The sequence below is a fragment of the Caulobacter radicis genome (assembly GCF_003094615.1).
Classification (GTDB): Bacteria; Pseudomonadota; Alphaproteobacteria; order Caulobacterales; family Caulobacteraceae; genus Caulobacter; species Caulobacter radicis.
The window spans coordinates 1-113,530 of record NZ_QDKO01000042.1 but is presented as its reverse complement, the minus strand read 5'-3'; the positions used below and the strand labels follow the sequence as shown (position 1 = coordinate 113,530).

Annotated in this window: 102 protein-coding genes, 1 tRNA gene and 2 pseudogenes; 45 read left to right on the top strand and 60 right to left on the bottom strand. The window is 66.8% G+C overall.

Annotated features, from left to right (window positions below; all coding sequences use genetic code 11):
- Nucleotides 1-371: 371 nt before the first annotated feature.
- Nucleotides 372-908, bottom strand: a complete 537-nt coding sequence (locus tag DDF62_RS25430) for an STN domain-containing protein (RefSeq protein ID WP_165832342.1) — start codon at nt 906-908, stop codon at nt 372-374.
- Nucleotides 909-1,482: 574 nt separating this feature from the next.
- Between DDF62_RS25430 and DDF62_RS22480 the strand changes: the two genes are divergently transcribed.
- From DDF62_RS22480 to DDF62_RS22470, 3 genes are all read left to right on the top strand, one after another.
- Nucleotides 1,483-2,289 (top strand): AraC family transcriptional regulator, encoded by an 807-nt coding sequence (locus DDF62_RS22480; RefSeq protein ID WP_116491176.1) that lies wholly within the window; start codon nt 1,483-1,485, stop codon nt 2,287-2,289.
- 23 nt (nt 2,290-2,312) lie between these two features.
- Entirely contained in the window at nt 2,313-2,495 is a 183-nt protein-coding gene (locus tag DDF62_RS25900; RefSeq protein WP_208866916.1) for a cupin domain-containing protein, read from the top strand.
- Between the two features lie 213 nt (nt 2,496-2,708).
- Nucleotides 2,709-3,641 carry a CPBP family intramembrane glutamic endopeptidase gene (locus tag DDF62_RS22470; RefSeq protein WP_116491175.1) on the top strand — a complete coding sequence of 311 codons (933 nt, stop codon included), beginning with the start codon at nt 2,709-2,711 and terminating at the stop codon, nt 3,639-3,641.
- Between the two features lie 252 nt (nt 3,642-3,893).
- On the opposite strand, the gene DDF62_RS22465 is transcribed toward DDF62_RS22470, so the two are convergent.
- The 8 genes from DDF62_RS22465 to DDF62_RS22430 form a co-directional block, all read right to left on the bottom strand.
- A complete protein-coding gene (locus DDF62_RS22465) occupies nt 3,894-4,325 on the bottom strand; it encodes a helix-turn-helix domain-containing protein (protein ID WP_116491174.1) in 432 nt (143 codons plus the stop codon).
- Between the two features lie 13 nt (nt 4,326-4,338).
- Complete coding sequence (locus tag DDF62_RS22460) at nt 4,339-6,021, bottom strand: methyl-accepting chemotaxis protein (RefSeq protein ID WP_116491173.1); 1,683 nt, start codon at nt 6,019-6,021, stop codon at nt 4,339-4,341.
- The gene (locus DDF62_RS22455) at nt 6,018-6,212 is read right to left on the bottom strand and encodes a hypothetical protein (protein WP_165832341.1); all 195 of its coding nucleotides are present in this window, start codon (nt 6,210-6,212) and stop codon (nt 6,018-6,020) included. Before DDF62_RS22455 ends, DDF62_RS22460 begins: the two co-directional genes overlap by 4 nt.
- A 125-nt stretch (nt 6,213-6,337) precedes the next feature.
- Entirely contained in the window at nt 6,338-6,793 is a 456-nt protein-coding gene (locus DDF62_RS22450; protein ID WP_116491171.1) for a chemotaxis protein CheW, read from the bottom strand.
- Complete coding sequence (locus tag DDF62_RS22445) at nt 6,793-8,991, bottom strand: methyl-accepting chemotaxis protein (protein WP_244286918.1); 2,199 nt, start codon at nt 8,989-8,991, stop codon at nt 6,793-6,795. Before DDF62_RS22445 ends, DDF62_RS22450 begins: the two co-directional genes overlap by 1 nt.
- A gap of 9 nt (nt 8,992-9,000) precedes the next feature.
- Nucleotides 9,001-9,333, bottom strand: a complete 333-nt coding sequence (locus DDF62_RS22440; protein ID WP_116491170.1) for a hypothetical protein — start codon at nt 9,331-9,333, stop codon at nt 9,001-9,003.
- A 405-nt stretch (nt 9,334-9,738) separates the two neighbouring features.
- On the bottom strand, nt 9,739-10,740 hold the full coding sequence (locus DDF62_RS22435) for an AraC family transcriptional regulator (RefSeq protein ID WP_116491169.1): 1,002 nt from the start codon (nt 10,738-10,740) through the stop codon (nt 9,739-9,741).
- 82 nt (nt 10,741-10,822) lie between these two features.
- Nucleotides 10,823-11,833: a glycosyl hydrolase gene (locus tag DDF62_RS22430; protein ID WP_165832340.1), complete on the bottom strand. Its 1,011-nt coding sequence runs from the start codon at nt 11,831-11,833 to the stop codon at nt 10,823-10,825.
- A gap of 893 nt (nt 11,834-12,726) precedes the next feature.
- On the opposite strand from DDF62_RS22430, the gene DDF62_RS22425 reads away from it, so the two are divergent.
- From DDF62_RS22425 to DDF62_RS22415, 3 genes are all read left to right on the top strand, one after another.
- Nucleotides 12,727-15,414, top strand: a complete 2,688-nt coding sequence (locus DDF62_RS22425) for a TonB-dependent receptor (protein ID WP_116491167.1) — start codon at nt 12,727-12,729, stop codon at nt 15,412-15,414.
- A 43-nt stretch (nt 15,415-15,457) separates the two neighbouring features.
- Nucleotides 15,458-18,988 carry a malectin domain-containing carbohydrate-binding protein gene (locus DDF62_RS22420; protein WP_116491166.1) on the top strand — a complete coding sequence of 1,177 codons (3,531 nt, stop codon included), beginning with the start codon at nt 15,458-15,460 and terminating at the stop codon, nt 18,986-18,988.
- A 603-nt stretch (nt 18,989-19,591) separates the two neighbouring features.
- Nucleotides 19,592-20,152 carry an Lrp/AsnC family transcriptional regulator gene (locus DDF62_RS22415; protein WP_116491165.1) on the top strand — a complete coding sequence of 187 codons (561 nt, stop codon included), beginning with the start codon at nt 19,592-19,594 and terminating at the stop codon, nt 20,150-20,152.
- A gap of 477 nt (nt 20,153-20,629) precedes the next feature.
- Here the strand turns inward: DDF62_RS22415 and DDF62_RS22405 are convergent, their stop codons facing one another.
- The 7 genes from DDF62_RS22405 to DDF62_RS22375 all read right to left on the bottom strand — a co-directional run bounded on the left by DDF62_RS22405 (nt 20,630) and on the right by DDF62_RS22375 (nt 29,485).
- A complete protein-coding gene (locus DDF62_RS22405; protein ID WP_116491163.1) occupies nt 20,630-21,460 on the bottom strand; it encodes a helix-turn-helix transcriptional regulator in 831 nt (276 codons plus the stop codon).
- Nucleotides 21,461-21,549: 89 nt separating this feature from the next.
- A complete protein-coding gene (locus DDF62_RS22400) occupies nt 21,550-22,425 on the bottom strand; it encodes a hypothetical protein (RefSeq protein WP_116491162.1) in 876 nt (291 codons plus the stop codon).
- Complete coding sequence (gene trxA / locus DDF62_RS22395; protein WP_116491161.1) at nt 22,422-22,757, bottom strand: thioredoxin; 336 nt, start codon at nt 22,755-22,757, stop codon at nt 22,422-22,424. Before trxA ends, DDF62_RS22400 begins: the two co-directional genes overlap by 4 nt.
- A gap of 14 nt (nt 22,758-22,771) precedes the next feature.
- Complete coding sequence (locus tag DDF62_RS22390; protein WP_116491160.1) at nt 22,772-24,562, bottom strand: ABC transporter ATP-binding protein/permease; 1,791 nt, start codon at nt 24,560-24,562, stop codon at nt 22,772-22,774.
- Nucleotides 24,563-24,753: 191 nt separating this feature from the next.
- The gene (locus DDF62_RS22385) at nt 24,754-27,099 is read right to left on the bottom strand and encodes a TonB-dependent siderophore receptor (RefSeq protein WP_165832339.1); all 2,346 of its coding nucleotides are present in this window, start codon (nt 27,097-27,099) and stop codon (nt 24,754-24,756) included.
- Nucleotides 27,100-27,446: 347 nt separating this feature from the next.
- Entirely contained in the window at nt 27,447-28,814 is a 1,368-nt protein-coding gene (locus tag DDF62_RS22380; protein ID WP_116491158.1) for a sensor histidine kinase, read from the bottom strand.
- Nucleotides 28,811-29,485, bottom strand: a complete 675-nt coding sequence (locus tag DDF62_RS22375) for a response regulator transcription factor (RefSeq protein ID WP_116491157.1) — start codon at nt 29,483-29,485, stop codon at nt 28,811-28,813. The genes DDF62_RS22380 and DDF62_RS22375 overlap by 4 nt, the downstream gene beginning before the upstream one ends.
- Nucleotides 29,486-29,902: 417 nt before the next feature.
- On the opposite strand from DDF62_RS22375, the gene DDF62_RS22370 reads away from it, so the two are divergent.
- The 4 genes from DDF62_RS22370 (at nt 29,903) to DDF62_RS22355 (ending at nt 33,962) form a co-directional block, all read left to right on the top strand.
- Nucleotides 29,903-30,367, top strand: a complete 465-nt coding sequence (locus tag DDF62_RS22370; protein ID WP_116491156.1) for an Lrp/AsnC family transcriptional regulator — start codon at nt 29,903-29,905, stop codon at nt 30,365-30,367.
- Nucleotides 30,368-30,486: 119 nt separating this feature from the next.
- Nucleotides 30,487-30,732, top strand: coding sequence for a DUF6356 family protein (locus tag DDF62_RS22365; protein ID WP_116491155.1), 246 nt, complete (start codon nt 30,487-30,489; stop codon nt 30,730-30,732).
- Nucleotides 30,725-31,918: an aromatic amino acid transaminase gene (locus DDF62_RS22360; protein WP_133244970.1), complete on the top strand. Its 1,194-nt coding sequence runs from the start codon at nt 30,725-30,727 to the stop codon at nt 31,916-31,918. The genes DDF62_RS22365 and DDF62_RS22360 overlap by 8 nt, the downstream gene beginning before the upstream one ends.
- 97 nt (nt 31,919-32,015) lie before the next feature.
- Entirely contained in the window at nt 32,016-33,962 is a 1,947-nt protein-coding gene (locus tag DDF62_RS22355) for a S9 family peptidase (protein WP_116491153.1), read from the top strand.
- Between the two features lie 589 nt (nt 33,963-34,551).
- Here DDF62_RS22355 and DDF62_RS22350 read toward each other — a convergent pair.
- Nucleotides 34,552-35,604, bottom strand: a complete 1,053-nt coding sequence (locus tag DDF62_RS22350) for a YeiH family protein (RefSeq protein WP_116491152.1) — start codon at nt 35,602-35,604, stop codon at nt 34,552-34,554.
- Between the two features lie 71 nt (nt 35,605-35,675).
- On the opposite strand from DDF62_RS22350, the gene DDF62_RS22345 reads away from it, so the two are divergent.
- The 7 genes from DDF62_RS22345 to DDF62_RS22315 all read left to right on the top strand — a co-directional run bounded on the left by DDF62_RS22345 (nt 35,676) and on the right by DDF62_RS22315 (nt 41,549).
- Nucleotides 35,676-36,566 carry a LysR substrate-binding domain-containing protein gene (locus DDF62_RS22345; protein WP_208866915.1) on the top strand — a complete coding sequence of 297 codons (891 nt, stop codon included), beginning with the start codon at nt 35,676-35,678 and terminating at the stop codon, nt 36,564-36,566.
- A gap of 424 nt (nt 36,567-36,990) precedes the next feature.
- A complete protein-coding gene (locus DDF62_RS22340; protein ID WP_244286917.1) occupies nt 36,991-37,779 on the top strand; it encodes an MlaA family lipoprotein in 789 nt (262 codons plus the stop codon).
- Nucleotides 37,776-38,402: an MlaC/ttg2D family ABC transporter substrate-binding protein gene (locus tag DDF62_RS22335; protein ID WP_116491150.1), complete on the top strand. Its 627-nt coding sequence runs from the start codon at nt 37,776-37,778 to the stop codon at nt 38,400-38,402. The genes DDF62_RS22340 and DDF62_RS22335 overlap by 4 nt, the downstream gene beginning before the upstream one ends.
- Before the next feature lie 5 nt (nt 38,403-38,407).
- Nucleotides 38,408-38,914, top strand: coding sequence for an outer membrane lipid asymmetry maintenance protein MlaD (gene mlaD, locus DDF62_RS22330; RefSeq protein WP_116491221.1), 507 nt, complete (start codon nt 38,408-38,410; stop codon nt 38,912-38,914).
- Nucleotides 38,915-39,727, top strand: coding sequence for an MlaE family ABC transporter permease (locus tag DDF62_RS22325; RefSeq protein ID WP_116491149.1), 813 nt, complete (start codon nt 38,915-38,917; stop codon nt 39,725-39,727).
- Nucleotides 39,724-40,506, top strand: coding sequence for an ABC transporter ATP-binding protein (locus DDF62_RS22320; RefSeq protein ID WP_116491148.1), 783 nt, complete (start codon nt 39,724-39,726; stop codon nt 40,504-40,506). The genes DDF62_RS22325 and DDF62_RS22320 overlap by 4 nt, the downstream gene beginning before the upstream one ends.
- Nucleotides 40,506-41,549, top strand: a complete 1,044-nt coding sequence (locus DDF62_RS22315) for a sensor histidine kinase (RefSeq protein WP_116491147.1) — start codon at nt 40,506-40,508, stop codon at nt 41,547-41,549. Before DDF62_RS22320 ends, DDF62_RS22315 begins: the two co-directional genes overlap by 1 nt.
- Nucleotides 41,550-41,555: 6 nt before the next feature.
- Here DDF62_RS22315 and DDF62_RS26805 read toward each other — a convergent pair whose 3' ends face one another.
- The 6 genes and pseudogenes from DDF62_RS26805 to DDF62_RS22295 form a co-directional block, all read right to left on the bottom strand.
- Nucleotides 41,556-41,873: a winged helix-turn-helix domain-containing protein gene (locus DDF62_RS26805; RefSeq protein WP_425267070.1), complete on the bottom strand. Its 318-nt coding sequence runs from the start codon at nt 41,871-41,873 to the stop codon at nt 41,556-41,558.
- A 26-nt stretch (nt 41,874-41,899) separates the two neighbouring features.
- A pseudogene (locus tag DDF62_RS26800) lies at nt 41,900-41,996 on the bottom strand (DNA-binding response regulator); the annotation flags it as partial.
- A pseudogene (locus tag DDF62_RS26795) lies at nt 41,976-42,203 on the bottom strand (response regulator); the annotation flags it as partial. The pseudogenes DDF62_RS26800 and DDF62_RS26795, both read right to left, overlap by 21 nt.
- A gap of 53 nt (nt 42,204-42,256) precedes the next feature.
- Nucleotides 42,257-43,075, bottom strand: a complete 819-nt coding sequence (locus DDF62_RS22305; RefSeq protein WP_133244969.1) for a MipA/OmpV family protein — start codon at nt 43,073-43,075, stop codon at nt 42,257-42,259.
- 235 nt (nt 43,076-43,310) lie between these two features.
- On the bottom strand, nt 43,311-44,441 hold the full coding sequence (locus DDF62_RS22300) for a hypothetical protein (RefSeq protein WP_116491144.1): 1,131 nt from the start codon (nt 44,439-44,441) through the stop codon (nt 43,311-43,313).
- 66 nt (nt 44,442-44,507) lie between these two features.
- Entirely contained in the window at nt 44,508-47,258 is a 2,751-nt protein-coding gene (locus DDF62_RS22295; protein ID WP_116491143.1) for a TonB-dependent receptor, read from the bottom strand.
- A gap of 129 nt (nt 47,259-47,387) precedes the next feature.
- Here DDF62_RS22295 and DDF62_RS22290 point away from each other — a divergent pair, with 129 nt between their 5' ends.
- Entirely contained in the window at nt 47,388-48,575 is a 1,188-nt protein-coding gene (locus DDF62_RS22290; protein WP_165832338.1) for an ROK family transcriptional regulator, read from the top strand.
- 3 nt (nt 48,576-48,578) lie between these two features.
- Here the strand turns inward: DDF62_RS22290 and DDF62_RS22285 are convergent, their stop codons facing one another.
- Nucleotides 48,579-49,901: an MFS transporter gene (locus tag DDF62_RS22285; RefSeq protein WP_133244968.1), complete on the bottom strand. Its 1,323-nt coding sequence runs from the start codon at nt 49,899-49,901 to the stop codon at nt 48,579-48,581.
- A gap of 810 nt (nt 49,902-50,711) precedes the next feature.
- Here DDF62_RS22285 and DDF62_RS22280 point away from each other — a divergent pair.
- The 8 genes from DDF62_RS22280 (at nt 50,712) to DDF62_RS22245 (ending at nt 60,389) form a co-directional block, all read left to right on the top strand.
- Nucleotides 50,712-51,749: an ArdC family protein gene (locus DDF62_RS22280; protein ID WP_116491140.1), complete on the top strand. Its 1,038-nt coding sequence runs from the start codon at nt 50,712-50,714 to the stop codon at nt 51,747-51,749.
- Between the two features lie 140 nt (nt 51,750-51,889).
- Nucleotides 51,890-53,713: a ParB/RepB/Spo0J family partition protein gene (locus DDF62_RS22275; RefSeq protein ID WP_116491139.1), complete on the top strand. Its 1,824-nt coding sequence runs from the start codon at nt 51,890-51,892 to the stop codon at nt 53,711-53,713.
- A 762-nt stretch (nt 53,714-54,475) separates the two neighbouring features.
- Complete coding sequence (locus DDF62_RS22270; RefSeq protein WP_116491138.1) at nt 54,476-54,802, top strand: DUF736 domain-containing protein; 327 nt, start codon at nt 54,476-54,478, stop codon at nt 54,800-54,802.
- 193 nt (nt 54,803-54,995) lie between these two features.
- On the top strand, nt 54,996-55,247 hold the full coding sequence (locus DDF62_RS22265) for a helix-turn-helix domain-containing protein (RefSeq protein WP_244286916.1): 252 nt from the start codon (nt 54,996-54,998) through the stop codon (nt 55,245-55,247).
- Nucleotides 55,240-55,761, top strand: a complete 522-nt coding sequence (locus DDF62_RS22260; RefSeq protein WP_116491137.1) for a S26 family signal peptidase — start codon at nt 55,240-55,242, stop codon at nt 55,759-55,761. Before DDF62_RS22265 ends, DDF62_RS22260 begins: the two co-directional genes overlap by 8 nt.
- Nucleotides 55,749-56,360, top strand: a complete 612-nt coding sequence (locus DDF62_RS22255; protein ID WP_244286915.1) for a lytic transglycosylase domain-containing protein — start codon at nt 55,749-55,751, stop codon at nt 56,358-56,360. The genes DDF62_RS22260 and DDF62_RS22255 overlap by 13 nt, the downstream gene beginning before the upstream one ends.
- A 250-nt stretch (nt 56,361-56,610) precedes the next feature.
- Complete coding sequence (gene rlxS, locus DDF62_RS22250) at nt 56,611-58,602, top strand: relaxase/mobilization nuclease RlxS (protein WP_116491136.1); 1,992 nt, start codon at nt 56,611-56,613, stop codon at nt 58,600-58,602.
- A 119-nt stretch (nt 58,603-58,721) separates the two neighbouring features.
- On the top strand, nt 58,722-60,389 hold the full coding sequence (locus DDF62_RS22245) for a recombinase family protein (protein WP_116491135.1): 1,668 nt from the start codon (nt 58,722-58,724) through the stop codon (nt 60,387-60,389).
- A 10-nt stretch (nt 60,390-60,399) separates the two neighbouring features.
- On the opposite strand, the gene DDF62_RS22240 is transcribed toward DDF62_RS22245, so the two are convergent.
- The 3 genes from DDF62_RS22240 to DDF62_RS22230 all read right to left on the bottom strand — a co-directional run bounded on the left by DDF62_RS22240 (nt 60,400) and on the right by DDF62_RS22230 (nt 63,716).
- Entirely contained in the window at nt 60,400-61,260 is an 861-nt protein-coding gene (locus tag DDF62_RS22240) for an integrase (protein WP_133244967.1), read from the bottom strand.
- On the bottom strand, nt 61,230-62,621 hold the full coding sequence (locus DDF62_RS22235) for a Fic family protein (protein ID WP_116491133.1): 1,392 nt from the start codon (nt 62,619-62,621) through the stop codon (nt 61,230-61,232). The genes DDF62_RS22240 and DDF62_RS22235 overlap by 31 nt, the downstream gene beginning before the upstream one ends.
- 135 nt (nt 62,622-62,756) lie before the next feature.
- The gene (locus DDF62_RS22230; RefSeq protein ID WP_116491132.1) at nt 62,757-63,716 is read right to left on the bottom strand and encodes a hypothetical protein; all 960 of its coding nucleotides are present in this window, start codon (nt 63,714-63,716) and stop codon (nt 62,757-62,759) included.
- A gap of 279 nt (nt 63,717-63,995) precedes the next feature.
- Here DDF62_RS22230 and DDF62_RS22225 point away from each other — a divergent pair, with 279 nt between their 5' ends.
- From DDF62_RS22225 to DDF62_RS22150, 16 genes are all read left to right on the top strand, one after another.
- Complete coding sequence (locus tag DDF62_RS22225; RefSeq protein ID WP_116491131.1) at nt 63,996-66,026, top strand: conjugal transfer protein TraG; 2,031 nt, start codon at nt 63,996-63,998, stop codon at nt 66,024-66,026.
- Between the two features lie 10 nt (nt 66,027-66,036).
- On the top strand, nt 66,037-66,435 hold the full coding sequence (locus DDF62_RS22220; protein WP_116491130.1) for a ribbon-helix-helix domain-containing protein: 399 nt from the start codon (nt 66,037-66,039) through the stop codon (nt 66,433-66,435).
- The gene (gene trbB / locus DDF62_RS22215) at nt 66,432-67,436 is read left to right on the top strand and encodes a P-type conjugative transfer ATPase TrbB (protein ID WP_116491129.1); all 1,005 of its coding nucleotides are present in this window, start codon (nt 66,432-66,434) and stop codon (nt 67,434-67,436) included. Before DDF62_RS22220 ends, trbB begins: the two co-directional genes overlap by 4 nt.
- Nucleotides 67,436-67,783: a TrbC/VirB2 family type IV secretion system protein gene (locus DDF62_RS22210; protein ID WP_244286914.1), complete on the top strand. Its 348-nt coding sequence runs from the start codon at nt 67,436-67,438 to the stop codon at nt 67,781-67,783. The genes trbB and DDF62_RS22210 overlap by 1 nt, the downstream gene beginning before the upstream one ends.
- Complete coding sequence (locus DDF62_RS22205) at nt 67,780-68,064, top strand: VirB3 family type IV secretion system protein (protein ID WP_116491128.1); 285 nt, start codon at nt 67,780-67,782, stop codon at nt 68,062-68,064. Before DDF62_RS22210 ends, DDF62_RS22205 begins: the two co-directional genes overlap by 4 nt.
- On the top strand, nt 68,058-70,499 hold the full coding sequence (gene trbE, locus DDF62_RS22200) for a conjugal transfer protein TrbE (RefSeq protein ID WP_116491127.1): 2,442 nt from the start codon (nt 68,058-68,060) through the stop codon (nt 70,497-70,499). The genes DDF62_RS22205 and trbE overlap by 7 nt, the downstream gene beginning before the upstream one ends.
- Nucleotides 70,496-71,266, top strand: coding sequence for a P-type conjugative transfer protein TrbJ (gene trbJ, locus DDF62_RS22195; protein ID WP_116491126.1), 771 nt, complete (start codon nt 70,496-70,498; stop codon nt 71,264-71,266). The genes trbE and trbJ overlap by 4 nt, the downstream gene beginning before the upstream one ends.
- 66 nt (nt 71,267-71,332) lie before the next feature.
- Complete coding sequence (gene trbL / locus DDF62_RS22190; RefSeq protein WP_116491217.1) at nt 71,333-72,670, top strand: P-type conjugative transfer protein TrbL; 1,338 nt, start codon at nt 71,333-71,335, stop codon at nt 72,668-72,670.
- 3 nt (nt 72,671-72,673) lie between these two features.
- Nucleotides 72,674-73,447: a conjugal transfer protein TrbF gene (trbF, locus tag DDF62_RS22185; protein WP_116491125.1), complete on the top strand. Its 774-nt coding sequence runs from the start codon at nt 72,674-72,676 to the stop codon at nt 73,445-73,447.
- The gene (gene trbG, locus DDF62_RS22180; protein WP_116491124.1) at nt 73,444-74,427 is read left to right on the top strand and encodes a P-type conjugative transfer protein TrbG; all 984 of its coding nucleotides are present in this window, start codon (nt 73,444-73,446) and stop codon (nt 74,425-74,427) included. Before trbF ends, trbG begins: the two co-directional genes overlap by 4 nt.
- A complete protein-coding gene (locus tag DDF62_RS22175; RefSeq protein ID WP_116491123.1) occupies nt 74,424-75,680 on the top strand; it encodes a TraB/TrbI/VirB10 family type IV secretion system protein in 1,257 nt (418 codons plus the stop codon). The genes trbG and DDF62_RS22175 overlap by 4 nt, the downstream gene beginning before the upstream one ends.
- A gap of 11 nt (nt 75,681-75,691) precedes the next feature.
- A complete protein-coding gene (locus tag DDF62_RS22170; RefSeq protein WP_116491122.1) occupies nt 75,692-75,970 on the top strand; it encodes a DUF2274 domain-containing protein in 279 nt (92 codons plus the stop codon).
- A complete protein-coding gene (locus DDF62_RS22165; protein WP_116491121.1) occupies nt 75,967-76,350 on the top strand; it encodes a DUF736 domain-containing protein in 384 nt (127 codons plus the stop codon). The genes DDF62_RS22170 and DDF62_RS22165 overlap by 4 nt, the downstream gene beginning before the upstream one ends.
- A gap of 202 nt (nt 76,351-76,552) precedes the next feature.
- On the top strand, nt 76,553-76,801 hold the full coding sequence (locus tag DDF62_RS22160; RefSeq protein WP_165832357.1) for a hypothetical protein: 249 nt from the start codon (nt 76,553-76,555) through the stop codon (nt 76,799-76,801).
- A gap of 463 nt (nt 76,802-77,264) precedes the next feature.
- Nucleotides 77,265-78,494: a tyrosine-type recombinase/integrase gene (locus DDF62_RS22155; protein WP_116491119.1), complete on the top strand. Its 1,230-nt coding sequence runs from the start codon at nt 77,265-77,267 to the stop codon at nt 78,492-78,494.
- A 208-nt stretch (nt 78,495-78,702) separates the two neighbouring features.
- A complete protein-coding gene (locus DDF62_RS22150) occupies nt 78,703-79,593 on the top strand; it encodes a LysR family transcriptional regulator (RefSeq protein ID WP_116491118.1) in 891 nt (296 codons plus the stop codon).
- 106 nt (nt 79,594-79,699) lie between these two features.
- On the opposite strand, the gene DDF62_RS22145 is transcribed toward DDF62_RS22150, so the two are convergent.
- The 4 genes from DDF62_RS22145 to DDF62_RS22130 form a co-directional block, all read right to left on the bottom strand.
- Nucleotides 79,700-80,581 carry an SDR family oxidoreductase gene (locus tag DDF62_RS22145; RefSeq protein ID WP_116491117.1) on the bottom strand — a complete coding sequence of 294 codons (882 nt, stop codon included), beginning with the start codon at nt 80,579-80,581 and terminating at the stop codon, nt 79,700-79,702.
- Nucleotides 80,582-80,725: 144 nt separating this feature from the next.
- Complete coding sequence (locus DDF62_RS22140; RefSeq protein WP_058346135.1) at nt 80,726-80,983, bottom strand: Atu4866 domain-containing protein; 258 nt, start codon at nt 80,981-80,983, stop codon at nt 80,726-80,728.
- A gap of 24 nt (nt 80,984-81,007) precedes the next feature.
- On the bottom strand, nt 81,008-82,078 hold the full coding sequence (locus DDF62_RS22135) for an aldo/keto reductase (protein WP_116491116.1): 1,071 nt from the start codon (nt 82,076-82,078) through the stop codon (nt 81,008-81,010).
- A gap of 154 nt (nt 82,079-82,232) precedes the next feature.
- Nucleotides 82,233-83,162, bottom strand: coding sequence for a LysR family transcriptional regulator (locus DDF62_RS22130; RefSeq protein WP_116491115.1), 930 nt, complete (start codon nt 83,160-83,162; stop codon nt 82,233-82,235).
- A gap of 216 nt (nt 83,163-83,378) precedes the next feature.
- Here DDF62_RS22130 and DDF62_RS22125 point away from each other — a divergent pair, with 216 nt between their 5' ends.
- The 3 genes from DDF62_RS22125 (at nt 83,379) to DDF62_RS25755 (ending at nt 84,951) form a co-directional block, all read left to right on the top strand.
- On the top strand, nt 83,379-84,245 hold the full coding sequence (locus tag DDF62_RS22125; RefSeq protein WP_244286913.1) for an alpha/beta fold hydrolase: 867 nt from the start codon (nt 83,379-83,381) through the stop codon (nt 84,243-84,245).
- On the top strand, nt 84,242-84,667 hold the full coding sequence (locus DDF62_RS22120; protein WP_244286912.1) for a RidA family protein: 426 nt from the start codon (nt 84,242-84,244) through the stop codon (nt 84,665-84,667). Before DDF62_RS22125 ends, DDF62_RS22120 begins: the two co-directional genes overlap by 4 nt.
- A 182-nt stretch (nt 84,668-84,849) precedes the next feature.
- Nucleotides 84,850-84,951 (top strand) — tRNA-Val (locus DDF62_RS25755).
- A gap of 174 nt (nt 84,952-85,125) precedes the next feature.
- Here DDF62_RS25755 and DDF62_RS22115 read toward each other — a convergent pair.
- The 29 genes from DDF62_RS22115 to DDF62_RS21975 all read right to left on the bottom strand — a co-directional run.
- Complete coding sequence (locus DDF62_RS22115; RefSeq protein ID WP_116491112.1) at nt 85,126-85,680, bottom strand: tetratricopeptide repeat protein; 555 nt, start codon at nt 85,678-85,680, stop codon at nt 85,126-85,128.
- 8 nt (nt 85,681-85,688) lie between these two features.
- Nucleotides 85,689-86,420, bottom strand: coding sequence for a sigma-70 family RNA polymerase sigma factor (locus DDF62_RS22110; protein ID WP_208866914.1), 732 nt, complete (start codon nt 86,418-86,420; stop codon nt 85,689-85,691).
- 43 nt (nt 86,421-86,463) lie between these two features.
- Nucleotides 86,464-87,261: a flagellar type III secretion system pore protein FliP gene (gene fliP, locus DDF62_RS22105; RefSeq protein WP_116491111.1), complete on the bottom strand. Its 798-nt coding sequence runs from the start codon at nt 87,259-87,261 to the stop codon at nt 86,464-86,466.
- Nucleotides 87,258-87,665, bottom strand: a complete 408-nt coding sequence (locus tag DDF62_RS22100) for a flagellar biosynthetic protein FliO (RefSeq protein ID WP_116491110.1) — start codon at nt 87,663-87,665, stop codon at nt 87,258-87,260. The genes fliP and DDF62_RS22100 overlap by 4 nt, the downstream gene beginning before the upstream one ends.
- Complete coding sequence (locus tag DDF62_RS22095; RefSeq protein WP_116491109.1) at nt 87,662-87,967, bottom strand: FliM/FliN family flagellar motor switch protein; 306 nt, start codon at nt 87,965-87,967, stop codon at nt 87,662-87,664. The genes DDF62_RS22100 and DDF62_RS22095 overlap by 4 nt, the downstream gene beginning before the upstream one ends.
- Nucleotides 87,968-87,970: 3 nt before the next feature.
- On the bottom strand, nt 87,971-88,783 hold the full coding sequence (locus DDF62_RS22090) for a FliM/FliN family flagellar motor C-terminal domain-containing protein (RefSeq protein ID WP_116491108.1): 813 nt from the start codon (nt 88,781-88,783) through the stop codon (nt 87,971-87,973).
- On the bottom strand, nt 88,780-89,970 hold the full coding sequence (locus DDF62_RS22085) for a flagellar hook protein FlgE (protein WP_116491107.1): 1,191 nt from the start codon (nt 89,968-89,970) through the stop codon (nt 88,780-88,782). The genes DDF62_RS22090 and DDF62_RS22085 overlap by 4 nt, the downstream gene beginning before the upstream one ends.
- Before the next feature lie 11 nt (nt 89,971-89,981).
- Nucleotides 89,982-90,377, bottom strand: a complete 396-nt coding sequence (locus tag DDF62_RS22080; RefSeq protein ID WP_116491106.1) for a flagellar hook assembly protein FlgD — start codon at nt 90,375-90,377, stop codon at nt 89,982-89,984.
- Entirely contained in the window at nt 90,358-91,077 is a 720-nt protein-coding gene (locus DDF62_RS22075; RefSeq protein ID WP_116491105.1) for a hypothetical protein, read from the bottom strand. Before DDF62_RS22075 ends, DDF62_RS22080 begins: the two co-directional genes overlap by 20 nt.
- Nucleotides 91,074-91,523 (bottom strand): hypothetical protein, encoded by a 450-nt coding sequence (locus DDF62_RS22070; RefSeq protein WP_116491104.1) that lies wholly within the window; start codon nt 91,521-91,523, stop codon nt 91,074-91,076. The genes DDF62_RS22075 and DDF62_RS22070 overlap by 4 nt, the downstream gene beginning before the upstream one ends.
- A complete protein-coding gene (locus DDF62_RS22065) occupies nt 91,523-92,836 on the bottom strand; it encodes a FliI/YscN family ATPase (protein ID WP_116491103.1) in 1,314 nt (437 codons plus the stop codon). The genes DDF62_RS22070 and DDF62_RS22065 overlap by 1 nt, the downstream gene beginning before the upstream one ends.
- Entirely contained in the window at nt 92,833-93,531 is a 699-nt protein-coding gene (locus DDF62_RS22060) for a FliH/SctL family protein (protein WP_116491102.1), read from the bottom strand. Before DDF62_RS22060 ends, DDF62_RS22065 begins: the two co-directional genes overlap by 4 nt.
- Complete coding sequence (locus DDF62_RS22055; RefSeq protein ID WP_116491101.1) at nt 93,528-93,926, bottom strand: hypothetical protein; 399 nt, start codon at nt 93,924-93,926, stop codon at nt 93,528-93,530. The genes DDF62_RS22060 and DDF62_RS22055 overlap by 4 nt, the downstream gene beginning before the upstream one ends.
- Entirely contained in the window at nt 93,907-95,127 is a 1,221-nt protein-coding gene (fliF, locus tag DDF62_RS22050; RefSeq protein WP_116491100.1) for a flagellar basal-body MS-ring/collar protein FliF, read from the bottom strand. Before fliF ends, DDF62_RS22055 begins: the two co-directional genes overlap by 20 nt.
- 50 nt (nt 95,128-95,177) lie before the next feature.
- Nucleotides 95,178-95,504, bottom strand: a complete 327-nt coding sequence (gene fliE / locus DDF62_RS22045) for a flagellar hook-basal body complex protein FliE (RefSeq protein WP_116491099.1) — start codon at nt 95,502-95,504, stop codon at nt 95,178-95,180.
- The gene (gene flgC / locus DDF62_RS22040; RefSeq protein WP_116491098.1) at nt 95,504-95,926 is read right to left on the bottom strand and encodes a flagellar basal body rod protein FlgC; all 423 of its coding nucleotides are present in this window, start codon (nt 95,924-95,926) and stop codon (nt 95,504-95,506) included. The genes fliE and flgC overlap by 1 nt, the downstream gene beginning before the upstream one ends.
- 2 nt (nt 95,927-95,928) lie before the next feature.
- Nucleotides 95,929-96,261: a flagellar basal body rod protein FlgB gene (locus tag DDF62_RS22035; protein ID WP_116491097.1), complete on the bottom strand. Its 333-nt coding sequence runs from the start codon at nt 96,259-96,261 to the stop codon at nt 95,929-95,931.
- A gap of 8 nt (nt 96,262-96,269) precedes the next feature.
- Complete coding sequence (locus tag DDF62_RS22030; RefSeq protein ID WP_116491096.1) at nt 96,270-97,403, bottom strand: flagellar basal body P-ring protein FlgI; 1,134 nt, start codon at nt 97,401-97,403, stop codon at nt 96,270-96,272.
- Entirely contained in the window at nt 97,403-97,999 is a 597-nt protein-coding gene (locus DDF62_RS22025) for a flagellar basal body L-ring protein FlgH (RefSeq protein WP_116491095.1), read from the bottom strand. The genes DDF62_RS22030 and DDF62_RS22025 overlap by 1 nt, the downstream gene beginning before the upstream one ends.
- Nucleotides 97,996-98,685 (bottom strand): flagella basal body P-ring formation protein FlgA, encoded by a 690-nt coding sequence (locus DDF62_RS22020; protein ID WP_116491094.1) that lies wholly within the window; start codon nt 98,683-98,685, stop codon nt 97,996-97,998. The genes DDF62_RS22025 and DDF62_RS22020 overlap by 4 nt, the downstream gene beginning before the upstream one ends.
- On the bottom strand, nt 98,685-99,431 hold the full coding sequence (locus DDF62_RS22015; protein WP_116491093.1) for a flagellar hook-basal body protein: 747 nt from the start codon (nt 99,429-99,431) through the stop codon (nt 98,685-98,687). The genes DDF62_RS22020 and DDF62_RS22015 overlap by 1 nt, the downstream gene beginning before the upstream one ends.
- Nucleotides 99,432-99,434: 3 nt before the next feature.
- Nucleotides 99,435-100,124, bottom strand: coding sequence for a flagellar hook-basal body complex protein (locus tag DDF62_RS22010; protein ID WP_116491092.1), 690 nt, complete (start codon nt 100,122-100,124; stop codon nt 99,435-99,437).
- A 103-nt stretch (nt 100,125-100,227) separates the two neighbouring features.
- On the bottom strand, nt 100,228-102,261 hold the full coding sequence (locus tag DDF62_RS22005) for a flagellar biosynthesis protein FlhA (RefSeq protein ID WP_116491091.1): 2,034 nt from the start codon (nt 102,259-102,261) through the stop codon (nt 100,228-100,230).
- 4 nt (nt 102,262-102,265) lie between these two features.
- Complete coding sequence (locus DDF62_RS22000) at nt 102,266-103,342, bottom strand: EscU/YscU/HrcU family type III secretion system export apparatus switch protein (RefSeq protein WP_116491090.1); 1,077 nt, start codon at nt 103,340-103,342, stop codon at nt 102,266-102,268.
- Nucleotide 103,343: 1 nt separating this feature from the next.
- Complete coding sequence (locus tag DDF62_RS21995; RefSeq protein WP_116491089.1) at nt 103,344-104,105, bottom strand: flagellar biosynthetic protein FliR; 762 nt, start codon at nt 104,103-104,105, stop codon at nt 103,344-103,346.
- 4 nt (nt 104,106-104,109) lie between these two features.
- The gene (gene fliQ / locus DDF62_RS21990; RefSeq protein WP_116491088.1) at nt 104,110-104,376 is read right to left on the bottom strand and encodes a flagellar biosynthesis protein FliQ; all 267 of its coding nucleotides are present in this window, start codon (nt 104,374-104,376) and stop codon (nt 104,110-104,112) included.
- A 104-nt stretch (nt 104,377-104,480) separates the two neighbouring features.
- Nucleotides 104,481-104,828 (bottom strand): hypothetical protein, encoded by a 348-nt coding sequence (locus DDF62_RS21985; protein WP_116491087.1) that lies wholly within the window; start codon nt 104,826-104,828, stop codon nt 104,481-104,483.
- Nucleotides 104,829-104,948: 120 nt separating this feature from the next.
- A complete protein-coding gene (locus DDF62_RS21980) occupies nt 104,949-105,524 on the bottom strand; it encodes an ankyrin repeat domain-containing protein (RefSeq protein ID WP_165832336.1) in 576 nt (191 codons plus the stop codon).
- Between the two features lie 7 nt (nt 105,525-105,531).
- A partial coding sequence (locus tag DDF62_RS21975; RefSeq protein WP_165832335.1) for a calcium-binding protein occupies nt 105,532-113,530 on the bottom strand: 7,999 nt, incomplete at its 5' end.

The window sequence follows — 113,530 nt, the reverse complement described above, 5'->3', positions numbered from 1 at the left end:
TAAATGGGGGCAAGCGCTTGTCGTCATGCCAGCAGGTTCGCCACGGGCGCCTGATGTTTGGTGGACGCGACGTCGCTACGCAAGGATGAGCCGAGTTCCTCCCTGGCGTTAGCCGCTACGTGGCTGCGTAGTTTGGGGGGGCTTTGGCGCACTTTGAACCGGTTCAGCCCGGCTTCACGACGCCACCGCCGCCCGAAACAGCCAGCGTAAACTCTGAAAGTGACGACTTCAGTTGTCGTCCCGACAATGACGCGCGCATAGTCAACCGTCTTGAAAAGGCCGACTGAGAGGCAGGGCTCGGCGTCGGCCTCTCGAGGCTGTCGCTCGGCATCAAGGCGCGCGGCGGCGCTCCACGACCTCCAACGCGCAGGTCAGCGCGGACCCGGTACGACCGTCAACCCCTGACGGATCACCTGCCCCTGGAGGCCCGTGCCGAGCAACATGGCCTGCAGCGCCTGGGACGGCGTAAAGCTGCCGCTTACCGACCGGGACCGCAGACCGTTGACGGCAAACGACCGCGAGATAGGGCAGTGGGTCGCGTCGGACAGGGCGTTCAGCGCATCCTCAAGAGGCATGGCGGCGATGCGGATTTCGATGGAATCGTTCTGGCAGTTGTATCGCGGCGTGGCAGCGGCGTGTGACGTCGCCCGCGTCACTGAAAAGCCCTGTCTTATGGCGCGCGCGCTCATGCCCTGGTTCTCAACCAAGGCTTTGAGCGCCTCCATCGGGGTGTAGACGCCTCGAACGGCGTTGCTGGTGAGGCCTCGGCTGTGGGTTGTTCCAGAAATCGGACAGTGCGTCTGACGAGACAGATCGCGAAGCGCAGCCTCCATGGGTTGCGCACGAATGTCGATGTCGAGAGATTCATTGACGCACGGCTGTGAGGTCGATTGCGCGAGGGCCGGCATCTGCCAAGCGCTCCCGGCTGAAGCTCCAAAAACCACTATCAGGACAGCCAGGAAACGCATTGCAGAAATCCTTGATGAACATACTGGCGTCTATCGCCATCGGCGCGCCTCCTCCTCGCATCGGACCTGCAACCAAACTTGGAGCGTAGTCTGGTGGAAAATCGATTCATTGAGGAAAAGTGTAGAACGATATTCCGATTTCTTAATTTGATATATCAGTATCGCGTTTGAAGACGTGAAAGTTTTGCAAGGATTGCTTTGCCGCTGGGGCAGGACATTTTTTAGGAGGCTGCAAAGGCTTAACGCCGCCGCGCTCACCGATTGCGTCGCGGACTCGCGCGCCGCGCGGGCGTCGGCAGTACAGGACACCAGCCAACTGGACGGTCAGCGCCGCGCGGATTGGTCAGTCCGCGCCAGGCTATTGGCACGTCGGATGTCTGCTTTCGGAGCGGTTTCTATTTCCCGCTCACGACCCAATGCGGACTCTGATCTGCTAGGCCGCTGCGGGCCGTCCGTTTTGCCTTATGATCTTCGCGAACACCCATCGACTCACGTCTGCAGGGGGTGGAGTAGCATGTCGTTTGACGAAACTAGCTGGATAGTACGGGCGCCGGGTGATTTCGAGCGGTTTGAAGCGTCCCTCAACGGGGCGGCCTACGGTCCACATCGGCACGACACATACGCCATCGCCATAACCGTCGCGGGGGTGCAGAGCTTCTCCTACCGCGGATCACGGCGTCATTCGGTGCCCGGTCAGATCGTCGTTCTCCATCCGGATGAGCTTCATGACGGTCACGCCGGGGACGGGCGACACTTCCGGTACCGGAGCGCCAGCGTTGCACCATCCGCGCTTCAGCAGGCTCTCGGCGGACGCGCCCTTCCGTTCCTTGCCGAGGGCGTATCTGACGACGCGCGGCTGCACGCGGCCGCCACGGCCCTTATTGGTGATCTCAACCAAGACCTCTGTGGCCTGGAGTATGATCAGGCCATGCTCGACCTCGCGGAGGCGCTGTCAGAGCTTGGGAGTGAACAGACGTATCACCGGCGCGTGGATTTCCAGGCGGTGGCGCTGGCGCGCGCATTCATAGACGCCCACCCGGACAGCAATGTCCGACTTGATGATCTCGAACGCGTCAGCGGGCAGGATCGTTGGCAGCTCTCGCGCGGATTCCGAGCGCTGCTGGGCGTCAGCCCATATCGCTATCTGATCTTCCGCCGCCTCGACACAGCGCGAGCCATGATGAACGGCAGGACCCCGCTTGCAGAAATCGCCGCTGCCAGCGGATTTTCTGACCAGAGCCACCTGACGCGACACTTTCGGAGCGCCTACGGCCTGACGCCGGCGCAATGGCAACGGCTCAATCGTCCTAGACCGGTATGAGGCGCGCCCTCAGTCTCCATAAGATGAAGAACAAGATCAGCCTCACGCAGAAACTCGCCATGGTCTTGGACCATTGGGCGCCGCGAACGGTCGCGACGCTCAACGACTATGACATCATGATCGTCAAATTCCTGGGCCAGTACGCTTGGCACACGCACGCTGACACGACGAACTTTTCTTTGTTCTACAGGGTGAACTTGAAATAGAGCTGCGGGCATCACGCTTGGGCCCGGAGACCTTTTCGTCGTCCCGAGGGGCGAGGAACACCGCCCGCACGCGAGACGCGAAGTGGAGCTTTTGCTCATCGAACCTTCTGGCGCGCCAACAGCGGCGAGCCCGAAACCGCCGCCCTGCGTCAGTGGGAGTGAACGCACACGATCGTTCTATAACTGGACCGCGACCCGCTTCAGTCTGCGGGTATGAACCTCAGAACCATTTACAGCACATCACCGGCGCGCGGCTGGCTTCCATGGGCGCTTCTCACTCCCGTCATCTGCATCGCCCTCGCGATCGCCACCGAGATTCCGTCCGCGCTTTTTCTTGATCGGTTCGGCTTTGTGGATGCACAAGGCGATTTCGTCGGCGCCCAAGGCCTCACGGCGATGCTGTTTGTATCCTTCATCACCTGGCTGCTCGCCGTTGCCGCATGGATAGCCGTCGTCGAGCGGCGGAACGCCGGCACAATCGGTCTTACGAGAGACGGTGCGGCGCAAGGATTCTATGGCGGCCTGGTTGTTGGTGTAGTCATGCCGTCGGCAATGATAGCCTGTATCTGGTTGGCCGGCGCCTACGAACCTGGCGCACTGTTTCCGGCCGCTCAGTTCTCTGGCGCAATCATCGCAATGGCTGGCCTCTTCGTAGGTTTCCTCGTTCAAGCCAGCATCGAAGAAATCATTTTCCGTGGATGGCTCACCTCAGTCATCACACGCCGCACGAACCTCATCGTTGCCGTCCTGTTATCGTCGCTTACCTTTACGCTGATGCATTTCTCCCGGGGTCAGCCCTGGCTCGTCACCGGCAATACTCTGCTTTTCGCTCTCTTCGCGAGCGCGTGGTCAATCTCATCCAACAACATTTGGGGTGTGATGGGGTGGCACGTGGGATGGAACTGGATAATAGCCACCGGCTTCGACGTGCCGGTCACCGGCCTAGACGCGGGCGTGCCCGCGCTCATCGTCTCGCTGGCCCCAGCCGGAACGGACTTTCTCACCGGTGGCGCGGATGGCCCGGAGGGAAGCATCTTCTGCACGCTGTTCTTTGTCTGCGGCATCATCTTCTTTATGTGGCGCATCGCACGAAAACGCAGAGACGTCGGACCGGATCACAACAAACCTGCGGGCGCGCAGATTTGACGATGCGGCCACCCTTCTCGGAAGTTGGCGGCCGCGCTCGTCAGCGCCTGCAGTCTAGAGAAAAATCTTCGATGGAAGTGGCGCCACTACGTCAATGCGGTGCTCGCCTCAGCTGTCGTGTGGCTCGCTCGAAGCGCTGGCTTGACGCCTTCGGGCTGGCTTACTCCCGTGATGGCGGGCCAAACAGGAGGGCGGGCTGCTTAGAAGAGGCGCGCAGGACGCGGTGCCATGGGCGCTGCGCAACTGGCGCGTTCAGTCTGCGGTCTCGTCACCGTCGGCGATCATCGCTTTTACAAGATCGAGAAGAAGTCGCCGGATCGAACCCCGTCGGATTTGCGGAAAATGCTCAGCCAGTTCCACACCTTCCGATGAGGCCATAAAGTCCATGACCATCCTCGCCGATTGGGTTTGGCGTTCACCATCCTCACGGCTCCCCGCCGGATCAACCAAGCCGTCGAAGAAGAACGCCACCGGCACACCCAGCGCCCTTGCGATCGCATACAGCTTTGAGGCGCTTATGCGATTGGCGCCGCGCTCGTACTTTTGGATCTGCTGAAAGGTCAAACCTAGCCTGTCGCCCAATTTCTCCTGGGTGATTCCGAGCGCTTTTCGGCGCACACGCACGCGCGTTCCGACAAAAATGTCGATAGGATCGGGGCCGCGGGTTTCAGCTTTGACGTTCATGAAAGCCTCCAGGCTACGCAGTCTGACGGGCCGGCGCGGCGAAGGGACCACTTTCCACCTGGAACTGCCCAACCAGCCTGGAGAGTTCATGCGCTTCGGTGCTGAGGCTGGTCGCGGCGGCGGTGGCCTCCTCCACCATGGCGGCATTCTGCTGGGTCATCTGGTCCATGTGATTGACGGCCACATTGACCTCGGCGAGGCCCGTGGCCTGCTCATGAGACGACGAGGCGATTTCCGAGATGAGGCTGTCGATTTCGGTGACCTTGGCGACGATGCCGGTCAAGGCCGCCCCAGTCTCGTCCACCAGCTTGACGCCGCGTTCGACCTGGGCGGTCGATCTGCCGATCAAGATCTTGATCTCTTTGGCGGCTTCGGCGGAGCGTTGCGCCAAAGCGCGGACCTCGGATGCGACCACGGCGAAACCCCTGCCAGCCTCATTGGCCCGAGCCGCCTCGACTCCGGCATTGAGGGCCAGAAGATTGGTCTGAAAGGCGATCTCGTCGATTACCGCGATGATCTGGGTGATCTGTCGTGACGAGCCCTCGATCTCGTCCATCGCCGACATGGCCTCGCGGACCACCTGGCTGGACCTGTGAGCTTCATTGCGCGCTTGTGAGGCCGCGCTGAAGGCCTGCTTGGCGCTTTCAGCGCTGCGTTTCACGGTGGCTGTGATCTGGCTCAGGGCCGCGGCGGTTTGCTCGAGGCTAGCGGCCTGCTGCTCGGTGCGGCGAGCAAGGTCATGCGACGCGGTGGAGATTTCGCGGGCCCCGCCATTGACCTGCCCGGTCGAGGCAAGGATCGATGATATCGTGTCCTCGAGCGTGTCGCAGGTGGCGTTGAAGTCGGCGCGCACCTTCTCGTACGCGGCCTCGACAGGCCCTTGGATACGATAGGCCAGATTGTTGCGCGCCAGTTGGTCGAGCCCTGCGGCGATCTTGTCAACGGCCTCCACCCTTCCGGTTATGTCGGTGGCGAACTTGACGATCTTAAGGATGCGTCCGCTCTGATCGAAGATCGGGTTATATGAGGCTTGGATCCAAACGTCTCTGCCGTTCTTGCCTCGACGTTTGAACTCTGCGGCGATGAACTCGCCGACGTTGAGCCTGCGCCAAAAGTCCTCGTAACTTGGTGAGCGGCCATAGTCAGGCTCCACGAACATCCGATGGTGCTTGCCCTGGATTTCCGAAAGCTCATAGCCGAGCGTCCTGAGGAAGTTGTCATTGGCGGTGAGGACTTCTCCGTCCGGCGTGAACTCAATGACGGCCTGGGCCCGGGAGATGGCGTTGAGCTTGCCTTCGAAATCGATGTTCCTCAACTTTTCAGCCGTGATGACGGTCGCCACCTTTACGACCTTGCTCACTACGCCTCGCGCGTTGCGAACCGGATTGTAGGACGCCTGGATCCAAACCTCAGTGCCCCCCTTGCCGATGCGAAGATACTCTTGTGCGTCAAATTCACCTCGACCGAGCTTGGTCCAGAACGCAGCGTAGTCGACGGTCTTGGCGAAGGCTGGGTCAACGAAAAGGCTGTGGTGCCGCCCCCTAATCTCGCTGAGACTGTATCCTAGCGCGGCGCAGAAATTGCGGTTTGCCGCCAGGATCGTCCCCTGTGGGTCAAACTCGATAATAGCAAGTGAGCGATCGAGGGCCTCCAAGGTAGCCCGTTCGCCTGAAGCGCCGCGCAATTGGAATGTCATGGTCTTCCCTCCTCCATCGCATCACGCAAGTGATCGGCATGGTCGACAAGCTGGGCCAATAGCGTGGCCACGAGAGCGGGCAGATCTTGCTGCTGGGTGTCCTGCGCCATGGCCTGGCGCCCGTACTCAAGCTGGAGGGCCCGGGCGAAGGCGTCTGGCCGCTCGCCCATGAGGATTGAAGCCAGAACCATGGTCAGGCTCTCCAGGGCGCTCAGATCATGATCAACCATGGCGCAGCGGCAGGGGGGCGGGGCGCCTCGCCCCCCGCCGCGGCGGGGGGGCAGAAGAGGGGGCAGGCCGAGTATCGGGTTCATCTTCAGGCCGCCTGTCGCGTGGTGGGCAGGAGCGCGCCCACCACCAGGCGACTGAGCATTCGACCGTCCAGGGGGATGATCGCATCGACGAAAAGGTCATCCGTTCGCGCGCCCAAGGGCGGGGGAGCCTGCAACAAGCTCGCCTCGACCATGAAGGTTTCCTGGACCGCGTCGACAACAAGTCCGGCCATCCTATTGTCGTGCTGAACGACAACGATCACATGTCTGGACGCGGGATCGGTTCGACCAAGGCCAAGGCGTTCTCGCAGGTCCAGGACCGGCATCACCGCGCCGCGCAGGTTGATGACCCCGTGAACATAGCCTGGTGTCTGTGGGATGGCGGTGGCTGGCGTCCACCCACGGATCTCGCGAACCACGCGAATATCGATGCAGAACTCCTGGCCGCCGATCTCAAAGGAGATCAGCTCCAGCTGGCCTTCAGGAGCAAGCTGGGTCATCAAAAATCCTCCCATTGCGTGTCAATCGCTTGAGCCGAGGGCGAACCGGGGCGCGCCGCAAAAGCGGCCAGCCTGGTGCGGGCTTGAGCGACAGGATTATGGGCCGGCGCATGCCGCCCTGGTTGGGCCAGCTGAGGGCGAGCGACGGGGCGGACGCCGTCGCTGGTGCGGAACTGGGCCACCAACCGGGCCAGTTCTCCTGCTTCGCTCTTGAGATTGCTGGCCGCGGCGGTCGCTTGCTCGACCATGGCGGCGTTTTGCTGCGTGACCTGGTCCATCTGATTGACGGCGACATTCACCTGGTTGAGCCCGGTGGACTGTTCCTGAGACGACTGAGCAATCTCGGAAATCAGGGCGTCGATCTGGCCGACCTTGTCGACGATGCCGGTCAGGGCGCGACGTGTATCGCCCACGAGCTTGACCCCCCGCTCAACCTGGGAGGAGGAGTTGGCGATCAGGGTCTTGATCTCCTTGGCCGCCTCGGCCGAGCGCTGAGCCAGGGCCCGCACCTCCTGGGCGACGACCGCAAAGCCCTTGCCGGCGTCACCGGCTCTCGCCGCCTCCACGCCCGCGTTCAGCGCCAGCAGGTTGGTTTGGAAGGCGATTTCATCAATCACCCCGATGATATTGGTGATCTGGCCCGAGCTCTGTTCGATCTCGGTCATGGCCGAGACCGCCTCCTGCATGACCGCCCCGGAGTTCTGCGCATCGATCTTGGCGCCGGCTGCAGAGTTTGAGGCTTGTCTGGCGCCCTCGGCGCTGCGCTTGACCGTCGCGGTGATCTGGTCGAGCGCGGCGGCGGTCTCCTCAAGGCTGGCGGCCTGCTGCTCTGTGCGGCGCGACAAGTCGTCGGAAGCGGCGGCGATTTCGTCCGATCCGCCGCTGATGCTGGTTGTGGCGTTGGTGATCGCGCTCATCGCCTCGCGCAGGCTGTCGATCGCCGAATTGAAATCAGCCTTGATCTGGGCATATTGGCCGTCGAACTGAGCGTCGATCCTCGCCGTCAGATCGCCCTTGGCCAATCGGCCTAGGCTTGCGGCCAAGGTGGTGACCACCATGGCCTGCTCGGCTTCGGCTCGGCGGCGCTCGGCCTCGCCCCGCCCGCGTTCGCTCTCAGCTTCGGCGCGCAAGCCGTCGGCCTGTTTCGCCATTTCCCGCGCCTCAAGGCCATTGTCCTTGAACACCTGCACGGCTTTGGCCATCCGGCCGACCTCATCACCGCGCGCTTGGCCATCGACGGCGACGTCCAGATCGCCGGAGGCCAGCTGCTTCATGCGTTCAGCCAGAGCGTTGAGTGGCTTGGTAATGCCCTGGCTCGAAATCAAGAGCCCGACTGCGAGCATCAGACCGGTCGCCGCCAAAGCTCCGCCCATCATTATCAAGGTGTCGTGATCGTTCATTTTCGACAGTTGCTTCGTCCGAACCTGGACATCGCGCATCAGCTCGGTGCGCAGGGCCAGTCCATCGGCGATGAAGTCGCCGATGGACTGATCGGCGACGATGGCTCCATTCCTGGCCTCATCGGTTTCGTCCTTACGGGCGTGGTCCATCGCGGCGTTGCTAAGGCCTCTCAGCCGCTCAAACTTGGCTTGAAGGGCGCGGATTTTTTCCGCCTTTTCGGGCACGAGCCTTAAGGCGCTGGCCAGGAGCCTCTCCGCATCGGCCTCGGCCTTGCGCTGCATGACGACGCCGGTCTGGGCCGCAGGGCTGCCGGTCGGCTGGGCGACGGCGATATAAGTTCCGTATCCCATGCTAACGACAGCGCGGTTGGCCATCGCCATGTCGAACGCGGCGCCATTCTGCCGCTCGATCATTTGGGTGTATTCTCTGTCGAGATTTTTCAGCCGTGTCGATGCATAGATCGCGATTCCGCCCGCAACGAGCGCCATGGCGACGATCATGCAAATGATCTTCGTTCCGATCTTGGTGTTTTCCAGAATTCTCATAGCGACACCTAGTGGTAGGGCGAAGTACTTGCTGGCGGGAGATTTTAGATCCCGTTGCAAATCGCCATGTTGAGCAGAAATGCGAAATTGTTGTCTGGAGGCGTTGGTGAAAGTCTCGTCGGTGTATTTCTGGCGAAAGGTCACGCGTCGTGGGGCAAAGGGCGCTGACACGCCCCGTTTTCTTTCAACGAGATCGAAGAAGCCTGATCTTCGAAGGCGGGATTTGGTTGAGGCGCCGAGGCGGGCCGCCATTGCCGGCTGCTAGGGGGCATGGCTGGCCTCCGCCTGGTCCAGCCCGCCGATGATGAGGGCAAGGCCGGCGGTCCGAGATTGGGTCGGGGGCGCGGCGGGGGGCGCCTCCGAACACCGGCTCAGCGCCGCGGCTATGGCGCGAACCACATTCGCCCAAGGATCAACGTCTTCATCGCGGATCTGGCCAGAAAGGATGGCGCCCATGTCTGCGTGACTGACGAGGCCCTTTTCATGCAGCGCGCCACAGATCGACATTGTCACGGCGGCATGAAGCTTGATGATGTCGACATTCGAAAGAGCGATGCCCGCCAGGTCGGGCTCGGAGTGCGGCGGGTCGAACATCAGGCCAGCCTCCCACGATCCTGGCCGCCGACGGGCGTATCGGCGTGCGTTGTGGACCGTGGCCGTACGACGGGTGGTTGCGGGGGGCAGCCGATCTCAATGTGGCCAAGCCCATGACCCGTTCGGACCATTCCAGCTGTCATTGAGCGTGCAGGTATCATTGCCCTATCTCGACCCAGATCGTAGGCCCTAGGGTCGCGCCACGCCCTGGTTAATAACGGTTAAGGCGCGTGTAAAATTTCGCGTGCGGCAATTAATCTTCGCAATTTGTCACTCTGATAAATCTATAGTGGTGCTTGATATTTCAATTTAGGGTGTTTTTTTGTAGAAATAGAACTATGAGTAGAGCCGGCCGGGCTGGGCCGGGCGCGAGGCTATTGTAAGGGGAGGCTTAGCTGGATCGGCTCAAGATTGCAGGCCGCTTCCGCTGCGGGTTTGGCTCGGCGTTTCGCCAAACGCCTTGCGATATTGCTTGCTGAAGCGTGCGTAGTTGCTGAAGCCCGTAGATTGAGCGATCTGCAAAAGCGAAAGTGGGCTGCCGCCGGAGATCATCTTTCGAGCTTGCTGCAGCCGTAGGCCCCGCAGATGCGCGATCGGACTTTCTCCTCGATGTTCTGAGAAGCCGTACTGTAGCTTTCTGACGCTAACACCGCAGGCGTTGGCGACATCCTCAACCGTCAGAGCGGATGCGTCGGGCGCTTGGTTCATGAGCAGCACCGCCCGCGCCACATAGGCGGGAGGCGCAGCGTTGCGATGACGCTCCAGGGCGAGCTTATAGTTGTTGGGAACATGGTCGAGCAGCAGGCTGATGACACCGGTAGAGATCGCTTCGGCCGTGTCGTTGGCATGAAACAAGGTCGCGGCGCCCGAGGCGTCCAAGATCGCATCGAGCATTTGCGCCATGCCCATGATCTCGGGCGTGTCCGCCCGGAACCGGGCTTCGAAGGTGATGGGGCTATGCAGCGCGCCATCCAAGCGTTTGGATAGGTATTTAGCCATGGCGCTACGGCTTACCGTAAGGCCTATGCCCAATCGCTCCTTGTCGATTCGGATCCCTTTGACAGACGGAATCTCGGCTGTCACGCCGAATGTTTCGTCACACGTCAGAGTTACATTGCAATCATAGATATCGACTTCGCCCTGTCCTGGAAAGTAGAAAATCTGGCTGTCAGCCTTTGATGGCAGCTCTATATTTATAGGGCCGAGCGTATGGCTTCTCCAGAGGTGAATATGAGGGAGGTAAATGTGCGTGATGGTCAGATCGATAATGCCATCAGCTTGGTGAGACGTGATCTTCGCGGCCGTGTGCCGCCCCCCCATCAACGCTTCGGCGCTCGCAGAATCGCAGATGTGTTGACCGATCGCGTAGATCTTGAACTGTGTTGGCGGCTTTGGTTTGCCCGGCATGGCTTGGCCTCGTGTGCGTATGGACTTTATCGATCCTTGGGCGAGAGCAGCGCGTGCCGAGGCGCGCGACGACCCATGACAATCATCCGCGCCGCCCCGACCTGGTCTGGAGCCAAGCTGGGAGTTCGTCCTTGGTCACATAGCGATCCGACGCGAAGTAGCGCCTTAGAAGATCTGGCGGGTTCTGCGCGGGATCGGTCAGCCAACCGGTGTGCCAGGTCATGAACCACACCCAGTCCGCGGCGGGACCCAGCAAATCGGGATCCGGGACTGGGCCGTTCTCATGCAGACAGATGGGCACGCTATCGCCGACGATCGCCTTCACCGCCGCGAAGATGGAGCTCAAGGGGCCATGGTCGCTGGCGTAAAGGTCGGCGCCCGCGATGTCGACCAGGGCCCGCCCGGGATACCAGGCGGCATCGACATTCTGCCCGGCCCAACCAAGCACCCAAATGAGGTTGTCCAGATGGTGAGTCTCGCAGAAGCGTTGGTGCATCAACGCCCACAGCGCCTTGAACCGCTCGGCGCCATGCTTGCCCCACCAAAACCAATCGCCGCTAAATTCGTGCAGCGGCCGCCAGAGCACAGGCACGTTGGCGTCTCGCAGTTGTACGAGCAGCCTTGCGACTTCATCGATGTCGCGCATCATCACCCCGTGCTGCGGCGTGCCCGGCCTCAATGCCGCCTCGAGATCAAAGTCCTTCTTGGCGTTATCGTATCCAGGGCCGAGATCGGGCGCGCCCCAGTGCCAGCAGACCGAGACCACTCCGCCGGCCCGCGACCAAGCGATAGCGCGTGCATTGACCGCGCTGTTGTCCCGTGGGTCTAGGTAGTCAAAACCCAGGAGCGCCGGCTGGCGGCCCGTCGTGCGCTCGAGATAGGCCAGCTCGTGACCGCCGCCGTCATGGCGAAAATTCTGTTCTTGTTGGCCGGTGAGCGTCTGGCGCCCGTAAAGGCTCCAAAGATATCTGTAGAGTCGTTGAGCAGCTTGGCTGGCTTTGGGGTGGGAAAGCATTGGCAGGCCTGCGGCCAATGCCGGTCGGCTCGTCAATGCCAAGCCTGTCCCGCCAAGAAGATCGCGCCGGGTCAGCATGGGTTCACCTCAGTATCAATCCTTGTCTACAGCGCCCCGGCACCGGCGCTTGCGCACCTAATCTGCGGTGAGCTGAGATCATCGACGCGTATCCAGCGCCGACCCGAGCGGCTGTGAAGGCTGGGAGTGTGGCCAACAACACGACCTTGGCGCAGTCCTCGCGGTCTTGGACAAGGAGGCCTTTGAAAGGGCGTCGCGCCCGGAGGGCTGGCCAGGCTCTCGCCTTGTTCTCCAGCTTCGTCCGCAATCACAGCGACGCTGCGGCGGTGACATGGCCCATATGCGAAACAGGTGCTGTTGTTTTCCTCTAACTTCAGTCGTGGTCGCTCCTTTGCCAATCTATTGGATGGTCAGCCGGCTCAACCCGACGCCGGAGCGGATTGGGCTCTGGATGTCCGATCAGCAGGCCGTAGAGATATTTCACCGCGCATCCGCCGCGCCTGTGCAAGGCGTACGCGGCGGGAACGGCTCACTCTGCAGTCTGGGGCAAAAAATTAAGCGGTCCGGAGCAAGCGGCCTCGCTTGCGCACGTCGCGGACGTCAGGTTTTACGGGCCAGCGGATTTAGCGCACTGTCTTGAGGTATGACGCTGCCGATCCCACAGGTCGCAGGCCCGTGTTTGAATCATGTGCTGCCGCCTGAAAGGCTGGCGCCGTATCGCCTCCCCTTGTGATCGCTCGGCGCAGCCCATGACGCTGGCGCCTCCCCTGCCATCGGCAGCCTCATTGCGCGTTTCCTCCACCTATGGCGGCAATAAGATATTAAGTGCTGCTTAAAAGTGGAAAATTGTTTTATCTGAAATATCTGATGATGATTTTGATTGATCTTAAGTCGCGGGGTTGGCTAGCCTGCGCTTAGCCGAACTCGACTTCGGTGCGAATTGGGAGGGGAACATGGCGAAGCGACATTGGCTGTGCGCTGTGGCGGCGAGCGCGATCGCTACTCAAGCTGGCGCGCAAGCGACACAAGCTGACGCGTCCACGGCGTCTACGATTGGGGGGCAACAGAACAGCGCAGTTCCTGCCCCGCTATCTCCGGTCGGGGCCGCTGTTTCAGCGGCGGATGAGGCGACGAATGACTCCACCGTCCAAGCCATCATAGTCACGGGCTATCGCAGGAGCCTCACCAGCGCTGCAAACCTGAAGCGGAACTCCAACCAGATCCAAGATTCGATTGTCGCGGAGGATGTGGGCAAGCTTCCCGACACCAACATCGCCGAAACGCTCCAACGTGTCCCAGGCGTGCAACTAACCCGCAACGCGCGGGGGGAGGGCAATGCCTTTTCCATCCACGGGCTATCGCAGAACCAGACCTTGCTAAACGGCCGAGGCATTTTCCAAACCGGGAACCGCAATGCCGCGTTGCTCGATATCTCGGCCGATATTCTGTCGGGCATCGACATCTACAAGACCGGGATCTCAAGCCAGATTGAGGGCGGCCTAGGCGGCTTGGTCAACATCAAGACGGCGCATCCTTTCGACCACAAGGTTGGCAGTACGCTTCTCAGTGCGTCAGGCAACTATAGCGTGATCCGCAATCGCGTCTTGCCGCGCTTGGTCGCTTCTACCAGCGGTCGCTGGGACACGTCGATCGGTGAGGTCGGCGTCCTTCTATCGTCGACCTACGAGCAAATCTACAGTGGGGCGTTTGACGTCAATACCAACACATATTCAAGCCGCACCAACATTTACGACCGCGATGGCGATGGAGTGTTCTCGACAACCGCCGCAGGCGGTGATCCAGGCGACGCCATCATGACGCCCGGCCAGGTGCAGGCTCGTTACGTGTGGGGAGAGCGCACTCGCTTTAGTACGAACTTCGCAGCGCAATGGCAGCCGTCGAACGATCTGCTCGTGACGTTTGATACGTTGTATTTCTATTCGAACGGCCGTGGCCTGACGCGTGGGCTGGCGGCGCAAATCGGGTCGGCGAGCGGTGCAACGCCGCCGTTCACCTTTGCAAATAGCGGCAAAGTTGCGTCGGGGGCGACATATACAGGCGTGCCGATTGTTTCAACGAGCACCGCCACCACCAATCCCTACCGCACGCTTCAGACAGGCCTGAACGCTGTATGGACCAGCGGCAACTGGACGGTGACGCCGGACATATCATACACTAGCAGCGTTGGGCCGTTCTACTCGCACACCTCTACATTTTCGACATCCGCGCCCAGTGTGACGGTCGATCTGGGCACCTCAACCCCCAATCTGACGGTCGCCGGCGTCAACCTGCTCGACCCAGGCAAATACAACTACGTCAGTTTCCTCGATTCCAAATCGATCGCCCGTGGGTGGGAGAAAGCGGCCAAGATTGACGTTCGGTATGACATGCCGGGCGGTCCGGTCACCGCGTTGCTTGCCGGCGTCCGGTACACCAATCACCGAATGTCAGCTGACAGTTTCGGGATCACCTATAGCGCGGCTGCCGCCCCCATCGGGCAGTCCAACGCCACTGTGCTTTCGCCGACGCCGGAATCGTTGTTTGGATCCGTTAGCTCCTGGCTCGCTACAGGGGCCGGCTATGTCACTGATCTTGGTGCTGCGCGCCGGCTCATTGGTCGCCCAACCGCTGATCCGGCCTATGACCCTCTCAGGCGCTTCGAGGTCACGGAAGATGTCGTGGCGGGCTATGGCGAGGCCCAGTTCCAGTTCGATCTCGGGCCTGTGCCGATCGATGGCAATCTGGGGCTGCGCGCGCTGCATACGATCTCCAGGCCGACAAGCTTCCAACGGGTGTCGGGCGCGCTGACGCCAGTGAGCGCGCGGACGGAGTACACCAATCTGTTGCCTAGCATTAACGTGCGCGCCAAGTTCACCCCCGACCTGTTCCTTAGACTGGCTGCGTCCAAGGCTCTGTATCGGCCCGATTACAGTTCGCTCAACCCGGTCGTTGGCATAACCCCCAATCTCCAGACAGGGTCGGCCGGCAACCCGGAACTGCGACCGATCACAGCAAACCAGTATGATCTGTCGCTGGAATACTATTTTGGCAAATCGAACCTGCTGGCCGCCAGTCTGTATCGCAAGGATGTCGACGGCTTCATCCAGACGTTCTCACTACCCGAAACTATCCAAGGCGTCGTCTATCAGATCAGTAGACCGCGTAACGGTGGAAGTGGACGCATTCAGGGCTTCGAGCTCAATTACCAGCAATTTTTCGACTTTTTGCCAGGGTTGTTGGACGGCCTCGGTGTCCAGGCGAACTTCACCTATGTCGACAGCGCCATCAACGTCGCCGGCCTGACTGGCACGCGCCCGGCGCAGGCAATCTCGAAAGCGTCGTACAATCTAGCTGCGATCTATGAGCGAGATCCGGTGTCGATCCGCCTGTCCTACAATCGCCGGTCCCGTTACGTCGACATCACATCGGCGGACGCCGCAGGCAACATTCTCTGGGTGGCGCCGCTCAACTCGCTCGACCTGTCCTCGACGTTCGCGTTGACTGATCGGATCGGGTTGAAGTTCGACGCGGTCAACCTGACCGGTGCGGTCCGGCGCGAATACTATGCAACGAGAGCGATGCCGCAGATCGCGAACCGGTTCGATCGCAGTTTCGAGGCGGGCATCCGGGTGAAGTTTTGACCGGCTCACATAACGGTACAACTTTGGGGGAGCAGGCGCGGCCATGAAGGTTCTAAAGGGCCTGTTCCTGATCGCCACCCTAGCCATCGCCGTTCCAGCAAAAGCTGAGCCGCGGCTGGATGCACCGGTCACGGGATGGCATTCGCTGCTGGAGGAGACAGAAGGGCCGGCGGCCTCGACCAGCGAGGCTCCAGTCGATACCGACCCGCGTTGGGCTTCGATCGACATTCCACACAACTGGCAAGGCTATGCCTTCGATCGTCAGGTGGTGAAGGGCAGCCGTCACGGCACCGCCTGGTATCGGACCACGCTGTCGCTGCCCGACCGGCCGCGAAGCGACGAACGGCTGTTCCTGAGGTTCGAGGGCGCTAACGCTTACGCCACGGTTTGGATGAACGGCGTGCCCGTCGGTCGCCACGCAGGCGGTCTGACGAGCTTCCAGGTCGATGTCACCGGCGCCGTGCGCCAGGGCAGCAATCGGGTGGTGGTTCGCATCGACTTGCCGGCGGGCATCACCGACCTTCCTTGGGTGAACGGCGGCGATCAGCCAGTCAATGGCTTCTCAGAGGGATCGCAGCCGTTTGGCATCTTCCGGCCGGTTCATCTGGTCCGGACCGCCGCGTTGCGCATTCGGCCGTTCGGGATCTATGCCTGGGCGAACCCTGGACAGGTAGACGCGGCGCACGCCGATCTGACCGCTCGCACCGAGATCGACAATCTGTCCCGTCAACCGCGCTCGTTCGTAGTTCTAACCCAGATGATTGACGGCGCCGGCGAAGTCGTTGGCGAAAGCCGCACTACACATCGCCTAGCGCCGGGCGCAACGGTGACGGTCGATCGCGCGCTGTCGCGGATCATCAAGCCTCGACTATGGCATCCCGATCAGCCGCATCTCTACACGCTGCGGACCCGGCTCATGGAGGGGGGGGCGATCGTCGATGAGGCGTCGACGCCCTACGGCATTCGCACCGTCGCGATCCAGGCGTCCTCTGACGGTAGTCGGCGGCTGTTGATCAACGGCGCTCCATACTTCCTTCGGGGTACGTCGGAATACGAGCATTTGCTTGGCGCTTCGCATGCGTTCTTGCCGCAGCAGGTGGACGCGAGGGTTGCTCAGGTCAAGCAGGCGGGCTTTAACGCGTTCCGCGACGCGCACTATCCGCACAACCTGCGCTATCAGGAGAGGATCGCGCGCGATGGGCTGATGTGGTGGCCACAGTTCAGTTCGCACATCTGGTTCGACAATTCGGCCTTCCGCTCCAATTTCAAGACGCTGGTGGCGGACTGGGTGCGCGAGAGGCGCAACAATCCGGCCCTGTTCCTGTGGGGGGTGCAGAACGAAAGCGTTCTGCCCGCCGATTTCGCCCGCGAGGTGTCGGATGTCATTCGCGCGATCGATCCCACTGCATCGGTGCAGCGGTTGATCGTCACGTGCAACGGCGGTGAGGGGACGGACTGGAATGTGCCGCAGAATTGGTCGGGCACCTATGGCGGTGATCCGGAACGCTTTGCTGCGGAGTTGGAAAGCCAGGGACTTGTGGGCGAGTACGGAGCATGGCGGGTGAAGGGCTATCATGCCGACACGCCATTCAATCCTGCCACCTATACCGAGAGCCGGTCCGATGCTCTGCTCGGATTGAAGGCGCGACTGGCTGACACGGTGGCTGACCGGGCAGTGGGCAGCTTTCATTGGCTGCTGGGGACGCATGAAAACCCCGGCCGCGCGATGCGCGCAGACGGCACACAGATTTGGGAGGGCTTGTCTCGGCTCGACCATATCGGTCCGCTCAACAACAAGGGCCTCTTTACCCTGTGGGGCGAGCCGCTCGATGGCTACTACCTGTACCGGGCGTTGCAAGTTCCGGCGAAGAAGGCGCCGATGGTCTATCTGGTGTCGCATAGCTGGCCGGATCGCTGGGACGGGCCGGGTATCCGGTCGGGTATTGAGGCCTATTCCAACTGCGATGCGGTGCAGCTCTTCAACGACGTTGGCGGGCAGGCGCCTCTGGGAGCTGGCACCCGCGTCGGCGCGGGGCTTTTTCGCTGGAACGAGGTTCTTGTCCGCTACGATACGCTGACGGCGCGGTGTCTCGTGGGCGGTGTGATACGGGCCACCGATCGAATCGCGCTCAACAACCTCCCGCCCGCGCCCGATGCTGCCCAATTGGTGCGCGATCAAGCACCGATCACCCGAGGCGATTTGGGCCGGGTATATCTGTATCGCGTGGCCGCGGGCGGCGCAGGGCACGTCGATGCGCGTGGGCTGCGCTGGGAGGGCGACCGGCTGTGGCGCGACGGCGGGCGTTGGGGCTATCGTAGCTGGGCGCAAGACTTTGCGGGGCTTGACCCCCGACTCGCCAGTCGGGGGAGCACGACAGACCCCATCGAGGGAACTGACGACCAAACCCTGTTTCGCGGCTTTCGCTACGGTCGTGAACGGCTGCGTTATATCTTCGCTGCACCGCCAGGCCGCTATCGTGTCGATCTCTTCTTCGTCGAGCCATGGTACGGTCGGGCTGGAGTCGACGCCACCGGCTGGCGTGTGTTCGACGTGGCGGTGAACGATCGCACCGTAATCCGCGACCTCGACATTTTCCGCGAGGCTGGCTTCAACCGTGCATTGCGCCGCACCATCGACGTTGACAGCGTCAATGGCCGGATCGAGATCGGCTTCCCGCGCACCGCTGCGGGCCAGGCCATCATTGCGGGTATTGCGATCTCGAGCGACCGCCCGGTCCCGATCCTGGCCGATGCCTCGGAAACCGGTGCAGGCAGCGATCTCATCATGCCGGCTGGCGGCGGCGTACGCGCCTATCTCGCGCCGGGTGATCCTGTCTACGGCGAGGCGCCAGGACGGTGGACGGGACTGCCTCAGCCGCTGCTGGATAGCGATGCGCTTCAGCCCGCGCGCCCGGTCGGCGCCGGTACGACACAAGTCCGATTGCGCGAAGCGGTCAACCTATGGTTGGCTCTGCGTCAGGACGAAGTCGTTCCAGACGGGTGGAGCGATGCGGCGTTGTCCGCGGGGATTGCTACTGTGGAAGGCGACCACACCCGCATCCAACCCGTCCGCTTCGTCCGGCGTACCGTATCTGCTGGCGCGGCGGTGGAGATTCCTGCCGGCGCCCCGTTGCTGGCGCATCGCGATCTGCCAAGCAATGTCCTGTCAGGACAGTTCCGCTTGGGACAGGGCACGGTCGCAGTAGAAGCCGAAACCGCCACCTTCGAAGGGGGGCGGATTGATCGCCGATCGGCCGGATATGAGGGCGCCGGCTACGTCGCCCTCGATCCACGCGGATCTTTGATTTGGCCACTGTCTACGGGCATCCAAGGCCCTTTGGCGGTCGAACTTCGTTACGCCCTGCCGGGGACGGATGTAGGCTCTGCACAATTTGTCGTACGCGACGGGAGCGGCATCGTCGTCGCGAGCCACACGGTGGTCCTGAAACCAAGCGCTGGATGGTCCACCGTATCGATCCAGACTGCAACGGCGATCAACGCTGGCCGCTACATCGTCACCCTTACATGGCAGGGAAAAGGGACGCTGGGTATCGACCGCATGTCTCAGCCTTGATCCATGGTTGGCCGACAGTCGACGGGAAGTGGCGTTCTGCGGCCGGCGCTTTGCGCTAGGGATGGTGGGTGACGTTCGCGACCTTGGCGTCGTCAGCGCGCCTTGGCGACGTGATCATCTTCACGTGCGACGAGCTCCTAGCCGGCCCCAGACTTTGCTGGAGTTTTCCCCCTCGGAGGGGGCCGGCTATTCACGGCGCCGAACGTCAGGGGCGGTTGCCGAACTCGCCAATCTGCTTGGTCAAAGTCGTTTGAAGGGGCTTTGAACGTCTCGCCCGGCTGGAGCGTCAAGGACGGGCGGACGGGCGGACGGGCGGACGGGGGGCGTTCAAGCGAAGCTTACTGTCGGCGCTGGTGGGGCCGAAAGGCGCTGGATCGACGGCCTCAAGCGCGATCCGGTGTCCTTTGCACGCACAGGCAAACGATGCTGCGCAGGCCGTCAGGTCACCGTTCGTCGCTTGCGCTAGATCGCGGTGGCCGACTGATCGCTGGAAGGCGATGGCCGGCCAAAGCGGCGCGCGGCCGAGCACCTCGCGAGGGGCTGCTACACCGCTCGCGCCCGTGACCGACGACCCGCCGCCTTGCATTCGGGGAAGGACCGCCGATGGCTCGCGCCATTTCAGACGATGATCTGCGAACGATCGCGAGGATCGAAGGCCGCCCAAAGATGATGACGCGGACCATCGCGGCGGCCTTGGGCGTGAGCGTCACCACCGCCTGGCGCCTCATCGCCCGCTTCAGGGCGGAGGGTATGATCCGTAACGTGGCCGCCATCCGGCGCGACGAGAGGGGCGGGTCGGTGGAATGCGTGGCCTATCTCGACGTGATCACGACCCGCCGCGCCGAGATCGATGCGTTCGAGGCAGCACTGGCCGTCGATCCTTTGGTTTGGTCGGCCGTTCGGATCACGGGCCCTCGTGACTATCGCATCCAGGCCTTCGTGCCGGACTTGGTGAGCGCGCGCGTCTGGTATCACGCGCTGCTAAGCCGTCCCGGCGTGGTCAATGGCGAGCTCGTCATCGCACGCACCATCCTGGAGCGCCATTGTTTCGCGGCCGCGATCCTTGGCCAAGAGGATCGCCATCCCCGACGCGACGGAGAAGGTGAGGGCGGGCGGCAGGCGCGGACCTGCGCCGATCACCCCCGCGAACGCGAGCAGGTTTGATCATAGCCTGCCTGGGATCGAAGAGGCGGGTTTTGACGAGGTCATCCTGGGCGCCAGCGCACCGGTGATGATGATCTCGCCAGGCGATTGATAGCTGCGGCTTTTGTCGACTGCTCGCGCCGGCTCATCGTCGATGTCACGCCTGACGGCGAGGAGAAGGTGCCGGTAAGGTCGTCAATCTCGATCGCGCCACCGGCGTCGGCGCGGCCTACGTCATCCAGGCCGCGTCTCAGCTGTTCCTCTTTCAGAATGGCGCGGCGCGGGGATGGTTGATCGGCCGTCAAACGTCCTGATCGGGAGCGCCGTAGGCGCTCTCGCCCCAAGCCTGGCTCGGCTGATTCTGGGCGTCGCGTTCGGCGCGGTGCTGACCGCATCGCTCGCTCTTTTCGTCCTGGGCTGGCTGGTCAGGCCGTTGATCCCGCGGCGGAGGGCTCCGCCCGGCGATGCGGAGGTGGCCGACGCCTAGCGCCAGACCCGTCAGCCCGACTGGCGACGGGCCTGGCGATAGGCGCTGGCGGTGACGCCAAAACGTTCTTTGAACTGACGCGAGAAGTGCGACAGGCTGACGAACCCGACGGCGTAGGCGACCTGTGAAATCGGGTCCGAGCCGCGCAACAGCTGATGCTGCGCGGTCAGCAGCCTGACGTCCATCAGCATGGCGTTGAAGGTCGTGCCGCCGTCCGAGCAGGTCTTGTAGATCGTCCGTGGCGAGCACTTCAGCTCGGCCGCCGCATCGTGCGCCGACAGCCCGGGCTGGTCTATTTTTGCGATCATGAATTGGAGGATCCGCCCCATGCGGCCCACGACGCGCGGCATTGGCCTGCTAAGGTCGACATGAGCCGCCAGGCCCGATCTTAGAAGGCCAGCCAGCATCTCAAGGCCTGGTGTGGCCTCTTGCGTCGAGGCCAGGTCGAAGACGGCGCGCGCCATGGTCTGGATCACTGGCGCGGCGAAGAAGTCATGATCCACGAAGAGGTCAGGGCTGACCAGGGTGGCGTCGAGGAAGCGACGGATCGCCCACCAGGCGGGCAGTTCGCAGATCAATGCTTCGAGGTGTTCGTCCACCTTCAGGGCCAGGGGCAGCCATCCGCAGGAGACATAGACGTCCCCCGCCGAGAGGCTGCGCGCGCGTCCCCATTGCAGGACGTCGATGCCGCCACGGACGACGAAGATCACATGGACGCTCAGGCTGCCGCCATCTCCCATGCCGCCGCCGCGCAGGGCGACCTCGAATGGGCCGCAGGCGACCTCGTGCCAGAAGGACAGGCCTCGCTCGGCGTGGGCGATGCGCCAGCCATCGCCAACCACCTCTCCAACCGCGCGATGGCGGTTGGAGAACACGGCTGCAATGCTTGCTTTGAGGCCTGCCATCGTCGCGGCGACTTAAACGGGTTTCGCTAAGCGGCCACGGCTTGGGCCGCGGCCTCGGCGCAGGCGATGAACCCGCGGCGAACTTCCGCCCGCCAGGCGGCGATGATCGCATTGGCCGCGGCCTGATGCGCCTGCTGCCGGCGATAGAGCGTCGCGGTCGCCGGATCGCCGCTCCACAAGGTCTCCATGATCGCCTTGTACTGGGCGTATTGCTCCGGATCGCCCTGGCGGACCTCGCCGATCTCGGCCATCGCCTTTTGCGACAACTCGCCGAGCTTGGCGCCATGGGCCTGGGCGTCCGCCTCGGTCCAGGTCTGCGAGGTATGGGCCGCCTGAAAGACCGGGCCCATCCAGGCGCTGAACACGTCGGCCCCTATGGCTGGCGTCGTCTCGATATCCCAGGCCATCGAAAGGATTGGGTCGGCGATCTCGGGGTCGAGACCTGTTTCGTCCATCTTGGCCGACAAGGCGGCGCGGGCCTGGCGCCAGCGCTTGGGTTCGATCGGCTTTGAGCGGCTCTCACGCACAAGATCGATGATCGTCTCGGCCGCCGCCTCGAGGGAGGTGCCGCGCAGCGGAATGGAAAGGCCGTAGGTCGGGTGATCCCAGGCCCAGAGGAACCACGCACGAACGATGCCGGGCTCATCGGCCCCGACGGGGACGGCCTCGAGGGCCGCCTGGTAGAAGACGCCCGAGTCGGCCTCCTGATCGTAGGTCCCAAGGGGCGGCAACAGATAGCCTATCGCCGGGTGGAGGCCCTGGCCGGCGGCGAGATCGCCAGGCTTGCCGTCGAGCACCGCCGGCGTCAGCCACGCCGTATAGACCGGACCCTTGTCGGCGACGTCAGCGATCAGGGCATGTTTGCGGGCGGCGTCGCCTCCGAAGGCGCCTTGGCCGCTCATTGGGCCTCTCCGGCGAAGCGTTCGAAGATGGCCGCCAGCTTGCCGCGCGTCATTCCGCCCGAGACGCGTTCTTTGGCCTGGCCGCCTTGCATCATGATGAAGGTCGGAACGCCGAGGATGCCGTAGGTCTCGGCGATCTTGGGTTCGGCGTCGATGTCGACCTTCACGATCTTGATCTCGCCCTGGTACTCGCGGGCGATGTCCTCCAGCGCCGGCATCATCGCCTTGCAGGGACCGCACCAAGTGGCGTGGAAGTCCACGAACACGGGCAGGTCGGACTTCAGGACGAGGGTTTCGAACTCGTCGGTCTTCACGTCGTCTATCTGGGTCATGGAGATTCTCCTTGCTAGGCGCCGGCGGGGCGCGCGGCTGGGGTGGTGAGGGCTTTGCCGCCGTCGAGGGTCAGGACGGTGTCGTGGAAGCGTTCGACGGCCGGTCGGTGGGCGACCGACACAAGGGCGGCGTTCGGGAGGCGCTCGGCCAGCAGGCTGTAGAGGCGCGCCTCCGACTGGGTGTCGAGCGCGCTCGTCGCCTCGTCGACGAACAGGTAGTCGGGGTTTGCTAGGATCGCGCGAGCGGCGGCGATGCGTTGCTGCTCGCCTGGCGACAGGATCCGGCTCCAGGGTCGGTGCTCGTGCAGGCGACAGACCAGCCGGGCCAGTCCCAGGCGCTCCAGCAAGGCGGCGTAGTCGGCGTCGCCATGAGCGTCGGACGTCCGAGGATAGGACATTAGGCTCGCCAGCGTGCCGTTGGGCATGTAGCCGCGCTGCGGCAGGAAGGCGATGGCGGCGTCGCGCGGAAGCGTCACCGAGCCGCCGCCAAAGGGCCATAAGCCAGCGATGCTCCGCAGCAAGGTGCTCTTGCCCGCGCCAGAGGGACCCTTGACCAGCAGACGCTCGCCTGGGGAGATTATGAGGTCTCCGATCGTGTTCATGACCTCGCCGTCAGGGAAGGCGATGGCCAGATCGCACACCTGGATGCCGACGCCTGCGTCCTCCAGGACGGCGATGTCGCTGCGCATGTCGGCGGCGAGCAATTCGTCGAGCAGACGCAGACGGGCGACCGAGGAGCGCAGAAGCGCCAGTTCAGCATATTGCCGGATCAGGATGCCTACGCCGCTGTAGACTTGGCTGAACGAGGCGGCCACCAGGGCGATGTCGCCGATTTGCATCTGTCCGCTGATCACGAAAGGCGCGCAAAGCAGCGTTGGGCCGATCAGCATGATCGTCTCGGGCAGGCCGCCGACGATGGTGATCTTTAGGTTGGCGAAAGTGTAGAAGCGCCAGTTCTTTCGGATCAGGTTGAAGGTGTCGGCCAGGCGCTCGCCTTCAATCTTCGCGCCCCGGGCGAAGGCGATCGACTCCCCGTTCTCGCGCACGGCCGCCATTTCCTGACGGAACTGCGCTTCGAGGCGCTGGCGGACCACTTCGGCGCGCGTCAGGCTGCGGCCGAAGACGTGAGTGACGAAGGTCCAGAGGATCGCAAAGCCGAAGGCGACATAGACCAGGAAGCCCGGGATCGGGTGGTGCAGGCCGATAGCGTCGAGCACGATCGGCGGCGACAGCTTCCAGAGCTGGGCCGTGTAGAGGAAGATGCCGAACGAGGAGAAGATCAGGATTGGCGCGATCGTCGTGAGGCGCTCGATGAACTGATAGACATCCTCTTGGATCCGCTGTTCGGGATAGTCGAGCCGGGCGCGGCGCTCTAGGTGGTAGAAGCGGTTGGCGGCGATCCACCGGCCGACGAGGTTTTCGGTCAGCACGCGGCGGAAGCGGATCCGCAGGGTGTAGCGCGTCCAGGCCACGACCGTCCCGACGACGGCGAGTATCGCGCCGGCCATGATGATCTTGGTGAGCAGACCGCTGATCACCGACCCATCCCTGGCGGCCAGGGCGTTGGTGATAGCAGCCAGATTGATCTGCATCTGCAGGAACAGCACGCTGGTGACCGCCCCCGAGCACAGTTCTGCGGCGAACAGCAGCGGCGCGACGAGCGGGTCCGCCTTAACGTAGCGCTTGATCAGGGCCGCGCCGTGCTTGATGTCGGGCCATAGCGCCTTGGCGCTGCTTTCCGGTGGCTGTTCGCGTTCGGCGGCGTCGGCGGCGGACGGGTCTGTGAGGAGGTCTGGGGCGTTCATGACGGGCGGGCGCTCAAGGCTGGCGGCGGACGATGAATCTGGGCCCTGGGCCGGTCGATCAGGCCGAGGCGGTCAGAAAGGCCCGGTCGATCGCTTCCAGAAGAAGGGCCGAACCGGGCCGGACAGCGGATTTTCTGGGAAAGGCGCTGGTCTCGACGCCGCCGTGCCGGAGGCGTCGAGACCAAACCGTGTCATTGGAATTTGTAGCGAAGGGTCGCGTAAGCCTCGCGAGGCTGGATGACCGTGGCGATCCCGATGTAGCCTGAGCTGGTGTCATAGAGCCGCGCGTTGGTCGCGTTCTTGACGCCGAAGATCATCGACCACTTCGTGGCGTCATAGCCGGCGGTCAGATCAAGGCGCGCATTGCCCGGGTTGTCGGCGTAGAGGGGCCCCGCATCATTGCGCTTGCTGCGAAGTTGCAGGTTGCCCGAGACCCACCAGCCAAGGCCGTTTTGGCCGAAGGTGTAGCTGGCCCAGACGTTGCCCGTGTGCGGCGCGTAGGTGATCCCCAGCTGATCGGGCGAGTCCGCTTGCTTTTTGAGGTAGCTATAGTTGGCCCGAACCTGCAGGTTGGACGTCACTTCCCCCGACAGTTCGATCTCAAAACCGTCCGAGGTCACGCCCGATGCGCTGATATAGCATACCGAACCGCCGGCGCAGACCGGGTCGGGATTGGCCGGATCGGCGACAGCGACATTCTTCTGCTCGATATGGAAAACCGAGGCGGTAGCCGCCACGCGCCGGTCGAAGAACTGCGCCTTGACGCCTCCCTCGACCTGCTGGGCGTTCTCGGGGGCCACTGGCGATCCACCGATGCCGTAGAGGCCGAGATTGGGTTCGAAGCCCTTGGAAGCGCTCACATAGAGCGACAGGTCCGGCTTGGCGCGATAGACGATGCCTAGGGTAGGCAGGGACTCGTTGAAGGTGCCCAGCGAAGGACGGTTCTGGATGTTCGGCGAGTAGTTGACCTTGCGCCAGCCGCCCAAAACGACCCACTTGTTCCAAGTCATCTGGTCAAGGGCCAGATAGCCGGTTTCCTTCGGCGACAAGCCGCCGGTGAAACGCGCCGTCGGCAGACCGCCAAAGATCAGTCCCAGGGTCGCCGTCCGGTCGGTGATCTCGCCGGTATCGAGGTTGATCGTTCGAGCGTCCGTGTATTGCACGCCTTGGGCGATGTCGGTCTTGATGTTGTCATAGGCGAGCAGAAGGCTGTGCTCGATGGGACCGGTGCTGAACTTGCCCTTGAGTTCCAGCTTCAGGGCGTCGACTTTCGCCTGAGCATCGGATTTTGACCCGAAGGACACGAGATTGGGCCAGGCGAAGCCATAGGGCGTGCCTACGCCGGTCAGCCCCGCCGTCGTGTTTCGATCCTGTTCGTTGTGCGTGTAGCGCAGAGCGCCGCTCCAGTTGTCGGTGAAGCGCTGCTCGATCGACAGGTTGGCGTTGCGGTTCTTGACGGACTGACCGTCGCTTGCCGGACCCAGGCGACGGATCGGCAGGTCGTCGACCAGCTTGCTGTCGACGGTGTAGACGAACAGCTGAGGCGGCTTGCGGAGATCCTGATATTCGTACTGAGCCGTAATCTCCGTGCCCCACTTGCGGATTTTCCAGGTCAAAGAGGGCGAGACATAGTCTGAGGAGGCGCCGCGATAGCCGGCCTTGTTGGTGTCGCTGTCCTGGGTGGAGGCCACCAGGCGAGCGAGGATGGTCTTGTCCTCGTCCAGCGCGCCGCCGACATCCATGCCGATGTCGTAGTAGCCGCGGCTGCCGGCCGTCGCGGTGAACTCCGCCGACCGCGCGACCATCGGGGTCTTGGTGATCACGTTGACCACGCCGCCATAGCGCGAGGCGACGCCGGCGATGATCGCTTCGGGTCCCTTGACGACTTCGACGCGCGAGATGGCCACAATCGGCAGGTCGTTGGTCTGACCGTCGGCCGAAAGCGTGCCGTTGCGCATGGCGCCAGCGGAGAAGCCCCGAATGGAGAACTCGCCCTTGCCGTTGCCGCTCACGCCAGCGACGTTTGAAACCGCATCGTCCAGCGTCAGGGCCTGCTGGCGCGCGATCAGTTCTTGACTGACGGTGCTAACCGACATCGGCAGCGTCATCGGATCGGCGTCGATGCGAGTGCCGGTCCGATTGCGATCGGCCAAGTGCGATACGGGCGCGACAACGACCGGGGCGACGGTGGCGACGCTGTTGTCGCTCCCTGCGCCTGGGCACTGCGCTGATTTGTCGATGACGACGAAGCCGCCGGCGACGGAACAGGATTGCAGGTTGGTTCCGCTCAGGATGCGCGCGAGCGCCTGGTCGGCAGCCATCGCGCCCCGGGCGCCGCGGCTCTTGCGGCCGGAGAGATCGACACCGCCGACGCCGACCGTCTGTCCGGTCGCTGCTTCATAGGCTTTGAGCGCGCCGCGAAGATCGCCGGCCGCGATCTCGAACTTGCGGTCCTGAGCATGGGCCGCCGTTGCAAGCAACAGCAACGCGCCGCTCACCGCCGCTGTGGACAGTCCAGACTGATTGAAGAGAGACATTTTCTTCATTTTTTCCCCCACTGACGCTGCACCCTCCTGCCGCGCCGTGTGATGTCCTCGACCGCCCGGCGGACGATCATCTGTGTCTCCGCCAGATGGCGGCCCGGTTTGTTGCGGCCATCGCGCTCGAGGAATGCTCGGTGTGCGGCCGATCCGCACGAGAGCCCCGCGACCTGTCATCAGTCTGTCGTCAAACCCGTGGCGCGGCATTTCCTGCCGCAACGCCGGATTTTGCCCAGGCGTGCAGCGGCCCTATCCCTTCCGCAGGTTTAGTTGGGCGCCAAATCGCGCCATGAGGGTCGATGCTCACCCCTGCCAAGGCGGCGAAGGGACGCGAACTTCGCCGGCTATGGCAGCGGGAAGATCAGGCGAAAGCACGCGCCTCGATCATTGGTCGTGGCCAGCGTCACCTCGCCGCCATGGAGCTGCATGATCCGGCGGACCAGATCCAGGCCCAGGCCCACGCCCTGACCATCTTGGGTGAGGCGGTGAAAAGGCTCGAATACCCGGGCATGGTCGGGTCCGGCGATGCCAGGGCCCTGGTCGGCCACCTCGATCCAGCCATAAGACAGGACGCGGATCGTGATCGATCCGGTTCGGCCGCCATAGCTGATCGCGTTCTGGATGAGGTTGGTCAGAGCGCGCTCGATCGCCAGTTGGTCGCCACGGACGACAAGGCTGGAAACCTCCGGCTCGAAGTCGACCTGGTAGCCGGCGGCGAAAGCCATGGGGGCCAGATCGAGCACGACGCGCTCGGCCAAGCCGACCAGATCGATGTCCGTATAGGAAACCGGACGCTGCTCCAGCCGCTGCAGGTCAAGCAACTGGTCGGCCAGGGCGGTCAGGCGTGCAGCGTCCTCGAGCAGCCGGTTGCGCTCGGGTCCCGGGGGGAGCGCCGACAGCCGGGTGGTCAGAATGGCGATCGGCGTCCTCAGCTCGTGAGCCGCATCGGCCAGGAAGCGCTTCTGACTTTCATAGCCCTTGTCCAGCCGATCGAGCGTGTCATTGATCGTCCGCACGAACGGGAGGATTTCCACAGGAACGCCTTCCTCACCCAGGCGCGTCCCGCTGCGATCGACGTCGATCTGCTTGGCCTCGTCGGCCGCTCTGTCCAGTCCGCGCAGCGCGCGGCGCACGGTCAAGGGCGTAATGATAGCCAGCATCAGGGCGATGGCCGCGCCGATCAGCGATGCGGTGACCAGGGCGGGCCATCCCATCACGCTGGCGACCTGCAAAACCGTCGCGCGGCCGCGGCCGCTGGTCACCAACTGGATGGGGCCAGCCTCGGTGTCGATCCACTGCACCACGGCCAGCGCCGGGGCCGGCCGGGTGCTGAATGGCGCCAGGCGCGCGGAGTTGATGATGTCGAGCAAGGGCAGGGACGCGGCGAGCTCGGATGGCGGCGAACCTTGGGACAGGCGGCTTCCGTCCCGGTCGCGAACGATGAACCAGAATCCGGGTACGTCCGAAGAGAGCCGCTTCAGTTCGCGGGTCGGCGAAAGATAGAGCTGACCAGAGGGAGAGCGCTTCACCGATCTGGCCACCGCGTCGGCCGAACTGCGCTCATAGGCGACGTCGACAATGGATCCGGAGAACCACAGCCACGCGCCCGCCGCGGCGTTGCCCACGAAGAAAAGCAGCAAGATCACAAACTGCGCCACCGCCAGTCGGCTGATCAGCCAGCCTCGCAGCGACCGGGGGCGCAAAACGCTCATGTGTCCTCCCGCAGGAGATAGCCAACGCCGCGCACGACATTGACCGCCAGACCGCTTCCGGCCGTCGACAGCTTCCGGCGAAGGCGTGACACCTGCAGATCCAGGGCGTTGGGCTGGACCTCGTCGTCCATGGAGAACACCGCCTCCATCAGCGAGGTGCGCGGGACCATGCGGCCGAAGCTTCGCAGCAGGGCTTCTAGCACCAGGATCTCGCGTCGTGTCAGGTCCAGCGAGACGCCGTCCACCTGTGCGTCGCGCTGAACCAGGTCGAACGTCAGCCGCCCGGCGGTGACGAGGTCGCTCTGGACGTCGGCGCCCCGCCGGGCGAGAGCGCGCAATCTTGCGAGCAATTCCTCGAAGGCGAACGGCTTGGTGAGGTAGTCGTCCGACCCGATGTTCAGCCCCTCGACGCGGTCGGCGATATCGCCGCGGGCCGTGAGGACGATCACAGGCACGGAGTTTTTCTTCGCGCGGAGTTTCGAAACCAGGCTCAGTCCGTCGCCGTCCGGAAGCTGACGATCAAGGACAATGGCGTCGAAGGTGGAGGAGGTCGCCATCGCCTCGGCCTCATAGAGATTGGCCGCGTGATCGAAAAGAATGCGGTGCCGATGCAAGGCGTCGCCGAGCGCGGAGACCATCTCCGGTTCGTCTTCAACCAGCAGGACCCTCATGGCCTTGACTCTCCCGCGGACGCGATGGGGACGTCCCCACGGCCGAATTGCTCTTCTTGGCGGCCGGACCAGCCGCTCGTCCAGCGCTTGGCGCGGGCTGGACCCTGCCTCGCCTGGCGCATCTGAACGACGGCTCCGCAGCTTGCAAGTCCAGGCCCGGTTCGCGGCGCAGGGGCTTCATCATGCCTAACAGTTGATCATCAAAGGCCCAGGTTGGGAACGTGTCGCCTGCGAGATCCGTACGGTCGTCGCCGGCCCCCACGCCCTTCTTCTTGACCTTGGCGGCGCAGGCGGACACTACTCGCCAGTCGAGGATGCGCCCTCCCGCGTCCATCGCACGCAGTCAGATCAGGTTTGCGTCGGCGGTATTCTGTCGGCGCGCCGGGCTGCGCCGCCATCCTCGAGCCCAGATTCGCCATGACCTCTCTCGACGCCACGGATCGCCGTATCCTGACCATCCTCCAGGTGGACGCCACCCTCACCGTCGCCGACCTCGCCGACCGCATCGGCCTTTCACAAACGCCCTGCTGGAAGCGCGTCAAGCGCCTGCAAGATGAGGGCGTGATCACCGCGAGGGTCGACCTGCTGGATCGCGAGCGCCTCGACCTAGCCCTCGTCGTCTTCGTCTCGGTGAAGACCAACCAGCATGAAGGTCAATGGTTGGAGGCTTTTCGCAAAGCGAGCGCCCTTCCGGAGGTCGTCGAGTTCTACCGGATGAGCGGCGAGATCGACTATCTGCTCAAGGTCCTGGTGCGCGACATCGCCGCCTACGACCGCTTCTATAAGCGCCTGATCGCGACCGCGCCGCTGTGCGACGTTTCGTCGAGCTTCGCCATGGAGCAGATCAAGTTCATGACTGCTCTGCCAATTCACAGCATCTAATACGCTTATTCCGCCTATGGAGAGAATGTCATTCTCCAAAATCTGCCTTGGGAAGTGAAAACAAGAATATCGCTCTCACCGTAGCGCCCTACGCTCCGCGCCAAATCCTGGAGGAGCCCATGATCAAGCGCCTGTTCATCGACCACCCCGCCGCGGTGAATGAATCTTACCTCGAGCACATGGGCGTCGCCGCCTCGTTCGGCGCCGCCATGCTGCTGGGCGCTCTCGGCTGTTTTGTTCATGCCGTCGTTCCGGGGCTTTGCGTCAAGACGGGCAGCGGGGTGGTGACGGATCTGCATCGCCGCATGGTGACGCACCGCGCCAAGAACGCGCCGTCGATCGAGCAGGGAGGCGCCAGTGTTTGATCGTCTCCCGCCCGCCAAGACGGACTCGCTCATGGCGCTTGGCCAACTGATGCAGGCCGATCCGCGCGTCGACAAGATCGACCTGGGTGTAGGCACCTATCGCGACGAAAACGGCGCGATCCCGATCATGGCGGCCGTCAAGAGCGCCGAGCGGCTGCTCATCGACGAACAGATCTCCAAGGGCTATGTCGGACCCGCGGGGGACTTTGAATTCGCGCTTCGCTTCCAGGAGGCGGTGTTCCCTGGCCTCGAACGCGAGGCGGGCGCGCGTCTTGCGCGAGTTCAAACCCCAGGTGGGACCGGCGCCCTGCGCCTTGCGTTGCAACTCGTCGCCCAGGCCAATCCTGGCGCCCGGGTCTGGGTCGGCGCGCCCACCTGGCCGGCGCACCTGCCACTGATCGCCGCCGCTGGCCTTGTCGCCAAGACGTTCCAGCATCTGGACGCGGAGGGACGGATCAACACGGCGGCCCTGCACGAGGCGCTCGCGCAGGCCTTGCCTGGCGACATCCTTCTACTGCACGGCTGTTGCCACAATCCGACGGGCGTGGATCTGCCGCTCGACGCTTGGCGCGGCATGGCGGACACCTGCATGCGCAGGGGGATCATACCGCTCGTGGACCTGGCCTATCCGGGCCTCGGCGAAGGCGTGGCCCAGGACGTGGCCGGCGTACGCGCCGCGCTTGCCCTGTGCGAGTACGCCCTCGTCGCCGTCTCAGGATCCAAGTCCTTCGGCCTTTATCGCGACCGCTTGGGAATGCTCATGCTGTTGAGCGCCTCGCCAACGATCGCTTTCAACACCGCCCGCACGGCCGCCGGTCAAGCCCGTCTTCTATGGTCCAATCCGCCCGACCATGGGGCGGCGGTTGTGCGGATCATCCTCGCCTCGCATGACCTCTCGGCCCAATGGATCGCCGAACTTCGCGCCATGCGCGATCGCGTCAATGCTGTTCGCGCGCGGTTGGCCGGCCTGTCGCTGCAACGGCTGGACCTGCGCTCGCTGCCTGCCCAACGTGGGATGTTCGCGATGCTGCCGATATCCAGCGAGGAGGTGCGGCGGCTGCGGGAGCTTCACGCCGTCTATCTCGACGACTCCGGGCGCATCAATGTCGCGGGCCTGAACGGTTCGAATTTCGAGCGGTTCGCCGCCGCGCTGGCCGATATCGACACTCTGGTCGTTCCGGCCTGACTCCTAGTCCTGCCGCCCCGTCGGGAGCGGCGGGCGTTCATCCCGCGCAGCGGCGCTGGCCGCTTGGCGGCTCAGCGATCTCTCAAAAGGCCAAACGATGCCTCTCCAGACCACCGACCTCATCCCGCGCGCGGTTCTCTTCGGCAACCCCGAACGCGGCGGTTGCCAGATCAGCCCATGCGGCCGTTGGCTGGCCTTCGCCGCCCCACACCAAGGGGTGATGAACATTTGGGTGACCGACTGGGACGCAGACAGCGCAAAGGCCCTGGCCAGCGCCCGCCCCCTCACCAACGATCGCCATCGCGGGGTCTACAGCTTTTCGTGGGCCTATGACGGCGTGCACCTGCTCTACCTGCAGGACAAGGACGGCGATGAGAATGAGCACCTCTACGCCGCGCCCGTCGCGGGCGGGCCCGTTCGCGACCTCACCCCGTTCGAGGACGCCCGGGCGAGCATCACCGCCCAAAGCCGCCGTCTGCGCGACAGCGTCCTGGTGAGCATCAACAATCGTGATCCACGTTTCTCCGATCTCTATCGCCTCGACCTCGGCTCAGGCGAGCTGACCCTCGTGCGCGAGAACCCCGGCTTCTTCGGCTTCGTGGTCGACGAGGATTACGGCGTACGCCTGGCCCTGGCGCCGCAGCCTGACGGCAGCATCGATATTCTTGTTCCAGAGGCGGAAAGCTGGAAGGTATGGCGCAAGATCGCGGAAGGCGACGCGCCCAACACCTGGCCCCAGGCCCTGAGCACCGACGGCCGGACCCTCTACATGCTCGACAGCCGCGGGCGCGACACCGCCGCGCTGGTTCAGTACGACATCGAAGGGGACGCCGACCAGGGCGTTCTGATCGCGGGGCATCCGACCGCCGACATCACCGGGGTGTGGACCGACATCGTCACCCATGAGCCCCTGGCCTGGACAGCCACCTACGAGCGGCGGGAGATCCACGTCCTCGACGAGCGCATTGTCGGGGATGTCGAATTCCTCGACAGGCGTGGGCTAGGCCAGTGGGGCGTCGCCAGCCGAACAGACGATGACAGCGTCTGGATCATCGGCGCCTCGACCGATGTGAGTCCGACGACCTACTACAGCTATGTCCGCGCGACGAAGACGCTGGCCAAACTCTATGACGTTCGGCCCGCACTGGCCGGTGCGCCGCTCGCGCGGATGCAGTCCACGACGATCCCGAGCCGGGACGGGCTGAACATGGTCAGCTACCTGACCTTGCCCGTGCACGCTGACGCCCCGACCGCTTCGCTTTCAAGTACTGAACCCTTGCCGCTGGTGCTGCTCGTCCATGGCGGCCCGCACGCCCGGGACAGCTGGGGCTACGATCCGCAACACCAATGGCTGGCCAACCGTGGCTATGCGGTGCTGAGCGTCAACTATCGGGCCTCGACCGGCTTTGGAAAGGCCTTCCTCCAGGCCGGGGACGGCGAGTGGGGGCGAAAGATGGACGAGGATCTGATCGACGCCGTCGAATGGGCGATCGCCCGCGGCGTGGCTGATCCCAACCGCATCTGCGTCATGGGGGCCAGCTACGGCGGCTATGCGACCCTCTGGGCGATGAGCGCCCATCCTGAACGGTTCGCCTGCGGCGTGGACATTGTGGGGCCGTCCAACCTCGAAACCCTGGCGGCTTCCATTCCACCCTATTGGGAGTCGGCCAAGTCCCAACTCTTCAGGATGATCGGCAACGCCGACACCGAGGAAGGGCGCATGCTCATGAAGGCCCGCTCGCCCGTCCACAAGGCTGGCAAGATCCGCAGGCCGCTTCTGATCGGTCAAGGCGCCAATGATCCGCGGGTGAAGCAAGCCGAGAGCGACCAGATGGTCGCGGCGATGAAGGCCAACGGCGTGCCGGTGACCTATGTGCTTTTCCCCGACGAGGGACACGGCTTCCAGCGTCCAGCGAACAATATCCAGTTCAACGCCCTGACCGAAGCCTTTCTCGAGAAGTACCTGGGCGGCCGCAGGGAGCCGGTGGGGGCCGGCGAGGTCGATGGCAACACCGCGGTCCTCGTCGAGGACGCACTGAACTGATTGCACTTCAGGCGCCGCCGGCAGGCGGCGCATCCCGATCAGCCCGCCGATCCCTCATAGATCGGCGGGCGGCCACCCGAAGCGGCCCCGTTGTACTTGACCACCCGAGAGGCGAAGAATGGGACAGCCTCGTGGAAGATTGCGCGCCAGTCCCGATCCGGGGGCTCGTCCAGCGAACGCCAGAACACGCTGAAGGCATGGCCAAGGTCGTCCTTGGTCGGATGCGTTCACCTGTCCGGCAGAGCCGAAGGCACACCGCAAAGAAACGCCACGGCGCTGGGTCGGCGCCGATGACCTTCACGCCGATCGGCATGAGCGGCGAAGCCAGCATGAGCCCGCTTTCTTCCCGCAACTCGCGAGCCGCGGCGACCCCTGGTGATCCACTGTCTTGGATGGCCCCCTTGACCAGCTGCTTGCCGGCCAGAGCGTGGATAACGCCGAACCTCTCTGCATCGGCCTTTCGTCAGAAAGACTTTGGGGCAGGCTCTCTGGATCATGGCCAGCTCTCCAGCGACTGGGCCGGCCGGTGGAGGGCTGGCTGAAGCCTCGACCGGCCAAGACGGCTGGGCCCTCCTGGTTCGAGCTTGCACTATAGGTCAAGCAATCGGATGAGCGTCAGGCTGAGGAGCATCAGCGCGGCGAGCGACAGGACCACCGCGCCGGCGGCCCGGCCGCCGGCGCGGCTTACGGCCTTGAGATCGGTCTGTAGGCCAAGGGCCGCCATCGAGACGACTGTAAGCGCGCTCGAAACAGCACCGAACACCGGCAGGGCCGGGCCCGGGATCAGGTTCAAGCTCCTTGCGGCGATCATCAGCAGGAAGCCGACGATGAACCAGGGCAGCAGCTTGCCAAGCCCCGGGGCGGTGGCCGATCGGGCTTGGCTGGGGAAGAGGAGCGAGAGGAGGAGGATCACTGGCCCGAGCATCAGCACGCGCACGAGCTTGACGAGCGTCCCGGCCTGGATGGCCTTGGCGCCGAAGGGAGCCGCCGCAGCCAGGACCTGTGGCACGGCGTAGACCGTCAGGCCCGCGAAAATTCCATATCGCGTTGGGTTCATCGCCAGAAGGACGCCAAGAAGCGGCAGGGCCAGAACGACAACAACGCCGAGCACGGCGGTGAAAGAGATCGAGGTCGCCACCTCGTCGCCATCGGCGTCGATGACCGGCGCCACGGCGGCGATGGCGGAGTTGCCGCAGATGGCGTTGCCGCAAGCCACCAGCAGCGCCATTCGGGGATTGAGCCCCATGAGGCGCGCCAGACCAAAGCCGACCGCGATCGCCATGGCGACCAGGGCAAAGACGCCCGCGATCATTGGCGGGCCGAGCGAAGACAGGGTCGAGGCGCTTACTGAGGCGCCCAGCAGCACGACCGCGATTTCCAGCAGCATCTTGGCCGAGAAGCTGACCCCCGTCATGAACCGCGCGTCGGGCGTCCAGGCTGTACGAACGCCTGCGCCCAGGAGTATCGCCAGGACAAGGGGTTCGAGCCAGACGCCGCCAGTAAGATCGCGTTGCAGGCTGGCCAGGCCTACGGCCGCCAAGGCGACGAACAGCGACAGCAGCAGCCCGGGTCGGATTTCCCGGGCGGCCTTGGGGGGCATCCAGAAATGGTCTGAAGACGGGCGCAGGATCAGGCGGTTCATGGCGGCCTGATGCGTTGACGCTGGCCATTCGTCCAACGGATTATATGTCTTAATATGATCCGATTTGGAGAATGATCGTGACGCTCGAACGCCTGCGCATCTTCGTCGCCGTGGCCGAGCGGCAGCATGTCACGGCCGCGGCTCGGGACCTCAACCTGACCCAGTCGGCTGTTTCGAACGCAGTAGCTGCCCTGGAAGCCGAACACGGCATCCGCCTGTTCGATCGGGTGGGGCGAAGCGTAGAGCTCAACGAGATGGGGCGAGTCTTCCTGCCCGAAGCGCGTGCGGTGCTGTCCAGGGCCGCCGCCGCCGAAGCCGTCCTGGCCGACATGGGCGCCCTGCGGCGAGGACGCGTAAGCGTGTTCGCCAGCCAGACCATCGCCGGCTATTGGCTTCCGCCGAGGCTGGTGCGGTTCCACCGAGACCATCCCAATGTCGATCTTCAGGTTCAGATCGGCAACACCCAGGTGGCCGCCCAGGCGGTTCTCGACGGCGTCGCCGAGATCGGTCTTGTAGAAGGCGCGGTCGAGGAGGCGGCCCTGCTCCAAGCCCGGGTTGGCACGGACCGGCTCGCCGTCATGGTCGCCCCCGACCATCCCTGGGCCGGCCGCCGACGGCTTAGCGCCAGCGACCTTGTCTCGTCTCCGTGGGTGCTTCGCGAGCCTGGGTCTGGAACCCGGTCGACCTTGGAGGAGGCGCTCGGTGAGGCCGGCGTCGAACCAGGCGACCTTCAGGTCGCCATGAGCCTGCCGTCAAACGAGGCGGTTCTGGGCGCCGCCGAGGCCGGCGGAGGCGCCACCGCGCTTTCCGAAAGCGTCGCGCGCGCGGCCCTCGCCGCAGGTCGACTGGTCGTCGCGCCGTTCGTGCTGCGCGAGCGTCCATTCCGGCTTCTTCGCCATGCCGACCGTTACCGGAGTCGGGCTGGAGAGGCTTTCGCGCGCTCCGTGTCTATTCCGCTCTGATGGCCGCGGTGGCGAGGCGCCTTCGTTCAGAGGTCGAGAGCGCCAATCGCGACCCGACATTGACTACAATCTCTGCCTTCGGCGCACGCAGTCGGCCCGCCATCTCGATCATTCTTGCGGCGCGGATCTCGTCGCCGTCATTTCTCAGGTTGGCTCCGGAAGCTGGGGCGCTGGACCCAAGTCTAGCCGAAGACGATCTGATCGCTTCGAGACGAGCCAGGCTGAGATGATGGCTCGCAACGCGCCGATCGCCGACCGCAAGACGAGGCGCCTCTCGCTAAGGCAAATGCAAATCGTATCGGACTGAAAGCTTCGCGAAAGGCTGGCTTCGCAAAGGGGGACACCGCCATGGAGTCGCCTAGCTATGACGCCTTGCTCTTTCTCTGCCGCCAATCGCCAAGTTTGTTGGCTAAGCGCGGCGTTTTTGACCGTCTGCGCCTCGAGCACGGGGTTCGCACAAACCCTGGCCGAACCGCTCGCCCAGGAACCAACGGTCGTTAGCCAGCTCGCTGTCCCGCCGCCCGCCGACAACGACCAAGCTCAGGAAGCCTCGGCCACGCCGGCCGATCCGTGGGAAGGCTTCAATCGCCGGACCTTCAAGCTCAATCGCGGCCTTGATCGATATGTGTTCGGTCCAATCGGACGAGGCTACATGAAGATCACGTCCAAGGGCGTGCGCAACCGGGTCTCCTCTGTCGTCACCAATCTGGGTGAGCCAGGCACTGCGATCAATGATTTGGCCCAGGGGCGCCCCCGCGCGGCCGGCGTGACCACCTCGCGCTTCCTGATCAACTCCACGGTCGGAGGTTTGGGGTTGTTCGACGTAGGGGCCAAATTGGGCCTTGAGGGCCACCGATCCGACTTCGGCCAGACCCTGGGCCGCTATGGCGCCGAGTCCGGCCGCTATGTCGTCCTGCCGCTGTTGGGCCCCACCACCCTGCGCGACGGCGCAGGACGTCTCGTCGACACCATGGCCGACCCGGTCGCCATGGCCACCGCCGGCGCCTCCAACTTTGGAATGATCCGCGGCGGCGTCACGAGCGTAGATGCCCGCGCCAACGCGGACGGCTTCATTCGCGCGCTCGACGATGCAGCCGACCCTTACGCGATGATGCGCTCGGCCTATCTGCAAAACCGCGCCGACGTCGTGCGTCAAGCCAAGGGCGGCGTGCAGGTTCTGCCCGACTTTGATGCGGCGAGGATCGAACCTTGAGCGCGCCATCGACCATATCGCGACGCATCCTGCCCTGGCTCCTCCTGCTGCCGAGCGCCTATCCCCAACCCGTACTGGCGGCCGCCCGCGACGCGAGCGCCGAAGCCTTCGTGCGCACGAGCGCCAACCGTCTGCTCGGCGTCCTGAGCGACAAGACCGCCACCGCAGCTCAAAAGAACGCTGCGTTCCACAAGGCGATCGATGATTTGGCCGACGTACCGCGTGTCACCTATTTCGTCCTGGGCAAATACGCTCGCACGATTACGCCCGATCAAAAGCGGCGTTTCGCTCTGGCCTTCCGCTCCTATGTTGAGCGGGTCTACAGGGACCGCCTGAGCGACTATGGCGGCGAGCGTGTGTCGGTGGTCGGCTCGGTCGCGCGCAAGCCTGGCGACGTCGTCGTCGCCACCGAGATCAGCGGCGGCCAGCTAGATCGACCAGTGCCAGTATCCTGGCGCATCATCCAATCGCCCGGAGGCTGGCGCGTAGTCGATGTTCAGTTTCGCGGCGTCTGGCTGGCCATCACCCAGCAACAAGATTTTGTCTCGGCGATCGACAACGCCGGCGGCGATATCGAGGTGTTGATCGACCGCCTGCGCAGCGATGCGCCGCCACGCCGATGAAGCCGATGGGCCAAGCCACGGCGGAAACGGCCGTGGGCGTCATCGTACTCGTCCTGGCGGCGGGCTTTCTGACCTACTCGCTGAGCGTGGGCGGCGTCCACATGAAGGGCGGCGACTACGAGATCAGCGCCAAGTTCGGCGAGGCCGGCTCCCTGGCCCCGGGCGCGGCGGTCAGCGTCGCCGGCGTCAAGGTCGGAACGGTTTCGCAGATCACGCTGGATCCCAACACCTATCTGGCCGTCGCCAAGCTCTCCATCGACCCGACGGTCAAGCTGCCAGCCGACTCCACGGCCAAGATCACCAGCGACGGCATCCTGGGCGGCGCGCACGTCTCGATCGCCCCCGGCGCCTCGCTTGAGGACATAAAGGCCGGCGGCCAGATCGAGAACACGCAAGGCGCGGTCGACCTGTTTGGCCTGATCGGCTCGGTAATCCGTCCGCAAGACGGCGGCGACGCTGCTGCGGCTCCCGCGCCCCCTGCCGCGGCTGCGCGGCGAGCCGAGCGTTACTAGATGACTGCGGCTGGGGCGGCTCGGAAGGTCGCCGCTACTCCGATCCAGATGCTGGGGCGCTCGACCCTGGCGGCCGTCCGCATGGTCGGCGGCGTCGGCGTCTTCGCCGTGCGTGGAACCGCCGCCGCCCTGAGCCCGCCGTGGTTCCTGGGCCAGCTGTGGCGCCAGATCGTGGCGATCGGCTTCTTCTCGCTGCCGGTGGTGGGCCTGACGGCCATCTTCACCGGCGCGGCCCTTGCTTTGAATATCTTCACCGGCGGCGGGCGCTTCAACGCCGAGCAGGTGATGCCGCAGATCGTCGCGCTGGGGATCACGCGGGAACTTGGTCCCGTGCTGGCCGCCCTGATGCTGGCCGGCCGGGCCTCGGCCGCCATCGCCGCCGAAATCGGGGCCATGCGCGCGACCGAGCAGATCGACGCCATGCGCACCCTGTCGACCGATCCCTTCCGCTACCTGGTCGGCCCGCGCCTGATGGCCGGGGTGCTGATGCTGCCGCTGCTGACCGCCGTGGCCGACACCATCGGCGTCGCCGGCGGCTGGCTGGTCGCCACCCGCGTGCTGGACTTTAGCTCGGCCGTCTACATCCGCAACACCATCGATTTTCTGCAGGGCTGGGACATCCTGTCGGGCCTGATCAAGGCGGCGGTGTTCGGCTTCATCGTGGCGCTGATGGGCTGCTATCACGGCTACAACGCCAAGGGGGGCGCGCGCGGCGTCGGCCGGGCGACGACCCACGCGGTGGTCTCCTCGGCCATCCTGATCTTCGCCTCGGACTACCTCCTGACAACCCTCTTCACCCAAATCGCCCCATGACCGAAGCGATCCCGAAACTCGCCTGGAAAGGCGTCACCAAGCGCTTCGAGGGCCACACGGTCCTGGACGGCCTGGACCTGTCGGTCGCGCCGGGCAAGTCGCTGGTGATCATCGGCGGCTCGGGCCAGGGCAAGTCGGTGACCATCAAGACCGCCCTGGGCCTGATGCGTCCCGAAGCCGGCAAGATCGAGCTGGACGGCAACAACGTCGTCGGCCTGTGGGAAGGCGCGCGCCGCAATCTGTTCTCACGCATCGGCGTGCTGTTCCAGGGCGCGGCCCTGTTCGACAGCCTGACCGTCTGGGAGAATGTCGCCTTCCGCCTGATCAACGCCGACCGTGTGCCTCGCAAGGAGGCCAAGGAGCGCGCCATCGAGGCCCTGGAACTGGTGCGCCTGGCCCCGGCCGTCGCCGACCGCTTCCCGTCCGAGCTGTCGGGCGGCATGCAGAAGCGCGCGGGCCTCGCCCGCGCCGTCGTCGCCCAGCCGGAGATCCTGTTCTTCGACGAGCCGACCACGGGCCTTGATCCCATCACGGCGGCGGCGATCAACGAGCTGATCTCCGACCTAGTGCGTCGACTGGGCTCGACCGCCGTGTCGATCACCCACGACCTGGCCTCGGCCCAGACGATCGGCGACGAGATCGCTATGCTCCACGAGGGACGGGTCCGCTGGCGTGGATCGGCCCAGGATCTTGGCAAGGCCGACGATCCAGGGGTTCGCCGCTTCGTGGACGCTGCCCGTCTTTGCCCTGTCGACCTTCATGCCCGGGAGATCGTTTGATGCTGCGCGCCTTGCTTGGCCTGCCCCCACGACGCTGGGGCCGATCCTTGCTCTGGATGCTGTTTCCCTCGGTCGCCTTGGTCGTGGCCTTGGGTTTTGTCATCGCCGAACTTCTCGGGCGAAATGAAGAGACCGTCGCGCTTCCCGTTTTCGCCCGCCTGAACCCCATGCGTATGGTGATGGAAGCCAGCGAGCGCCTGCCGATGATCCTGATCTTCATCGCCTTGATGATGGTCGCCATCTACACCACCCTCCACGTTGGTCTTCGCCCTCTGCGTCGACTTTCGCTTCTGGCCGCGGACATCGGCCCGGCGACCATCCACGCCCGTTTGCCCGTGGCAAGCGCACCGCGTGAGGTCGCCCCATTGGTTGAGGCGTTCAACGCCACGATTGATCGCCTTGAGGCCGGCTGGCGTGCGCAGCGCGATTTTTCCGCCAACGCCGCGCACGAACTACGAACGCCCTTGGCCATTCTGCGCGCCCAAGTCGAGAGCCTGCTGGAACCGGACGAGCGTCGCGCCGCCAGTGAGGAGTTCGAGCGACTCGGTCGCCTTGTGGCTCAGCTCCTGGCGCTGGGCGAGGCCGAAAGCGGTGTTATGGCCCAGACGCGCTCGTTCGATCTTGTGGCCTTGGCGCGCGATGTAACCATGGACATGGCGGGCTTCGTGCTCTCCGGCGGTCGAATTGTGGGCTTCGACAGCGTGGTCGAGCACCTGATCATCGAGGGCCAACCCGATCTTGTCGAAACCGCGCTTCGCAATCTCCTGGAGAACGCCGTGCGCCACACGCCGATCGGCGTTGAGATCCTGGTGACCATCGACGCCGATGGCCTGGTATGCGTCTCAGACGATGGGCCCGGCGTTCCGCCCGAGGCCAGGGCCCGATTGTTCGAGCGCTTCTGCCGGGGAGACCCGCAAGGCGCAGGCGCGGGTCTTGGCTTGTCGATCGTGCGCCAGATCATGGAGCGACACGGCGGCAGCGTGCGTCTCGTACCCTTCCCGCGTGGCGCTTGCTTCGAGCTCGACTTTCGCCAAAGGATCTGAGGCTCGTCAGTCGTGCAGCGCCACGTCGCCTCTCAGCCGCACGAGCATGTAGCCCAAACCGCGGAGGGCTCGAATGGTGACGTCTGCGCGGAGGTCAGCCATCTTGCGACGCACCCGATGGACATGCATCTGGATGGAGTTGTCGGTGTAGTCCTGATCGAGGCTGTGCAGGCTCTCGCCAAGCTGGGTCTTGGTGACCACCCGCTCGGGATGACGCAGGCACCGCTCCAGCACGATGCTCTCTCCCCTCGACAGGGCCACGCGGGCGTCCCCGACGCTGATTTCATTGGCGCTCTTGTCATAGCTAAGCTCGCCATAGCGCATGATGCCGGCGGCCGTGAGGGCGGGCCGGCGTCCCAAGGCCCGCAAACGTGCGACCAGTTCCTCGATCGCGAAGGGTTTGACCAGATAGTCGTCTGCGCCCTGCTCAAGACCCTGGACACGTTGGTCGACCGAACCCAGGGCCGTCAGCATCAACACCGGAGTGCGCAAGCCTGCGCTCCTGGCCCTGGCCAGGAGATCAAGGCCGCTGCCCTGCCCAAGGAGGATGTCGAGCACCACCGCCTCGTAGGGCGCGCTGCGCCAAGCGTGCCAGCCATCTTCGACGGTTTCGAAGAGGTCGATGGCGAAGCCGGCTTTCACCAGCGACCGCATGGTCGCCTGGCCGAGCCGAACATTGTCCTCGATCAGCAGGGCGCGCATGCAGGTCAGAAACGATAGAAGAGAGCCAGGGCGAATTGGCCCTGATCGGCCGAGCCTTCGCGGGCGACTATGGGGCTGTCGGCGGCGCTGTCAACGAGGCGACGGTAGCTGGTATGCGCCATAACGTTCCAGCGATCGTTTATGCGATAGCCCAGGCTCGCACCGACGGCGACATTCTCGATGCCCTTGTCGGCAAGGTAGGGAGAAAGGCCGCTGGCCAGCGCGCCAGACCTCGAGACGCCGTAGTAGGTCTGCATGTACTTTCGATCGGCCCAGGTACCCGAAAGGCTCGCCCCCGCGGTCCAGCGATCGTTGAGCGGACGATTATAGTCGAGTCCGAATTCGGCCATCACGCCCTCGTGCACCTTGCCGGTGTCGGTGAGAACCTCGCCACCGATTTTAAGCTCGCCACCGGCCAGTTCAAAGCGCTTGCGCACGAAGACACCCGCATTGATGGCGCTGTCGATCTCGCCCAGCCGACGCACAGTCAAGTTCTTGATGTCGTCGTTGCGCCCGCGCTCGAACGCCAGGACCGGCCCCGCCTCAAACCATCCGCCCGGCAGCACGTTGGCCCGAAGCGCACGTCCCTCGAGGCTGACATAGAAGTCCCCCCGCCCGTAGCGAAATCCGACGAAGGGCAAAGGCACGACTTCGTAGTCCTTGGCCCCCTTGTACTCGGGCCGGTAGACACCGACCGCACCGAGCGCCAAGTGCAGGCCATCTTGGTCCTTGTCCTGGGCATGGGCGATGCCGCCACCGGCGATCAGGCTTGCGAAGCAGGCGATGAGGGGGAGGGATTTCATTTCAAGCAAGTCCGACAGCACCGCATCGTCGCGGCGCTCGGGCTATGAGGGGCCAAGCTGTCGCGAACCTTTCAGAACCCGCATCAGCCAAGCCTCGTATCAGAGTAGGGCGACCAGCCGAGGTCTATCCTCACATGACCTCTACAGGCTGGTCGCAGGTCCCTCGCCAAAGCGGGTCGTAGAACGCCGCGGGTTTTTCCGGGCGACGTCGGAGCATCTTGATCTGGAAGCCGGCAAGACACCTGACCGTTCCGGTTCATCGCTCCTGCGGCGGATAGCCAGCAGCGCTGGTCGGCGGCGCTTCTTGGGCGGACAGAAGCGCACCTGTGTCAGGATCGTAGGAGAAAACCTCTTCGATCAGGCCGGTCCTCACGACCAGGCGGCCGTGCTCCAAGTCATCCCTCACCTGAATCTCGACAGGCTCGGCGTCGTCGCAAGCCACCACCGCGCCAGACTGGAAACCGGCCGCTACGGGGCGGATAAGGCAGGATGGACCCTCGACGGCGGCAATGCTCAGCCAGCCTTCCGACGTGATCCGCAGGCTGTAGACCCCGCGCCCAAGTCGGTCGATGGTGGTGAAGGTCTCGCCTCTCCCGAATCTCGCGCCCGGCGCCTTCAGGCCCTGGAAGCCAACCGCGTTGTGGGTCAGCAGGCCGGTCCGGTCCAGGTAGTAGTGGCCGATCTGGGTGCCCGCCGCGTCCGGCCAGCGCATGTGCATGTGGATGTGGGCAGGCGCGTCAGTGTGACCGTGCGGATAGTTGGTGTCGAAGCCCATGATCATGATCACGCCCAGGCCTTCGCGCTTGACCTTGGCGCCCAGGCCCAGGCGGCGAACGACCTCACGCTGGGCGAAGGTCAGGTTGTCGGCCGCGCGACGTTCCAGGAAGTCGGCGGAGGCGTTGGCATATTCGCCGGCCCGACGTGCGCGGTCGTCGTGCTCGAAGCGCAGCACCATGCCGGGCTCGACGACGAAGGTATGGACGTCGCCGGCATCGACGGTGTCGCCGACGAGGGGCGGCAGATGCACGATCAGGCGCTCGCCCTTCTGGGTGAAGGCGACGTCGCCGGTTTGGACCACGACGCGGCGGACCTTCCCGGTGGGCGCCTTGAACGTCAGGTCCAGGGTGCGCCGCCGGGGAACCTTCAGGTCGACGAGGGTCTCTCGGGCGTTGTCGCGGGCGTATCCGGGGTCTTGGACGCTGACGCAGGCGGGGCAGCTGGCCGGATCGAAGATCGCGGCGGGGCCAGATGAGGCCGTGGCCTTCACGAACTTCAGAACGACGCGCGCGTCGTCGCCCGCCGCCCTGGCGGCGGGGCAGAGGGCGGTCGATGAGAGTGCGAGGGCGCAGGCGAACGCGCGCGCGGCGGATAGGGTCTTTCCGGCCATGACGATTTCCAGATCGAAGTGTGAGCAATACGCGCCGCCGCCCGGGGGCGGCGACGCTGGAGCTGGCTAGAAGCGGGGCTTCCAGGACAGGCCGACCCAGACGGTCGCACCGACCGGGAAGTAGTTGTTGACCAGCGACCTGTTCGGTCCCTGGCGCACCACGAACGGCGCCTTGGTCACATTCTGCACCTGGACGATGGCGTCCAGGCTGTCGGAGACTTGGTAGCGGAGCTGCAGGTCCAGCTGCTGGCGCGGCTCCTGGTAGAGGTCACGCTCGGGGGTGTCCTGATCGGCCGACTGCAGGGCGCGGCCGATGCGGTTGTACGACACCCGGGCCTCGAACGGCCCGCGACCATAGAAGGCCGTCAGGTTGACGATATAGTCCGGCTGCTGGATCAGGCCGCTGGTCTCGCGCATGGCGGGGCCGCCATTGGCGATGCTGGCCGCGCTGGTGGGCAGCTTGAAGGATCCGTCCAGCCAAGTGGCGTTGGCGTTGACGCCCAGACCACGCAGGGCGTCGGGCAGGAAGTCGAAATGATCCTGCGCGTAGCCGATCTCCAGCCCCTTGACCTGACCGCCCGCGGCGTTGAGCGCGGTCCGTTGCACCACATTGGCGTAGTTGACGCCCAGATAGGTCGTCGCCGGGCCGGCTTGGCTGGCGGTGAAGATCTCGTTCTTCAGCGTCTTGCGGAAGCCGGCGACCGAAAACAGGCCGCCGCCCGGCAGGTACCACTCGTAGGAAAGGTCGTAGTTGACCGCCTCGCGCGGCTTCAGGTCGGGATTGCCGGTGTTGATCGTCAGGACGCCGTCCGTGCCGATGCCGTAGGTCGTGCGCGCGGCGTACTGGCTGTAGTCGGGACGGCCGATGGTCTTGCTGACCGCGCCGGTCAGGCGCATCGCGTCGGTCAGGGTGAAGGTGGCCAGGATCGACGGCAGGGTGAAGCCGTAGTCGCTCTCTCGCCGCAGCGGCGTGTAGGTCGTCGATCCCGCGGTGGTCGGAACCTGGTAGGTGTCGACGGTCAGGTCGGTGGTGTCGCGGCGCAGGCCCGCCAGGATGAACAATCGGTCCGTGCGGTACTGGCCCTGCAGGTAGACGCCGGTGGTCTCTTCCAGATCGCTGAAGTCGTCGGCGAAGTTGTTGGCGCGCTGGTCGGTCGCCAGGAACAGCGACGGGTTGGCGGCGACATAGGCCGAGACGCGATCGGGATTGACCACCAGATAGGGAACTTGCGGCATCTCGCGACTGGCGTAGCGTCCCGGATAGATGAAGTTGGCCAGCCCGCCGATCTGGGCCTGGGCGGCGGCGTTGGCCGAGGTCAGTTCCGAATAGCGCTGGTCGAAGCTCAGGTCGGTGCGGGTGAGGTTGATCCCCGCCCGCGCGCCGAAGCCACGGTCGTCCGGTGTGGCGCGATAGGCCAGCTCGGCCTTGCCGAACAGGACATCGGTGTCGGAATCCCTTCGCACGTCGCGCACATAGAGCAGTTGGTAGGCGTTCGGGTCCGCCCCCAAGGTGGCGTTGTTGTGCACGCCCCGCGGCCGGCCATCGGCCATGACATAGCTGTAGCCGAAGCTCGGTATCCGGGTGGTCGTCACTCGCCCGGGCAGGACGTTGGCCGCCCACTTCTGGAAGATGCGATGCTCTCTGTAGGTGGCGTTGGACGACGATCCGACCAGGTGCAGCACAAGATCCGAGGTGAGGTCGAAGTCGCCTTTCAGCGTGAAGAGCCTGGTCTTGCGCTCCTGAGGCTGCAGCACGATGCCCTGCTGCAGTTCACCCGTCTCGAAGCTGCCCGAGGTCGCCGTCAGCCTGCTGAGCGCGCCGCCGGGGATCGTGAGCATCTCGGCCCGCAGTTCGCGGTCCTTGTCGTTGTAGAGGCCGGCGAAGGCCGAGACCGTGGCGCGGTCGCTGATGCGGTACTCCAGCTTGCCGTTGATGCTGGCGCGGGTGCGTTTGTTGTCGAACCGGAAGTCCTGCATGCGGATCGGCACGATGGCCCCGGTCGCCGACAGGCTCCGGAACGGCGTCTGGGCGCCGGATGCGGTGTAGTAGGTATAGCCCGTGCCGGCGGTGTCGCCGGGCAGCTCGCTATAGGCCGAGGACGAAAGGTTCTGGTACTCGGCCGAGACGACCAGGCCAAACTGGTCATCGGCCCCGAAGACGGTCGATCCGGTCGCGTCGATGCGGAACGAAGGCTTGCGCTTGGCCACGAAGTCGCCGGCGGTCGAGTTCGAGCCCACCGAGGCGTTCATCGCCAGGAAGCGGTTCGAGCGCTGGCCGAAGGCGCTGCGCGAAACCAGGTTGAGCTGGCCGCCGAGCGCGTGCGGGTCGTAGGCGGCGGTCACCGTCTTGATCGCCTCGATGCGCGAAACCAGCGACGAGGGCAGCTGTTCGAGCCGCGCGCCGCGCACGGTGAACTCGCTGCTGGCCAGCGGCGCGCCGTCGACGGTGATCAGGTTGTAGCGCGGGTCCAGACCCCGGATCGTCACGCGCTGGTAGATGTCACGGTTCTTGGTGGCGTCCAGGCCGCCGACGGTGGAGAGGCCGACGATGCGGCGCGCCGATTCCACGACGTTCAGGTCGGGCAGGCGGCCGATGTCGTCCTGGCTGATCGAGTCGATTACGACCTCCGACTTGCGCTTGGCCGTGATCGCGGCGCGTTCCGACGCGCGAAAGCCCGTGACGACGATCGCTTCCAGCGCATCGCCGCTGGTCGCAGGCTCCGCGGCTGCCTGACGCGCCAGGACGGGCGTGGCGACCATCGCGGCGAGCATCGCACTGGTCGCGAGCAACAGGTGGCGGACGGTGGAACAAGACATCGAATTTCCCCAAACGGCCGGTGATCCGGCTTCGAGGATTTATATATATCATTATGTATGATATTACTTTGACATCATGAAATTGGGGCTTGTCTCTGTATGGCCAACAGCGGACATCAGAGGCTCCAAGTGTTCCTGGAAGCCTGCGTCATGCCGTCCAACCGCGCCGATCCCGCGCCCGCCGTCCAGCGCTATAAGGCGGTCCGCACCGAGACCGTCACGGCGCGAGAGCGCCAGTTGCTGACGGCGATCCGCAATGCGGGCGACATTTCCCGCTCGGAGCTGATCAAGACCACGGGTCTGACCGGGGTGGCCGTGTTTCGCGGCACGGAGGACCTGGCCGCGCGGGGCCTGATCACCATCGGCGCGACGGTATCGCAAGGACGCGGGCAGCCCAGCGCGACCGTCAGCCTCAATCCCCGAGCGATGGTGTCCGTCGGCCTGTCGATCATGACCGACTACGCCGAAGCGGTGATCCTGGATTTCACGGGGCGCGTGCTGCACGTCCGCGACCTGACGATCGTCGGTATGCCGCGCGCCGCGATCCTGGATAGTCTGGACAACTTCCTCGACCAGAGCCTGGAGGCCGCCCGCCTGCGCCGGGACGCTGTTCTCGGGGTCGGGGTTGCGATCGCCGGCTTCTTCATCGGCCACGGCGCCAAGGTCAATCCGGCCCACGAACTGGACGACTGGGCGCTGATCGATCTCCAGGCCTTGCTGGAAGATCGGCTCGGCCTGCCGGTCATGGTCGAGAACATCGCCAAAGCGGCGGCGGTCGGCGAGAGCCTGCTCGGTGTCGGGCGTCGGGTCGGCAGTTTCGGGTACTTGAATTTCGCCGGTGGCATGGGTTCGGGCCTGGTGATCGACGGCGAACTGGCGCGTGGCTGGCAGGGCAACGCCGGAGAGATCGGCGGCCTGATGGAGGCGCTGGGGCTGCCCCATCCCAAACTGGACACTCTGCGCGAGACCTTGCGCCTGCATGGAGTTGAAACCACCGGCATTACCGACCTCGTCACACGCTATGACGACGACTGGCCGGGCGTCCAAGCCTGGATCGAGGCTTTCACACCGTCCTTCAACGCCATTGCGGCGGCTTTCCGCTATGTCGCCGACTGCGAGATGATCGTCATCGGCGGCCGGGCGCCGCCGGCCCTGGCGCAGCGGATCGCCGCGACGATCCGCTGGCCCGAAGCGACCTTGCCGGTGCGGCGGGACGCGCCATTGCCCGCGCCCAGGGTCGTCGTTGCGGAGGCTCCGTCGGAGTCGACGGCCATCGGCGCGGCGACCCTGCCGCTGCGGGCCGGCTATTTCCTTTAGGGGTCAACCCAGACCGGCGCTCCGGGACGGCGTCAGCGCGCGTTCACCCTGGCCAACAACCACGGTCAGCAGGCCGATGACCAGGGCGCCGGCTATGGGCGCGCTGGCCATGGTCGCAAAGAGCGGCCCCATCGCCATGATCTGGTCGCGATAGTCGACCTCGGCGAGGACACGGCCCATCCCGATGGCGGCGACGGCGAGGCCGAGCTTGGAGCAGCAGGTATAGAGGCCAAAGGCCGCCGTTCCCCGAATCCGCGCGGTGGGCGAAGCGGCCCGTCCAGCCAGCAGCGACCACAGCGTCATCGCCACGCCGCCGGAGCCGATACCGTACAGCGCGCAGGCGGCCGCCGCCCAAGCGAGACTATCAGGCGTCAGGAAGAACAACAGCCCCGCGCCCGTCACCACGATCGCCAGAGCAGCCCGCAACATTTCGGTCAGGCCCATGCGTTGGGCCAGGCGCGCCCAGACGAATTGGCTTAGCAGCGAACCCAGCGTCGCTGCGGACATCATGAGGCTGGCGGCGGCGACCTGGCGGATCGCGAAGGCGGCGATGTACGGCTCTAGACGACCGAACATCGAAGCAGACACCGCCAACGTGAAGGCGATCGCCAGGAGCGCGGCCAGAGACGGGACGGGCTTGAGACGCGACGACGGTCGATCCTTCCGCCATTGCCCGCCGCGCACCTTGATGTCTGGCCGCCGGCGCACGAACGCTCGCAGGCCGACGGCCGTGATGATCGCCAGCAGACCCATGACCACGCAAAGAAGCGCGAAGCGATGGGACTGGGCGAGGGCGGACTGTCCGACCATCATCGGTGCGAAGGCCAAGGCCAGCGACAGTTTAGCGCCGCCGCCCGCCACGTAGCGCGCCGAAGCCAGACGCGCGCGACCGCCGTCGTCTTGCGTCGCGAAGGTCATCAAGGCGTTCTGCGGGTTATCGTAGAAGGGATAGGCCAGCCGGAAGGCCACCAGGCTGGCGAGGGCGAAACCGAGCCGCAGACCGGCCGGCATCTGCCCGGTCATCGCGAACACCACCAGCATCAGCGCGCTGATCCAGGCGCCCGTCAGTTGAAGGCGCGCAGCGCCGGTGCTGTCGCGCACAAGGCGCCGCAGCGACCATCCGACGGCGAGGTCCATCAGTGCATTCAGTCCCAGGGAAAGGCCCAGAATCACGCCCGTATAGGCGGGCGCCAGGCCCGCAGCCTCGGTCAGGAAGAAAGCGAAAAGGAACTCGCTGGCGTGCCAGATCAGGCTTTTGGCGCCATGGGCCGCACCATAGATGAGTTGGAAAGCGTTGTGGGGGGCGACCCTGAAACGCGGGATCATCGACTTGTCCTGAACGCGCTCCAAGGACACATAAGGACCGTTCGTGACACTTCTCCGATGAGCTCGCCGTCGCACTCACTCCTCGACACCGGCGGTTTGAAATTTGCCGGGAACAGCGGCGCCCCCGTACCATCGGCGTCATTGAAGGGCGGCGCCGATGTCGCGCCGGCTTGTCCATGGCGTGTCGCCAGATGGCCGAGTTTCGACGCCATCCGCTCTATGCCTGGGCGCTCATCCTAGCATCGACTTCGCGCGCGGGCAGGGCGAGCGGCTGGCCTCGATCGGTGACTGAGCGGCCAGGCGTCGCCGCGATCCGCGCGGCGAGTACTTGGCCTGTCGGACTTTCCGGCCCGGCCATGCAGTGATCGCCGCCATGAATCGCGCCTTGCAAGATCGTCAGCGCGGCCTCGCGCGGCCTTCTGCCGAAGTCCGGGGGTAGTCGGGGCGATGCTGTTTCTGCTTGGCCCCGACGCCGATACGGGCGGCAAGGGCAAAGAACCTCGCACGGCGCCTTGAAACGCCACTGGCCATGGTCGCCGAGCAGATCGAGAGACTTAGAGCCTTCCACAAGGCCATCGCGCTGCGCGCGATGACTTTCCTTGTTTTCCTTTCCCCTGAAAGGAGGGTGGGCGGCGCGCCCTTCTAGGCCCGCCTTGGTCGGCGGCAAGCCGGCCGGAGGCCGGCTCCTCCACTTCGTTTCGGCCCTTTGGGTGCCGCCGCCCGCCAGCGGGCCTCTTCGGCCGCTCCTCGCCGCCCACCCCCCTTTCCGGCGAAAGGATGCGGGGTTTGGGGCGGGGAAGGAGCCCGCTCATGCGCCCCACCGGTCAACGCTCCAAGAGCAGGCGCCAGACGCTCGCCGCAAAAGCCGCGCCCTCCTCGGCCATCGCCTCATCCACCCGGCGAACCGAAGCCAGTCTCTATGACGAGGTCACCGCCAAGATCATCGACCAGTTGGAGGCTGGACGCCTGCCCTGGGTCCAGCCGTGGGGGCGTGACGGCGGCGCGGCCCTCAGTCTGCCGCGCAACGGCGTCACCGGGCGGCGCTATTCGGGGGTCAATATCCTGCTTCTGTGGGGCGCGGTCATCGAGCACGGCTATCCCTCGCAGGGGTGGCTGACCTTCCGCCAAGCCCTCGCGGCCGGGGGCTGCGTGCGGCGGGGCGAGCGCGGAACCACCGTCGTCTATGCCGACCGCTTCACGCCCAAGGCCGAACAGGAACGCGCCGCGCGCGAGGGCGACGAGCCCGGCAAGGTCGCCTTCCTCAAGCGCTTCACCGTCTTCAATCTTGCCCAGTGCGAGGGCCTGGAGCGCGTCGATCCCGAGCCCGCGCCGCTGCCCGAGCGCCAAGCCGTCCCCCATGCCGAGGCGCTGATCGCCGCCACCGGCGCGGATTTCCGCGTCGGCGGGCCGCGCGCCTTCTATGACCCTTTGTTCGACTATGTGCAGGTCCCGCCGCAGCCGGCCTTCGCCGACCAGATCAACTACTACCGCACCGCCTTCCACGAACTGTCCCACTGGACGGGCCACGGCTCGCGCCTGGACCGCGACCAGTCGGGCCATCGCGGCGGCAAGGCCTATGCGCGCGAGGAACTGGTCGCCGAAATGGGCGCGGCCTTCGTTTGCGCCAGCCTGGGCATCGTCCCGACCGTGCGCCATGCCGACTATATCGGCTCGTGGCTGGAGGTCCTGCGCGAGGACAACCGCGCGATCTTCCGCGCCGCCTCGCAAGCCTCCAAGGCCGCCGACCTGCTGCTGACCTTCCAGACCTCGCCGCCGCCCGAGCCCGGCGCGGACGTCCTGGCCGCGCGGCATGCCGCCGCTGAGCAGCCGACGAGCATGGCCGCCTGATCTCGCCCTTCCGCGCGCCGGGGCCATGGCCCCGGCGCCGGTCGAACGCGCCAAGCCCGGCGCATCCCCGACCCCGTCCGCCGCCTGGACAGCATCACCGACGGGGTCGGTTCCACCCCTGAAAGACAGGAGCGACCCTGATGAAACTCGCTTTCGCCGACCCCCGCAACATGACCATCTCGCGGCTCAACATGCACCATGGCCAGCCCGAGCCCGACACCGCCGACATCGGCCCGTCGATCCGCCAGCGCGGCGTTCTCTTGACCCTGCTGGTGCTGGAGACGGTCAAGGACGGCGCGGTGGTGCCCGGCCATTTCGAGATCGTGGCCGGCGCCCGGCGCTGGTATGCGGCCATGGCCGCCATCGCCGCCGGGATCGATATCGATCCGCTGCCCATCGCCATCCTGGCGCCGGGCGACGACGCCGCCGCCATCGAGGCCTCGCTGATCGAGAACCTCGGACGTCTGCCGCCCGACGAGGTCTCGTGCTGGGAGACCTTCGCCAAGCTGATCAAGGCCGGGCGCAGCCCCGAGCAGATCGCCGCCACCTTCCACATGACCGACGCGGTGGTCAGGCGCACCCTGGCGCTGGGCAACCTCTTGCCGCGCGTCCGGGGCCTCTATCGGCGCGAGGCCATCGACGTGGCCACGGTCCGCTCGCTGACGCTGGCGACCAAGGGCCAGCAGAAGGAGTGGCTGGCCATGCTCGACGATCCCGAGCGTCGCGCCCCGACCGGCGCGCAGCTCAAGACCTGGCTGTTTGGCGGCGCCTCCATCCCGGCCAAGCACGCCTTGTTCAGCCTCGACGACTACCCCGGTCAGATCATCGCCGACCTGTTCGGCGAGGACAGCTATTTCACCGATCCCAACCTCTTCTGGACCTGCCAGAACCAGGCCATCGCCGCCAAGCGCGAGGCCCTTCTGGCGCAGGGCTGGGGCGCGGTGGAGGTGCTGGAGACCGGCCAGCCCTTCTATTCGTGGAAGCATGAGCAGGTCTCCAAGGCCAAGGGCGGCAAGGTCTTCCTGGAGGTCAGTTCGCGCGGCGAGGTGAGCGTCCATGAGGGCTTCCTGACCGCCAAGGAGGCCCGGCGCGCCCACGCCGCCGCCGCCAAGGCGGCGCGCGGCGAGGAAGGCGAGGCCGCGCCGACCAGCGACCGGGCCGAGGTCACCAGCGCCCAGCAGAGCTATATCGACCTGCACCGGCACGCCGCCGTGCGCGCGGTGCTGACCGATCATCCGGGCGTGGCCTTGCGCCTGCTCATCGCCCACGCGCTGGCGGGCTCGCCCCTGTGGCGCGTCGAACCCGATCCCCGCCGCGCGGGCGCCGAAGCGGTGTCGGCCAGCCTGGAGGCGGCTCCGGCCGAGGCGGCCTTTCGGGCCAAGCGGGCGGCGGCCGCCGCGCTGCTGGGCCTGGAGGCGAGCGGCGATCTGGCCGGACAGCGACGCGAAGGCGGGGCGGCGGCGATCTTCGCCAAGCTCCTGTCCCTGTCCGACGCCGACGTCCTGGCGATCGCCGCCGTGGTCATCGGCGAAACCCTGGCCGCCGGGAGCGCGGAGGTCGAGGCGGCGGGGCTTTTCCTGAAGGTCGACATGGGCGCGTTCTGGAGCCCCGATCAGGCGTTCTTCGACCTGATCCGCGACCGCGAGGCCGTCAACGCCATGCTCAAGGAGGTCGGCGGCAAGAAGGTCGCGGACGGCAATGTCAGCGAGAAGGTCAAGACCCAGAAGGCCATTCTGCGCGACTTCCTGGAGGGGACGGGCGACCGGCCGAAGGTCGCCAAATGGACCCCCAAATGGCTGACCTTCCCGGCCCAGGCCTATACCCGCCGGGCGTTCGCCACGGCCCGGAAGAGCAAGGCGGTCGCGCCCCTTCTGCGTCGGGTGCGCGCCCTTGGCGAGCCTGTCGTCGCCCCCGGCGTGGCCCTGGCGGCCGACCCGAACCTGGCCATCGTCGCGGCCGAATGAAGGGCGGGGCGGGTCATGGCCCGCCCCGATCCGCAAGCCTTTCGCCTTGTCCCCCGCGTCTTCGGACGCGGGGGTTTTTTGTGCGGGGCAGGGCAGGGCGGGCGGCGGCCCCCGCGCCTGGCGGCGCGAGGGCGGGGCCGGTCAGTCCTCGCAGGTCCCAGATCAGGGCGAAGACGTCGTCGTCGTCCTGGTCGGCGGTTTGGCCCAGTTTGGCCTTGTAGGCGCGGGCCGATGTCGGGGCGGATCAGGCTTGGGCCGACATGTTGCTGGCCGGAGATCTGGCCGATGTCGAGCCATCCCGCGCCGATCTCGACCCCCGAAAGCCACGACCCGGAAAAGACCGGGCTAGCTGGGCGAGGCCTCGTCGCGGGCGGGCGATCTCGATGTCGCCGGCCGCCGCCGAGCGTGACGGCGCCGGCCCTTGAAGGCGCTGGGTTTCCGTGCGGGCGACGTGGCCGAGGGGGCGGCCTGAACGGGGGTCCTCGTCGTGATCCGTCGAGGACGAACCCCAGACGATGGCTTGAACCCTATGGGCGCTCCGTCCGGCCTTGAACCGTCGCGTCGAACTTTTTTCCCCGCCGCGCCGAAGGCGGCGCGGCTCCTCGCGCCCGCTTCGCTTCAAAAAAGCCCGCCGCTCGGGTCCTGCGCTGCGCTGCGGCCCTCGGGCCCGAGGCCCTTCGGGTCAAGGCCGGCCGCAGCGCCCATGACGGGGCGCCTGTCGCCGGGGATCGGCCCCGACGAACCAAGACAAGGACCCCCGCCATGACCGCCACCCTCGGCCACGTCACCCGCACGGAAACCGGCGCCTTCAAGGGCCAGCTCCGCACCCTCAATGTCCGCGCCGACATCGAGATCCTGCCCATCCGCGACAAGGCCTCGCCCAGCTATCCCGACTTCCGGGTGGTGGCTTCCGGGGTCGAGATCGGCGCGGGATGGCTCAACATCGGCCAGACCTCCGGCCAGCAATATGTCGGCCTGAACCTGGCTCACCCCGACATCGGCCCGCGCGCTTACAAGGTCAAACTGGGCCGCGCCGCCGGCCAGGACGACGACGACGTCTTCGCCCTGATCTGGAACCCCGAGGACTGACCGGTCCCGCCCCCGCGCCGCCAGGCGCGGGGGCCACCACCCGCAACATGGTCCGGGAAGGCGAAGGGGGGAACGTTTTTCGCGGGGGCGTTTGCGTACGTTCCGGCCGCTCGACACGCGCGGTTTTCTCGCCCGAGCGCGGCCAAATCCACGGTTCTCCGCCGCCGCGCGCCCACCAGAAGGGAGCACGGCGATGATGGACGAAGACGACGCGATCAACCGGGCCGCCCGCGCGCGCAAGGGCAGTCCGTTCCTCAACACCGCCCAGGCGGCCCACTATATCGGGCTGGCCGAGCGTACGCTGGAGACCATGCGTGGCCAGGGCCTGGGGCCGGCCTTCCGGCGCCACGGGCGGTTCATCCGTTACCACATCGACGACCTGGACGCCTGGTCGCGGCGTAACGGCTCGCCCCGCGAGGCCGGCCGCGAGGACCGTCATGTCTAGCCGCCTGCTCACCCCGCGCGGCCAGATCCTGGTCGCCGTGACGGCGGGGGCGATGGTCGCCCTGGCCGCGCCGCTGATGTTCGATCCGGCCCCGCGTCTCGTCTGGAACGCCAGCGCCAGCACCCCTGTGGGCCTGTGGCGGATCCGGCCCGGCGCGCCGGTCGAGGTCGGCGATCACGTGCTGGCCGAGCCGCCCCCCGCCGCGCGTAGTCTGGCCGCCCAGCGCGGTTATCTCCCGGCCAACGTCCCGATGATCAAGGCGGTGGGCGCGGTCTCCGGCGACAAGGTCTGCGCGCGCGGAGCCTGGATCGAGGTCAACGACAAACCCGTCGCGCTGCGCCGCCCCGCCGACCGGCGCGGGCGCAGACTGCCCTGGTGGAGGGGGTGCGAGCGGCTGTCGGACGGTGATGTCCTGCTGCTCAATCCCACGACGGAATCGTTCGACGGGCGCTATTTCGGACCGCTTTCGAAAGGCGCGATCATCGGCCGGGCGACCCCGCTGTGGCTGCCCTGATCGTCGTGGCCGTGATGGTCGCCGCGCCGGCGGCCACGCCCCCGCGCATCGAGCGATGGCGTCCGCAGATCGCCGAGGCGGCCCGGCGTTTCGACGTTCCCCAGGCCTGGATCGTGGCGGTGATGGCCGCCGAAAGCGGTGGGCGAACCCACCTCGGCGGCGTTCCGATCACCTCGCGCGCGGGCGCCATGGGCCTCATGCAACTGATGCCCGGGACCTATCGCGACCTGGCCAAGGCCCATGGCCTGGGTCCCGATCCCCACGATCCGCGCGACAACATCCTGGCGGGCGCGGCCTATCTTTCGGCCATGCGCGCGCGCTTCGGCTATCCGGGCCTTTTCGCCGCCTATAACGCCGGACCCGCCCGCTACGCGGCCCACCTGGAGACCGGCCAGCCCCTCCCGGCCGAGACCCGCCGCTACATCGAAACCCTGGCCCAGACCCCCGGCGAGGCGGCCTTGCCGCCCGCCGTGCTGTCGGGGGCGCGCCTGTTCTTTCCGCTGCAAGGTCGCCTCGCGCCCGTCGACCCAAGCCTCGCGCCCGCGCCTTCGGCGGGGCTGCTGGTCCCCCGTTCGGCGCAGGGGAGGGAGACGCCGTGATGGCGTTGCGCGGGTGCAGGGAGGGGAGGGGGAGAAAGCGCGGGTAAGGCAAGATGAAGCAACGGCGCCATCCCTGCGGTCTGGTCGCCTCAAGTCCTTGTCTGCACATCGCTTTCTAGGGTGGTCGCATGGCGCCATGCCGGCGGGCCTGGCGCCATGTTGGCTCTAAGGCTCTGAAAAGAAGAGACAATTTGTGGCGCCAATTTCGACGGCCGGCGCGATCGGCCATAGGAAGGGCCGGAGAGACGCCATGGCCGGAAAAGACGATTTCGAGCCGCGCCTGGGCAAGCCCCGGGCGCTGGGCTCCAAGCAGGGCAAGAGCTATCTGTCGCGGGTGTTGCGCTCGGCCGTGCTGGCCAGCGGCGGGGCCTTCGGCAAGGCGCCGCGCAAGGCCGGGTTCACCGGCGCGCGGATCGGCAAGGGCGCTGGCGTCGCCCAGGTGCTGGCCGCCCGCGACCGCTTCGCCGCCTACCGAGCCCGGCGGGTGATCGTGAAGTTCTCGATCCCCCGCCTGACCGGCAAGGGCCTGGCCGCGGCTCGGGCCCACATCCGCTATGTGCAGCGCGACGGCGTCACGCGCGAGGGCGCGCCCGGCCAACTCTACGATGCACGCGCCGACAAGGCCGACGGCCGCGCCTTCATCGACCGCGCCGAGGTTGGAGGAGATACGCGGCAGTTCCGGTTCATCGTCTCGCCCGAGGACGGCGCGCAGTACGAGGATCTCAAACCCATGATCCGCCGGCTGATGGCGCGTATGGAGGCCGACCTCGACACAAAGCTCGACTGGGTGGCCGTCGATCACCACAACACCGGCCGTCCTCACACCCACATCATCGTGCGCGGGCGCGACGACCAGGGCCGCGAGCACGTTATCGCCAAGGACTACCTGACCCAGGGCCTGCGCGAGCGCGCCGCTGAGCTGGTGTCGCTGGACCTGGGACCGCGCGCCGACCACGAGATCGAAGGGCGGCTGCGGCGCGAGGTCGACCAGGAGCGTCTGACGAGCCTGGATCGCGGCCTCCTGCGTGATGTCGACGCCGACGGCTTGGTCTCGCCGCGCCATGTCGATCGCCTGCTCTATTCGCTGCGGGCCGGGCGCCTGCAGACCCTCGCGCGCCTGGGCCTGGCCAAGGAGCACGCGCCGACCCGCTGGCGCCTGGCCGACGGCCTGGAAGACACCCTGCGCCGCATGGGCGAGCGCGGCGACATCCAGAAGACGCTCTATCGCGCCCTGGAGACAGGTGGTCTGGCGCACGCGCAGAGCGACCAGGTCATCTACCAGCCGACGGCGCCGGACGCGCGCCCGCTGGTCGGCCGCCTGGTCGCGCGCGGCCTGTCGGACGAGCTGAAGGATCGCCACTATCTCGTCGTCGACGGCCTCGACGGTCGAGCTCACTATGTCGAGATCGGCCCGAGCCTGGCGGTCGAGCCGATCCCGCAAGGCGCGGTGGTGGCGATCGCGCCGCGTCCGGTCGAGCCCCGGGCGGCCGATCACACGGTGGCCAGGATCGCCGCCGCCAACGACGGGCGCTACAGCCTCGATCTGCACCTGGCCTCCGATCCGACGGCCTCGGCCGCCTTCGCCGATACCCATGTCCGAAGGCTGGAGGCCCTGCGCCGGGGACGGGTCGGGGTCGAGCGCCAGGACGACGGGACCTGGATCATCGCCGCCGATCATGTCGAGCGCGCCGGCGCCTACGAGCGCATGAAGGCTCAGAACGCCCCGGTGGTGGTGCGCACCCTGTCGACCTTGCCTCTGGACCGGCAGGTGGGCGCGCTGGGCGCCACCTGGCTTGATCGGGAACTGATCGCCGAGGCGCCCGAACCGCTGCGCGACGCGGGCTTCGGGCGCGAGGTCCGCCAGGCGTTGGCCCAGCGTCGTCAGTGGCTGATCGATCAGGGCCTGGCCCAGCAGACGCAAGGCCAGATGATCTATCGCGCCGGCCTCCTGTCCGGTCTGCAGCGGCGCGAGCTGATCGTCGCGGCCGAGGGCCTGGCCCAGGATACGGGGCTGACCTTTTCCGAGACGCGGCCGGGTCAGAGGATCGAGGGGGTCTATCGGCGCGCGGTGGAGCTGGCCAGCGGGCGCTTGGCCATGATCGAGCGCAGCCGCGACTTCACGCTGGTCCCTTGGCGTCCTGCGCTGGAAGGACAGGAAGGCCGCGCCGTGTCCGGGGTCCTGCGCGAGGCCGGCGTCAGCTGGACGATAGGACGAGGGCGTTCAGGGCCGTCGGTTTTCTAGGCCTCGAAAAACGCTCGAAATCCATCGTTGGAAGATACATTTCGCCCCAATGTATCATCTGGCGTCCTGTTCGCCGCGCCACGCCGGGCGTATCGTCCCTGCGGGGGACAGGAGCGGCGATGAACGGCCCGGCCCAACCCCGCCTTCTGGTTCCGGCCGCGCAATACCTGCGGATGTCGGACGAGCATCAGCGCTATTCGATCGCCAACCAGACGGCCGCCATCGCACGCTACGCCCAGCAGCGCGGCTTCGAGATCGTGCAGACCTACGCCGATGAAGGCCGTACGGGCTTGCGTCGGAAGGGACGCCGCGCCCTCAACGCCCTTCTCGATGACGTCCGCACAAAGGCCTTCCAGTTCAAAGCCCTGCTGATCCTCGATGTCAGCCGATGGGGGCGCTACCAGAACTACGACGAATCCGCCGCCTATGAATTCATGTGTTGGGAGGCGGGTATCGACGTGCGCTTCTGCGTCGAGCCCTTCGAGAACGATGGCTCGCCAGGCTCGTCGATCGTCAAGCACATCAAGCGCATCATGGCCGGCGAGTATGTGCGCGAGCTCTCCGATCGCCTGCGTCGCGCCAAGAAGCTTCAGGCGCAACTGGGTCATCATACCGGGTCGGCGGTGGTCTTCGGTATCCGGCGTGAGCTGATCACCCACGAGGGCAGGACGCGTCAGATCCTGCAGGCCGGCGAGCGCAAGGCCATCACCACCGACCGCATTCGCCTTGTTCTCGGCCCGGCCGATGAGATCGCTACCGTCCGGGAGATCTTTCGCTTGTTCGTGCGTCGGCGCCTGAACCACGAAGCGATTGCGCGCCGCCTGATCAAGGAACAGCGACCCCATCCTACCGCCGGCCCATGGACCGGGGCCAAGGTGCGCAGGGTCCTGGTCGATGAAATCTACACTGGCGTCGTCTTCTACGGAAAGACTTGGCAGTACCTGAGGAGCTCGCCCAAGCCCACTGCGAGATCATCCTGGATCAAGGTCCAGGAGCTTCCCCCTATCGTGCCCAAGCGTCTCTTCAACGAGGCCAAGGCGATCTTCGACGCCACGACCACGCGTCTGTCCAACGACGATATTGCCGAGCGCCTGCGGCGATGCCTGACCGAGCATGGCCGATTGACCGCCGCGATCCTGATCCGATGCCCCTACACGCCAGCGATCCACACCTTGGAACGCCGGTTCGGCGGCCTTCGCGCGGCCTATGCCTACATCGGCTACGAGCCCTCAAAGTACGCCCGAAATCGCGGGCGCGGCGGCACGCGTTGGGACGAGGCGGCCGCGCTGGCGAAACTTCAGGCCCTATATGCCGAACATGGCTTCATCAGCGGGCTGCTCCTCAACACCACGCCCGGCGTCCCAACCGCTAAGGCTTACCGTATTCATTTCGGCAGCTTGCTGACGGCTTATGTTCGCGCCGGCCTGGACACGCCGCTGGAACGTTCCGACTATGTCCGCGAGGGCGCAAAGCGGGCCGGCCGCGGTCTCCATGGGCGCGCGCCAAACGTGCGGCCACCGGGGAAGCCGTCGGTCCTGCGCAATCAGGCCGGCGCTCGGTTCACGATGGATGAGCTCATCGGCTTTCTGCGCCGCTTGCTGGAGACGCACGGCTATCTGGACGAGCGCATGATCCAACTGGACCATTCGATCCCCACCGCGACATACTTTCGCAAACGGTTCGGTACGCTCCTGGCGGCCTATGGCGCGGCCGGCTATGTGAGCACCCAGACCGACGTCCTGCGGTTGGCTGCGGCCAGGCGCGCGCCCAAGCTTGATTGCGTCTAGAGGCCCTCAGTCAGGGCGCTCGCGCGGGCGGTTCGTCATCAGTCGCGACGCGCGCGGCCTCGAAGGCCACGATGGCCTTGGTCTGTTCGTCGACCAGAGCCTGGAACGCCTCGAAGGCGTCGTAGCATAGGTCCAGTTCGCGCATCAGAAGGTTGGCGACCTCGAGCGGTTGCAGCGGCGCGCTGCCGCCAAGCAGGTAGACGGCCTTTCCTGTCGTCGGATCGCTCGCCCGTTCGATAATATTCGTGACGCCCAACACTAGGCGCGGCGGGAAACGATGATTGTAGGCGTTGCGAAAATCAGACGTCGCGGCCCTGAACGCCTTGCCGCCGATCGCCTCGACCTTTCGCTTGAAAGCTCGAAACGTCTTCCAGGGCGCCCCAAACGGCTCGATGTCATTGAGGTAGAGGGCGGTCTTGGCCGGAAAGACATCCTGCCAGCCCTTCCGTGTCATGTTGGCTTGGTGGGACAGATGCCCGGCGGCGTAGGCCAAGCGCGATTTGATCACGTAGGGCAGGCCGATCGCGGCGGTCCCGAGCACCTCGATGAATTCGTGAGCCGCCTCCATCTGTTCTTCATAGGGCAGCGGCGCGATGACCTGCGCCCAGGCCTGAAGCCGATGGACGTGATGGGTCAGCCCGTTGATGGTGTTGGCCAGTTCCCGGGCGAACTCCGATAGCATCTCGCCATAGGGCATCCATGCTCCACCAGCGTCGCTGGGGAATGAGCTCCAGCCATAGGGCATGAAGCGGCCCTTAAGCGGCGTGGCCTGCCGCGCGGTCTGGTACGCTGCGTAGAGGCGGCTTTGGAGATCGACCTGGCTTTCGAGCGGCGCAGCAGTCACCGGCCCGCCTCCCAGATCGTCCGCCATCTGGCGAACTCGCCAGGCCGGATTTGATAGCGCGCGAAATTGCCTTCGTGCAGACCTAGAAGCTCGGTCTCGGCGACCTCTACGAACTGTTCACGATCCGCCTCCGGCAGCAAGGCCCGCGCGCGCGAGCGGATGTGATCGCCGGTCTCAGGCCGGGTGATGGCGCTTCGCACCACCTCGCTGACCACCTCGCGCAGAGCGTCCCGGTATTTGAGCCTGAAGGGGTCTGGATCGCCGAGCGACTGGCGCACCGCCGCGTAGCGCGCGGCAGAGCGCTCGTAGGCCCACAGGAACACATCCTTGAGCAGGTCGACCTGATTGAGTTCGTACACCGCCAGGGTCGCCTGGGCGTAGAGATCGCCCGGGACGTCGGTGAAGGACAGGGGCGCCAGGTTGGCCTTGATCAGCGGGATGTTGGCCGCCAGGCGCGAGACGCGTTTGTTCACGTCGTCGAACGGCTGCAGGTAGGGAAGCTGCACCATCACGAAGAAGGCTTGTTCGAAGGGGTCCCTGATCGCCTCGGCGGTCGCCAACAACTGGTCGAAGCACTCGGTGATCAGCGCCGGTGTCTCCAGCGGATGGAAGGTTGAGCGCTCGATGCCGACCGCGATGTGGCGCAGCCTCCCGACCGCGGAAGGATCGGGCAGCAGGTTGTTGGCCAGCATCCCGTGCAGGTTCAGGATTGTGTAGCGGTTGAACCCGATGTCGTCGGCCGACTGGACGAGAAATTCGATCGCGTCCTTGTGGTTGAGGATCATCTGGGCTTCGCGATGCGCCCGGCCTTGCGCCTCCTGGCCAAAGTCGAGCAGCCTGCGCGTATCCAGCAGGGAGTAGGTGTTCCCTTCAAGCCGGCTGGAGTTCCAGGCCAGGTCGATGAGCAGGCGGCTGAGGATCTGTCTGGCATAGGTGCCCGCCGGCGCGGCCTCCGCGCGGTGGGCGCCGATCGCCGCCAGGCGATCGCGTTCGGCCTGGCTCAGGTAGAAGCTCTGATTGGGGCGATAGCGGTCCAGGAACGCGCGATCGTATCCGACCGGGCGGCGGGCTTCGATCGGGCCGCGGACGTAGTCGCGCCCCCGCCGGCCAGCCTCGGAGAGCGGCACGACGTCGGTGACGGGCGCCTGGCTTTGAAGGGCATCCTGGCTTGGCGCGCCATCAGGCGTCCGGTAGCGCGCGGAACGACCTTGGCCGATCATGCGCAGCCGACCGTCGTCGATGAGGCGGCGAAGCCGGTACTGCAGTGTCCGGCGGGCGGCGGAAAAGCCGAGCGCATTGGCGATGTCGCCAATGGAGAGGCCGTCGGGCGACGCCGCGACCAGCTCCAGGATCTCCTCCAGGGCGTTCTCGGGTGTGATGCGGGACATGTCGCGACCTTTGTTGCGCGCAACCGTTATCGCGCAATTATTCGGATAAATGCGCAACTAAATTTCTTAATCGCGCAAATATGAATGTTTGCGCGCAACAGGTGCGCCCATTGAGGCGACATGCCAGCGGCGCGACTATCCTCGTCTTGCGCCTCCAAGCCGTAGTCCCAGATTGGAAGGCGGACTGGCGTCGACGCAGTCGGGCCATTCGCTCAGAGCGATCTTGTAGTCGCTGAACCGGGCCTCCATCGGCTCGTCTAGCTCGAGCAGGGCCGACCTTGCGGCTCTGTAAGCCTGCAGGATCCGGCGCGCGGGGCCAGGGTCGCGCGCGGCCAGCATACGCAGGCTCCAGATCGACCAAGCGGGCATGCCGTGGAGCTTAAGAGGACCGATCGCATCGCGTTCGTTGTCGTAGTCGCCGAGCTGGGCGAAGACGCGCGCCGCTCCAAGGTCGCGGCCGGGCCACCCGGTCACGGTCGAGACGGCCTCCAGATAGGGCCGCGTCGCCGGACCCAAGGCCTCGATATCGGCCAGGCTCTGGCACGCCCGCATGCGTTGGGAGGCGTCGCGCCAGGGCGTGAAATCCAGCACGCAGCGCGCGATCAGATCCAGATCGTCACAAGCCGGCTCGGTGGCCGTCGACGGAAAATGGGTGATCGAAGGATCCAGCCTGCGCCACAATGCACGCCCCTCTGAGCGCGTGGTGGTGGACGGCCGCACGCCAATTCCGCAGGCCTTCATCATGCCGTAGAGCGCAAGGCCGGCGCCCCGCCGCCGATAGTCCGCATGGACCTCCGTCATGTGCGAACTCCATGTCATCGGATCGATCAGGCGCCGATCTTCCAACACGCTGAAGCGCTTGAAGTGGGCGCTGCCGACCGCGTGGCTGCCTATCGAGACACGGACATGGATACTGTCACGGGTCAGCCTTTCGACGTCGTCGCGACACGGATACGGCTCGCGCGCGCCCCTTAGGGCGACGTCCAACGCGCAACCGCGCCCACCAAACCTTGCGAACGCGAAAATCTCGCCACTACGCGATTGCTTGAGCCCGCTGAAGGCCTGCGGCGCGGGCGCGCCGGGTAGAATCGACATCGTGAAACCTCCACGGGCAGAAGGCTCATCGACGGCGTTTAATGAGACGTTGCCGGAACCTTCGCTACGGCCGGCGTTGGGGGAGGAGCCTCCTTTAGCCAAGCTGGTCATGAGGTCGGCGCCAAGCGCCCAGGACCCATTTGGGCCAGGCGTGCTGCATGGAACGGCGCCTTGAACGGGCTAGCCGCCCCATAGCCGTCATAAGCGATTTCTGAGCCTCGCCGGAGTCTCGCTCGACCCCGGGCCACATGTCGTGGCCGGGTGATCGGGACCCGGCGCATGACGCCCACCAAGCTCCTCATCGGCCAGATCTTCGCGGTCTTCGCGATCATGATGCTTGGCGTCTGGACCGCGACCCAGTGGGCCGCGGCGATGCTCGGCTACCAGGCCCAGTTGGGCGCGCCGTGGGCCAGGCCGCTCGGTGTGCCGCTCTATCGCCCATGGCAGCTCTTCGAGTGGTGGTTCCACTACGAGGCCTACGCCCCGTGGGTTTTCGACAAGGCCGGTTTGCTGGCCGGCGCCAGCGGCTTCCTGGGCTGCGCCTGCGCGATCGTCGGTTCTCTTTGGCGTGCGCGCCAGACCGGCCAGGTCACCACCTACGGATCCTCGCGCTGGGCCAGCCGTCGGGAGGTGACGGCCGCCGGCCTGTTCCAGGCCCAAGGGGTGTTCCTTGGACAACTTGGCGGCCGCTATCTGCGCCACGCCGGTCCCGAGCATGTCATGGCGTTCGCCCCGACCCGTTCTGGCAAGGGCGTTGGCCTGGTCGTTCCGACCCTCCTGTCGTGGACCGGCAGCGCCGTGGTCCACGACATCAAGGGTGAGAACTGGACCCTGACCGCGGGCTGGCGCTCGACCTTCTCGCACTGCCTGCTGTTCAACCCGACCGACGCGCGCTCGGCCCGCTACAATCCGCTGCTGGAGGTCCGCAAAGGACCCGACGAAGTCCGCGACGTTCAGAACATCGCCGACGTGCTCGTCGATCCAGAAGGCGCTTTGGAGCGCCGGTCGCACTGGGAAAAAACCAGCCACAGCCTGCTGGTCGGGGCCATCCTCCACGTCCTCTACGCGGAAGAAGAAAAGACCCTCGCGCGGGTCGCCACCTTCCTCTCCGATCCTCAGCGCTCGTTCGCTCACACTCTGCGGCGGATGATGGCCACCAACCACCTGGGCACGCCGGGCGCGCCCAGGGTTCACCCCGTCGTCGCGAGCGCGGCGCGCGAGGTCCTCAATAAATCAGAGAACGAACGCAGCGGGGTGCTCTCCACGGCGATGTCGTTCCTGGGGCTCTATCGCGACCCGACCGTCGCCCTGGCGACCAGCGCCTGTGACTGGCGGATCGCCGACCTCGTCGACGCGCCGGTCCCGGTGACCCTCTACCTGGTCATTCCGCCCTCCGACATCTCCCGGACCAAGCCGCTGGTGCGGCTGGTGCTCAACCAGATCGGCCGTCGCCTGACCGAAGGCGACCCGGCCAAGAGCCGCAAGCACCAACTGCTGATGATGCTCGACGAGTTCCCGGCCCTGGGGCGGCTCGACTTCTTCGAGACCGCCCTGGCGTTCATTGCCGGATACGGCATCCGCGCCTACCTGATCGCCCAGAGCCTGAACCAGATTTCCAAGGCCTATGGTGAGAACAACGCCATCCTGGACAATTGCCACGTCCGGATCGCGTTTTCTTCGAACGACGAGCGCACCGCCAAGCGCATCTCGGATGCTCTGGGGACGGCGACGGAACTGCGCGCCCAGCGCAACTATGCCGGCCATCGGCTCTCGCCCTGGCTCAGCCATGTCATGGTCAGCCGCCAGGAGACCGCCAGGCCGCTGCTGACGCCCGGCGAGGTGATGCAACTGTCGCCCGACGACGCGCTTGTCTTGGTCTCGGGCCTGGCGCCGATCCGCGCCAAGAAGCTTCGCTACTACGAGGACGACAACTTCGCGCGCCGTGTCGCCGCGCCCCCGACGCTGGGCGACGGCGGCTATGTCGACCGTCCGCCGCCCCGCGGCGACGATTGGGGCGGGCAGGTGCGTGGGCCCCACGCCGTGCTGGCCGGCGCGGTCGACACCGAGAGCCTGCTCGACGAGGAAGGCGGTCTCCAGCACCAGCGCCATCCTGGGCTCTTCGACGAACCAGCCATGCGTCCGAGCGGGGAGGGTGTCGAGCTTGGTCTGGGTCTTGGCGAAGACGACGGCGATCTCGCCGCCGACCGCTCGGCCATGGCGCGCGCCCAGGCCAACGCGCCCGTCACCCGCGCCCACGCCATGAACGAAGGGGCCGGCCGTGGCGACGACGACCTGCTCCCGTCGTTTTGAGGAGGCGGTCATGAAGCCCCGACATCACCTCTATCTCGACGACGCCCTGAGCGCCGAACTCGACCGGCTGGGAACAAGGCCCGGCAGCTCCAAGTCGGCCATCGTCGCCGACGCCTTGCGAGCCTATCTGGGCCGCCGCGCGGCCAGCGAGATTGACGACCTCTTCAAGGCCCGCCTTGACCGGATGAGCCGTCAACTGGGCCGCATCGAGCGCGACCAGAAGATCCTGCTCGAAAGCCTGGCGCTCTTCGTCCGCTACCAGCTGACGGTCACCGCGCCCCTGCCGGAGGCCGACAGGGCCGCCCAGGCCGTCGGCCGCGAACGTTTCCAGCGCTTCATCGACCAGGTGGGCCGTCAGCTCGCCAGCGGTCGGCCGACCTTCGAAAGCGCCGAGGAGGCCGCGCCATGAGCCAGGTGCGGCCGGAAACCGCCGAACGGCGGCGGGCGATGTTGCGCACGGCCATGGGGCCCGCGGTGGCCAAGGCGCTGGCCGATCCCTCCGTCATAGAGGTGATGGTCAATCCGGACGGGCGGCTGCGGGTCGATCGCCTCGGCGTCGGACGGGTCGACACAGGCGTCAATCTCGACGCGGCCGAGGTCGAGCGGATCATCCGTCTGGTCGCCAGCTACCTCCGCAGCGAGGTTCACGCCGGGGCGCCGATCGTCAGCGGAGATCTGCCGACGCAGGAGGGGGCGGCCGTCGGCGAGCGCTTCGAGGGGATGCTGCCGCCCGTATCGCCGGCCCCGTTCTTCGTCATTCGCAAGCCGGCCGGGAAGATCCTTCGGCTCGATGACTACGTCGCCGACAACTTCATGACGCCAGGTCAGGCGGAAATCCTGCGCCGGGCCATCGCCGAACGCCTGAACATCGTGATCGTCGGCGGCACGTCCAGCGGCAAGACGACCTTGGCCAACGCCCTCCTGGCCGAAGTGGCGCTGGGCGACGAGCGGGTCATCCTCTTGGAGGATACGCCCGAGCTGCAATGCGCCGCGCCCGATACGGTCAGACTGCGCACCCACCCCGGCCACGTCGCGTTGACCGACCTCGTGCGCTCGACGTTGCGACTTCGTCCTGATCGCATCGTGGTCGGCGAGGTGAGGGGCGGCGAAGCCCTCGACCTGCTCAAGGCCTGGAACACCGGCCATCCCGGCGGCCTCTCCACCATACACGCCAATTCGGCGCGATCGTCGCTCTATCGGCTCGAGCAGCTGGTGCAGGAGGCGGTCGTGGCCGTGCCGCGCCGCCTGATCGCCGACGCCGTCGATCTCGTCGTCTTCATCCGCGGTCGGGGCACCGGCCGCCGGATCGAGACCGTCGCCCGGGTCACCGGTCTCGACAGCGCCGGCGACTACATCCTCGCCGACCTCGACCCGCCTCAGCTGAAAATGCTCCGACAGGGAGAAACCTGATGACCTCCGTCGTTCAGACGCGCGTGCGCGTCAACCTGCGCTCGCTTCAATTCACCGCGCTCACCTCGATCCTGATCCTGCTGCTGTCGGCGAAGGCCCAGGCCGCAGGCTCGGGCATGCCCTGGGAGGAGCCGCTCCAACAGGTCCTGGAATCCGTGGAAGGCCCGGTCGCCAAGATCGTCGCGGTCCTGGTGATCATCACCACCGGCCTGGCCCTGGCTTTCGGCGAAACCAGCGGCGGCTTTCGCAAGCTGATCCAGATCGTCTTCGGCCTGTCGATCGCTTTCGCCGCCTCCAGCTTCTTCCTGACCTTCTTCTCGTTCGGCGGAGGCGCGTTGATCGCATGAGCGCGCCAGCCGATCCTTTCAACGGCGACGTCGAGGGCTTCGAGGTCCCGCTCCACCGCGCGCTGACCACGCCGATCCTCCTGGGCGGCGCGCCCCGGTCCATCGCCATCCTCAACGGCACGATCGCCGCGGCCCTGGGTCTTGGCCTGCAGCAGTGGATCGCGGGTCTGGTGATCTGGCTGATCGGTCATAGCCTGGCGGTGTTCGCCGCCAAGCGTGATCCCGACTTCGCCGCCGTCGTCACGCGTCACCTGCGCCAGAAGGGGTGGCTGGCATGCTGAACCTGCGCGAATACCGCGGCCGCGCCGACCGACTGGCCGACCATCTGCCCTGGGCGGCTCTGGTCGCGCCGGGCGTGGTGCTGAACAAGGATGGCGGCTTCCAGCGCACCTTAAGCTTCCGAGGACCGGACCTGGAAAGCACCACCGACGCGGGGCTGGTGTCGGTCTGCGCCCGCGCCAACAACGCCTTGCGCCGGCTCGGGTCGGGCTGGGCGCTGTTCTTCGACGCCGAGCGCATCCCGGCGCAGGGGTATCCGGACGGTGCCTTTCCCGACGCCGCCTCCTTGCTGGTCGATGAAGAACGGCGGGCCGACTTCGACGGTCAGAAGGGCGAGCATTTCGAGAGCCTCTGCCACCTGACACTCTATTTCCTGCCGCCGGCCGATCAGGTCAGCCGCGCCGAACGGGCCTTGATCGAGCGCGCGGAACCCGTCCACGGCCGTGACTGGCGCCAGGAACTGGCGGCCTTTGTCGCCACCACCGACCGCATCCTCGATCTCCTGACCGGCTTCATGCCGCAGGTCCGCGCGCTCGATGACGGCGAGACCCTGACCTACCTGCACGAGACGATCTCCACGCGCCGCCATCCCGTCGCCGTTCCCGAGATCCCGATGTATCTCGATGGCCTGCTGGTCGATACGCCGCTCACCGGCGGCATCGAGCCGCGTCTGGGCGATCAGCATCTACGTACTCTAACGGTGCTGGGTTTTCCCAATGCGACGCGCCCCGGCATCCTCGACGCCCTCAATCACCAGGCGTTCGCCTATCGCTGGACGACGCGGTTCATCTGCCTGGACAAGGCCGACGCCACCAAGGCGCTGACCCGCATCCGCCGGCAGTGGTTCAACAAGCGCAAGTCGGTCGTGCAGATCTTGCGCGAGGTGATCAGCAACGAGCCGGTCCCGCTGACCGACAGCGACGCCGACAATAAGCTCGCGGACGCCGATCTGGCGCTCCAGACCTTGGGCGGCGATCACGTCAGCTTCGGCTATTTGACCACCACCATCACCGTCTCGGACAGCGATCCCTCGTTGGCCGACGAGAAGGTCCGGCTGGTCGAGCGCATCGTCAATGGCCTGGGCTTCACCTGCATCCGCGAGCAGGTCAACGCCGTCGAGGCCTGGTTGGGCTCGCTGCCGGGTCAGGTCTACGCCAACGTTCGCCAGCCGCTGGTCCATAGCCTCAACCTGGCGCACCTGATGCCGCTCTCTTCGGTCTGGGCGGGACCGGACGCCAACCAGCATCTGGCCGGATCGCCGACGTTCCATGCCCTGACCAGCGGTGCGACGCCCTTCCGCTTCTCGACCCATGTCGATGACGTCGGCCACATGCTCCTGGTCGGCCCCACGGGCGCGGGTAAGTCGGTGGCCCTGGCCTTCCTGGCGCTCCAGTTCCGCCGCTATCCCGGCGCCCAGGTCTATTTCTTCGACAAGCGGTTCTCGGCCCGGGCCGTCACCCTGGCCATGGGCGGACAGCACTACGGCCTGGCCAGCGACGGCGGCCTGGCCTTTCAGCCTCTGCGTGACATCGATCGTCCCGGGGCGCGGGCCTGGGCCAGCGAATGGCTGGCGGGCCTCCTTGCCAACGAACGCGTTCCGGTCACCCCAGAGATCAAGGACGCGCTGTGGTCGGCGCTGATGAGCCTTTCGGGCGCGCCGCCGGCCGAGCGGACGCTGACCGGCCTTTCGATGCTGCTGCAGTCCAACGCTCTGAAGGCGGCGCTGGCGCCCTATACCCTGGATGGGCCGTTCGGCCGTCTGCTGGACGCTGCCGAGGACGGGTTGTCGATTGGTGACGTGCTGTGTTTCGAGACCGAAGCGCTGGCCTCAACCCCGTCCGTCGTCGCGCCGATCCTGACCTATCTCTTCCACCGGCTGGAAGCGCGGTTCGATGGTCGGCCGACCCTGCTCGTGCTCGACGAGGCCTGGAAGTTTCTCGACAATCCCCTTTTTGCCGCACGCATCCGCGAATGGCTCAAGGAACTGCGCAAACGCAATGTCGGCGTGGTGTTCGCCACCCAGTCGCTAGCGGACATCGAGGGCAGCACGATCGCCGCGGCGATCATCGACGGCTGCGCCCAGCGTATCTTCCTGGCCAATGACCGCGCCGCCGAGCCGCTATCGCGTAAGGTCTATCAGGGGTTCGGGCTCAACGACCGTCAGATCGAGCTGATCTCCAGGGCTGTTCCCAAGCGCCACTATTACCTGCAATCGCGGCTCGGCAATCGCCTGTTCGAGCTTGGCCTTGGTCCTGTCGCCCTGGCGCTGTGCGGGGCGTCCGATCCAGCGACACAGAGCCTGATCGACAAGATCCTGGCCGAGCACGGCGAGGATGGTTTCGCCGCGGCCTTCCTCGCAGCCCGTGGTCTCGATTGGGCCGCTTCCCTGGCGGCGACGTTCTCACCCACCCCCATCTTGAAGGACCCCACGCCATGAATCCGAGGCTCAAATTCTCGCGCTCGCCGGCCTCACGTTCGGTGCGCCTGGCGATCATCGGGCTCGCCGCCGCCTCGCTCGCCCTGGCGCCGCTGCCAGGCCTGGTCACGCCCGCCGCCGCGCAGTTCACGGTGTTCGACCCGACCAACTATGCGCAGAACCTGCTCACGGCCGCTCGGTCGCTGCAGCAGGTCAACAACCAGATTAGCTCGCTGCAGAACGAGCTGACCATGTTGCAGAACATGGCCCGGAACCTGAAGTCGCTGGACTACACGGCCCTGGCGCCGATCAAGGATGCGCTGCAGCAGGTCGACGCCCTGATGGCGCAGGCCAAGGGCATGGCCTTCACCCTGGCCTCGACCGAGGCGGTGCTCGCCGACGCCTATCCGGCTAGCCTGGATCCCAACGCCACGACCAGCCAGCTGCTCGACCGCGCCCGGACGCAAGCCAGGGCGGCGATGGACGGCTACCGCCAAACCCTGAAGGTGCAGGCCAAGGTCGTCGAGAACGTTCGCGCCGACGCCGGGCTGATCGATCAGCTCGTCCAGCGCAGCCAGGGCGCGGCGGGCGGCCTGGAGGCCCAGCAGGCCGCCAACCAACTCCAGGCTCTGGCCATCAAACAGGATCAGCAGATTCAGACTCTGATGGCCGCGCAATATCGGGCGCAGGCCTTAGAAGCGGCGCGTCAGGCCCAGGTCCTGGAGGCTGCGAAGCTAGCTGGCCGCCGGTTCATCGGCAGCGCCTCCGCCTACACCCCGCGGCCGTAGCCGCCATCAGGCGGCGATCCGCCCAGCGAAAAGGCCACACCCGTGGACCCTGCACCGGACCTCAACATAATCGACCGCTTCCTGGCTGCCTTCAGCACCTACATCGACAGCGGCTTTGGCCTGCTGGGGCCCGATGTCGGGTTCCTGACCACGACCCTGATCGCCATCGACGTCACGCTGGCGGGGCTATGGTGGGCGCTGGAGGGCGACGACAACGTCCTGGGCCGGCTGATCAAGAAGGTCCTCTATGTCGGCGCCTTCGCTTTCATCCTGGGCAACTTCAAGACGCTCAGCGAGATCGTCTTCCGATCGTTCGCGGGCCTTGGCCTGACCGCTGGAGGCGGCGGCGTGAGCGCCGAGGATCTGCTTGCGCCGGGTAAACTGGCCAGCATCGGTTTTGCCGCCGCCCATCCGCTGATCGCCAAGGCCAACGAACTGACTGGGTGGCCGGAGGTCGTCGGCAATGCCGTCACCATCGCGCTGCTCGCCCTGGCCTGGGTGCTGGTGGTCCTGGCGTTCTTCGTGATGGCCATCCAGCTCTTCGTCACGGTGCTGGAGTTCAAGTTGACCAGTCTGGCGGGCTTCGTCCTGGTCCCCTTCGCCTTCTGGAACAAGACCAGCTTTCTGGCCGAGCGGGTGCTGGGAAACGTCATTTCCAGCGGCGTGAAGGTGATGGTGCTGGCGGTGATCGTCGGTATCGGCGCGGGCTTCTTCGACGCCTTCGTCGCCACGCTCGGTCCTGATCCCGATCTCGGCGACGCCATGACCCTGGTGCTCGGCGCCCTGACGCTGGCCGGCCTTTCGATCTTCGGTCCTGGCATCGCTTCTGGCCTGGTGTCGGGCGCGCCGCAGCTGGGCGCAGGCGCAGCGGTCGGGACGGCAGCCGGCGCAGCCATGCTCGTGGGCGGCGGCGCGATGTTGGGCGCCCGCGCCTTGGGAGCGGCGGGGGCTGGCGGTCTGGCGGCGGTCCGCGCCGGCACCGCGATGGGGGCGGGGGCCAGCGCTGCCTATCAGATGCGTCAGGCCACATCAGGCGCCAGCGGCGTGGCGGGCTTGGCCTCGGGCCTCAGCGGGGTTGCGCGTGCGGCGGCCGGCGCCGCGAGCCAGCCGTTTCGAGACATGGCCGGCCGCGCCGCCAGCTCACTTTCCGACAGCGCTCAGCGCGGCCGCGCCGGCGCCTGGCGGGCCACCGGCGGTACGAGCCCAGTAGCCGGCGGCCCGTCAGCAGCCGCTTCGGGGGCCGATGCCGCCGGCCCGCAAGGGACTGCGCCGCCGGCCTGGGCGCGCCAACTGCAGTCAGCCCAGTCCGATCATGTCCGCCGTCACGCCGTGCTGCAGACCATCAAGGACGGTGATCGGCCCGGCGGCTCGGCCAACCCCGATCTCAGCAGCAAGGAGGATTGAGCCATGCGCTTCAATCGCACGCCGCAGCGCTATGGCCATACGCCCGAGCCTGAGACGCCCTACCAGAAGGCTGGCCAGCTCTGGGATGATCGCATCGGCTCGGCGCGAGTCCAGGCCAAGAATTGGCGCCTGGCCTTCTTCGGCAGCCTCGTCCTGGTGTCGATCCTGGCCGGCGGCTCCGTCTGGCAGTCGGCTCAAAGCCGTATCGAGTCCTATGTGGTCGAAGTCGATCGTCTTGGTGAAGCAAGGGCTGTTGGCCCGGCCCAGCAGGACTATCAGCCAGGCGACACCGTCGTCGCCGGCCAGCTTCGTCGCTTCATCACCAATGTCCGATCCTTGTCGACAGACCCGGTCATCGTGCGCCAGCGCTGGCTGGAGGCCTACGACCTGGCCTCTGGACGCGGCGACGCCTTCCTCGACGCGCACGCGCGCGCCAACGATCCCTTCACCCAGATCGGAGCGCGCAGTGTCTCTGTCCAGGTGACCAGCGTGGTCCGCGCCTCGCCCACATCGTTCCAGGTCAAATGGGAAGAGAGGTCGTTCGAGCGCGGAAGCCTAGCCAAGACCGAGCGTTGGACGGCGATCCTTACCCTGGTTCGGCAAAAGCCCAAGACCCGCGCCGAACTCGAACGCAATCCGCTCGGCCTGTTCGTCGACGCCATCGACTGGGCCCAGGAGGCCGAAACCCGCCCCACCACGTCGCAGGCGGAGAGCGTCGCGCCCGCCATGCTTTCCCCACCCACCGTCGAACCCGCGCAAGGAGACCTGCAGCCATGAATGTCCAGATCCCCATCCTGCTGGCCTGCGCCGGGACGCTCGCCGCCTGCGCCAATGGCAAGGTTCCACCGCCGCCCATTGCCTACGACGCCGCCGACTTCAGGCCCGCCCAGATCGCCGCCGAACCGCCAAAGCCGGTCGAGATTGTCGAGGTCCCCAAGCCGCTGCCCCTTCCGGGCCAGCTCTTGCCCGCGCCCAGCACACGCCCGCAGACCGAACCGCCGCCCGCGCGGGTCGAGGCCGCCAATCGCGCCGCGATGCGCGAGCCCAGCACGGCTGGCTATATCAACGCCGTCCAAGTCTATCCCTGGGCGGAGGGGGCGCTCTATCGCCTCTACACCGCTCCCGAGCGGGTCAGCGACGTGGCTTTGGAACCTGGCGAGCAACTGACCGCGGTCTCGGCCGGGGACACGGTGCGCTGGGTGATCGGCGACACAACCAGCGGGGAGGGGCTGTCCAAGCGAGTGCACGTGCTGATCAAACCCTTCGCCGCAGGGCTTTCCACAAACATGGTCATCACGACCGACCGCCGCGCCTATCACCTAGCGCTCGAGAGCACTGACGCCACGGCCATGGCGGCTATCTCTTGGATCTATCCGCAGGATCGGCTCATCGCCTTGCGCCGGCAAAACGCGGAGGCCGCAGCGGCTCAACCCGCCGCCGTCAATGTGGCGATCGACTCTATGCGCTTCCGGTACATGATCAGCGGCGACAGCCCCGCATGGCGGCCGGTGCGCGCCTGGGACGATGGCTCGAAGGTCTACATCGAGTTCCCCGATCGTCTCGATCAGGGCGAAGCGCCGCCGCTCTTCGTGGTCGGCCCGCTCGGCGACAGCCAGTTGGTCAATTATCGCGTCAGGGGCAACCGATACATCGTCGATAGGCTTTTCGCCGCCGCCGAACTGCGACTGGGCGAGGCGCCGCAACAGGTTGTCCGGGTCACTCGGGTTGACGGCCAGTCTCGGGGAGGATCCCGATGACTCAGAATCATGACTTGCCCGACGCGCCGCCGGAGGCGGCATCGCCATCGAAAGTGGCGGCCGACACCCTGAGTTTGCGCGCGCGGCCGCCACGCGTGGTTCGCTTTCGGCGCGGACTGATGATCGGCGCAGTGGCCGTCGGCGCGCTCGGTCTGTCGGGGTTGGCCTGGTTCGCCCTCAGCCCTCGCGCCTTTCAGATGGCCAAAGCGCTCGACGAGCCACTGGCCGCGGATCGACCGGCGTCGGCCGAAGCCGTCAGCCAACTTCCGAGCGACTACGCCCAGAGTGGCGCGGCGCCTCGGCTGGGACCGCCGCTGCCCGGCGATCTGGGACGGGCCGTGGTCGATCAGCGGCGCCGTGATGTTTTGGCTGTCGGTGGCGATGACGCCGACGTTTCATCGGCTCGACCTAACGCCGCTCAGCAAGCCGCCGAAGCCGAGCGTCAGCGAAAGGTTGGTCAAGCCCGTCAAGCTCGCGAAGCCAGCGTCATGGTGCAGGTGGCCCATCGCGCCGACGTGGCGGTTGCGCCCGGCGATTTCACCAATTCCGGCGTTGTGGCGGCGGCGCCGGTCTCATCGCCGAACACAATCCAAGACCCCAATCGTCAGGATCGGAAGACGGCGTTTATGGAGGCGGCGCCGCGCGTCGGCGACATCTATAATGCGCATCAGTTGGAGACACCGCGTTCGCCCTATCAGGTAATGGCCGGCAACGTCATAGCCGCCAGCCTGATCACGGGTCTCGATTCCGATCTGCCGGGTCTGGTGATCGCGCAGGTCACCGAGAACGTGTTCGACAGCGCCACCGGCCGCTTCCTGCTGATCCCGCAGGGCGCGCGATTGATCGGCAGCTACGACAGCGTGGTCGCCTTTGGCCAGCGCCGCGCCTTGCTGGTTTGGCAAAGGATCATCCTGCCCGATGGCGCCTCGATCCAGCTGGATAATCTGCCGGCCACGGATCCCGCGGGCTACGCCGGACTCGCCGACGAAGTGGATTTCCATACCTGGCGTCTACTCAAGGGCGTCGCTCTTTCGACCTTGCTCGGGGTCGGCACGGAGCTGAGCCTTGGTGACGGCGAGGGCGATCTGGTCCGCGCCATCCGGCAGTCGACCCAGCAAAGCGCCTCCCAAGCCGGCCAACAGATCGTCGGCAAGCAACTCGACGTCCAGCCCACCCTGCGCGTGCGGCCGGGCTGGCCGCTACGCGTCATCGTCCACAAGGACCTGATCCTGCGCCCCTGGCGGGCTTTGTAGAGGAGTTTGTCATGGCCGATCTGAAGCTGGGCAAGCTGCCCAACCGCACCCCGGTCAAGTTGACGCTGAGCATCATGCCGGACGTCGAAGACGCTCTGGGCGACTACGCGACCATCTACAACACCCGCAACAGCGTTGAGGTCAGCCCAGCCGATCTCGGCGCCTCGATGATCGAGCACTTTCTGCTGAACGATCGCGAATTCGTCGCCGCCCGGAAGACCTTGCTAGCCGAGCGCCAAGGGCTCGACCCAAGAGCGGCCAGCGCAAAGGTGCGGGATGCGAAGTCATGATCAAGCTGGTCATTGGGAATTTCAAACCCTCGCGCGGTGGCGGATGGGAGGGGGAGTTTCGAACGCTCGTCGCCAACGCCAAGGTGCGGTTCGTTCCAAACGACGATCGGGCTGGCCCGAATGCGCCCGCGTTTCGGGTCATGCTCGGAAGCTCCCGAATTGGCGACGCCTGGGAAGCTCGATGGGGCGGCGATCGTGCGCGCAGTTTCTTCCGGGTGAGCTTGGACGACCCGTTCTTGCCCGCGCCCGTCTCGGCCGCGCTGTTCCCGGATGAGGAAGGCGTCAGCGCCCAGCTCGTATGGACGCGACCGCCAAAAGAAGAGGACAACGACCAAGCACGGCGCAAGACGCAGGAGGAAGCGCGCGCCGCCACTGGCTAGCGTCGCGCGATGCCCAGTTCGCCCAGACGTTTCTCGATCGCGGTGATCGTGTTGTCGAGAACCCTCTGCGCCGCAGCGTTTTCGAGTCAGAAGTCCTTTATGGGTATGTGGTCGGCTCCGACCATCCGATCCACTCGACGGCGGCGGCGAAATCGGGCCACTTCCTAAGCGGCGAGCAGAAGAGAGCGAGTCCTTGTTTTCCATGAGCCGTTCAGAGGCGCTCGGCGCAGCGCGTCGATTGATGCGTGGTTTTGCCGGCGCGCCCGACCCTCGCCGACATGCCCAACAGTTCTACGGTGTGCTCGTGCATGCCGATGGCTGGAGCAAAACCGAGCAAGCCTTGATCGTGTCGCTCGGGGCTTGGCTGAACCAGCGCCCTAGCGTGGGGGAACTGAAGCCGCGTTGCGAAGTGACGCTTGAACAGCTGGCCGCCAATTCTCCCAGCGCCTAGATGGCAGCCGATGCAGCGGTTGACCCCGGACGAACCCGCTGCGGAGAGCGCCGATTAATGCGGTGATGCTGCCTGAAAAGGCTGTGAAATAGCCGTCCTGGTTTCCGCATCGTTCCAAGTTCGCCGATAGCGTCTCCGCGTCTACTTGCGCCCGACGGCGGCCAAACCGCCCTCGACGACGCCGGATCTCCAGGGCCAGATTGAAGCCCATTCGAACAGTCAGGGCAGGATCCGTGACATCACGATCGCCGTCCAGAATTCAGCGTCGTCCCAACCCGGATCAGTGGGGCGCCGATGAACCGATGACCCTCTTGGAGGCCGTGGCTCTGTTCTGGCCGGAAGGGCCGATCACGATTTCGAGTCTGAGGACCGAAATTCGCAACGGAAGGTTGACCCCCGGACTCGTGGCTGGGAGATTCTTCGTCACCCCTTCGCAGATCCGCGACTTGTTCAGGCCCGTGCCATGGGACGCCAAGCAAAAGGACCCCGCCTGCATTTCCGACCGGCCCGGCCGGACAAGCGGCTCGCCGCTGTCTGGGTCGTTCGAGACGGACAGAAGGAAACGAGCACTGGCTGCGGCGAGGGCGGCTTTGAGCAAGCTCAGCTCTTCCTCGCCGACTATATAGCGGGCAAGTACAAGCCTCCAGAGCAGGCTGGCGATCAGCCAAGCCGTCCCGCCGACGTGCTGGTCGCCGAGGTGATCGCTCTTTATAGCGCCGAAAAGGCTCCCACGGGTGCGGACCCCAGCGCGGTGAAGTCGCGCCTCGAAGCGCTTCTGGAGTGGTGGGGCGACAAGACCCTCGCTGACATCCGGCGGTCCAGTTGTGAGGCCTATGTCGCCCACCGCAAAACCCAGCCGATCAAGTCCTTCACGCGTAGCAAAACACCGCGTCTGGTCACGGCGCAGGGAGCGCGGCGCGAACTGGAGGACCTGTCGGCGGCTATCGGCTACTGGGACGCCGAGTATCCGTTGACCCGCCGCCCCAAGGTGACCCTGCCAGCAAAGCCGGAGCCAACGCGCGACGCCCTCACGCGCGGACAGGCCGCCCGCTTGCTGATGGCCGCGCGCGGCTACCGCTGGGAGAGCGACCGCTGGCGAAGGTTGGGCGGCTCGGCGGCGGCCAATCGTCGTCACCTGCGTCGCTTCATCCTGATGGGCGTCTACACTGGTACGCGCCCGGGAGTTCTGCCCAAGCTTCTATGGAGTGAAAGCCCTTTGCAGGCCTGGGTCGATCTGGATGCGGGCATGATCTGGCGGCGAGGCAGGAGCGAGCGTGAACATGCGACCAAGCGCCGGCCCGTCGTGCGTCTGCCTGGGCGCCTGCTGGCCCATATGCGCCGTTGGAAGGCCTCGGACGACCGCGTGGCTGTGAGTCAAGACAGCGGCGAGCACGCCGCCACCAAACGCCGAGTCAAGCCCGATCAGCGACCCGTCACGGTGCTCCATCACGGTGGCCGACCACTTGCCGGTCGCATTCGCACTGGGTTCGAAGGCGTCGTACGCGACGCCGGGCTCGATGGTGAGGTCACCCCGCACTGGATGCGACACACCTGCGTCACCTGGCTGATGGAGGCGGGGGTCAGCGTCTGGGACGCCTCAGGCTATACCGGCATGAGCCCGGCGATGATCGAAAAGCACTATGGTCATCATCGTCCTGATCATCAGGCTGCGGCGCGGCGAGCGTTGCGCTGACGTTGGATGCATCGTGGCCATTGCCTACTGGGCGCCTGCAGCGACCACTGTCCGCCGCTATGATCAGCTCGCGCCGGCCAAGCTCAACGTGCACTAGGCGAACCCGCGCCCCAGAGCAAATTGGCGGTTGTCCCCGCAGGCTTAGATGCTCATCGTCTCGTTCCAGTCGAAGCTCCGACTTTCGTGCCAAAGATAAAATTCTCTCGTCGTGCAACCTGATCTCAACGCCCTCGCGGTTTTCGCGCTCGTCGCCGAGGAGCGCAGCTTTCGCGCGGCGGCCGACCGTCTCGGCGTCACGCGCTCGGCGGTCAGCCAGACCATGAGCCGCTTGGAAGAGACGCTGGGGATCGCTCTGGTTCGACGCACGACCCGTAGCGTCAGCCTGACCGAGGAAGGTGAGCGTCTCTATAGGCAGGTCGCGCCTTCACTCGCCGAAATGCACGCGGCCGTGGAGGCGGCGGGCAGCCTCGATGAGCGACCGCGTGGGCAATTGCGCCTGGCCGTTTCCTCGATCGCCGAACGCTTTCTTTCGGGACCGTTCCTGGCCAGTTTCGCCAGCGCCCATCCCGACGTGCAACTGGACGTCAACGTGACCGACGAGGAGTTCGACATCGTCGCCGAGGGCTATGACGCCGGGGTCCGCCTGGGCGAGGTGATCGAGCAGGACATGATCGCCATCGCGGTCGCCAGCGAAGAGCGCCAGCTCGCTGTCTGCGCGCCGGCCTACCGGGACCGCTTCGGCGCGCCTGCCCATCCTCGCGACCTGGCGGCGCATCGGTGTATCGGCTGGCGGCCTACGCCGAAGTCGGCGCCCTACCGTTGGGAGTTCGCCGAGGGCGGCAAGGAGTTCAGCGTCTCGGTCGAGCCGGAGATCACCACCAACGACATGGCGTTGATGGTCAAGTTGGCGGTGGCCGGCGCCGGGATCAACTTCGGGATGGAGGAGTGCTTCCGACCCTCTATCGAGCGGGGCGAGCTGGTGCCGCTGCTCGAGGACTTCTGCCCGCGCTTCGCCGGCTTCTATCTCTACTATCCCAACCGCCGGAACATCTCGCCCAAGCTTCGGGCGTTGGTGGAGCACGTTCGGCGCTGGAAGTGATGCTCGCGAAATGCAGACGAGCCGCCTTCCTCCGCCGCGGCCGTTGCCGTCGGCTGGGAAAGCGGCCCGCTGGGCGAGCGGCGGCCCATGCAGCCGTCGCCCGTCGCTAGGATACCTTCAGAAGGTGCTCGTAGCCCATCATCCCGAAGACCCGCGCGGTTTGCGCCTCGACCACGTCGTTGACCAGCGGAGCGCCGTAGTCCGAATAGTCGATGACGGTGCGCATGGGCTTTTCGCCCTTGGGGATCGCCAGCACCCGGACGATCTCGTCGGCGACGCCCTGGACGGGCGCGTCGGCGCCGGCCAGGAGCGCGCGCAGGCCAGGCCCGATGTTGTCGAAGTCGTCCTTGAACCGCTCATAGCCCTCGACGACGTTCTGGTCGCCCGGATGGACGGCTGACTGGAAGTGGGCGGTGCCGTCCGGGAAGATGCCCGGCATGACGATCACCGTTTCGACGCCGAAGCGGTTGATCTCGTACGCGGTGACCTCGGCCAGGGCGTCCAGCGCGTACTTGCCGGTGATGTAGGGCCCCACGAACGGCGTGACGATGCGGGTGATCGTGCTGCCGACATAGAGCAGGACGCCGTCGCCCTGCTTGCGCAGCTGGGGCAGGGCGGCGCGGTTGAGCCTGTGGGCGCCCACGACATTGGTGTTGAGGCAGTCGGTCAGCTGCTCGGGCGTGAAGCCCTCGTAGACGCCGATGAAGAGGTGGGCCGCATTGTGGATGACGATGTCGAGGCGGCCATGGTCGGCGACGACCTGATCGACGGCGGCCTGGCAGGAGGCCTCGCTGTGGATGTCCAGGTCGACGACGCGGACATAGCCGCCATGGTCCTTGGCGTAGGTTTCGAGCGCCTCGCGACGGGCCCGGCTGCGCCCATTGGGATCGCGCACGCCGGCATAGACCGCGTAGCCCTGGCGGATGAGGGTTTGGGCGGTGAGCAGGCCCATGCCCGTTCCTGCGCCCGAGATGATAACCGTTTTCATCGTGTATCTCCTTGATCGCGCTCCAGAGAAAAAGGGGATCGCCAGCCTGGAGGCGTGCGCCAGCGATCCCGGCAAGCAGGGGCTTGAGGTTCGGATTGTTTGGATGTTGAGGAGGAGGCCGGGCGTTGGCCCGGCGAGGGGCGACTAGCGTTGCCGGAAGAAGATCATTCCGCCGTGGTGAAGCTCGTCTGGGGTGACGAACTCGCCATCGGCCGTGAACCCGGTGTCGTCCCAGTAGTCGATGTGGTTGGCGTCGACTTCGTATCGCCCGCGATAGGCGCTCTTCCTGGCCCCGCGCGCTTCGTCGTAGCGGCCGTTGGCGAGCAGTTCCTGGCGGATGCGGCCGTCAGCGGTGACCCACATGCCGACATAGGGGTGCTGTGCAGCTGTCTGCGGCGTCATGGCCGGCTCCTTTCTGCTGAGGTTTCAGCGCCGGGCCAGCAGCGTCGAGGCGCCGAAGATCAGCTGCTGGGCCATGGGACGGCCGATGAAGCGGTCGGGGAAGATCGGCGTCGGCGCGCTCGCCGCGTTCAGACGGGCCAGCTGGCCGTCGTCGAGGGTCACGTCCAGGGCGCCGAAGTTGTCCTGCGCCTGCTCCAGCGTGCGCGCGCCCATGATCGGCGAGACGACGGCGGGGTTGGCCAGGGTCCAGGCGATGGCCACCTGCGAGCGCGACACGCCCAGTTCCGCGGCGACCTCACCAACGACGTCGGCGATGTCTAGCGAACGCTGATTGAGGTGGCCGGTAGAGGCGATTACGCCCTTGCGGTCGGCCGCGACGTCGGAGTCGTTGTCGTCCGACAAGTCCTCGCGACGGTACTTGCCCGTCAGGATGCCGCCGCCCAGCGGGGACCACGGCATGACGCCCAGGCCCAGCTCGCGCGCCATCGGCATCAGCTCGTGCTCGACGGTGCGTTCGACCAGGCTGTACTCGATCTGCAGGGCCACCAGCGGCGCCCAGCCGCGCAGGTCGGCGATCGACTGGAGCTGCGCGACCCGCCAGGCCGGCGTGTTGCAGATGCCGACATAGAGGATCTTGCCGGCGCGAACGAGGTCGTCCAGGGCGCGCAGCACCTCCTCGGGACTGGTGGTGAAGTCCCAGGCGTGGAGGTACATCAGGTCGATGCGGTCGGTGTCGAGCTGGCGCAGGCTGGTCTCGACCGAACGGACCAGATTGTAGCGGTGGTTGCCCCCCGAATTGATGTTCGCAGGATCGCGCGCCATGGTGAACTTGGTGGCGACCACCATCCGTTCGCGCTTGTCCTTGATGAAGCCGCCCAGCATGCGTTCGGACGCGCCGTCCGTGTAGTTGACGGCGGTGTCGACGAAGTTGCCCCCGCGATCGACATAGGCGTCGAAGATCCGGCGGGCGTCGGTCTCGTCCGCGCCCCAGCCCCAGTCGGAGCCGAAGGTCATGGTTCCCAGAGACAGCGGCGATACGCGAAGCCCGGAGCGGCCGAGCAGGCGGTAGTGATCGAGAGCGGTCTTGTTGGTCATCGCGATCTCCTTTCGGGAGGTTCGGGTTGCTTGGATTTCGTGCCGCCGGAGCAGCTGTCGAAACCTAGCCATGCCGGATTGTCGCGATAAGTCGCCCATGAATTCCCAAAGTGGTTAGGAAAAATAACCAATCTACGGGCGGCAGCGCTGCCTCCTAGATCGATCCCGGCTCACTCGCCTTGACCACCTGCAGGGCGCGTCTAAGGCGCGGCGTCAGATGGTCGATCAAGCCGCGCACGGCCCGGTTCTTGGCCCGGTCGGCCGGAAACAGGATGTGGGCGGGAACGGGACCCGGCTCGCAATGGCGCAACAGGCGCACCAGCCTTCCGGCTGCGATGTGCCCGGCCACTTGGTAGGAGCGCGCCTGGATCAGCCCGCGTCCGCGCAGCGCGCCATCGATCGAGGCCATGGCGTTGTTGACGCTGAGCCGGGTTCGGACGCGAACCGAACGTGGTCGTCCGTTGCGCTCGGCCTCCCCGCCAAAGGACCAAAGTTCGGCGTCGCCCTCGCCGTTGAGGCCGATGCATTCGTGATGCTGCAGGTCGCCAAGGCCGGTCGGCTCGCCTGCGCGTGCGAGGTAGTCGGGCGAAGCACAGAGGAAGGCGCCCACTTCCCCAATCCGGACCGCGGCTAGCGACGAATCCGCCAGCGGCGCCAGGCGCACGGCCAAGTCGACGCCTTCGCCGACCAGGTTGACCTCGCGATTGAGCAGTAGAGCGCGCGCCGAGATCTGTGGGTGCTCGGCCAGGAACGTCTCCAGGATCGGCATCACCTCGAGCCGTCCGAAGAGTTCGGGGGCGGTCAGGACGATGCTGCCCCGTAGCGCCGCCGTCCGGCTGCTCGGCGCGATCTCGCCAAGCTTGGCGATCACCTCGCGCCAGATCTGAAGGTGTCGATCGCCGGCCGCCGTCAGGCTGAGCTTGCGCGTGGAGCGCAGCAGCAGCGCCTCGCCGGCGTGCTGCTCCAAAAGCGCTACGGCCCGGGTTACCGCGGCCGGCGAGCGACCGTGTCGCCGGGCGGCCGCGGCAAGCGAGCCTTCCTCCACCGCCGCCGCAAAAAGCTCTATCGCGTCCAACCGGTCCATCGTTTCAAAAGCTGCAACTCAGTCGATCAAGGCGCAAGGCTTATTGCTGATTGCGGAAGAACTACTTCTTGGCGGGTCAGCCAAGGAGCCATCATGTCCACCCCTTCTGTCCCTGCTACCCGTCGCTTCGTTCTCGGCGCGTTCGTGGCTGGATCGATGGTGGCGGGCTTGCCGGCGAAGGCCCTGGCTGCGCATCCCACACCGCAGGAACAGATGATGTCCACCGTTCACTTCAAGACGCAGCAGGTCGGCAAGGTCGAGGTCTTCTACCGAGAAGCCGGGCCGGTCGACGCGCCCGTCATCCTGCTGCTTCATGGTTTCCCGTCGGCGAGCCACATGTTCCGCGACCTGATCCCGCAGCTGGCCGATCGCTACCGCGTCATCGCTCCGGATTTTCCAGGCTTTGGACAGACCAAGGCGCCGCCGCGCGACCAGTTCACCTACAGCTTCGATAGCCTGGCTCAGGTGCTCGGCGGTTTCGTCGACGCTATCGGGCTGGACCGCTACGCCCTCTACATCTTCGACTACGGCGCGCCGGTCGGCCTGCGCGTGGCGATGAAGCATCCCGAGCGGGTCACCGCGATCATCTCCCAGAACGGTAACGCCTATCTCGATGGCTTCAGCCATGAGTGGGACGCCTGGGAGGCCTATTGGCGCGATCCCAGCGCGGCCAATCGCGAGGCCTGCCGCGCCTCGCTGTCGCCGGAGACGATCAGGGACTGGCAGTACGGTCCCGGCGCGGACAAGAGCCTGCTGTCGCCGGACGGCTACGAGCTGGACATCGCCTACATGGCCCGCCCGGGCGCGGAGGATATCCAGCTTGATCTGATCCTCGACTATCGCAGCAACCTGGCGCTCTATCCCGATTTCCAGGCCTACTTCCGCGCCCGCCGGCCGCCGCTCTTGGCCGTCTGGGGACGCCATGATCGCGCTTTCATTCCCGCCGGCGCGCAGGCCTATCGCCGCGACCTGCCCGACGCCGAAGTCCACCTTCTGGACGCCGGCCACTTCGCCTTGGAAACGCGCCACGGCGAGATCGCCGCGCACATCCGCGATTTTCTCGGCCGCCGGGTCGCCGGTTGAGCCATTCAACGACAAGCAGAGGATTTTCCATGACCCAACGTGAAGCGATCTTTCCGGCCGCCCGCCACGCCCTGTACGAGACCCACGGCTACTCGGCCGCCATCAAGTCGGACAACCTGCTCTTCGTCTCGGGCCAGGTCGGAAGCCGCGACGACGGCTCGCCAGAGCCGGATTTCGAGGCTCAGGTCCGCCTGGCCTTCGCCAATCTGGAAGCGACGTTGAGCGCGGGCGGATGCGGGTTCGATGACATCGTCGACCTCACCACCTTCCACACTGATCCTGAAAAACAGTTCGAGACGATCATGGACGTGAAACGGGAGATGTTTGCCCATGCGCCTTTTCCCAACTGGACGGCGCTCGGCGTCACCTGGCTGGCGGGCTTTGATTTCGAGATCAAGGTGATCGCCCGCATTCCCGGCTGAACGAGGTCCCCTAGAAGGGGCTACGCTCTATGAGGCGATCTTTAAGGCTTGGAGAACAGCTCACGCATCCTCATTCGTCGACCTGCGAATTTATGGGTCTAGGGTTCACATCCATGGTGGGCGGTCACTGGGCGCCCCCCAGTTACCCCCCAGAAATCGCTGAAAATACCCAGAACAAAGCGGAACGCGGGTGAATAGTAATACAATAAAAACAACGTGTTATGGCTTTATCCCGTACGTTGACATCGTAGGGGTCACAGGTTCAATCCCTGTCGCGTCCACCATCCCTTCCCCTTCCCCTTCTAGCTTAGAAGTTTGCGCCTGCATCGCGGGCGTGAGGCGTGTCGGGCTCGGGGGTCTCCAATACTCCCCCCGAATACCGCGCCTCGAGTCTTTGCCAGCGCGTGCCCGTGCGTCCGGAACGACGGCCGGCTAAGCGCCGGCCGCCGTGTCCCCGCCTAGTGCTTGACCCCCGAGCCGTCGAAGCGCTGGAGGAGGAGCTGGGTCGACGACAGGGGCTCGTCCTGGGTGCTCGCCAGTTGCTGGCGGATCGTGTTGATCAGCAGGCGCATGTCGCCGTTCATCGGCGGGTTCCCGTGATTGAGGGCCATGCCCTGCTCGAGGGTGGCGATCCCGGCCTCGAGCTCGTCGCGCGCCAGCTGGACCAGGCCCTGGGCGAACAGGCGCGGCGGCGAGGTCTCGGGCAGGTTCGCCAGCGGACGCCAGACCTGCTCGGCCGTCTGGGGGTCTCCGGACGTGTAGTGCAGGAAGCCCAGCTGGAAGCGGGCGGCCGCGAAGTCGGGATCCAGCTCCACGGCCTTGCCGATGGCCGCGATCGCGGCCTCGTAGCGCTTCATTCCAGCCAGGATCGATCCGCGCAGGAAGTGCAGCCGCGCGTCGGCGCCGTAGTCGAGCAGCAGCGCGTCCAGGCGCTCCAGGCCGCGCTGGTCGTTGTCGTCGAGCGCCTCAAGGAGGCTGTTCAGCAGGTCGGGAGGGCATGCCTCGGATGTCATGGGGCTTCCTATCGTCTGAGCCTGAAGTCCTGGGAGTTCAATAGTCGCTTCTTGAGCAGCATGAGCGCCGCCCGGTGCAGCTGGGATATTCGCCCCTTGCTCAGTCCCAGCGCCTCGGCGATCTGCTCGAAGGCCATGCCGTCGAGATAGTGCCGGGCGATGATGAACTGTTCGCGCGGGGGCAGCATCGAGATTTCGGTGCGGGCGCGCTGCTGGGTCTCGCGCCAGACCAGGCTGTCATAGGCGTTGGGGGCATGGTCGGGCTCCTCCTCGGCGACATAGAGCGAGGTGCCCTCCAGCATGAAGCCCAGCGCCAGGCCAAGGGCCGCGTCGATCAGCTCGTCCAGGACCTCGGTCGGGCTCAGGGCGTCGACGTCGGCGCTGACCATCGAGCGCGCCCGCTCGTAGCGCACGCGATGGCGAAACGAGAGCTGTTCGCGCAGCTCGCTCATCTTGGCGACGCCGTCGCGGATGCTGCCGGTCACCCGGCGCGAGGCATATCCCGCGAACGGAACGCCCCGCTCGGGATCGAAGCGGTCGATGGACTCCAGCAAACCCGCATAGGCCAGTTGCAGCAGGTCGCCGAACTCGATGTCCCCGGACCCGCGGCCCAGCGCATGCCGGCGCGCCAGACGGCGGGCGAAGGGCGTGTAGGCGGCGAACAGGGCCTCGCGCGCGGCGGTCGATCCCGTGCCGCGAAACGCCGCCCAGAGCGTCGCCTCCTCGTCCTCGGACGGCATGTCCGCGCGTCGGGCTCGCGGCCCCCCGGTCACCGAAGGCTTCTCACCGAAAGCTTCCGACCACGTTCTCGAGCACGAGCGACCAGCCGTCGATCAGCACGAACATCAAAACCTTGATCGGGAGCGACAGCGTCGAGGGCGGCACCATCAGCATGCCCAGGGCCAGCAGGATGCTGGACACCACCAGGTCGATCAGCAGGAACGGCAGCAGGATGACGAAGCCGATCTTGAAGGCGACGCGCAGCTCGTTGAGCATGAACGCCGAGGTCAGCTCCATCAGCCCGACGTCGGCGGCGCGTTCCGGCAGCGGCTTCTTGCCCATCCGGTAGACCGCGGCGATGTCCTGGTCGTGAACCTGCCGCAGCATGAACTGGCGCATGGGCTCGGCGCCGCGATCCATCGCCTGCTGGACCGAGATCGAGCCGTCCATGAAGGGCTTGAACGCCACGTCGTTCACGGTCGTCAGGGTCGGCATCATCGTGAAGGCGGTCAGGAACAGGGCCAGGCTGACCAGGACCTGGTTGGGCGGTGTCTCGGGCATGCCGAAGGCGTGGCGGATCATCGACAGCACGACGACGATCCGCACGAACGGGGTCATGCAGATCACGATCGCCGGGATCAGGGCCGCGACGGTCAGCAGCAGGGCTGTGCGCAGGACCTCCGACGTCCGGGCCTTGTCGAGCTGGACGGCCTGGCCGGCCGTCTTGGCGCGCGGCGCCGCGACCGCCGCGGCGGGCGTGGAGGACGATTGCGCCCAGGCCGCCCCGGCGGGGATCGCCAGGCTCGCGGTGAGCGTCAGGACCAGCGTCAGGATCCAGGGCAGGAACGCCAGCCGGTTCATGCCTTCGCCTCCGGCTCCGGCGTGGGGCCATGGTCGAGGGGCTTCGACAGCAGGACCACGCCGTGGGCCGTCGCGGCCACCACGAAATCGGCGTCGTCGCAGCGCATCAGACAGATGTCGGTCTGGTGGCTGAGGCGCACGGTCTCGACCAGCTTCAGGCGGCGGTCGACCGGGGAAAAGGCCCTGGCCAGCGACGGCGCGCCCGATCCCCGAAGGCGATGACGCAGGGCGTAGGCTCCGGCCACGGCCAGGGTCAGGCACAGGACCAGGGCGCCCAGCACCCGCCACAGCGACACCTCGCCGGCGCTGGCCGCCTGGCCGAGCTTCTGGGCGATCGCCGGGCCGCCGGCGGCCCACAGGAGCGCCGTAGCCGAGCCGAGCGACAGGTATCGCCCCAGCCTCATGTGGCCTTCGCGATCTCGGTGATGCGGACGCCGAAATGATCGTCGACGGCGACGATCTCTCCGCGCGCGACGACGGCCTGGTTGAGGCGCAGCTCGACGAGGTCGTTGAGCCTGGCGTCCAGTTCGAGCACCGCGCCGGGCCGCAGGCCCATCAGAGTGGCGATCGACAGGGTGACCTGGCCGAGCTTGGCTTCCAGGTCGACCTGGACGTCCTTGAAGATGGCCGCGTCCAGTCCCGCCAGGGGCGGTCCGTCGGTCCCCGGTTCCGTTTGCGCATCCGCGGGCTTGGATCGGGTTGTCATGACTCAAACACGCTCTTTTACGATGGACTTCAGGGTGAGGGCGCGTCGACCTTCATGCTCGACGAGCCGGGTCGCCGCGACGGCGCCGCTGGGGGCGGCCAGCAGGATTTCGCCGGCCAGCGGCGTGGCCAGGACGAGGACGTCGCCGGCCGCCAGATTGCGCACGTCGGCCAGCCCGGCCCGGGCCCGGCCCAGCACCACGTCCAGCCTGATCTCGGCGTCGGCCGCCGCGGTCAGTATCGGGACCAGGGGCGCGCGTCGCGGGGCGGGCGCGCCGGCCAGGGCCTTGCGCAGCGCCACGAAGGCGCAAAGCGGCACCGTCAGCGACAGCAGCTTCACGCCGTTGGCGTCGGCCAGGTCGAGGCTCTGCCGTTCGTCCCTGTCGTCGGCGTCCCTGTCGTCGGCGCCCCTGTCGTCGGCGCCCCTGTCGTCGGCGGCCTTGCCGGCGACGCCCAGCATGTCGTCAAGCGCGCCCGCCAGGTCGTCCAGCGCCCTGCCCAGGAAGGCGTCGAGGACCTTGAGGTCGGCCTCGCTCGGCTGGTCGCGGTCGAAGCTGACGTCCAGGGCCCACTCCAGCAGGCGGGTCTTGCCGCGGGCGGGGCAGTGGACGGCCACGGCGCCGCGGGAGGCGCGCCAGTCGCCGTCCTGCGGCGCGGCGCGATCGGAGACGGCCGCGACGCGCCAGCCGGAAGCGACCAGGCGGCGCCGGCCAAGCCAGCGCGCCGCCCAGGCGTCGACGGCCTCGCGCGTGCGGGCGAGGATACGGGCGTCCGACGCGGCGCCCGGGGGCGCCCAGGGGCGGGTCCTGGAACTCACCCCTGGCCCCGGACGCCGAACAGCTGCTGGATCATGTCGTTGGAGATGCTGACCACCTGCGAGGCGGCCTGGAAGCCGCGCTGGATCAGGATCAGCTCGCCGAACTCGGCCGACAGGTCGACGTTCGAGGCTTCCAGCTGCTTGGACACCAGCTTGCCGACGCCGGCCGCGCCGCTGCTGGTCACATAGGGCGCGTTGGAGCCGGCGTATTCGAACAGGCCGTCGCCGATCTGCTTGAGCTTGTCGGGGTCGCGGAAGTCGACCATGGCGACCGCGCCCAGCAGCTTGGTCTCGCCGTTGTCGTAGGTCAGCTTGATCTTGCCGTCGGCGTCCACGCCGACCTCGCTCAAGGCCCCGGAGGCCGAGCCGTCCACCGAGTCCACCCGCAGCGAGGAAACCGTGCCGGACGAGTAGGACGTGACGCCCTTGGAGAAGTCTAGCACGACCGAAAGCGGGTCGGCCCCGGTCGGTGCGTCGGTGATGGTCATGGTGGCGCTGGCCGAGTCGATGACGCCGCCGATGAACTTGATCGTGGAGGTCCCCATGGTCTTGCCGGCCTGGTTCGTCACCGTCGCCGTCCATTGGCCCGTGGCCGAGGTCACGGGCGTCAGCTTGACCTGCCAGACCTGCTTGGCGCCGGTGGAGTCATAGACGTTGATGCTGGAAACGCTGGCCTCGGTCGCGGTCGAGGAGATGTTGCCGGAGAAAACGATCTTGGTGGACGCCGCCGGCGGGTCGACGCTGTCGCCGTCGATGTCGAGCGCGGCGGGCTTGCCGTCGGCGCCGATCACGGCCAGCCGGCGCTCGGTGTCGGAAAGGGTGATGTAGCCGGTGTCGCCGACCACGAACCGGCCGGTGCGCGTATAGTAGGTCTGCGACCCCTCGAGCAGCATCAGGAAGCCGCCGCCGTCGATCGCAAGGTCGAGCTGGCCGGTCGAGGCGCGCAGCTCGCCCTGCTTGAAGTCGACCTGTGGCGCGGCGACATGGACGCCCGTGCCGCTCTGCGCATAGGCCAGGCCGCTGGCCGAGCCCAGCCAGCCGCCGCCGCTGTTGAACGAGTCGGCGAAGCTGGCCCGGGTGGTCTTGAAGCCGAGCGTGTTCATGTTGGCGACGTTGTTGCTGATGGTCTGAAGGCCTTTGGAGAAGGCGTTCATGCCGCTCAGTCCGACGTAGATGGATCCAAGCATTGGTCGGGCTCCTAACGGACCTGGGTGATGTCGGCGATCGAGATGTTGGAGACGATGACGCCCTCGGCGGTCTTGATCGTCGCCATCGGCTGGCCGCTGCTGAACGACACCGACTGGACGACGCCGGACTGGGTCGACACGCCGTTGAGGACGTCGACCGTGCGGCCCAGCAGGCTGACCGCCTGGTTGGCCGCCTGGGCCGACAGCAGGCTGGTGATCTGGTCGTTGAGCGTCTGGCTCTGCTGGAGCTGCGAGAACTGCGCCAGCTGGGAGACGAATTGGAAGTTGTCCACCGGCTTCAGCGGGTCCTGGTAGGTCAGCTGGGTCAGGATGATCTTCAGCAGGGACTGGAAATCGAGGCCGTAGGCGGCCGACGAGTTCACGGAACTAACGGCCTCGGTCGCCATCAACGTCTCCAAGGTGCAGGGGGAAGGCGGGGGGCAGGGTCTCGCCGTTCAGCGAGATCTCCGACAGGGCCAGGCCCAGTTCGCTGGCCAATTCGATGATCTTGCGGCGCAGGCGGTCCTGCGCCGACGGCGGCAGGGACAGGCCGCCGATGGCCACGCGCAGCCCGTCCGCCTGGTCGGCGATGATCAGGCTGAGGCTGGATCCTGTCGGGGCCTGGGTGTCGGGCGCGGGGGGCTCGGGCGGGGCCTGAGTGGCTTCGGCGCCTTCGCCGGGGGAGGCCGCCTGGTGGGTGAAGACCTCGACCGGGCCGTTGGCGTGGACGGTCAGCATGATCGGTCCCGGCGTCGGGGCAGGGGAGGGCCGCCCGGCTTCGGCCAGGACGATCGCGGCCAGGCCTTGAATCAGGCGGGCCGGCGGCTGCGCGGTCCCGGCCTGCGCCGTCGGAGAGGTCGCCGCGGCCAGTATGGCCTCGACCTCGCTGGCGGGAGCGACCGGATCGAGCGTGGCTTCGGGGCGGGGCCCGGCGTCGGGGACCGCGACGACCTCGGGACGGCGGCCGAACATGCCCAGGTCGGCAAAACCGCGCGGCTGGTCGTCGCCGCGCAGCAGCGCCTCGAACGCGCCCGTAGGCATGTCGGCGCGCGGCGTGGCCGGGAGCCTGGGCGGCGGCGGAGGAGGGGGGGCGGCGGCGACCTTCATCGGCCCACGGTCCTCTGCGTCGTCCGGTCGGCGACCTCGGCCAGCTGGGCCTCCTCACGGGCGCGCCGGGCCCGGCGCGTGGCCGAGCGTTCGACCTGTTCGGCCTGGCGTTCCCGCGCCTGGGCCAGGCGCAGGGCCTTCGCGCGGCCGTCGGCCAGGTCGCCGACGTCGGCAAGTCGCGTCTCCAGGACGCCCAGTTCGGCGCGCGCGGCGTCGATGGAGACGCCCCAGGCGCTGACGACTTCGAGCGCCATCGACGGCGCGGCCAGGGCGGCGGCCCAATGCTCGTGGTTCTGGGCCAGGCGTTCGTCGCCGCGATCGCGGCGGGCGCGGGCCTCTTCCAGCTCGGCGGCGGCGCGGGCGGCGGCGGCCTGCGCGACCTGGCTCTGCAGGGCGCGCACGCGGTTGATCTGGCGGAGGCGTTCGAGGTGATCGCTACGGGCCATCAGGTCCTCGCGCCGATCAGGGAGGCCAGCCGTTCCCAGGCGGCCAAGCAGGGCGTGCGCTCGTCCTCGGCCTGCCGCAGATAGTCGAGCAGGGCCGGACGCAGTTCGAGCGCCCGGTCGATGTCGGCGTTGGCTCCGCGGACATACATGCCGGTCTCGATCAGGGTGCGCGAGGACTCGTAGGTGCTGAGCGCCTCGACGGCCTTCATCGCCGCGGCGCGGGCGGCGGGCTCGGCCACGGCGCCGGCCAGGCGGCTGATGCTGCGCGGTACGTCGATCGCGGGGTAGCGGCCCTGTTCGGCCAGGTCGCGCGACAGCAGGATGTGGCCGTCGAGCAGCGACTTCATCATCTCGGCGATCGGGTCGTCGATGTCGTTGGTCTCGCTGAGCACCGTCATGATCGCGGTGATCGAGCCGCCGCCGGCCACGGCGCCGCAGCGCTCCACGATCCTGGGAAGGGCGGCGAACACGCTGGGCGTATAGGCGCGGATGGTCGGCGGCTCGCCGGCGGCCAGCCCGATCTCGCGCAGCGCCATGGCCAGGCGGGTGGCCGAGTCGATGAACAGCAGGACGTCGTGTCCCTGGGCGCGCCAGTGCTCGGCCAGGGCCAGGGCGTAGCGGCCGGCGCGAGCCCGCATGGCGGCGCTTTGATCCGAGGTCGCGGCCACCAGGGTCGAGCGCGCCCTGGCCTGGGCGGGCAGGCCGCGCCAGAACGCCTCGACCTCGCGGCCGCGCTCGCCGACCAGGCAGATGACGCAGCGATCGACGCCGACCTGCCGCGCGATCTGGGTCATCAGGGTGGTCTTGCCGACGCCGGCGGCGGCGAAGATGCCGACCCGCTGGCCTCGGGCCAGGGTCAGAAGGCCGTCGATGGCGCGCACGCCGGTCTCGAACACCCGCTTGGGCGAGGTGCGCTGCATCGGCGCGGCGACTTCGCCGTCGAGGGGCCCATGCGCGGTGGCGGCCACGGCTGCGCCGCCGTCGATGGGGCGGGCCAGCGCGTCGACCGCCCGGCCGAGGAAGGCGTCGCCGACCGGCGCGCCGTCGGATTGGGCGAGCGCCGTCACCCGCGCGCCAGAGAAGGTGGCCGCGGCCCCGTCGAACGGGGCCAGGACGATGCTGTCCTCGTTGACGCCGACCACCTCGGCCAGGCTGGCGCGGCCTTTGGCCGTGGTCTCGATCTCGCAGAGCCCGCCCATCGGCAGGTTGGGCCCGTCGGCCTCGATGTAGGTGGAACGGATCCGGCGCACGCGCCCGGTGCGGGTCACCAGGTCGACCGCCCGAACCGCATCGAGGAAGGCGTGCTGCATCATTCGGCGGCGCTCCGCGCCCCGAGATCGGCGAACAGCGTGTCCAGGCGCTCCCACTGGCGGGCGACGCCGATCTCCAGGGCGCCGAGCTTGAGACGCAGCTGGCAGTCGCCCGAGGCCAGGTCGGGAGAGGCGACCAGCTTCAGTTCGGAGCGGTCGACGCCGGCGGCCAGGCGCGCGAGGGCCTCGGGGTCGGCGAAGTCGTCGCGGGAAACCACCACCTCGATCACCGTTCCGCCGACGACCGCATCGACATGGTGGCGGATCGTCCGCTCCAGCAGGTCGCGATGGGCTTCGGGGTCGCCGATCATCTTGCGCAGGGCCTCGGCGGCCAGGGCCAGGGCCAGGCGCTCCATGTCGTCGGTCTCGACGGCGAAGCGGTTCAGGGCGGCCTCGAGGGTTTTGTCCAGTCGGGCCAGCCGGCCGGCGGCGTCGTCCTCGGCCTCCCGCAGCCCGGCCTGGCGGCCCTCGGCGCGGGCCTGCTCGACCGCTTCGGCCAGCGCCTGGTCCAGGCGTTTGATATGAGCGTCGCGATCGGCCAGCTCGGCGGCGAGGGCGGCCGCCTCGGCGCGGGCCTGGTCGGCCGCCTCGGACAGGCTCGCCAGCCGGGGATCGACCGGCGTCGCCGACCGGGGCGCGGACAGCGGGCGGACAGCCCGCGCGACCTGATCGGATTGCGAGGACTTGATGATGCTCATCGCCGCCCCCGAAGGCGAGCCAGCAGGGTGTCGACACCGTTGGCCCGCGCGGGCGTCGGCGCGGACGCGCGCGAGGGGGGCTGGACGCCGGGCGTCGGAACGCACTCGCGCAAGGCCGCCGTCGCGGTGGGGGTCATGGAAAAGGCGAGGTCGCCGCCGGCGCCCCTGGCCCGCGCCGCCAGCCAGGGCGACAGGCCCGCGGATACGGCCGGCTCGACCGCCTGTGGACGTACGCCTTGCGCGGGGGCGCCGTCATAGGCCGCGAGCAGGGCGCTGACCTCGTCGCGATGGGCCGGCGGCAGCTGGTCCAGCACGCCCAGCACGTCCTCGGGCGTGGCCTGGGCCAGCTCGGCGACCAGCTTGCGCAGGGCGCGGTCAGGCGCGGGGGCTGGCAACGGCGTCCCTTTCGTCGAGCAGGGCCTTGAGGCGACGGGCGTAGGCTTCCTTTTCGCGCGCGTTCAGGCGGCGGCCGGGGCGACGGGCCTGGAGCAGGAAGGCCACGGCCAGCAGGGCGACCAGCAGCACGCCGGCATAGACCGGCGCGACGCCGCCGAACGGGGTCTCCGATCGCGGTGGCGCGGTAGCCGGCGCGGTCGGTGGGATGGCGGGGGCGATGGCCGGCGTCGTCGGTTCGGCCGCGACCGGCGCCAGCGGCTGGTCCGACGTGGTGACGGTCACCAGGTCGCCCGCGGCCGGATCGGCGCCGATCGCCGCCTCGGCCAGGGCCTTGGCGCGTTGCTGGAGCTCAGGGCTGGCCGGGGCTTCCAGCGTGACGTCGACGCGGACCCCCGAACGCGCGCCTGGCGCGGTCTGGGCGTCCGGCACGATGGTCCTGCCGGCCAGGACCAGCACCTGGAAGCGGCCGTCGGGCAGCAGGTTGGACAGGGCGCCCCGCACGCGGGCCGTGAGGTCGGCTTCCGGGCCCGTCGACACGGCGTCGAGGCGGGCGGAGGGTTCGGGGCTGACGATCTGGCCCTCGCCGTCGAGGACGACGACGTCGGCGGCCTTGAGGTCGGAGACGGCGGCGGCGACCAGGCGCTGGACGCCGCGCACCGTGGCCGGCGACAGGACCTGGCCGGTGCGCGGGGCCAGGGTCACCGAGGCCTTGGCCGGCTGGCGGTCGCCGCGGAAGATCGTCTGCTCGGCCAGCGACAGGTGGACGCGCGCGGTCTCGATCCCGTCCAGGGTCATGATCGTGCGGGCCAGCTCGCCCTGCAGGGCCCGCTGGTAATTGATCTTCTGGGCGAACTCGGTCAGCCCCATGTCGGACTTGTTGAACAGCTCGAAGCCGACCATGCCCTTCAGCGGCAGGTCCTGGCTCATGACGTCCAGGCGCACGCTGTCGACCTGGTCCTGCGGCACCAGGATCGTGGCCCCGTGATCGGCCAGCTTGTAGGGGACCTTCTGCTTGTCGAGCTCGCCGACGATGGTGGCCGCGTCCATGTCGCGCAGGTTGGTGAACAGCACGTCATAGGGCTTGCGGAGCGCCAGCCAGTAGACGGCGAAGAAGACGGCGCACAGCACCACCACGCCGGCCGCGACGATGGCGATCTGGCGGGACGGGGAAGCGGTGCGGAACTGTTCGAGCGGCGTCATGCTAGGACGAAGTCCGGGGAAGGAAGAGAGCGGCGCGCGTCATCGCGGGTCTAGAGCTGCATTCTCGAGAGTTCCTGGTAGGCCTCCACCAGCCGCGCGCGGACCTGCAGGGCCAGCTCGAACGACAACCGGGCCTCTTCCAGCGCGTAGGTGACCTGGTGCAGCGGCACGCTGTCGTCGAGGGCGAAGGCCGTGGCCATGTCCTCGGCGGCGATCAGCTTGTCGTTGACGCCGTCGACGCCCTCGGCCAGCAGGCGGCTGAACGAGGCCTCGGGCGCGCGCGCGGCGGCGGTCGGGATCGTCGTCGGCTGGACGGCGCGGGCGAGCGCGGGATCGACCGCGGCGGCGTCCAGGGCCTGGATCGGCAGGATGCTCATCAGCGACGTCCCAGTTCCATGGCCTTGGCGTACATCTGCCGCGCCGCGCCCAGCGCGACGAGGTTGGCCTCGTAGGCCCTCGAGGTCTTCAGCAGCAGCGTCATCTCGCCGGCGTGGTCATAGCCGGGATAGGAGACGAAGCCGTCCGTGTCGGCCTGCGGATTGGCGGGCTCGTAGACCCGGCGGGGCGGGGCGTTGATCGGCTCGACACCATAGACCATCACGCCGCCGGCGGCGGCGGTCTCGCCGGACTTCAGCATGTCGGCGAAGCCCTGCCGGGGCCCCGAGACCAGGCGCATCGCCCGATAGGGCTCGCCGGTCGCCGTGCGGGCGGTGTTGGCGTTGGCCAGGTTCTCGGCGATGACCTCGAGGCGCCGCCACTCGACGTCCAGCCCGGTGCGGCTGATTTCCATCGACTGCATGGTCAGAGGCTCCCCTTGATCGACAGGGCCCGCAGCTGGGCCTGCCGGTTCAGCACCTCGATCAGCGCCGCGTAGCGCAGCTGGGTGCTGCTGGCGGTCGACATTTCGAGGTCCAGTCGGACCTGGAGGTCGTTCGAGGCCTGGATGGACGGCTCGACGGCGGCCACGGCCCGCGCGCCCTGGCCGGCGGCGGTTGCCAGGGCCTGCTCGAAGCTCACCCGCCGGGGGCGGTAGTTGGCCGTTCCGGCGTTGGCGATGTTCTCGGCGGTGACGACCGAGCGGCTGGTCAGCCCGTCCAGGGCCTTCAGTGCGACGATGCTGGAAAAGGAACTCATGGGGGGCCTTACTGGACCAGGATATCGGCGTGCAGGGCTCCGGCCGCCTTGATGGCCTGGAGGATGGCGATGGTGGAGCGCGTATCGACGTGAGCGCGGGTCAGGCCCTGCACCAGGTCGGCGACCGTGGTGTCGGGGAACTGCACGACGGCGTCCTTGGACTCGGTCACCTCGAGCTTGGTGTTGGTGACGATCAGGCTGCGGACCCCGCCGTCCTCGCCGCCGACGCCGCCATAGGCGTAGCCGTAGATCGGCTGGGAGGCCTGGTTCTCGGCGGTCACCGAGACCCGCACGTCGCCTTGCGAGATCACCACGCTGGAGATCCGCACCCCGCCGCCGGCCACCACCGTGCCCGACCGCTCGTTGATCACCACCCGGGCCTGGGCGTCGGGATTGACCCTGACGTTCTCGATCCGCGCGATCAGCCGGTAGAGGCGGGCGCGGTCGGCCTGCGCGGCGATCGACACGGCGTCGGCGTCGCGCACCGAGGCCACGCCGCCGCCGAGGGCCAGGTTGATGGCGTCGGCGACGCGCTCGGCGGTCGTGAAGTCCGGATCCTTGAGGATGAAGGTCAGCGCGCCATCCGGGCCCAGCAGGTGGGCGTCGACGGCGGCCTCGACGGTGGCGCCCCCGGGCATGACCCCCGAGGTCGGGTAGTTCTTCTGCTGGCGATTGAGGTCGGCGTCGAAGCGGTAGCCGCCGATGACCAGCTGCCCCTGGGCCAGGGCGTAGCTGCGCTGGTCGGGCCCCACGAGCGGGGTCATCAGCAGGGTGCCGCCCACCAGGCTGCGGGCGTCGCCGATCGACGAGACGGTGACGTCGATGCGGTCGCCGATATTGGCCGACGGCGGCAGGGTGGCGGTCACCATCACGGCGGCGACGTTGCGGCTCTGCACCTGGTCGGGCGACACGTTGACGCCCAGGCGTCCCAGAACGTTCTTCAGGGCCTGGCGGGTGACTTCGCTGCGCGGCGAGTCCCCCGAGCCCGACAGGCCGATCACCACGCCGTAGCCGACCAGGGCGTTGTCTCGCCAGCCCTGGAAGCGGCCGATGTCCTTGACGCGGACCTCTTCGGCGAGGGCGGGCGCGGCGACCGAGGCCAGGGCGAGGACGGCGGCGACGAGGGCGAGCGGGCGGCGCATCACAGCAGGCCCAGCCAGTTGAAGATGCGCGCGGCCGCCCCGGGCTTGCCGCTGCGGGCCACGAAGCCCGAGCCGTCATAGTCGATCATCACGTCGGCCAGGCGCGACGAGACGATGGCGTTGTCGCGCGAGATGTCGTTGCGCCGCGCGCGGCCCTTCAGGCGGATGAAGGTGCGGTCGCCGTTGATGTTGAGCACCTGCTCGCCGGCGACGTGCAGGTCGCCGTTGGGCAGGACGGCGTCGACGGTGACGCTGATCTGGGCCAGCAGCTTGCCCGAGCGGCCGGTCTGGCCCGAGCCCTCGTACTCGCCGCCCAGGTTCAGCTGGGCGCTCTTGCCGCCGGTGCTTCCGGACCGGGCGTCGCCGGACACGCGGTGGTTCTTGCGCGAGCCGGTCTGGGCGCTGTTGGTCGCGCTCGAGCTTTCGTAGATCACCACGGTGAGGGTGTCGCCGACCTGTTCGGCCTGGCGATCGGAGGCCATGGCCGACCAGTTGCTCGGCTTGTAGAGATCCGAGGCGAGCGCCGGGCCGATCGGCGTGATCGCCACGGCCAGCGCCGCGACGGCGGCGCGTGTCGCGGTCGGGACGACGCTCATTGGTCTTGCTCCACGGCGGGGACGGCGAAGATCCGGCCGCCCGCCTTGACGAAGAGCGGCTGGCCGGCGCGCGCGGGCTGCACCGCCTCGGCGGCGCGCTCGATCGTGACGGCGCCGAGGCGGGCGGTGACGCGGACGCTCTGGCCGGGGCGCACGGCGGCGAGCATGGCCGCCGGCGGCGCCGCGAGCACGTCGGTCGTCGCCAGGGCGCGATCGGCGCGCAGGGTCTTGGCCGCGCGGTCATAGCGCCAGGCCGCCCGTGGCGCGGAAACGGTTCCGCAGTCGACGTCGGCGAAGTCTTCGGCGGTAAGCACCTGATCGGGATCGATCGCCTGGAGCGGCCGCACGCACGCGACCGGCGTCGAGGCGGCAGCCGGCGGCGGGGCCGTCCGGCGCACCACGACCTTGGTGGTTTCGCCCGGACGCCACTGGGCCAGCAGGGGCATGCGCCTGCGTCCGTAGGCGCGGATCTGTTCGGGGGTCAGCGTCGCCGTCGCCCCGGGGCGCAGGGCCAGGATCGGCGTCGCGGCGGCCCGCGCGCGAAGATCGGGACGAAGGTCCGACAGGTCGGCCACGTCGCTCAGCCTGACGATCGAGTCCGTTACTTCCACCTGGCGCGGCGCGGGGGCGGGCGTACCCAGCGCCGGCGGCGTCGCCGCGGCGAGAAGGCTCCAGGCGAGGGGCACTAGCGTTTCAGGCCGTTGGCGATCGCCATCAGCTGGTCGCCGGCCTGCACGACCTGGGCGTTGGCCGCATAGGCCCGCTGGGTCAGCAGCAGCGTCACCATCTCGTCGGAGATCTGCACGTTGGAGGCTTCGACCGAGCCCTGGACCAGAAGGCCCGCGCCATCCTCGCCGGCGGCGAGCGTGGTCGCCCGGGCGCCGTCGGTCAGCTCGTAGAGGCCCTCGCCGATGGCCGAGAGGGCCGCGGAGTCGCGCACCATCGTCAGGTCGATGCGCCCGATCTCGTTGCGGGTCTCATCGTCGAAGATAGCGCTTACCCGGCCGTCCGCGCTGATCAGCAGATCCTGCGCCCCGGTCGGGACCGCGATCATCCCGCGCAGCGACATGCCGTTGGCGGCGGCGAGAAAGCCGTCCTCGCCGACCTTCAGGGCGCCCCCGCGCCAGAGCACGCTGCGGCCGGAAGGGGCCATCAGTTCGATGAAGCCGTCGCCGCGGATCGCCAGGTCCATGGACCCGCCGGTCTCGCGCAGGTCGCCTTGGGTGAAGACGCGCTCGGCGCCGCTGGAGGCCACGCCCGAAGGCTGGACGCCTTCGACCGTCGCCTGGCCCGAAGCGACCATTTCGGAGAACCGCACGGACGCGCGCTTGAACCCGGAGGTGTTCAGGTTGGCGATGTTGTTGGCGGTGACGTCGAGCGCGCCCTGCTGGGCCCGAAGCCCGGTGGCGGCGATGTAGAATGCCCCGTTCATGCTCTAGACCTGCCCAAATGTGGTGATCGCCCGGCCCATCAGATCGTCGTAGACATTGGCCAGCCTCTGGCCGCTTTCGGCGCGGCGCAGCGCCTCCATGAGGGCCACCATCTCGTCGCCGCTGCTGACGTTGGACGACTCGAGCACGCCCTGGCGCACGACCGGGTTCTCCACCTCGGCGAGGGTCTCGGTCGGCGCGGAAAACAGGCCGGCCTCGGCGCGGGCGAACTTCGAGCGATCGGGGCTGTCGACGATCGCCAGGCGCCCGACGGGCTGGTCGTCGTCGAGGATGACGCCGTCGGTCGTGATCTTCACGGAGGCGCCTTGCACGACCACGTCGCCGCCGCCCTGAAGTTGCAGGGCGTGGCCCTGGACGGTCAGCAGCCGGCCGTCCTCGGTGCGCTTGAACTGGCCCTGCCGGGTGTAGAGCACCGCGTCGTCCTTGCGGACCGCGAAGAAGCCCTCGGCGCCCAGGCTGAGGTCGTAGGGGTTTTCCGTCACCACCGGCTTGCCGGCCGAAAAGTCCGATCCGGTCAGCGTCTGCAGGCGCGCCTGCGGCCCCACCAGGGTGGCGAAATCGATGCGGCGCTTATAGCCGGGGGTGGTCAGGTTCGCGAGATTCTGGGCGGCCAGTTCGGCTCGACGCTCCGACTGCCCAAGTATGCTCGACACATAATCGATGTACTGCCCCATAGGTCATGGCTAGCAAAAGGCCTCAACCTGAGGAAGCTTCAATCGTAGATTTTATTGCGAAATTTTTCACTCAACTGTCGATTTTGCAGAAAAGCTGAAACCGTCACTCAAGGTTAATGACGTCGAATGATCGCAGGTCGATCGTATGCGGTATCTCGTTGACCGATACGATCGACAGTCGGGGCGCGGCGCGGCGGGTGAAGGTGCGCAGATGGCGGCGAACTTCGTGGCCGCACAGCAGCACGGGCGCCAGGTTCTGCTGCATCATCGCGTCGACCATGGGCACCAGCTTGCGCATGAGCTGCTCGGCCAGCCGGGGTTCGATCACCAGGCCGCTCTTGCCGTCGCTGCGGCGCACGCTCTCGGCGATCTGGGCCTCGACGCGGGGGCTGAGGCTGAGCACCGCGAGCTGCTCGTGGGCGCCGCGCAGGTCATGGCAGATGCCGTGGCTCAGCTTCTGGCGCACCAGTTCGGTCAGCTCGGCGTGGTCCTTGGTGGCGCGGGCCACGTCGACCAGGGCCTCGGCGATCAGGTCGACATTGCGGATCGAGACGCTTTCGGCCAGCAGGTTCTGAAGGATCCGCTGGATGTCCGACACGGTCATCAGGGCCGGGACCAGTTCCTCGATGAGGCCGGGCTGGCGGGTGCGGACGCCTTCCAGCATCTGAACGACCTCGGCGCGCGTCAGCAGCGACGGGGCTTCCACGCGCATCACCTCGCCCAGGTGGGTCATCAGCACCGTGACGGGGTCGACCAGGGTGTAGCCGGAGTCCTGGGCGTGGTCGCGCTGCTCGGAATCGATCCAGACGCCGGGCAGGCCGAAGGCCGGATCCCGCGTCTCCAGCCCGGTGAGGGGCGGCTTGGCCGGTCCTGTTCCGATCGCCAGGGTCTGCTGGGGATAGAGCTTGCCGTGCGCGTGGCGAGAGCCCGACAGCACGATCTCGTAGGCGTTGGGATCCAGATGCGCGCCGTCCTGGAAGAGCACGGCGGGGAACGCAAAGCCGGTGGCCTTCTCCTGCTGGCGGCGCAGGGTGGTGATCCGGTCGCTGAGCAGGGGCTTCATGGCCTGCCACTGCTGGCCCAGCTCGCGGCCGAGCAGGACCTCGACCGGCGGGGGCGCGCGATTTTCACCGGCGCCGGCCTCGTCGGCGGGCGCGTCTATGCTGGCGCCCATCAGGTCGTCGTCCTGGGGCTTCTTGCGCGTGGCGAACCAGACGGCGCCGAGCACGGCGATCAGGATCAGGATCGGCCACTTGGGCATGCCGGGCAGGGCCAGCAGGACCAGCAGGGCGCCCAGGACGATCAGCGGGATCTTGGGGATCGACGAGAGCTGGTTGAACACCTCGCCGCTCAACTGTCCGTCGGCGGATGAACGCGTGACGATGATGCCGGTGGCCACCGAGATGATCAGGGCCGGCACCTGGGTGACGATGCCGTCGCCGATCGTCAGCAGGGTGAAGGTCTTCAGGGCCTCGCCCCAGTCCATGCCCATCTGCGCCACGCCGATGAACCAGCCGGCGAAGATGTTGATCAGCAGGATGATCACGCCGGCGACGGCGTCGCCTTTGACGAATTTGCTGGCCCCGTCCATGGCGCCGTAGAAGGCCGCTTCCTTCTCCAGCTCCTTGCGGCGGCGCTTGGCCTCGTGCTGGTCGATCAGGCCCATGTTGAGGTCGGCGTCGATGCTCATCTGCTGGCCGGGCACGGAGTCGAGCACGAAGCGGGCGGCGACTTCCGAGACGCGCTGGGCGCCCGAGGTCACCACCACGTACTGGACGACGACCAGGATGAAGAACACCACCAGGCCGACGACGTAGCTGCCCTGGACGGCGAAGGAGCCGACCGCGTCGATCACCTGGCCGGCATGGCCCTGGGTCAGGATCAGCCGCGTGGCCGCGACGTTCAGCGCCAGGCGGTAGAGCGTCGCCACCAGGAGCAGCGACGGAAAGGTCGAGAACGACACCGGCTTGGCGACGTAGAAGGTCAGCAGCAGGATCGTCAGGCCGAGCGAGAAGTTGGTGATGATGAACAGGTCCAGCAGCGCCGCCGGAATGGGCGTGAACAGGATGAGCAGGATCGCCACCACCCCGCCGACCAGATAGAGGTCCTTGTTCTTGCTGATGAGACGCTGGATCATGGCACTATGGTTCCCTGGCGGGGTGTTCACGCCGGCGCTCGCGCAGCGTCATGTAGATCCTGGAGACGGGGCCGTAGTAGTCGGGCGGCACGGCCTGCCGTAGCTGGCAGCTGCGGTAGAGGGCCCGGGCGAGCGGCGGATCGGGCACGATCGGCACGCCGTAGCTGAAGGCCACCGCCTTGAGGCGCTGGGCGAACTGGTGGGCGCCCAGCGAGACGACGATCGGCGCCTCCATGCTGCCCGGGTCGTAGCGCAGCGCCACGGCGAAGTGGGTCGGGTTGGTCAGCAGCACGTCGGCCCCGCGCATGTTGCGCAGGCTCTGGCTCATCTTGACGAATTCACCGTGCAGCTGCCTGCGCCGCTGCTTGATGCGCGGCTCGCCCTCGCGGTCGCGGGACTCGCGGCGCAACTCGCGGCGGCTCATCCGCATCTGCTTGAGGAACTCGCGGCGGACCAGCCACTGATCCAGGAGGGCGAAGACCAGGGCGCCGCCGACGAAGAACATCAGCAGCCGGAAGCTGGTCCCGCCCATCGCCTGGGCCAGGCGGGCGGCGTCGGTCGCGGCGGGGCCGTCCACGGCCCAGGCGGCCTGCACGATCACGGCGACGAGCGTGGCGTAGACGCCGAACTTCAGGATCGTCTTGGCCGTCTCGATCAGGGTGCGCACCGAGAACACCCGCTTGAAGCCCTTGGCGGGGCTGAGGCGCGAGAAGTCCGGCTTCAGGGGCTGGGTGGAGAAGACCAGGCCGGTCTGCACCAACTCGAACACGCCCACGACCAGGAAGATGGTCGCGCACAGAAGCGTCAGGGGGCGGAACATCGAGGTCAGGACGCCGGCGGTGACGATCAGGATCTCGTGGCGGCTGGCCGAGACGTTCGGCGCGGCGACCAGGGCGTGCGCGGCCGCGCGCGTGAGCTGGGACCACACCGTGTCGCCGCTGATCCACAGATAGGCCAGCAGGGCGAACGAGCCGGTCAGGAAGCTGAGGTCCATGCTCCGCGCGACGCTTCCCTTTTCCCGCGCCTTCTTCAGCTTGAAGGGGGTGGGCTTCTCCGAGCGGTTCTGTTCGGTGTTCTCCATCCTAGAGCAGGCCCGGAATGGCTTCGAGCGTCACGATCGCCAGCCGCGCGAGCAGGGCGCCCACCGAACCGATCATGATCGGCAGCACCAGCAGCAGAAGCAGGGTCTTCACCTGCAGGCCCAGGATCAGGACGTTCATCTGCGGCATGGTCCGCGCCATCAGGGCGATGGCGACATCGGCGATGAACAGGGTCAGGACCGCCGTGGCGACCACGCCGAAGCTGGTCATGAACACCACCGACATGAAGGCGGTCAGCGGCCGCAGGCTCTGGGGCGCGTGGCCCGTTCCCAGGGGGATCGCCTCGACCGAGGCCCGCAGCAGGCGCAGCAGCTCGGCGTGGCCGTCCATGGCGAAGAACACCGCGCCCGCGGCGTAGGCCAGCAGCGTGCCGACCAGCGGCGTCTGCCCGCGGGTGGTGGGATCGATCAGCATCGCCAGGCCGAAGCCGGCCTGGATGTCCACGGTCCGGCCGGCCAGGTAGAGGCCGGCGAACATCACCTGGAACGCCAGGACGAAGATCGCGCCCAGCAGCAGCTCGCGCGCCGCGGTCGCCAGCAGGTCGCCGGCCCCGAAGGCGGCGGCCCATTGCTCCTGGGGCAGGGACGAGGTCAGGAGGCCGGCCAGGCCAAGGCCCAGGAACACGCGGAAGACCGGCGGGGTGCGCGTGAGGGTGAACGGCGGCGCCATGGCGAAGACAGGGCCGATCCGCAGGCTCAGGAGCAGGCTGGTCACCACCCACGAGGTCAGGGTTTCGAACGCCATGGCCTCAGACGAGCGAGGGGATCATCTGGATCAGATGGGTGGCGAAGCTGGTGATGCGGCTCATCATCCAGCCGCCCAGCGCCATCAGCACCAGCACCGAGACGATCAGCTTGGGCACGTAGCTGAGCGTGGCTTCCTGAAGCTGGGTGGCCACCTGCAGCACGCTGACGACCAGGCCGACCAGCAGGGCCGCGATCAGGACCGGGGCGGAAACCACGGCGCTGTTCCAGAACAGCAGCTTCATCAATTCCAGAGCCTGATCGGCGCTCATCGTACTCACCCGCCCGCGAGCCTGACCTCCCACAAGCGGACGTTACGAACAAGAGGCGATCGCAACGAATGGACGAGTTAGTTGGGGCCGGTCTGCAACCGAGGCTAGCGCGCGCCGGATCGCAGGTCCTGGACCGCCCTTTTCAGCAGCGCGGCCGAGTTGGGCTCGCCCTGGAGGGTCTCGACCACGCGCTCGACCACCTGCTGGAACTTGGCCTCGTTCAGAAGCTCGCTTCCGAAGCCTTCGGCCAGCACGGCCTCGATCAGCGCGCGGCTCAGCTGCCGGTCGTCGACGTCGCGCACGGCCGCCAGGGCGTAGACGCTCTCGATCGTGGCGGCGTCCCGCGTCGTGGAGCGTGTCGTCCGCGCCTTGCCCGCCGTTCCGGCCGACCGCGCCTGCAGTCGTCGGCGCAGCAGGGCCACGAGGCCGTCGATGTTGGAGATGGGATCCACGAGCGCTTGGCGTCCAGGGCGAGTGATGCCCAGCCAGCCTTAGCGGAGTTGAAGGCGGGCGCAAACCCGCCGCTCGGAACCGCGATAGCCGTGGGGCTGGCTTGCCGGGTGGGGAGGGCGCTAGGCGTTGTTGATCTGGGCCGTGGCGCGCGCGTTTTCGAGTATGCGTTGGGCGAGTTCCGGGTCGCCTTCGGCCTGCCTGCGGGAAATTTCCTCGGCGATCTCCGTGGAGCCGCGTTCCATGGCGAACGAGACGGCGTCCATGTTCTTCATGAAGGGACCGTCATAGGAGACCTTCGTGTCCATGCCGTGATCGAGCAAGGCCACCGCTGATGGCAGGCTGTTGGCGACGATCGATGAGAAAAGAGGATTTCTGACCGAGGTGGACGTATCTATCCGGGCTCCGGCGGATAGCAGTATCGCCACGATATCGGCGTGTCCGCCCAGGCAGGCGTCGCAAAGCGCCCCGCGCCCTTCCCGACTGTCGCCCTTGTTCACGTCGGCTCCGAGCGAGAGCAGCAGCCTTACGGCTTCGGCATTACCTTCCCGTGACGCGTAATGCAGCCAGGCGCCGCCCGCGAATGGCGTGAACGCGCTTACCTGGCCAGGATCTTCCGCGAACAGGTCGCGAAGAGCGGAGATATTTCTATCTCTTATCGCGGCGGAGATCTTCGGGTTGAAGCGAACCTGTTCCAAGTTGGTCTCACTTGTGTCGCTGGGTGGCAAGTTCGCCATGATAGCGCAAGATGGCCTCGACATCCGCTCGCGACCCACGCACCGCGCCAAGATCTTCAACCAAGGGCCTGAGCGCTGCCGTTGAGTGCTGACCAGCCACACGGTTTGGAGCCCATGTGAGGTTCTGAGGCCCAAACTCCGGGTGAATGCCCACTTCTCTTAGGATCGACTGACCCTCCAGCACAAGCGCGCGTTGCGACGGCTGGCCCTGCTTGAGCAGTATGTGGTGTGCGTGCGGATCGAACATGCCCTGCGGGATCGGTCCGACGGTTTCGTTCAATATGCCACGATACGCCCGGTTACCGCCCCCAAGCTCAAGGCCGCGCATCAGCGCGCCTTCCAGTTCGCCATGGCGGCCGAAGTTGCTCGACAGTCGCGCGGCCTGGCTGGCTTCGATATTGGCCAGCACGCCGGCTCGTACCGGCGAGGCCGCGCCTTGCAACGCCAGGGCCTCGGCCGTTATGGCGCGCCCACCCAGCGCCATGGCCCGCATGCCCTGCAGGCCCTTGATCCCGGCCCCACCGGGATAGAGGGAGACGCCGTAGTCGACGATCTTGTCGCCGGCGGCGTAGCTCCCGGCGGCCACGCGGTTGAGGTCGTCGCTGGCGAGGTCGGCGCCGATGGCGCGCAGCTGGCTGACCTCGGCGCCGACCGCGGACTTGACGTCGGCCACCAGGTCACGCCGGCCCGAGATATAGTCGCTGGCCCGTTGCGCGATCGGATCGGTGAGCGTGCGGATGTTGGGACCCGGCAGGCTCAGGCCGGTGGCGTCCTGCAGCATCCCGTTGGCGACGCCCAGCGGACTGGCGTTGACGCCCACGACAGCCACGGTCTTGACCGTGCTGGTCACCAGGTCGACCGCCGAGTCGGCCGCGCCGAGAGCCAGGTTGGAGTTCATGACGGCCTGCTTCTTCAGCGCCGCGCCGAAGCCGGGCATGCCGGCCCGCTCGAAGCCGTTCCCGGCGCTGTAGAGGGCGTAGCTCGGAAGCGCCGTGGCCAGGTAGACCTTGGACTGGACGTCGGATTTCACCTTGGCGGCGGCCAGGTCGAAGACGTTGTTGGCGAACGCCACCGAGCCCGAATAGCCGTCGGAGAATTGCTTGTGGAGCCTCTTGCCGACGACGATCACCTCGTCGAGGAGGGTCGGGCCGTCGCCGCCGGCGGACGCCGAAGCGGCCGGCGGACGATAGTCCAGGCTCGTGCGCACGGACTTCGCGGCGTAGTTGATCGCCCCGGTGATGCTCCCTAGCGGATCCTTCAGGAAGCGGCCGATGGCGCCCCGGGCGCGCTCCCACAGGCTGGGCGGGGCCGACGAGCCGCCACCGCTGCTTCCGCCGCCGCCGCCCACCGGCTCGCCGGGCGCGATGAAGAAGCGGATCCCGTCGAGCTCGTCGATTAAGTTGCCGTTGTCATCGCGATAGAGCCCGGGAATGCCCGTCCCGCCGCCGCTGCTGACTTGCGGAGGCGCGGGGCTGTCGTTGCTCGAGGCTTGCTCGGAAGCGGATGCGCCGCCTCCGATCCTGCCGGCGATGGCCCGGCCGATCGTGCTGCCGACCACGCTGGGCAGCAGGGCGTTGATGTTGTCGCCGAAGTCCGAGCCGTCGATCAGGCTGCGCGCCCCGGCCCCGGCGATCGCCGCGGCCGTGCCGGTCAGGGCTGGCTTGAGGAGCTTGGGCGCGGGGACCCAATTGGCCTTGCCAAGGGCCTGGCCGACCACGCCGTCGGCGCCGGCCATCACCGCGCTGACCGCCACGTCGGTCCAGCTGAACTTGTCCTGCAGGCCGGTGGCCACCGCCACGCCCTGGCTGACCACGTTGGACGCCGCGGCCTTGAGCATCTGCTCCAGGATGGTGCCCTTCGGGTCGCCGGCGACCATGGCGGTGAGGGCGGCCTTGCCGACCGCCTTCCAGCTGAACTTGTCCTGGACGCCCGTGGCCATCGCCGTCAGCTGTCCCGCGGCGCTGCCGATGGCGGCGCTGCCGGCCAGAGCGGCGGCCGTGGCCGCGCCGGCCTTCATCCCGAGCGCCGCCGAGCCGGCATGCAGGATGGGGTAGGTCACGATCGTCACCACGATGGCCACGACCGCGGCCAGGATGCTGCCGATGACCCCGCAGCCCTTGCCCTTGCGGGTCGGCGCCACCTGGTCGGGCGCGACCGAGCCCAGCGCCCGGGTCGGGTCGTAGGCCTGGAAGGTGTCGCTGCTGTGGTGGATGTTGGTGACCTGGGCCGGCAGTTGCAGCCGCGCGCCCTGGACCAGGGTGTCGGCGCCGGTCAGGCCGTTGAAGTTGGCGATCAGGTACCACAGGCTGGCGTCGCCCCAGACGCTGGCGGCGATCGACTGCAGGGTGTCGCCCTGTACGACCGTGTAGGTCGGCGCGCCCTCGGCCTCGGCCAGGGAGTTGGCGTTCAGCGGGTCGTACTGCTGGTCCATGTCGGCGTAGGAGGTCGCCGCGCCGCCCTGGAAGGCCGTGCTCTGGGCCCCCGACGAGCGCTGGGCGATCGAGGCGGCGTAGTTGGTCTTTCCGTTGGGGCCGTCGTTGCCGATGTTGGCCCGCTGGATGTTGTTGAAGCGGTAGTAGTACTCGACCGGGTTGGCCGAGGCGGCGCTGGCTTCCTTGCGCGAGATGACCTGGCCAGCGGCGTTGGTGACGTAGTTCACCGTGCGTGGACGGCCGTCCTGGATACCCACCGAGACCACGTTGCCGCTGGTGTCGTAGGTGAAGGTCGAGGTGTTGACCGCCGACTTGGTGATGTCGGGCCGGATGGTGATGGTGTTCTGCTGGGGGCCGTCCCACCAGACATAGGTGTTGACGGTGTCGCTGGTCGGCTGGGCGGTGGTCTGGCCCGACTTGATCTGGCTGGAGGTCGTGCGGCTGTGCACCACCATCCCGCCCATGTAGCCGCCGGTATAGACGCCGCCGCCGACATCGGCCCGGTAGTCGTAGGTGGTGTTGGCGGTGATGATCGCGCCGTCGGACTGCAGGGTCGAGGTCTGGGACAGGATCACCTGCGAGCCGGCGTCGTAGGTCGACTCCTCGCTGTAGGCGATCTTGCCGTCCGCGCCGTACTCGGTGTGCATGGTCAGGCGGCCCATGCTGTCGCGGACGTTGCGCACGCGAAGGGCGCCGTTGATGAAGACGGTCGAGAGATAGCCGCTGGCCGTATAGGCGTAGGTCTCGTTGTTGCCGGTCGAGACGGCCGACTTGCGCCGTCCCGCGGCGTCGTAGGTCAGGTCGACGCCCGTCTCGCCGCGGCCGATGGTGTTGCCGGCCGCGCCGCGCACCTGGGTGACCGCGCCCTGGGCGTCGAGCAGGGCGCCGCCGGTGGTCACGAAGCGGTTCATGCTGTCGTAGCGGAACCACTGTTCCCTGTTGGTCAGCGCGCTGGACACCAGGTCGCGATAGGTCGAGGCGATCAGCCGGACATTGTTGTTGGCGTCGTACTCGTAGTTGATGTCGACCGGGTTGGCGCCGTCCTCGCCGCTGTCGATGAAGCGGGTGGTGCGGCCGAGCGCGTCATAGGTCACCGACGCGTCCTGCAGGGACCGCGTCCACTGATAGGCCAGGCCCTCCTCGTCATAGCCGGTGTAGGTGACGAGGGTGGTTTCCCGGGTGCGCCGGCCGGCGGCGTCATAGCCGTAGGACTGCGTCGACTGCGATCCGCCGGCGCCGAAGTTCAGGTTGACCTCGGAGGCCAGGGCGCCGGTGTTGAAGTAAGTGTAGCGCAGGTCCTGGCCGACGCTGTTGGTCTTCTGGACCAGGCGGCCGGCCGCATCGTAGGTCAGGTTCGTGACGTGGCCGCCGAAGTCGGTCTCTCCGGCCAACCGGTCGAAATAGTCGGTCCTGGTGCTGGAGGTCAGGCCCGCGGCGTTGGTGGTCGTCTGGATCCAGCCGCCGAACACGCCCAGGCCGCTGGTGGCCAGCGAGGCGTCATAGGCATAGGCGTAGGTGGTCGCATAGCCGTTGAAGTCGATCTGCGAGACCACCCGGCCGTTCAGGTCGTAATCGGTGCGCTCGGCCAGGGCCGTGGTCCCCAGCTGCGAGTTGGCGTGGCGGATGCGCTGGCCCAGGCCGTCATAGGTGTAGCTGTCGACGAGGCTCTGGGCCGAGCCCGACAGGCCGATGAACTGCTGGCGGTTCAGGATGCTGCCGTCGGCGAAGCGGATCTCGCTGACGCCGTACTGCGTTCCCATCAGCTGGTTCGTCAGGAGAATGCGGTCGCCGATCCCGAAGGCGATGATCAGGTTGCTGCCGCTGCCGGTGAAGTAGAGGTCGGCGGCGGTGATGCCGGGGCCCAGTTGCAGCACCGAGGTGCTGACGCCCGAGCCCTGGTCGGCCCGGATCTCCACCGCGCCATAGCCGGCGTTGAAGACATAGGTGTCGCCGCCGCCCCGGCCCGCCACGTAGTGGGCCAGGCCCTGGGTGTCGAGGGTCTCGGCGGCGGCGGTGCCGTAGATGCGCCGGTTGGCCCACGAGCCGCTGGCGATCAGGTCGATCATCTGCTGGCGGTTCAGCGTCGAGCCGTCGTCGAACTCGACCAGGTCGACGCCGTAGTAGGTGCCGCTCAGGAACTGGTTGGTCACCTGCACCCGGTCGCCGTTGGGACCGGTGATGATCAGCGCGGTGTCGGCGGCGGAGAAGATCAGGTTGGCGAGCGAGAAGCCGGGGCCGAACTTCAGGACCGAACCGGCGCCGGAGGACTGCTGGATCTCAAGCGGACCGTAGCCGGCCTCATAGATGAAGGTGTCCGCCCCGCCCCGGCCGTTCACGTAGTGGGCCAGGCCATGGGTGTCGAAGGTCTGGGCCGCGGTCGAGCCGTGGAGATTGCGATTGGCGGCCGACCCCGTGACCACCAGGTCGAGAAGCTGCTGGCGGCCCAGCGTGCTGCCGTCGGCGAACTGGAGCGTTCCGACCCCGTAGTAGTCGGCGCTGGTGAACTGGTTGACCAGCCGGATCTCGTCGCCGCCGGCGGCGGTGATGGTCAGCATGCCGTTGCTGTCGGCCGAGAAGGTCAGGTTGGACGCCGAGAACCCCGCGCCCATCAGCAGCACCGAGTTGGTTCCGCCGGCCTGGTTGATCTCCAGGGCGCCGTAGCCGACGTTGTAGACGAAGGTGTCGGTTCCGCCGCGGCCGTTGGCGAAGCCGGCCAGGCCATGGGTGTCGATGATCTCGTTGCCCGACGAGCCATAGATGTTGCTGTTGGCGGCCGAGCCGCTGACCACCAGGTCGAGCATCTGCTGGCGGTTCAGGGTGGACCCGTCGGCGAACAGGATGGTCCCGACGCCGTAGTAGGTTCCGCTGCTGAACTGGTTGATGAGCTGGATCCGGTCGCCCGCCGCGCCGGCGATGGTCAGGCCGCCGTTGCTGTCGGCGGTGAACACCAGGCCGGCCAGGGTGATGCCCGCGCCTAGTTGCAGCACCGAGTTGGAGCCGTTCGACTGGTTGATCTCCAGCGCGCCATAGCCGGCGTTGTAGATGTAGGTGTCGGTTCCGCCGCCGCCGGTGATGCGGCTGTAGAAGCCCGCGCTGTCCAGCGTCTCGGAAGCGGCCGTGCCCGACAGGGTCCCGCCGCTGGGCGTGGAGGGCGTGATGGCCGCCGTGATCTGCTCGCGGCTGAGGACCGTGCCGTCGGCGAACTCGATCGAGCCGATCCCGTAGCTGGTGCTGGCGTACTGGTAGTCGACGACGATCCGGTCGCCCGCCTGGCCGGTGATGATCAGGTCGCTGCTGGTCTTGGTGAAGCGCAGGCTCGAAAGGGTGATGCCGGCGCCGAACCGCAGGACCGATGAAGTCCCGGAATATTGGGTGATGGTCAGGGCGCCGTAGCCGGCGTTGTATAGGAAGGTGTCGGCTCCGCCGTTGCCCCGGATGTAGTGGGCCTGGCCGTGGGTGTCGAAGGTGTCGGCGCCCGAGGTGCCGTACAGATAGCGATTGGCGGCCGTGCCGCTGGTCGCGATGTCGATCATCTGCTGGCGATCGAGCGTCGTGCCGTCGGCGAACTGCAGCAGGCCGACGCCGTAGTTGGAGCCGTAGAACTGGTTGCTGATCTTGACCCGGTCGCCGTTGGCGCCGGTGATGATCAGGTTGCCGCTAGAGTCGCCTGCGAACGACAGGCCGGCGATCGTGATGCCGGCGCCGAACTGCACGATGGAGTTGGAGCCGAAGATCTGGCTGATCTCCAGCGCGCCGTAGCCGGCGTTGTAGATGAAGGTGTCCTGGCCGCCGCCGCCTTGGGCGTAATAGGCCAGGCCATGGCTGTCGAAGGTGTCGGCGCCCGACGTTCCGTAGAGGCGGGGGGTGTTGGCCGTGCCGGTGGTCGCCAGGTTGACCAGCTGCTGGCGGTTCAGGGTCGTTCCGTCGGCGAACTGGACCAGCCCTATGCCCCAGCTGGATCCGCCGAACTGGTTGTCGACCTGGATGCGTTCGCCGTTGGGGCCAGTGATGATCAGGTTGCTCAGGTAGTCGCTGGAGAACACCAGGTTGCTCAGGTCCAGGCCCGCGCCCAGCTGCAGGACCGAGTCCGTTCCGTAGACCTGCTGGATCTCCAGGTCGCCGTAGCCGGCGTTGTAGACGAAGGTGTCGGCGCCGCCCTCGCCTCGGATGTAGTAGGCCTCCCCGCGGCTGTCGAAGGTGTCGGCCCCCGATGTGCCGTAGAAGGCGCGGTTGCCGGCCGAACCGGTGAACGCCAGCTGGGCGATCTGCTGGCGGTCCAGCGTGGTTCCGTCCCCGAACCTGATCAGGCCGACGCCATAGACCCGGCCGAACTGGCCGGTGACCTGGATGCGGTCGCCCTGGGCGTTGACGATGATCAGGTTGCCGCTGGAGTCGCTGGTGAGCAGCACGCTGGAGAGCGTGACGCCCGGCTCGAACTGCAGGATGCCGACCGGGGTGGTCAGGCCGGTCCAGGCGTTGATCACCACCGATCCCACGCCGGTGCGGACCAGGAAGGTGTCGGCGCCGCCGTTGCCGTTGATGATCGACGGACCGCGGATATCGAAGGTTTCCGCGCCCGTGGCGCCGTTGAAGGTCAGGGGCGTGGAGGTCGAGGCGTGGGCCAGGCTGACGAGGCGGCCCATGCCGTCATAGGTGCGGGTCTCCACTGCGCCGATCTCGTTGACGCTGGTGCGGGCGTCGCGGAACACGTCGTAGCCGGTCTGGACCACGCCGCCGTCGGCATGCCGCTCGGAGATCACCAAGGCCGCATCGTCGCCATAACCGCTGCCGGCGAGGAGTTGCCTTGTGGTTAGGGCGCCGTTGGCGTCGCGCAGGCCGACGAGGCGGCCGGAGACGTCGTAGTAGTTGGTGGTGGCGGGTGAGACGGCGTGGACGGCGCCGGTCTCGTCGGTGACGTTGACGGTGGGCAGGGCGGTGGTCAGCAGCTTGCCCAGGGTGTTGTAGGTGTAGAGGCTCTGGCCGCCGAGGGCGTCGGTCTGGGAGATGGTCTCGCCGAAGGCGTTGTAGGCCCTCTGGGTCTGGATGGCGGCGAAGACGCCGGCGCTGGTCTCGCGGAAGGGCTGGCGGGTGGCGATGGCCTGGTTGCGGGCGTCGAAGGTGGTGATGGTGGCGGTCAGGCCGGCGACGGGGGCCGCGCCGACGGCGTGGGCGCCGTTGGCGGTGGCCAGGGCCAGGGCGTCCGCCAGGCTGAGAGCCGACAGGTCCGCGCCCGAGGAGGCGAGGGTCAGGGTCTGGTTGCCGGCGGCGTCGTAGACATGGAGGCGCGCGACGCCGTCGTCGCCGAGATCGCGCCAGACCCGCCCGGCGGCGTCATAGGCGTAGGTCTGCTGGGCGCCGCCGTTGACGCCTTGCACGACCACTTCGCCGAAGGCGTTGTACTGGGTCTGGCGGGCGTCGCCGACCGTCCAGGTGGCGCCGTTGAGGCTGGCGTTGGCCTGGAAGACCGCCCGGCCGGCCAGGTCGTAGCGGACGGCCTGGGCCTCGGTGACGGAGGCGCCGCTGGACAGCAGGCGG

Excerpts from the sequence above, each read along its gene's own strand:
- DDF62_RS25430 (WP_165832342.1), bottom strand. The coding sequence starts at position 908 with ATGCCGGCCCTCGCGCAATCGACCTCACAGCCGTGCGTCAATGAATCT.
- DDF62_RS22480 (WP_116491176.1), top strand. The coding sequence starts at position 1,483 with ATGTCGTTTGACGAAACTAGCTGGATAGTACGGGCGCCGGGTGATTTC.
- DDF62_RS25900 (WP_208866916.1), top strand. The coding sequence starts at position 2,313 with ATGAAGAACAAGATCAGCCTCACGCAGAAACTCGCCATGGTCTTGGAC.
- DDF62_RS22470 (WP_116491175.1), top strand. The coding sequence starts at position 2,709 with ATGAACCTCAGAACCATTTACAGCACATCACCGGCGCGCGGCTGGCTT.
- DDF62_RS22465 (WP_116491174.1), bottom strand. The coding sequence starts at position 4,325 with ATGAACGTCAAAGCTGAAACCCGCGGCCCCGATCCTATCGACATTTTT.
- DDF62_RS22460 (WP_116491173.1), bottom strand. The coding sequence starts at position 6,021 with ATGACATTCCAATTGCGCGGCGCTTCAGGCGAACGGGCTACCTTGGAG.
- DDF62_RS22455 (WP_165832341.1), bottom strand. The coding sequence starts at position 6,212 with ATGGTTCTGGCTTCAATCCTCATGGGCGAGCGGCCAGACGCCTTCGCC.
- DDF62_RS22450 (WP_116491171.1), bottom strand. The coding sequence starts at position 6,793 with ATGACCCAGCTTGCTCCTGAAGGCCAGCTGGAGCTGATCTCCTTTGAG.
- DDF62_RS22445 (WP_244286918.1), bottom strand. The coding sequence starts at position 8,991 with ATGGCGGCCCGCCTCGGCGCCTCAACCAAATCCCGCCTTCGAAGATCA.
- DDF62_RS22440 (WP_116491170.1), bottom strand. The coding sequence starts at position 9,333 with ATGTTCGACCCGCCGCACTCCGAGCCCGACCTGGCGGGCATCGCTCTT.
- DDF62_RS22435 (WP_116491169.1), bottom strand. The coding sequence starts at position 10,740 with ATGCCGGGCAAACCAAAGCCGCCAACACAGTTCAAGATCTACGCGATC.
- DDF62_RS22430 (WP_165832340.1), bottom strand. The coding sequence starts at position 11,833 with ATGCTGACCCGGCGCGATCTTCTTGGCGGGACAGGCTTGGCATTGACG.
- DDF62_RS22425 (WP_116491167.1), top strand. The coding sequence starts at position 12,727 with ATGGCGAAGCGACATTGGCTGTGCGCTGTGGCGGCGAGCGCGATCGCT.
- DDF62_RS22420 (WP_116491166.1), top strand. The coding sequence starts at position 15,458 with ATGAAGGTTCTAAAGGGCCTGTTCCTGATCGCCACCCTAGCCATCGCC.
- DDF62_RS22415 (WP_116491165.1), top strand. The coding sequence starts at position 19,592 with ATGGCTCGCGCCATTTCAGACGATGATCTGCGAACGATCGCGAGGATC.
- DDF62_RS22400 (WP_116491162.1), bottom strand. The coding sequence starts at position 22,425 with ATGAGCGGCCAAGGCGCCTTCGGAGGCGACGCCGCCCGCAAACATGCC.
- trxA (WP_116491161.1), bottom strand. The coding sequence starts at position 22,757 with ATGACCCAGATAGACGACGTGAAGACCGACGAGTTCGAAACCCTCGTC.
- DDF62_RS22390 (WP_116491160.1), bottom strand. The coding sequence starts at position 24,562 with ATGAACGCCCCAGACCTCCTCACAGACCCGTCCGCCGCCGACGCCGCC.
- DDF62_RS22385 (WP_165832339.1), bottom strand. The coding sequence starts at position 27,099 with ATGTCTCTCTTCAATCAGTCTGGACTGTCCACAGCGGCGGTGAGCGGC.
- DDF62_RS22380 (WP_116491158.1), bottom strand. The coding sequence starts at position 28,814 with ATGAGCGTTTTGCGCCCCCGGTCGCTGCGAGGCTGGCTGATCAGCCGA.
- DDF62_RS22375 (WP_116491157.1), bottom strand. The coding sequence starts at position 29,485 with ATGAGGGTCCTGCTGGTTGAAGACGAACCGGAGATGGTCTCCGCGCTC.
- DDF62_RS22370 (WP_116491156.1), top strand. The coding sequence starts at position 29,903 with ATGACCTCTCTCGACGCCACGGATCGCCGTATCCTGACCATCCTCCAG.
- DDF62_RS22365 (WP_116491155.1), top strand. The coding sequence starts at position 30,487 with ATGATCAAGCGCCTGTTCATCGACCACCCCGCCGCGGTGAATGAATCT.
- DDF62_RS22355 (WP_116491153.1), top strand. The coding sequence starts at position 32,016 with ATGCCTCTCCAGACCACCGACCTCATCCCGCGCGCGGTTCTCTTCGGC.
- DDF62_RS22350 (WP_116491152.1), bottom strand. The coding sequence starts at position 35,604 with ATGAACCGCCTGATCCTGCGCCCGTCTTCAGACCATTTCTGGATGCCC.
- DDF62_RS22345 (WP_208866915.1), top strand. The coding sequence starts at position 35,676 with ATGATCGTGACGCTCGAACGCCTGCGCATCTTCGTCGCCGTGGCCGAG.
- mlaD (WP_116491221.1), top strand. The coding sequence starts at position 38,408 with ATGGGCCAAGCCACGGCGGAAACGGCCGTGGGCGTCATCGTACTCGTC.
- DDF62_RS22325 (WP_116491149.1), top strand. The coding sequence starts at position 38,915 with ATGACTGCGGCTGGGGCGGCTCGGAAGGTCGCCGCTACTCCGATCCAG.
- DDF62_RS22320 (WP_116491148.1), top strand. The coding sequence starts at position 39,724 with ATGACCGAAGCGATCCCGAAACTCGCCTGGAAAGGCGTCACCAAGCGC.
- DDF62_RS22315 (WP_116491147.1), top strand. The coding sequence starts at position 40,506 with ATGCTGCGCGCCTTGCTTGGCCTGCCCCCACGACGCTGGGGCCGATCC.
- DDF62_RS26805 (WP_425267070.1), bottom strand. The coding sequence starts at position 41,873 with ATGCGCTATGGCGAGCTTAGCTATGACAAGAGCGCCAATGAAATCAGC.
- DDF62_RS22300 (WP_116491144.1), bottom strand. The coding sequence starts at position 44,441 with ATGGCCGGAAAGACCCTATCCGCCGCGCGCGCGTTCGCCTGCGCCCTC.
- DDF62_RS22295 (WP_116491143.1), bottom strand. The coding sequence starts at position 47,258 with ATGTCTTGTTCCACCGTCCGCCACCTGTTGCTCGCGACCAGTGCGATG.
- DDF62_RS22285 (WP_133244968.1), bottom strand. The coding sequence starts at position 49,901 with ATGATCCCGCGTTTCAGGGTCGCCCCCCACAACGCTTTCCAACTCATC.
- DDF62_RS22280 (WP_116491140.1), top strand. The coding sequence starts at position 50,712 with ATGCGCCCCACCGGTCAACGCTCCAAGAGCAGGCGCCAGACGCTCGCC.
- DDF62_RS22275 (WP_116491139.1), top strand. The coding sequence starts at position 51,890 with ATGAAACTCGCTTTCGCCGACCCCCGCAACATGACCATCTCGCGGCTC.
- DDF62_RS22270 (WP_116491138.1), top strand. The coding sequence starts at position 54,476 with ATGACCGCCACCCTCGGCCACGTCACCCGCACGGAAACCGGCGCCTTC.
- DDF62_RS22265 (WP_244286916.1), top strand. The coding sequence starts at position 54,996 with ATGATGGACGAAGACGACGCGATCAACCGGGCCGCCCGCGCGCGCAAG.
- DDF62_RS22260 (WP_116491137.1), top strand. The coding sequence starts at position 55,240 with ATGTCTAGCCGCCTGCTCACCCCGCGCGGCCAGATCCTGGTCGCCGTG.
- rlxS (WP_116491136.1), top strand. The coding sequence starts at position 56,611 with ATGGCCGGAAAAGACGATTTCGAGCCGCGCCTGGGCAAGCCCCGGGCG.
- DDF62_RS22245 (WP_116491135.1), top strand. The coding sequence starts at position 58,722 with ATGAACGGCCCGGCCCAACCCCGCCTTCTGGTTCCGGCCGCGCAATAC.
- DDF62_RS22240 (WP_133244967.1), bottom strand. The coding sequence starts at position 61,260 with ATGGCGGACGATCTGGGAGGCGGGCCGGTGACTGCTGCGCCGCTCGAA.
- DDF62_RS22235 (WP_116491133.1), bottom strand. The coding sequence starts at position 62,621 with ATGTCCCGCATCACACCCGAGAACGCCCTGGAGGAGATCCTGGAGCTG.
- DDF62_RS22230 (WP_116491132.1), bottom strand. The coding sequence starts at position 63,716 with ATGTCGATTCTACCCGGCGCGCCCGCGCCGCAGGCCTTCAGCGGGCTC.
- DDF62_RS22225 (WP_116491131.1), top strand. The coding sequence starts at position 63,996 with ATGACGCCCACCAAGCTCCTCATCGGCCAGATCTTCGCGGTCTTCGCG.
- DDF62_RS22220 (WP_116491130.1), top strand. The coding sequence starts at position 66,037 with ATGAAGCCCCGACATCACCTCTATCTCGACGACGCCCTGAGCGCCGAA.
- trbB (WP_116491129.1), top strand. The coding sequence starts at position 66,432 with ATGAGCCAGGTGCGGCCGGAAACCGCCGAACGGCGGCGGGCGATGTTG.
- DDF62_RS22210 (WP_244286914.1), top strand. The coding sequence starts at position 67,436 with ATGACCTCCGTCGTTCAGACGCGCGTGCGCGTCAACCTGCGCTCGCTT.
- DDF62_RS22205 (WP_116491128.1), top strand. The coding sequence starts at position 67,780 with ATGAGCGCGCCAGCCGATCCTTTCAACGGCGACGTCGAGGGCTTCGAG.
- trbE (WP_116491127.1), top strand. The coding sequence starts at position 68,058 with ATGCTGAACCTGCGCGAATACCGCGGCCGCGCCGACCGACTGGCCGAC.
- trbJ (WP_116491126.1), top strand. The coding sequence starts at position 70,496 with ATGAATCCGAGGCTCAAATTCTCGCGCTCGCCGGCCTCACGTTCGGTG.
- trbF (WP_116491125.1), top strand. The coding sequence starts at position 72,674 with ATGCGCTTCAATCGCACGCCGCAGCGCTATGGCCATACGCCCGAGCCT.
- trbG (WP_116491124.1), top strand. The coding sequence starts at position 73,444 with ATGAATGTCCAGATCCCCATCCTGCTGGCCTGCGCCGGGACGCTCGCC.
- DDF62_RS22175 (WP_116491123.1), top strand. The coding sequence starts at position 74,424 with ATGACTCAGAATCATGACTTGCCCGACGCGCCGCCGGAGGCGGCATCG.
- DDF62_RS22170 (WP_116491122.1), top strand. The coding sequence starts at position 75,692 with ATGGCCGATCTGAAGCTGGGCAAGCTGCCCAACCGCACCCCGGTCAAG.
- DDF62_RS22165 (WP_116491121.1), top strand. The coding sequence starts at position 75,967 with ATGATCAAGCTGGTCATTGGGAATTTCAAACCCTCGCGCGGTGGCGGA.
- DDF62_RS22160 (WP_165832357.1), top strand. The coding sequence starts at position 76,553 with ATGAGCCGTTCAGAGGCGCTCGGCGCAGCGCGTCGATTGATGCGTGGT.
- DDF62_RS22155 (WP_116491119.1), top strand. The coding sequence starts at position 77,265 with ATGGGACGCCAAGCAAAAGGACCCCGCCTGCATTTCCGACCGGCCCGG.
- DDF62_RS22145 (WP_116491117.1), bottom strand. The coding sequence starts at position 80,581 with ATGAAAACGGTTATCATCTCGGGCGCAGGAACGGGCATGGGCCTGCTC.
- DDF62_RS22140 (WP_058346135.1), bottom strand. The coding sequence starts at position 80,983 with ATGACGCCGCAGACAGCTGCACAGCACCCCTATGTCGGCATGTGGGTC.
- DDF62_RS22135 (WP_116491116.1), bottom strand. The coding sequence starts at position 82,078 with ATGACCAACAAGACCGCTCTCGATCACTACCGCCTGCTCGGCCGCTCC.
- DDF62_RS22130 (WP_116491115.1), bottom strand. The coding sequence starts at position 83,162 with ATGGACCGGTTGGACGCGATAGAGCTTTTTGCGGCGGCGGTGGAGGAA.
- DDF62_RS22125 (WP_244286913.1), top strand. The coding sequence starts at position 83,379 with ATGTCCACCGTTCACTTCAAGACGCAGCAGGTCGGCAAGGTCGAGGTC.
- DDF62_RS22115 (WP_116491112.1), bottom strand. The coding sequence starts at position 85,680 with ATGACATCCGAGGCATGCCCTCCCGACCTGCTGAACAGCCTCCTTGAG.
- DDF62_RS22110 (WP_208866914.1), bottom strand. The coding sequence starts at position 86,420 with ATGCCGTCCGAGGACGAGGAGGCGACGCTCTGGGCGGCGTTTCGCGGC.
- fliP (WP_116491111.1), bottom strand. The coding sequence starts at position 87,261 with ATGAACCGGCTGGCGTTCCTGCCCTGGATCCTGACGCTGGTCCTGACG.
- DDF62_RS22100 (WP_116491110.1), bottom strand. The coding sequence starts at position 87,665 with ATGAGGCTGGGGCGATACCTGTCGCTCGGCTCGGCTACGGCGCTCCTG.
- DDF62_RS22095 (WP_116491109.1), bottom strand. The coding sequence starts at position 87,967 with ATGACAACCCGATCCAAGCCCGCGGATGCGCAAACGGAACCGGGGACC.
- DDF62_RS22085 (WP_116491107.1), bottom strand. The coding sequence starts at position 89,970 with ATGCTTGGATCCATCTACGTCGGACTGAGCGGCATGAACGCCTTCTCC.
- DDF62_RS22080 (WP_116491106.1), bottom strand. The coding sequence starts at position 90,377 with ATGGCGACCGAGGCCGTTAGTTCCGTGAACTCGTCGGCCGCCTACGGC.
- DDF62_RS22075 (WP_116491105.1), bottom strand. The coding sequence starts at position 91,077 with ATGAAGGTCGCCGCCGCCCCCCCTCCTCCGCCGCCGCCCAGGCTCCCG.
- DDF62_RS22070 (WP_116491104.1), bottom strand. The coding sequence starts at position 91,523 with ATGGCCCGTAGCGATCACCTCGAACGCCTCCGCCAGATCAACCGCGTG.
- DDF62_RS22065 (WP_116491103.1), bottom strand. The coding sequence starts at position 92,836 with ATGATGCAGCACGCCTTCCTCGATGCGGTTCGGGCGGTCGACCTGGTG.
- DDF62_RS22060 (WP_116491102.1), bottom strand. The coding sequence starts at position 93,531 with ATGAGCATCATCAAGTCCTCGCAATCCGATCAGGTCGCGCGGGCTGTC.
- fliF (WP_116491100.1), bottom strand. The coding sequence starts at position 95,127 with ATGACGCCGCTCGAACAGTTCCGCACCGCTTCCCCGTCCCGCCAGATC.
- fliE (WP_116491099.1), bottom strand. The coding sequence starts at position 95,504 with ATGAGCATCCTGCCGATCCAGGCCCTGGACGCCGCCGCGGTCGATCCC.
- flgC (WP_116491098.1), bottom strand. The coding sequence starts at position 95,926 with ATGCAGTCGATGGAAATCAGCCGCACCGGGCTGGACGTCGAGTGGCGG.
- DDF62_RS22035 (WP_116491097.1), bottom strand. The coding sequence starts at position 96,261 with ATGAGTTCCTTTTCCAGCATCGTCGCACTGAAGGCCCTGGACGGGCTG.
- DDF62_RS22030 (WP_116491096.1), bottom strand. The coding sequence starts at position 97,403 with ATGCGCCGCCCGCTCGCCCTCGTCGCCGCCGTCCTCGCCCTGGCCTCG.
- DDF62_RS22025 (WP_116491095.1), bottom strand. The coding sequence starts at position 97,999 with ATGAGCGTCGTCCCGACCGCGACACGCGCCGCCGTCGCGGCGCTGGCC.
- DDF62_RS22015 (WP_116491093.1), bottom strand. The coding sequence starts at position 99,431 with ATGAACGGGGCATTCTACATCGCCGCCACCGGGCTTCGGGCCCAGCAG.
- DDF62_RS22010 (WP_116491092.1), bottom strand. The coding sequence starts at position 100,124 with ATGGGGCAGTACATCGATTATGTGTCGAGCATACTTGGGCAGTCGGAG.
- DDF62_RS22005 (WP_116491091.1), bottom strand. The coding sequence starts at position 102,261 with ATGATCCAGCGTCTCATCAGCAAGAACAAGGACCTCTATCTGGTCGGC.
- DDF62_RS22000 (WP_116491090.1), bottom strand. The coding sequence starts at position 103,342 with ATGGAGAACACCGAACAGAACCGCTCGGAGAAGCCCACCCCCTTCAAG.
- DDF62_RS21995 (WP_116491089.1), bottom strand. The coding sequence starts at position 104,105 with ATGGCGTTCGAAACCCTGACCTCGTGGGTGGTGACCAGCCTGCTCCTG.
- fliQ (WP_116491088.1), bottom strand. The coding sequence starts at position 104,376 with ATGAGCGCCGATCAGGCTCTGGAATTGATGAAGCTGCTGTTCTGGAAC.